100 protein-coding genes and 5 tRNA genes (2 of these 105 cut by a window edge) are annotated in these 115,343 nt (G+C 51.3%); 25 read left to right on the forward strand and 80 right to left on the reverse strand.

All coding sequences use genetic code 11. The features are described 5' to 3' along the window. From nagA to KJW29_RS16060, 10 genes are all read right to left on the reverse strand, one after another. Positions 1-593 carry the beginning of an N-acetylglucosamine-6-phosphate deacetylase gene (gene nagA / locus KJW29_RS16015; protein ID WP_214630539.1) on the reverse strand. Its footprint begins 607 nt before the window's first position, so 593 of the gene's 1,200 nt are visible here — the first part of the coding sequence; it begins with the start codon at positions 591-593; the stop codon falls past the left edge of the window. Positions 594-753: 160 nt separating this feature from the next. After that, complete coding sequence (locus KJW29_RS16020; protein ID WP_214630540.1) at positions 754-1,845, reverse strand: SGNH/GDSL hydrolase family protein; 1,092 nt, start codon at positions 1,843-1,845, stop codon at positions 754-756. A gap of 153 nt (positions 1,846-1,998) precedes the next feature. Continuing rightward, a complete protein-coding gene (locus KJW29_RS16025) occupies positions 1,999-7,974 on the reverse strand; it encodes an S-layer homology domain-containing protein (protein ID WP_214630541.1) in 5,976 nt (1,991 codons plus the stop codon). 145 nt (positions 7,975-8,119) lie between these two features. Continuing rightward, entirely contained in the window at positions 8,120-12,394 is a 4,275-nt protein-coding gene (locus tag KJW29_RS16030) for a discoidin domain-containing protein (protein WP_214630542.1), read from the reverse strand. Positions 12,395-12,431: 37 nt separating this feature from the next. Next, positions 12,432-13,265, reverse strand: a complete 834-nt coding sequence (locus KJW29_RS16035; protein WP_108994588.1) for a carbohydrate ABC transporter permease — start codon at positions 13,263-13,265, stop codon at positions 12,432-12,434. After that, the gene (locus KJW29_RS16040) at positions 13,265-14,137 is read right to left on the reverse strand and encodes a carbohydrate ABC transporter permease (RefSeq protein WP_087570582.1); all 873 of its coding nucleotides are present in this window, start codon (positions 14,135-14,137) and stop codon (positions 13,265-13,267) included. The genes KJW29_RS16035 and KJW29_RS16040 overlap by 1 nt, the downstream gene beginning before the upstream one ends. An 88-nt stretch (positions 14,138-14,225) precedes the next feature. Beyond that, complete coding sequence (locus KJW29_RS16045) at positions 14,226-15,590, reverse strand: ABC transporter substrate-binding protein (protein ID WP_214630543.1); 1,365 nt, start codon at positions 15,588-15,590, stop codon at positions 14,226-14,228. A 106-nt stretch (positions 15,591-15,696) separates the two neighbouring features. Beyond that, on the reverse strand, positions 15,697-17,259 hold the full coding sequence (locus tag KJW29_RS16050; protein WP_087570580.1) for a response regulator transcription factor: 1,563 nt from the start codon (positions 17,257-17,259) through the stop codon (positions 15,697-15,699). Further along, positions 17,259-18,827: a sensor histidine kinase gene (locus KJW29_RS16055; protein ID WP_214630544.1), complete on the reverse strand. Its 1,569-nt coding sequence runs from the start codon at positions 18,825-18,827 to the stop codon at positions 17,259-17,261. The genes KJW29_RS16050 and KJW29_RS16055 overlap by 1 nt, the downstream gene beginning before the upstream one ends. Before the next feature lie 425 nt (positions 18,828-19,252). Next, a complete protein-coding gene (locus tag KJW29_RS16060) occupies positions 19,253-21,724 on the reverse strand; it encodes a glycoside hydrolase family 38 N-terminal domain-containing protein (protein WP_214630545.1) in 2,472 nt (823 codons plus the stop codon). A gap of 165 nt (positions 21,725-21,889) precedes the next feature. On the opposite strand from KJW29_RS16060, the gene KJW29_RS16065 reads away from it, so the two are divergent. Beyond that, entirely contained in the window at positions 21,890-22,795 is a 906-nt protein-coding gene (locus KJW29_RS16065) for a helix-turn-helix transcriptional regulator (protein ID WP_214630546.1), read from the forward strand. Positions 22,796-22,909: 114 nt separating this feature from the next. Here the strand turns inward: KJW29_RS16065 and KJW29_RS16070 are convergent, their stop codons facing one another. From KJW29_RS16070 to KJW29_RS16095, 6 genes are all read right to left on the reverse strand, one after another. Continuing rightward, a complete protein-coding gene (locus tag KJW29_RS16070) occupies positions 22,910-23,785 on the reverse strand; it encodes a carbohydrate ABC transporter permease (protein ID WP_087570576.1) in 876 nt (291 codons plus the stop codon). A gap of 12 nt (positions 23,786-23,797) precedes the next feature. After that, a complete protein-coding gene (locus KJW29_RS16075; RefSeq protein WP_087570575.1) occupies positions 23,798-24,772 on the reverse strand; it encodes an ABC transporter permease in 975 nt (324 codons plus the stop codon). 82 nt (positions 24,773-24,854) lie between these two features. Then, positions 24,855-26,477 (reverse strand): extracellular solute-binding protein, encoded by a 1,623-nt coding sequence (locus KJW29_RS16080; protein ID WP_246608739.1) that lies wholly within the window; start codon positions 26,475-26,477, stop codon positions 24,855-24,857. Positions 26,478-26,657: 180 nt separating this feature from the next. Beyond that, positions 26,658-29,012 (reverse strand): helix-turn-helix domain-containing protein, encoded by a 2,355-nt coding sequence (locus KJW29_RS16085; RefSeq protein ID WP_214630547.1) that lies wholly within the window; start codon positions 29,010-29,012, stop codon positions 26,658-26,660. A 520-nt stretch (positions 29,013-29,532) separates the two neighbouring features. Beyond that, positions 29,533-29,799: a hypothetical protein gene (locus tag KJW29_RS16090; protein ID WP_087570562.1), complete on the reverse strand. Its 267-nt coding sequence runs from the start codon at positions 29,797-29,799 to the stop codon at positions 29,533-29,535. After that, a complete protein-coding gene (locus tag KJW29_RS16095) occupies positions 29,799-30,992 on the reverse strand; it encodes an NAD(P)/FAD-dependent oxidoreductase (protein WP_087570561.1) in 1,194 nt (397 codons plus the stop codon). Before KJW29_RS16095 ends, KJW29_RS16090 begins: the two co-directional genes overlap by 1 nt. A 432-nt stretch (positions 30,993-31,424) precedes the next feature. Here KJW29_RS16095 and KJW29_RS16100 point away from each other — a divergent pair, with 432 nt between their 5' ends. Together KJW29_RS16100 and KJW29_RS16105 are read left to right on the forward strand one after the other, a co-directional pair. Then, complete coding sequence (locus tag KJW29_RS16100) at positions 31,425-32,426, forward strand: NAD(P)/FAD-dependent oxidoreductase (protein ID WP_256975899.1); 1,002 nt, start codon at positions 31,425-31,427, stop codon at positions 32,424-32,426. Between the two features lie 155 nt (positions 32,427-32,581). Beyond that, positions 32,582-32,830, forward strand: a complete 249-nt coding sequence (locus tag KJW29_RS16105; protein ID WP_143810377.1) for a hypothetical protein — start codon at positions 32,582-32,584, stop codon at positions 32,828-32,830. Positions 32,831-32,868: 38 nt separating this feature from the next. Here the strand turns inward: KJW29_RS16105 and sda are convergent, their stop codons facing one another. The 4 genes from sda to KJW29_RS16125 all read right to left on the reverse strand — a co-directional run bounded on the left by sda (position 32,869) and on the right by KJW29_RS16125 (position 36,908). Continuing rightward, on the reverse strand, positions 32,869-33,024 hold the full coding sequence (sda, locus tag KJW29_RS16110) for a sporulation histidine kinase inhibitor Sda (protein ID WP_306299342.1): 156 nt from the start codon (positions 33,022-33,024) through the stop codon (positions 32,869-32,871). Between the two features lie 546 nt (positions 33,025-33,570). Continuing rightward, the gene (locus KJW29_RS16115) at positions 33,571-33,741 is read right to left on the reverse strand and encodes a hypothetical protein (RefSeq protein WP_214630548.1); all 171 of its coding nucleotides are present in this window, start codon (positions 33,739-33,741) and stop codon (positions 33,571-33,573) included. A gap of 156 nt (positions 33,742-33,897) precedes the next feature. Next, positions 33,898-34,575 carry a YheC/YheD family protein gene (locus KJW29_RS16120; RefSeq protein WP_373271301.1) on the reverse strand — a complete coding sequence of 226 codons (678 nt, stop codon included), beginning with the start codon at positions 34,573-34,575 and terminating at the stop codon, positions 33,898-33,900. A gap of 170 nt (positions 34,576-34,745) precedes the next feature. Continuing rightward, the gene (locus KJW29_RS16125) at positions 34,746-36,908 is read right to left on the reverse strand and encodes a DNA topoisomerase III (RefSeq protein ID WP_214630549.1); all 2,163 of its coding nucleotides are present in this window, start codon (positions 36,906-36,908) and stop codon (positions 34,746-34,748) included. 228 nt (positions 36,909-37,136) lie between these two features. Between KJW29_RS16125 and KJW29_RS16130 the strand changes: the two genes are divergently transcribed. After that, a complete protein-coding gene (locus KJW29_RS16130; protein WP_214630550.1) occupies positions 37,137-38,303 on the forward strand; it encodes a metallophosphoesterase in 1,167 nt (388 codons plus the stop codon). A gap of 139 nt (positions 38,304-38,442) precedes the next feature. Next, positions 38,443-39,120 (forward strand): metallophosphoesterase, encoded by a 678-nt coding sequence (locus tag KJW29_RS16135; RefSeq protein WP_214630551.1) that lies wholly within the window; start codon positions 38,443-38,445, stop codon positions 39,118-39,120. 219 nt (positions 39,121-39,339) lie between these two features. Here KJW29_RS16135 and KJW29_RS16140 read toward each other — a convergent pair whose 3' ends face one another. From KJW29_RS16140 to erpA, 6 genes are all read right to left on the reverse strand, one after another. Continuing rightward, positions 39,340-41,313, reverse strand: a complete 1,974-nt coding sequence (locus KJW29_RS16140) for an ABC transporter permease (RefSeq protein ID WP_214630552.1) — start codon at positions 41,311-41,313, stop codon at positions 39,340-39,342. Beyond that, the gene (locus tag KJW29_RS16145; protein ID WP_214630553.1) at positions 41,288-42,064 is read right to left on the reverse strand and encodes an ABC transporter ATP-binding protein; all 777 of its coding nucleotides are present in this window, start codon (positions 42,062-42,064) and stop codon (positions 41,288-41,290) included. The genes KJW29_RS16140 and KJW29_RS16145 overlap by 26 nt, the downstream gene beginning before the upstream one ends. 149 nt (positions 42,065-42,213) lie before the next feature. Next, on the reverse strand, positions 42,214-43,329 hold the full coding sequence (locus tag KJW29_RS16150; protein WP_246608740.1) for a sensor histidine kinase: 1,116 nt from the start codon (positions 43,327-43,329) through the stop codon (positions 42,214-42,216). Continuing rightward, entirely contained in the window at positions 43,319-44,098 is a 780-nt protein-coding gene (locus KJW29_RS16155) for a response regulator transcription factor (RefSeq protein ID WP_214630554.1), read from the reverse strand. Before KJW29_RS16155 ends, KJW29_RS16150 begins: the two co-directional genes overlap by 11 nt. 39 nt (positions 44,099-44,137) lie before the next feature. Continuing rightward, on the reverse strand, positions 44,138-45,955 hold the full coding sequence (locus KJW29_RS16160) for a glycerophosphodiester phosphodiesterase family protein (RefSeq protein ID WP_214630555.1): 1,818 nt from the start codon (positions 45,953-45,955) through the stop codon (positions 44,138-44,140). 187 nt (positions 45,956-46,142) lie between these two features. Next, positions 46,143-46,505 carry an iron-sulfur cluster insertion protein ErpA gene (gene erpA / locus KJW29_RS16165; RefSeq protein WP_087570552.1) on the reverse strand — a complete coding sequence of 121 codons (363 nt, stop codon included), beginning with the start codon at positions 46,503-46,505 and terminating at the stop codon, positions 46,143-46,145. A 342-nt stretch (positions 46,506-46,847) separates the two neighbouring features. Between erpA and mqnE the strand changes: the two genes are divergently transcribed. After that, complete coding sequence (gene mqnE, locus KJW29_RS16170; RefSeq protein ID WP_087570551.1) at positions 46,848-47,951, forward strand: aminofutalosine synthase MqnE; 1,104 nt, start codon at positions 46,848-46,850, stop codon at positions 47,949-47,951. 66 nt (positions 47,952-48,017) lie between these two features. Then, positions 48,018-49,085: an NAD(P)/FAD-dependent oxidoreductase gene (locus tag KJW29_RS16175; protein ID WP_214630556.1), complete on the forward strand. Its 1,068-nt coding sequence runs from the start codon at positions 48,018-48,020 to the stop codon at positions 49,083-49,085. On the opposite strand, the gene KJW29_RS16180 is transcribed toward KJW29_RS16175, so the two are convergent. After that, positions 49,082-49,357: a YuzB family protein gene (locus tag KJW29_RS16180; RefSeq protein WP_087570591.1), complete on the reverse strand. Its 276-nt coding sequence runs from the start codon at positions 49,355-49,357 to the stop codon at positions 49,082-49,084. The genes KJW29_RS16175 and KJW29_RS16180 overlap by 4 nt on opposite strands. 280 nt (positions 49,358-49,637) lie before the next feature. Here KJW29_RS16180 and KJW29_RS16185 point away from each other — a divergent pair, with 280 nt between their 5' ends. Next, a complete protein-coding gene (locus KJW29_RS16185; RefSeq protein ID WP_087570549.1) occupies positions 49,638-49,883 on the forward strand; it encodes a NifU family protein in 246 nt (81 codons plus the stop codon). Between the two features lie 71 nt (positions 49,884-49,954). Here KJW29_RS16185 and KJW29_RS16190 read toward each other — a convergent pair whose 3' ends face one another. The 17 genes from KJW29_RS16190 to KJW29_RS16270 all read right to left on the reverse strand — a co-directional run bounded on the left by KJW29_RS16190 (position 49,955) and on the right by KJW29_RS16270 (position 69,691). Beyond that, positions 49,955-50,728 (reverse strand): SDR family oxidoreductase, encoded by a 774-nt coding sequence (locus tag KJW29_RS16190; RefSeq protein WP_214631164.1) that lies wholly within the window; start codon positions 50,726-50,728, stop codon positions 49,955-49,957. A gap of 28 nt (positions 50,729-50,756) precedes the next feature. After that, on the reverse strand, positions 50,757-51,470 hold the full coding sequence (locus tag KJW29_RS16195; RefSeq protein ID WP_087570548.1) for a Cthe_2314 family HEPN domain-containing protein: 714 nt from the start codon (positions 51,468-51,470) through the stop codon (positions 50,757-50,759). A gap of 15 nt (positions 51,471-51,485) precedes the next feature. After that, complete coding sequence (locus KJW29_RS16200) at positions 51,486-53,249, reverse strand: UbiD family decarboxylase (RefSeq protein WP_214630557.1); 1,764 nt, start codon at positions 53,247-53,249, stop codon at positions 51,486-51,488. After that, a complete protein-coding gene (locus KJW29_RS16205) occupies positions 53,246-54,184 on the reverse strand; it encodes a COX15/CtaA family protein (protein ID WP_343222818.1) in 939 nt (312 codons plus the stop codon). Before KJW29_RS16205 ends, KJW29_RS16200 begins: the two co-directional genes overlap by 4 nt. A 322-nt stretch (positions 54,185-54,506) precedes the next feature. Continuing rightward, on the reverse strand, positions 54,507-54,854 hold the full coding sequence (locus KJW29_RS16210; protein WP_108994563.1) for a thioredoxin family protein: 348 nt from the start codon (positions 54,852-54,854) through the stop codon (positions 54,507-54,509). A gap of 12 nt (positions 54,855-54,866) precedes the next feature. Then, positions 54,867-56,459: a copper amine oxidase N-terminal domain-containing protein gene (locus KJW29_RS16215; protein ID WP_214630558.1), complete on the reverse strand. Its 1,593-nt coding sequence runs from the start codon at positions 56,457-56,459 to the stop codon at positions 54,867-54,869. Between the two features lie 205 nt (positions 56,460-56,664). Next, the gene (gene ltrA, locus KJW29_RS16220; RefSeq protein WP_214625909.1) at positions 56,665-57,993 is read right to left on the reverse strand and encodes a group II intron reverse transcriptase/maturase; all 1,329 of its coding nucleotides are present in this window, start codon (positions 57,991-57,993) and stop codon (positions 56,665-56,667) included. Between the two features lie 1,181 nt (positions 57,994-59,174). Then, on the reverse strand, positions 59,175-60,848 hold the full coding sequence (locus KJW29_RS16225; RefSeq protein ID WP_087570543.1) for a putative polysaccharide biosynthesis protein: 1,674 nt from the start codon (positions 60,846-60,848) through the stop codon (positions 59,175-59,177). Positions 60,849-60,867: 19 nt separating this feature from the next. Further along, positions 60,868-61,605 carry a ThuA domain-containing protein gene (locus tag KJW29_RS16230; protein ID WP_214630559.1) on the reverse strand — a complete coding sequence of 246 codons (738 nt, stop codon included), beginning with the start codon at positions 61,603-61,605 and terminating at the stop codon, positions 60,868-60,870. A gap of 205 nt (positions 61,606-61,810) precedes the next feature. Continuing rightward, positions 61,811-62,293, reverse strand: coding sequence for a DUF456 domain-containing protein (locus tag KJW29_RS16235; RefSeq protein ID WP_108994559.1), 483 nt, complete (start codon positions 62,291-62,293; stop codon positions 61,811-61,813). Continuing rightward, positions 62,293-63,051 carry a Cof-type HAD-IIB family hydrolase gene (locus KJW29_RS16240; RefSeq protein WP_214630560.1) on the reverse strand — a complete coding sequence of 253 codons (759 nt, stop codon included), beginning with the start codon at positions 63,049-63,051 and terminating at the stop codon, positions 62,293-62,295. Before KJW29_RS16240 ends, KJW29_RS16235 begins: the two co-directional genes overlap by 1 nt. Before the next feature lie 144 nt (positions 63,052-63,195). Further along, positions 63,196-64,098 carry a metal ABC transporter permease gene (locus KJW29_RS16245; RefSeq protein WP_214630561.1) on the reverse strand — a complete coding sequence of 301 codons (903 nt, stop codon included), beginning with the start codon at positions 64,096-64,098 and terminating at the stop codon, positions 63,196-63,198. After that, positions 64,095-65,045, reverse strand: a complete 951-nt coding sequence (locus KJW29_RS16250) for a metal ABC transporter permease (RefSeq protein WP_187101330.1) — start codon at positions 65,043-65,045, stop codon at positions 64,095-64,097. Before KJW29_RS16250 ends, KJW29_RS16245 begins: the two co-directional genes overlap by 4 nt. Beyond that, a complete protein-coding gene (locus tag KJW29_RS16255) occupies positions 65,042-65,863 on the reverse strand; it encodes a metal ABC transporter ATP-binding protein (protein WP_214630562.1) in 822 nt (273 codons plus the stop codon). Before KJW29_RS16255 ends, KJW29_RS16250 begins: the two co-directional genes overlap by 4 nt. Positions 65,864-65,906: 43 nt before the next feature. Beyond that, on the reverse strand, positions 65,907-66,875 hold the full coding sequence (locus KJW29_RS16260) for a metal ABC transporter solute-binding protein, Zn/Mn family (protein WP_281426367.1): 969 nt from the start codon (positions 66,873-66,875) through the stop codon (positions 65,907-65,909). A 220-nt stretch (positions 66,876-67,095) separates the two neighbouring features. After that, positions 67,096-69,201, reverse strand: coding sequence for a peptidoglycan D,D-transpeptidase FtsI family protein (locus KJW29_RS16265; RefSeq protein WP_087570535.1), 2,106 nt, complete (start codon positions 69,199-69,201; stop codon positions 67,096-67,098). 40 nt (positions 69,202-69,241) lie between these two features. Next, a complete protein-coding gene (locus KJW29_RS16270) occupies positions 69,242-69,691 on the reverse strand; it encodes a hypothetical protein (protein WP_087570534.1) in 450 nt (149 codons plus the stop codon). Between the two features lie 161 nt (positions 69,692-69,852). On the opposite strand from KJW29_RS16270, the gene KJW29_RS16275 reads away from it, so the two are divergent. Beyond that, entirely contained in the window at positions 69,853-71,022 is a 1,170-nt protein-coding gene (locus KJW29_RS16275; protein ID WP_214630563.1) for an MFS transporter, read from the forward strand. A gap of 418 nt (positions 71,023-71,440) precedes the next feature. Beyond that, positions 71,441-71,812, forward strand: a complete 372-nt coding sequence (locus KJW29_RS16280) for a ribonuclease M5 (RefSeq protein WP_214630564.1) — start codon at positions 71,441-71,443, stop codon at positions 71,810-71,812. Positions 71,813-71,861: 49 nt separating this feature from the next. Here the strand turns inward: KJW29_RS16280 and KJW29_RS16285 are convergent, their stop codons facing one another. Both KJW29_RS16285 and cyoE read right to left on the reverse strand, forming a co-directional pair. Next, positions 71,862-72,476 (reverse strand): SCO family protein, encoded by a 615-nt coding sequence (locus tag KJW29_RS16285; protein WP_214630565.1) that lies wholly within the window; start codon positions 72,474-72,476, stop codon positions 71,862-71,864. 39 nt (positions 72,477-72,515) lie between these two features. Then, positions 72,516-73,421 (reverse strand): heme o synthase, encoded by a 906-nt coding sequence (cyoE, locus tag KJW29_RS16290; protein ID WP_214630566.1) that lies wholly within the window; start codon positions 73,419-73,421, stop codon positions 72,516-72,518. Positions 73,422-73,634: 213 nt separating this feature from the next. On the opposite strand from cyoE, the gene gerQ reads away from it, so the two are divergent. Then, on the forward strand, positions 73,635-74,183 hold the full coding sequence (gene gerQ / locus KJW29_RS16295; RefSeq protein ID WP_214630567.1) for a spore coat protein GerQ: 549 nt from the start codon (positions 73,635-73,637) through the stop codon (positions 74,181-74,183). Between the two features lie 75 nt (positions 74,184-74,258). Here gerQ and KJW29_RS16300 read toward each other — a convergent pair whose 3' ends face one another. Then, a complete protein-coding gene (locus tag KJW29_RS16300) occupies positions 74,259-74,549 on the reverse strand; it encodes a hypothetical protein (protein WP_214630568.1) in 291 nt (96 codons plus the stop codon). 95 nt (positions 74,550-74,644) lie between these two features. Here KJW29_RS16300 and KJW29_RS16305 point away from each other — a divergent pair, with 95 nt between their 5' ends. Continuing rightward, positions 74,645-75,631 (forward strand): metal-dependent hydrolase, encoded by a 987-nt coding sequence (locus tag KJW29_RS16305; protein WP_214630569.1) that lies wholly within the window; start codon positions 74,645-74,647, stop codon positions 75,629-75,631. A gap of 393 nt (positions 75,632-76,024) precedes the next feature. On the opposite strand, the gene KJW29_RS16310 is transcribed toward KJW29_RS16305, so the two are convergent. Beyond that, positions 76,025-76,234: an alpha/beta-type small acid-soluble spore protein gene (locus KJW29_RS16310; RefSeq protein ID WP_087570528.1), complete on the reverse strand. Its 210-nt coding sequence runs from the start codon at positions 76,232-76,234 to the stop codon at positions 76,025-76,027. A 139-nt stretch (positions 76,235-76,373) separates the two neighbouring features. Between KJW29_RS16310 and KJW29_RS16315 the strand changes: the two genes are divergently transcribed. The 3 genes from KJW29_RS16315 (at position 76,374) to KJW29_RS16325 (ending at position 78,668) form a co-directional block, all read left to right on the forward strand. Next, on the forward strand, positions 76,374-76,565 hold the full coding sequence (locus KJW29_RS16315; protein ID WP_214630570.1) for a DUF5325 family protein: 192 nt from the start codon (positions 76,374-76,376) through the stop codon (positions 76,563-76,565). A gap of 124 nt (positions 76,566-76,689) precedes the next feature. Next, positions 76,690-77,772, forward strand: a complete 1,083-nt coding sequence (locus KJW29_RS16320) for a permease (RefSeq protein WP_214630571.1) — start codon at positions 76,690-76,692, stop codon at positions 77,770-77,772. Then, the gene (locus KJW29_RS16325) at positions 77,769-78,668 is read left to right on the forward strand and encodes a TIGR03943 family putative permease subunit (RefSeq protein ID WP_214630572.1); all 900 of its coding nucleotides are present in this window, start codon (positions 77,769-77,771) and stop codon (positions 78,666-78,668) included. Before KJW29_RS16320 ends, KJW29_RS16325 begins: the two co-directional genes overlap by 4 nt. A gap of 117 nt (positions 78,669-78,785) precedes the next feature. Here KJW29_RS16325 and KJW29_RS16330 read toward each other — a convergent pair whose 3' ends face one another. Continuing rightward, on the reverse strand, positions 78,786-79,169 hold the full coding sequence (locus tag KJW29_RS16330; protein ID WP_087570524.1) for an O-methyltransferase: 384 nt from the start codon (positions 79,167-79,169) through the stop codon (positions 78,786-78,788). A 281-nt stretch (positions 79,170-79,450) separates the two neighbouring features. On the opposite strand from KJW29_RS16330, the gene KJW29_RS16335 reads away from it, so the two are divergent. The 3 genes from KJW29_RS16335 (at position 79,451) to KJW29_RS16345 (ending at position 81,748) form a co-directional block, all read left to right on the forward strand. Beyond that, positions 79,451-80,713 carry a methyl-accepting chemotaxis protein gene (locus KJW29_RS16335; RefSeq protein ID WP_246608851.1) on the forward strand — a complete coding sequence of 421 codons (1,263 nt, stop codon included), beginning with the start codon at positions 79,451-79,453 and terminating at the stop codon, positions 80,711-80,713. A gap of 146 nt (positions 80,714-80,859) precedes the next feature. After that, positions 80,860-81,063 (forward strand): hypothetical protein, encoded by a 204-nt coding sequence (locus KJW29_RS16340; protein ID WP_214630573.1) that lies wholly within the window; start codon positions 80,860-80,862, stop codon positions 81,061-81,063. A 25-nt stretch (positions 81,064-81,088) separates the two neighbouring features. Further along, entirely contained in the window at positions 81,089-81,748 is a 660-nt protein-coding gene (locus KJW29_RS16345; protein WP_108994594.1) for a polysaccharide deacetylase family protein, read from the forward strand. A 53-nt stretch (positions 81,749-81,801) separates the two neighbouring features. On the opposite strand, the gene KJW29_RS16350 is transcribed toward KJW29_RS16345, so the two are convergent. The 4 genes from KJW29_RS16350 to KJW29_RS16365 all read right to left on the reverse strand — a co-directional run bounded on the left by KJW29_RS16350 (position 81,802) and on the right by KJW29_RS16365 (position 85,618). Beyond that, a complete protein-coding gene (locus tag KJW29_RS16350) occupies positions 81,802-82,455 on the reverse strand; it encodes a 3D domain-containing protein (RefSeq protein ID WP_246608743.1) in 654 nt (217 codons plus the stop codon). Positions 82,456-82,567: 112 nt separating this feature from the next. Next, positions 82,568-83,344 (reverse strand): CAP domain-containing protein, encoded by a 777-nt coding sequence (locus KJW29_RS16355; RefSeq protein WP_087570522.1) that lies wholly within the window; start codon positions 83,342-83,344, stop codon positions 82,568-82,570. 257 nt (positions 83,345-83,601) lie between these two features. Further along, positions 83,602-84,627 carry a Gfo/Idh/MocA family protein gene (locus KJW29_RS16360; RefSeq protein WP_214630574.1) on the reverse strand — a complete coding sequence of 342 codons (1,026 nt, stop codon included), beginning with the start codon at positions 84,625-84,627 and terminating at the stop codon, positions 83,602-83,604. Between the two features lie 217 nt (positions 84,628-84,844). After that, a complete protein-coding gene (locus KJW29_RS16365) occupies positions 84,845-85,618 on the reverse strand; it encodes a sugar phosphate isomerase/epimerase family protein (protein WP_214631168.1) in 774 nt (257 codons plus the stop codon). A 397-nt stretch (positions 85,619-86,015) separates the two neighbouring features. Between KJW29_RS16365 and KJW29_RS16370 the strand changes: the two genes are divergently transcribed. Continuing rightward, positions 86,016-86,243 carry a 3-dehydroquinate dehydratase gene (locus KJW29_RS16370; protein ID WP_087570519.1) on the forward strand — a complete coding sequence of 76 codons (228 nt, stop codon included), beginning with the start codon at positions 86,016-86,018 and terminating at the stop codon, positions 86,241-86,243. 86 nt (positions 86,244-86,329) lie between these two features. On the opposite strand, the gene KJW29_RS16375 is transcribed toward KJW29_RS16370, so the two are convergent. Then, positions 86,330-87,610 (reverse strand): MFS transporter, encoded by a 1,281-nt coding sequence (locus tag KJW29_RS16375; protein WP_214630575.1) that lies wholly within the window; start codon positions 87,608-87,610, stop codon positions 86,330-86,332. Between the two features lie 267 nt (positions 87,611-87,877). On the opposite strand from KJW29_RS16375, the gene KJW29_RS16380 reads away from it, so the two are divergent. Then, positions 87,878-88,795, forward strand: a complete 918-nt coding sequence (locus KJW29_RS16380; protein WP_214630576.1) for an ROK family protein — start codon at positions 87,878-87,880, stop codon at positions 88,793-88,795. Here the strand turns inward: KJW29_RS16380 and KJW29_RS16385 are convergent. The 15 genes from KJW29_RS16385 to KJW29_RS16455 form a co-directional block, all read right to left on the reverse strand. Beyond that, entirely contained in the window at positions 88,757-89,344 is a 588-nt protein-coding gene (locus KJW29_RS16385) for a TetR/AcrR family transcriptional regulator (RefSeq protein ID WP_214630577.1), read from the reverse strand. The two genes, KJW29_RS16380 and KJW29_RS16385, sit on opposite strands and share 39 nt — an antisense overlap. 1 nt (position 89,345) lies before the next feature. Next, positions 89,346-90,071: an MBL fold metallo-hydrolase gene (locus tag KJW29_RS16390; RefSeq protein ID WP_214630578.1), complete on the reverse strand. Its 726-nt coding sequence runs from the start codon at positions 90,069-90,071 to the stop codon at positions 89,346-89,348. 128 nt (positions 90,072-90,199) lie between these two features. Continuing rightward, a complete protein-coding gene (locus tag KJW29_RS16395; RefSeq protein ID WP_214630579.1) occupies positions 90,200-90,979 on the reverse strand; it encodes a YheC/YheD family protein in 780 nt (259 codons plus the stop codon). A 91-nt stretch (positions 90,980-91,070) separates the two neighbouring features. Next, entirely contained in the window at positions 91,071-91,937 is an 867-nt protein-coding gene (gene hflC, locus KJW29_RS16400) for a protease modulator HflC (RefSeq protein ID WP_087570513.1), read from the reverse strand. Next, a complete protein-coding gene (gene hflK / locus KJW29_RS16405; protein WP_246608744.1) occupies positions 91,927-92,952 on the reverse strand; it encodes an FtsH protease activity modulator HflK in 1,026 nt (341 codons plus the stop codon). Before hflK ends, hflC begins: the two co-directional genes overlap by 11 nt. A 187-nt stretch (positions 92,953-93,139) precedes the next feature. Continuing rightward, positions 93,140-94,072, reverse strand: coding sequence for an SPFH domain-containing protein (locus KJW29_RS16410; protein WP_425517540.1), 933 nt, complete (start codon positions 94,070-94,072; stop codon positions 93,140-93,142). A gap of 9 nt (positions 94,073-94,081) precedes the next feature. After that, positions 94,082-94,510 (reverse strand): NfeD family protein, encoded by a 429-nt coding sequence (locus KJW29_RS16415; RefSeq protein ID WP_087570511.1) that lies wholly within the window; start codon positions 94,508-94,510, stop codon positions 94,082-94,084. A gap of 187 nt (positions 94,511-94,697) precedes the next feature. Next, positions 94,698-95,693, reverse strand: a complete 996-nt coding sequence (locus tag KJW29_RS16420) for a response regulator (RefSeq protein WP_214630580.1) — start codon at positions 95,691-95,693, stop codon at positions 94,698-94,700. Beyond that, positions 95,671-98,673, reverse strand: a complete 3,003-nt coding sequence (locus KJW29_RS16425) for a hybrid sensor histidine kinase/response regulator (RefSeq protein WP_214630581.1) — start codon at positions 98,671-98,673, stop codon at positions 95,671-95,673. Before KJW29_RS16425 ends, KJW29_RS16420 begins: the two co-directional genes overlap by 23 nt. Positions 98,674-98,837: 164 nt before the next feature. Continuing rightward, positions 98,838-98,920, reverse strand: a tRNA-Leu gene (locus tag KJW29_RS16430). 57 nt (positions 98,921-98,977) lie between these two features. Beyond that, positions 98,978-99,053 (reverse strand) — tRNA-Lys (locus KJW29_RS16435). Positions 99,054-99,101: 48 nt separating this feature from the next. Then, positions 99,102-99,176, reverse strand: a tRNA-Glu gene (locus KJW29_RS16440). A gap of 181 nt (positions 99,177-99,357) precedes the next feature. Continuing rightward, positions 99,358-99,448: transfer RNA gene (locus KJW29_RS16445), tRNA-Ser, on the reverse strand. A 6-nt stretch (positions 99,449-99,454) separates the two neighbouring features. Next, positions 99,455-99,530 (reverse strand) — tRNA-Asn (locus KJW29_RS16450). 34 nt (positions 99,531-99,564) lie between these two features. Beyond that, positions 99,565-100,044 carry a SprT family protein gene (locus KJW29_RS16455; RefSeq protein WP_214630582.1) on the reverse strand — a complete coding sequence of 160 codons (480 nt, stop codon included), beginning with the start codon at positions 100,042-100,044 and terminating at the stop codon, positions 99,565-99,567. 107 nt (positions 100,045-100,151) lie between these two features. Here KJW29_RS16455 and KJW29_RS16460 point away from each other — a divergent pair, with 107 nt between their 5' ends. Both KJW29_RS16460 and cmpA read left to right on the forward strand, forming a co-directional pair. Continuing rightward, positions 100,152-100,514 carry a hydrolase/acyltransferase gene (locus tag KJW29_RS16460; protein ID WP_214630583.1) on the forward strand — a complete coding sequence of 121 codons (363 nt, stop codon included), beginning with the start codon at positions 100,152-100,154 and terminating at the stop codon, positions 100,512-100,514. Positions 100,515-100,606: 92 nt separating this feature from the next. After that, on the forward strand, positions 100,607-100,750 hold the full coding sequence (cmpA, locus tag KJW29_RS16465; RefSeq protein ID WP_087570506.1) for a cortex morphogenetic protein CmpA: 144 nt from the start codon (positions 100,607-100,609) through the stop codon (positions 100,748-100,750). A gap of 86 nt (positions 100,751-100,836) precedes the next feature. Here the strand turns inward: cmpA and KJW29_RS16470 are convergent, their stop codons facing one another. The 5 genes from KJW29_RS16470 to KJW29_RS16490 form a co-directional block, all read right to left on the reverse strand. Continuing rightward, on the reverse strand, positions 100,837-101,523 hold the full coding sequence (locus KJW29_RS16470) for a nitroreductase family protein (RefSeq protein ID WP_187101355.1): 687 nt from the start codon (positions 101,521-101,523) through the stop codon (positions 100,837-100,839). A 175-nt stretch (positions 101,524-101,698) separates the two neighbouring features. Further along, on the reverse strand, positions 101,699-103,921 hold the full coding sequence (locus KJW29_RS16475; RefSeq protein WP_425517559.1) for a Tex family protein: 2,223 nt from the start codon (positions 103,919-103,921) through the stop codon (positions 101,699-101,701). Positions 103,922-103,977: 56 nt separating this feature from the next. Then, positions 103,978-104,619, reverse strand: coding sequence for an MBL fold metallo-hydrolase (locus KJW29_RS16480; protein WP_087570503.1), 642 nt, complete (start codon positions 104,617-104,619; stop codon positions 103,978-103,980). Positions 104,620-104,623: 4 nt separating this feature from the next. Further along, positions 104,624-105,190 carry a thioredoxin family protein gene (locus KJW29_RS16485; protein WP_214630584.1) on the reverse strand — a complete coding sequence of 189 codons (567 nt, stop codon included), beginning with the start codon at positions 105,188-105,190 and terminating at the stop codon, positions 104,624-104,626. A gap of 60 nt (positions 105,191-105,250) precedes the next feature. Beyond that, complete coding sequence (locus KJW29_RS16490; RefSeq protein ID WP_214630585.1) at positions 105,251-105,859, reverse strand: DedA family protein; 609 nt, start codon at positions 105,857-105,859, stop codon at positions 105,251-105,253. A 230-nt stretch (positions 105,860-106,089) separates the two neighbouring features. Between KJW29_RS16490 and KJW29_RS16495 the strand changes: the two genes are divergently transcribed. Next, positions 106,090-106,401, forward strand: a complete 312-nt coding sequence (locus KJW29_RS16495; RefSeq protein ID WP_214630586.1) for a dehydrogenase — start codon at positions 106,090-106,092, stop codon at positions 106,399-106,401. A gap of 52 nt (positions 106,402-106,453) precedes the next feature. On the opposite strand, the gene KJW29_RS16500 is transcribed toward KJW29_RS16495, so the two are convergent. The 3 genes from KJW29_RS16500 to cls all read right to left on the reverse strand — a co-directional run bounded on the left by KJW29_RS16500 (position 106,454) and on the right by cls (position 108,350). Further along, positions 106,454-106,636 (reverse strand): H-type small acid-soluble spore protein, encoded by a 183-nt coding sequence (locus KJW29_RS16500; RefSeq protein ID WP_087570499.1) that lies wholly within the window; start codon positions 106,634-106,636, stop codon positions 106,454-106,456. A gap of 3 nt (positions 106,637-106,639) precedes the next feature. Further along, positions 106,640-106,837, reverse strand: a complete 198-nt coding sequence (locus KJW29_RS16505; protein ID WP_087570498.1) for a hypothetical protein — start codon at positions 106,835-106,837, stop codon at positions 106,640-106,642. A gap of 103 nt (positions 106,838-106,940) precedes the next feature. Continuing rightward, on the reverse strand, positions 106,941-108,350 hold the full coding sequence (gene cls / locus KJW29_RS16510; RefSeq protein WP_214630587.1) for a cardiolipin synthase: 1,410 nt from the start codon (positions 108,348-108,350) through the stop codon (positions 106,941-106,943). Between the two features lie 164 nt (positions 108,351-108,514). Between cls and KJW29_RS16515 the strand changes: the two genes are divergently transcribed. Beyond that, positions 108,515-109,588 carry a peptidoglycan DD-metalloendopeptidase family protein gene (locus KJW29_RS16515; protein WP_214630588.1) on the forward strand — a complete coding sequence of 358 codons (1,074 nt, stop codon included), beginning with the start codon at positions 108,515-108,517 and terminating at the stop codon, positions 109,586-109,588. Between the two features lie 59 nt (positions 109,589-109,647). Beyond that, on the forward strand, positions 109,648-110,100 hold the full coding sequence (locus KJW29_RS16520; protein WP_214630589.1) for a bactofilin family protein: 453 nt from the start codon (positions 109,648-109,650) through the stop codon (positions 110,098-110,100). A 94-nt stretch (positions 110,101-110,194) separates the two neighbouring features. Here KJW29_RS16520 and KJW29_RS16525 read toward each other — a convergent pair whose 3' ends face one another. The 3 genes from KJW29_RS16525 to gltB form a co-directional block, all read right to left on the reverse strand. Further along, entirely contained in the window at positions 110,195-110,998 is an 804-nt protein-coding gene (locus tag KJW29_RS16525) for an ABC transporter permease (protein WP_087570494.1), read from the reverse strand. Next, complete coding sequence (locus KJW29_RS16530; RefSeq protein ID WP_214631171.1) at positions 110,991-111,926, reverse strand: ABC transporter ATP-binding protein; 936 nt, start codon at positions 111,924-111,926, stop codon at positions 110,991-110,993. Before KJW29_RS16530 ends, KJW29_RS16525 begins: the two co-directional genes overlap by 8 nt. Before the next feature lie 166 nt (positions 111,927-112,092). Further along, positions 112,093-115,343 carry the 3' portion of a glutamate synthase large subunit gene (gene gltB / locus KJW29_RS16535; protein WP_214630590.1) on the reverse strand. It continues 1,354 nt past the right edge of the window, so 3,251 of the gene's 4,605 nt are visible here — the last part of the coding sequence; the start codon falls outside the window, past its right edge — the gene reads right to left on this strand; the stop codon is at positions 112,093-112,095.

A 115,343-nucleotide genomic window follows, 5' to 3' on the forward strand; every position in this document is an offset into this window, starting at 1 on the left:
AACCAAGTGATCAGAGCAGTGGCTCCTTCTATCTCTGGCGCAAGTGTAAGTATTCGAATCAGTCCCGGATAATTACTAACCCATTTTTCTAACCACTCCATCTTTGGCGCAACGATATGCTTAGGATCCTGTGCCCCTGACCACCTTGAGCTAATAAATGGCCCTTCAAGATGAACCCCAAGCAGCCTGGCATACGGCATCTCCCCGTTCTGATAGACAGCTACAGCACGAATGACCTTTCCAATAGCGTCGTGTGAAGCGGTTACTGTCGTAGCTAGCATCGTAGTTGTTCCGCGTTGTCCATGAAATTGCGTTATCGCATCATAAGCTTCCGTCGTGGCATCCATGAAATCATGACCATAGCCTCCATGTACATGTACATCAATAAACCCTGGCAGCACCCAGCCTCCATGTGCATCAACTTCTTCAACATATTCCCCTTTCGCAGTAACAACCTCTGCCGCTCCTTCTCTAGACCCGATATATACAATACGCTCATCTTGCCAAGCAATGGTTCCTGCTTTAATCGTGTTATTATCCATTACGATTGTACCGTTATTTACGACCGTCATAACCCCTGGATTCGTGTTCATAGCGCATCCCTTCCCTGATAGCATCGATCATTCAAATCTAAAATCGTAATATAGCCGATAAGTCCCTCTGCAGAAAAAGCCCTGACTGCAGACGTCAGGGGGAATGAGGAGGGTCAATTATTTATTGGTGTGAAATCCAGGCTGCTAACAAGTGCTCGAGCTACGCGATAATGCCAATAAAGGCCAGCCGAAACCGCGTTCCTTGACAACCTGGGCCGTTGCCATGAATGACTTCGATCTCTACCTTGTGCATTCCAGTCGTCAAATCCTCAGCCACAATCTCCACATGGTATATCCCCTCAGCAGGGGACCAATCCGCGCGATCCAACTGAATCACAGTTGCCTCTCCGCCATCCATGCGACAGCGGAAATCTGCCGAAAGTTTGCCGAAATCAAAACCAAGCGCCAATCCCTTCCCTTGAAATGAGAATCGAAGTTTCGAGCCGATTGCTGTTGTCACTAACAGTTGATCTATCCAAACCAAATTTGCACTTCGTTGTACCGTCCACGGTCCTTCTGTCCTCACCTCTCTGAACGGAACGAAAGAGATATTTCCCCAATGTTCTGAATTTATCGGCTCCGGCAACAAAGGAATTCGAGGGGTTCGGCCTAAATCCGTGTTCAGTTCTTTCTCCAGGTATGCGATTACACTTTGGGCATAACTCAAGCTGCCTCGATGAGTCGGGTGCAATCCGTCAGGCAGCCATTCTTCCCAAGCCATTCGTCCTTTACGCACTTCCTCGAACGCGTACAGTCCCATCCATATCGATCCAATATGATAGTGCTCACCGATCTGTTCTAATTCTGCAATTGAATCTGGTACATTTCCCGCTTCCATATCAGCGTACATAGCCTGCAGATAGCTATAAGTCAACACGAGATCAGAATCGCTGCCCGCAATCAAACGTCGGATCAACCCTTCACGCGTACGTTTTCGCCTCTTGTGCGGTGCATAATAGTCGTTCACCGCATATTCGACAAAGATGATATCACAGTCTTTAGAGAGAATATCCCGCTCGGCCCGGAACACCGCAAGGTTGCTGCCAGTTGCTCCAATTGCGGCATTCTCAATCGTAAATCTTACTTGCGGATATGTTTCTACTAGCCAGCTAACCACTTTGTCTGGCCAGTTATGACCGGGCTTCGCTTCGGTAATCGAACCCCCTAGAAAACCAAGCGTCACCTCTCCTCGTTCAAGAGCAGCCCGCAATCGAATTAACGGGCTCCTGTGCCTCCATATTCTCTTATCCATATCCTCACTCCAGATAATGATAATTTAACCTTAAAATTGCTTGAAGTATTTGAACTAATTGAAGAAGTATGGGCGGAGTTGATCGAATTCCAACCGTAACTCCGCCGATAACAGTCTTTCCGTAAATGACCAGAACTGTTCCTTCTTTAAAATTTACTCAATCAAGTCAGACTTTTGAAGTAATCGCTTAACAATGACGGCAACCTCTGCCCTGGTAATGTTCGCTTTCGGAGCCAACTCCGAGCCGTTTCTCCCCGTAACAATTCCTGCCTGCAGACTATCGGCAATACCTTCCTTCGCCCAAGCCGAGACCATACCCGAATCGGTAAAGGAATTGATCGGTCGTCCCGCTCCTACCTCTTCAAGCTTCGCTTTCAGCCCAGTAATTGTCATCGCCTTGGCGATGATCGCCATTGCCTGTTCACGGGTAATCTTGTCCAATGGACGGAAGCTGCCATCTTCGAATCCGTTGATCAGGTTATAGGCGTAAGCGGTATTAATAACAGAGCTGTACCAATCCGTTTCCCTTACATCCGAGAATGGAGCCGAGCCGCTCATTGGCTTCAGTCCCAACCCCCGAACGATAATAGCTGCGAACTCTGCACGCGTAATATCTTGATCTGGATTAAACTTGTGGTCGCCGATACCGCTTATGACCATTCGGGAACCCATATCGTTTGCGGCTTCCTTGGCCCAGTGATTTGCGACATCCGTAAAAGCAACAGGGTTTGAGATCACCGCGTAAGTGCTGTTCGTCAAACTGTTCACTTGCGCATAATATTTGCCCTCTGCATAAACGATTTTCGTCGGCACGTGACGAATGGAGCCGTCTGAATCAACCACTACACCTGTAGTGATTTGCTTGAGATTTATGCCTGCCGGAATCGCGATTATTCTTTCGACGTACGTATTAAACTCCGACAATTCGATAATTGTATCCCCGTAAATGCCTCTCACTGTAAAGTTGATTGGCGGGGTCACGATGGTCAACGCATTGTTAGCAACCGTATTCTCGAGAATCCGGACCATTTCTGCAGTCGGCATACCGATTTCGATCTGAATACTAATATCCTGCAGAGCAGCAAAATCACCAAGCTGTTTCGATATGGAATCCATATTAATTTGCAGAGCTGGCAGCTTATAGATACCATTTTCTGTTTGAATTACAATAATAGCTCCCTTATGCTCCATGCTCTTAACCATTTGCCCATTAAACTCAACAATAGCGACGTCGGAATTCATCGTCATTGGAATCAGAATGACCGGATGCGCGCCTTCCGCCGAGAGCTTCTCTTCCAGTGTGCTTTGATCGATCGTTACCGTTGTGACCATTTGGCCATTCACCTTGGCAGTTTTTGCTTTTCCGGCAATTTCCGCCTTGCCGTTAATCAGGATTTTTATGCCATTGTTCTCTACAGGTGTAACAGGAGGCGTGATGATCGTACCGCTATTTTGCGTGTAATATGCCGTATACGTGATATTGCCCGTCACCGCCCGGGCAGCTAAAGCTTCCGCCGATAGTTTGGTTATGCCTCCATCGCTACTCCATCCAATGAATGTATAGCCGCTATTGGCTGTCACAGTCGGCACTGCAGACGGATTGCCTCCAGCCGTTACCGTCTCGCTAGTACCGCTAATCGTGCCATGCAACCCGGCTGTATAAGTCACCGTGTAGCTCATTACCGGTTCCTCATTGGTAAAGTTGACTTCATAACGCTCAGTCGTCGTTCCATCCTCAGCTGTTACGGTAATAACGGCTGTCCCGGGAATCGAGGCAGCTTGTACGATCGACACCGCGGCAAGATTATCCACTGCCGTGGCCCCAACAACAGGAACCTCCGTCGCGTTCTTATCCAATACAACCGTGTACTCCTTCAAGTCCATCGCGAATCCATCCACTATGCTGCCATCTACTGTAATATCATTTAATCTTGCATCGTGCGAAACAGCATCATGATAAACCTCAATGCTGTCAATACGGGTTATGCCGGCTATATCTCCTACGTAGCAGATGACTCTAATTTTCGATGTCATAATATCAGCGAACATGATATTAATAACCGATTTCGTGTTATCCTTTACCGAATAAACATTTACCCACTGTCCGTCCTTCCAATATTGAACATCGAAATCCCTCATCTTGAAATAGGATTCCGTTGTATAGACATCAATATGGTTCAATACCGTAGGCTGGGCAAATTCCACCTGCAACCACTGTGGGTTGTTATAGGAGGTTCCTCCCGCTACATCGGAGCTCCACCCCGCGAAAGATCCATGGTTGCCAAGAATCGCTTTTACAGGGGTATAATCATTGCCGTAATCCGATGACGACGCTGTTGCCGTTGCTCCTACAAATAAAGGATTTGTGATGGTAAACTGAATATTGTAATCATAGGAACCCGTTACGCCGGATCCATCCAGCGCAGTCGCTACAATTTTGACATTGCCTTCCTTCAATAACGTAAGAACGCCAAATGGACTGATCAGCGCCTTATCTGTAGGCGTAACGCCATCCTGCTCGAAGACCGCCCATTCCACCCTTTGATCCCAGGTGTTGTCTGGAGCAAATACCGGCAGCATCTGTTGATTGCCAAGGAATTCGTTCCCGCCATCGATAACGGTCAGACTTTGCGCTTTGGCTGGAGGGGCTGCCTTATCTTGTCTGGTAATAATAACCGTCTTGGAAGCCGACAGTTGGCCATCAGCGTTCTGTGTTGCCGTCACTCGGACAACTCCGTTTTTCAAGGCAGTCAATAAGCCGTTTTGATCAATCGTCGCTGCATCCGTGGAAGAGCCATCCACATTACTCACTTCCCAATCCACCGATGCGGCTGTATGCTCCACATTAACGGCAGCCGACAGCTGCAGCGTACCCTGCTGCACATTAATCGTTGTGGTTTGATTGGCACTGGATACAACTAACTTCGGCGCAAGCGCAGATTGGTCTGATGTGACCAAGAGCACCCAGTCCAGGCTGTCGGGCTTTGCCGGGATCGCCCATTGTCCGTTAACCGGCGTTACCTGCTCCGATATCAACGTGTATTCGCCCGTTCTTGTGTTATACCACTCCGCTTTGTACACCGTACTCGCCATCTGTTTAAGCGTACCCGTTACTGTATTAGGCTCGGCGAAATAAGCGATATACGTTTTGTTGCCATCACGCAACAGATAGGAATCATCCTTCCCCGTGAAATCGGCATAGGTCGTATCCCGGAATGCAGGCGTTAGCTTCCACCACTGCAAGCTTTCATAGAAGTTCTTGAAATGCGTCATCTGTGAGCCGCCCGCGGCATTTAATCCATCAAACCAACGATAGTAGGGACCATAGGGAAACCAACTATCTGTCGAATCATTGATGGCCCAGACGCCTTGTACGCCATATCCAAAACCGAAGGCCCCGTTAGAGAAGGCCCTATACGGAGTGGAACGCGCCTCATCTGTTGTAATCCGATTAAATTCATAGCCTGTTTCATAGGCAACATAGGGTTTTGTCTCGTTATACTCCCAAAAGGTTTGATAGCCATCTTTTTGCAGATTGGAAGGCTGTACGCCAAACCAGGAATGATATTCCTTGTCTCCCCAGCCTGTATTCCCCGCATCCCCGCCCTCCATATGGGCGGTTAACGGCTGATGATAAGCGTCATTATCATAGATTGCCTTTGCAATCCTATGCCAATAATCATTGAATTCATGGCCTGGATCCACTTCTTGCGCAGTCGTCCACAGCACTGGATAGGCTCCAAATCTCGCTTGCCAGTATTTACCCAATTTCTCGAGTAATACAGGATCGGTTACATTTAGGATGGATCTAAAGGTAAAGGCAGCATTTGCATGAACAAGTCCAGCATCCGCGACATATTGAAACTTCTGGTCCAGATCCTGGAGTCGTCCGAGATGCCCGGATCCTATTCCCTTGGAGACATCAAGGTAATTTCCGGTCATATATAACGGCTGGGATTGATAGACTGTAAATCCTTGACTGACACGATGATCGACAGCATATTTGAATTGCGAATCGATTCCTTCTACGTTCGATCCTTCAAAACGCTCGGAAGGCATGAACCAATGGGTATCGCCAAGATAAAAAAACGGAGTTCCATCGTTGTAATTAAAGTGGCGATCATTGTCTCCGACTTGCAGAAAACCTCGCTTATACAACTCTAATGCACCGGAATAAGGCGTGGCATTAAAAGTTAGGGCCTCGCTCCTGTTGAGTCCAGTATCATCAGCAGATGGATTAGCTTCTACCGTCATACTCCATGTTCCCGTAACAGTAGGAGCAAATCTAACCTTCCATATGCGCCCCCCGTCCCAAAATGCGGGGCGAGTGATTTGAATGCCGCCTGGTCCCGTAAAAGTTGCAACGACATCCACATCAGCGAAGGGGTCATCATACGTCTTCGAACTCATCAAGGACAACTCCATGCTGCGCCACTGCTCAATCGATTCACGTATAACGATGTCTGTTGTTGCTGCAACCCCCGAGCCGTCCAATGCCTCGGCCTTAACGGTAACGGTTCCTGCTGTAATCGCTGTCAGGAAACCTGTAGCGGCATCGATTTCTGCCATTCCCGAAGAACCCGGTTTCGGACTGACACTCCACGTTACCGCCTGATTCGTCGCATTGCTTGGTTGTGCCTCGGCTTTCATCTGTACCGAGAAGCCAGGGAGAACCTCCATTGAGACCCCGCCAGTTATATTAAACTGCTCTACTTCAATCATGTATGAAGAATAGATTTGAAATTCAAAAAGGTCTGCCCAAGCCTTCGTAACAAATCGGACGTATCTCCCCTCTGATCCCTCCGGAAAAAGTGCTCCAAATTCATTGAATCCAGCAGCGTTTGCAGAAGTAGTATTTTTGATATATTCATACTTGTTCATCCCGCCATCGCCAACTACAACAGGGGCCCAATCCTGGGCATTGTCTGAAATATAAACGATGTTGATCCCATCCCAAAATCTGCTAAAACTCGCCTTGACGTAATTTAATGGATAGCTCCGGCCCAAGTCAATATAGAAGTCAACCGATCCATTGGGATACCCGCCGCCCGCCATTGTGCCTGAATTGCCATCCGTTAAGTTTTCTTTTTCACCCGAACCAGGGTTAAACACCATATCGCCATATGCGAATACAGGATTGCCTTGTGAAACTAAGGTTAGCCCGCTTGGTACATCCACGTATTCCTTACTAACAGCCGCTGGAGCGTCAATCGAATACACCTGGATTTCATTGATATTTACGTAAACCTGTTCGGCTCTAATTCTTACATAACGTCCCTCTGTATTCGCTGGAAGCAACGCTCCGAATACATTGCGATCTGTGATTGAGGTTGTCGTCGTATTTTGCAGATACTCATATTTGCCTAAGCTGCCGTCTCCGGTGACGACTTCCGTCCAAGTAGCGGCATCGTCCGATACATAAACCCTGTTTGTATGGTTCCAATGCCGGGCAAAATGGATTGCTACATAGTTTAACTTTTTCTTCTGCCCAAGATCCAAGTACAGATCTATAAATTCCGTTGCTCCTGATATCGTGTCCAGATCGCTATCCGTTAGATTGCTCTGCACGCCATCATGAACAACCATCCCGTTGTAGGGGGTAACCGGCGCTCCATGCGAGATCAAATGCATCTCCGATGGCAGTTCAGCATACACCTTATTTACGACCGCTGGAACACCCGGCGAATACACCTGGATTTCATTGATGTTCACATAATCCTGGTCCGCACTGATTCTAACATAGCGGCCTTCTGTATGTGCCGGAAGCATCGCTCCGAATACATTGTGATCCGTGATGACGGTAGTTGTCGTGTTCTGCAAATATTCGTACTTGTCTATGCTGCCATCTCCGGAGACCACTTTCGTCCAAGTCACGGCGTCGTCCGATACATAGACCGTGTTTGTTTTGTTCCAATGCCGGTTAAAGTCGATCTTTACATAATTCAACTCTTTTTTCTGACCGAGATCTAAATACAAATCTATAAATCCCGGCCCTCCTCCTGACATCGTGCCCAAATCTCCATCCGTTAAGTTGCTTTGTACGCCATCATTAATGACCATTCCATTGTAAGGCGTGACCGTGGCTCCTTGTGAAACAAGAGACGAATCTGAAGGTACCTCTGTGTACAATTTAGTTATATCTGCTGATGCTCTGCCAGTGGGTAGAGTAGACAGAAGCAATGCAACAGCGAGGAAGCAGATGTAAATGCGTTGTTTACTTGTACTTGTATTCATTCGCAAGTTACTTAACATAAGAATTTCACTCTCCTTTGAGTTATCCAGCATCCTTCGAATAGACCTGAATTTCATTGATGTTCACATAAACCTGATCCGAACTGATTCTTACATAGCGGCCCTTTGTATTCGCTGGAAGCAACGCTCCGAATACATTAGGATTTGTGATCGAGGTTGTCGTCGTATTCAGCAAATACTCATATTTGCCTATTCCGCCATCTCCGGAGACCACTTCCGTCCAATTCGTAGCATCGTCGGATACATATACCTTATTTGTTTTGTTCCAATGCCGAGCGTAATGGATGGTCACATAGTCCAACGACTTTTTCTGCCCCAAATCCAAATACAAGTCAATAAATTCTGTCGACGCTCCCGAGAGCGTACCCAGGTTTCCATCGGTTAGGTTGCTTTGCACGCCGTCATGAATGATCATTCCATTGTAGGGTGTGACCGGCGCTCCCTGTGAGATCAAGTGCATCCCCGACGGCGATACCACATACGGAGCATTCGTAGAATACACTTGAATTTCATTGATGTTCACATAAACCTGATCCGAACTGATTCTGACATAACGGCCCGTTGTATTAGCTGGAAGCATCGCTCCGAATACATTGTGATCTGTGATTGAGGTTGTCGTCGTATTCTGCAAATACTCATACTCGCCTATTCCGCCATCTCCGGAAACCACTTCCGTCCAATTCACGGCATCGTCGGATACATACACCTTATTTGTTTTGTTCCAATGACGGGCGTAATGGATCGTCACATAACCCAGCGATTTTTTCTGCCCCAAATCCAAATACAGGTCAATAAACTCTGTCGACGATCCCGAGAGCGTACCCAGGTTTCCATCGGTCAGGTTGCTTTGCACGCCATCATGAACGATCATTCCATTGTAGGGCGTGACTGGCGCTCCTTGCGAAACAAGCACCCATCCAGGAGGTGGCTCGGCATATAATTTCCCGTATGCTGAAGCATCGTTGTAGACTTCAATGCTGTCAATACGAGTTATGCCAGCTGTATCTCCTACGTAGCAGATTACTCTGATTTTCGTTGTCATAAGCTCTGCAAACCGAATATTTATTATCACATTCGTGTTATCCGTTACCGAATAAAGATTTACCCACTGTCCGTCCTTCCAATATTGAACATCGAAATCCCTCATCTTGAAATAGGATTCCGTTGTATAGACATCAATATGGTTCAATACCGTAGGCTGGGCAAATTCAACCTGCAACCACTGTGGGTTGTTGTAGGTTGTTCCCTCCCCGGAGCTCCACCCCGCGAAAGATCCATGATTGCTAAGAATCGCTTTTACAGGGGTATAATCATTGCCGTAATTCGATGACGACGCTGTTGCCGTTGCGCCTACAAATAAAGGATTTGTGATTGTAAACTGAATAGTGTAATCATAGGAACCCGTTACACCAGATCCATCCAGCGCAGTCGCTACAATTTTCACATGGCCTTCCTTCAATAACGTAAGAACGCCAAATGGACTGATCAGCGCCTTATCTGTAGGCGTAACGCCATCCTGCTCAAAGACCGCCCATTCCACTCTTTGATCCCAGGTGTTGTTTGGAGTAAATACCGGCAGCATCTGTTGATTGCCAAAGGATTCGTTTCCGCCATCGATAATGGTCAGACTTTGCGCTTTTGCTGGGGGAGCCGCCTTATCTTGCCTGGTAATGATAATTGTTTTGGAAGCCGACAGTTGGCCATCAACGTTCTGTGTCGCCGTCACTCGGACAACTCCGTTTTTCAAAGCAGTCAATAAGCCATTTTGATCAATCGTCGCTGCATCCGTGGAAGAGCCATCCACGTTACTCACTTCCCAATCCACCGATGCGGCTGTATGCTCCACATTAACGGCAGCCGACAGCTGCAACGTACCATGCTGCAGATTGATCGTTGTGGATTGATTGGCACTGGAGACAACTAACTTCGGCGCAAGTGCCGATTGGCTTGATGTGACCAAGAGCACCCAGTCCAAGTTGTCGGGCTTTGGCGGGATCGCCCATTGTCCGTTAACCGGTGTCACCTGCTCCGATATCAACGTGTACTCGCCCGTTCTTGTGTTGTACCACTCCGCTTTATACACCGTACTCGCCATCTGTTTAAGCGTACCCGTTGCTGTATTAGGCTCGGCGAAATAAGCGACATACGTTTTGTTGCCATCTCGCAACAGATAGGCATGATCCTTCCCCGTAAAATCGGCATAGGTCGTATCCCGGAATGCAGGCGTTAGCTTCCACCATTGCAAGCTTTCGTAGAAATTCTTGAAATGCGTCATCTGTGAGCCGGCCGCGGCATTTAACCCATCAAACCAGCGATAGTAGGGACCATAGGGGAGCCAACTATCTGTCGAATCATTGATGGCCCAGACGCCCTGAACACCATATCCAAAACCAAAGGCGCCGTTAGAGAAGGCTCTGTAAGGAGTGGAACGCGCCTCATCTGTTGTAACCCGATTAAATTCATAGCCTGTTTCATAGGCAACATAGGGTTTTGTTGCGTTATACTCCCAGAAGGTTTGATAGCCGTCTTTTTGCAAATTGGAAGGCTGTACGCCAAACCAGGAATGATATTCCTTGTCTCCCCATCCTGTATTCCCCGCATCGCCGCCCTCCATATGGGCGGTTAACGGCTGATGATAGGTGTCATTATCATAGATTGCCTTTGCAATCCTATGCCAATAATCATTAAATTCATGGCCTGGATCCACTTCCTGCGCAGTCGTCCACAGTACGGGATAGGCTCCAAATCTTGCCTGCCAGTATTTGCCCAGTTTCTCAAGCAATACAGGATCAGTTACATTCAGGATGGATCTAAAGGTAAAGGCAGCATTTGCATGAACAAGTCCGGCATCCGCGACATATTGAAACTTCTGATCTATATCCTGAAGCCGTTCCAGGTGTCCGATTCCAATCCCTTGTGAAACATCGAGGTAATTGCCGGTCATATACAATGGCTGGGATTGATAGACTGTAAATCCTTGACTGACACGATGATCGACCGCATATTTGAATTGCGAATCGATGCCTTCTACGTTCGAGCCTTCAAAACGCTCGGAAGGCATGAACCAATGGGTATCGCCAAGATAGAAAAACGGAGTTCCATCGTTGTAATTAAAGTGGCGATCATTGTCTCCAATTTGTAGAAATCCGCGCTTATACAAATCCAGTACACCAGAATAAGGCGTAGCCTGAAAAGATATGGCACTGCTCCTGTTAAGTCCAGTGTCATCAGCAGATGGATCAGCTTCTACCGTCATACTCCATGTTCCCGTAACAGTAGGAGCAAATCTAACCTTCCATATGCGCCCCCCGTCCCAAAATGCGGGGCGAGTGATTTGAATGCCGCCCGGTCCCGTAAAGGTTGCAACGACATCCACATCTGCGAAGGGATCATTGTACGTTTTCGAGCTCATCAAGGACAGCTCCATACTACACCACTGCTCAATCGATTCACGTATGACGATGTCTGTTGTTGCTGCAACCCCCGAGCCGTCCAATGCCTCGGCCGTTACGGTAACGGTTCCTGCTGTAATCGCTGTCAGGAAACCTGTAGCGGCATCGATTACCGCCATTCCCGAAGAACCCGGTTTCGGCTCGACACTCCACGTTACGGACTGATTCGTCGCATTGCTTGGTTGTGCCTCAGCTTTCATTTGCACAGAGAAACCCGGCAGAACCTCCATTGTTACTCCACCTGTCATATTGAATTGCTCCACCTCTATGAAAGAGGAGTAAACCTGAATTTCATAAATGTTGACATAAACCTGATCTGCACTGATTCTGACATAACGACCCTTTGTATTCGCCGGGAGCATTGCTCCGAATACATTGTGATCCAGGATGTTGGTTGTCGTCGTATTCTGCAAATACTCATACTTTCCTATTCCGCCGTCTCCGGAGACCACCTCTGTCCAATTCACAGCATCGTCGGAGACGTACACCTTATTTGTTTTGTTCCAATGCCGGGCGTAATGGATCGCTACATAGTCCAACGTTTTTTTTCGTCCCAAATCCAGATACAGGTCTATAAATCCTGTCGACGCTCCCGAGAGCGTACCAAGATCGCCATCGGTCAAGTTGCTTTGCACGCCATCATGAATGACCATACCGTTGTAGGGGGTAACGGGTGCCCCTTGCGATACAATTAATGAGCCTGGAGGAGCCTCCGCATATAGTTTCGACCCCTCTGCAGATGTAATAACCAGTAGTGCAGTCGACATAAGCAGGGTGAAGCCAAGAAGCCAAATGAACAATCGTTTGAAAAAACTTACTTGAATAACATCCGTAAGCGTTAACATAACTGGTTCATCCTCCCATGGTTGTGCCAATTAAAACTCAACCTTTCAAAGAACCAACAATAAGCCCTTTGATCATGTATTTCTGTGTGAATATAAACAGGAGTATGAGCGGTAATACCGCCAAGGCCGACAGAGCGAATACAGGGCCATAGTCCATCGATTGTTTATTGGCATAAAATTGTACGATCTGCGGCATCAACGTCATCTTCGACTCCGACTTCAAATACAGCAATGGACCCATAAAGTCGTTATAAATGGCAGTCACATTGGTAATTAAGATCGTCCCCGTGGCAGGCAATAACAGGGGCAGCACGATACGGGCAAAAGATTGCATGGGCCCGCATCCGTCAATGAAAGCCGATTCCTCGATTTCCTTAGGGATCGACTTCATAAAACCTACATAAATAAACGTCGCGATCGGAATTGCGCCTGCGGCATAGAGCAATACCATAAAGGTGCGGGTATCAATTAATTGAATACTTACACCCATTTTAAAAATGGTCACCATTGTTGTCTGAAGCGGCACAATCATCCCGGATAAGAATAAATAATAGATGGCTTGAAACCAGCGATTCTTGACCCTGGCGATGGCATATCCCGCCATTGAACATATGACCACAATGCTAACAAGCGAGAAAGACATGATGACAATTGTATTAAAGAAGCCGTCAAGCAGCTTAACCTTCTCAAACACAATCGCAAAGCTGCCCCAATATAACTCTTTGGGAAAAGCGAAAGGATCATAGAAGATAGCCGGCGACTTAAAGCTCCCTACATATAAAAAGTAAATGGGATACAACAATACGCAGGCGAACAGGAACAGGCCGACTTCAATGGCAATATCTGTGGGGTTCCGGCGTTTCCTGACCATTACATCTCTACCTCCCTGCGTCTCGTAATCTGCAATTGTATGAAAGTAATGACCATTATAATGAGCATGAGCACGACGCCTGCCGCAATGGAATACCCGGCGTTGTTTTCTCTGAAGGCCGCATTATAGATAGCCAGCGCCAATGTATAAGATGCGGTTCCCGGTCCTCCCGAAGTTAAGATGTAGGGAATATCAAAGAGTTTGAGTCCTCCGACGATAATGAGAAAGGTCACGATCGTAATCGTCGGCATGAGCAGTGGAACGGTGATTTTCAGAAATCGCTGGATTGCTCCTGCGCCATCTATACGCGAAGCCTCATAAAGATCCGCCGGGATGGATTGCAGCCCCGCCAGATAGAAGATAACGCAATAACCTAGCCCTTGCCATTGCGTCAACAAGATGATAGTAATAAACACCGTATTCGTCTCGCCAAGCCAATCTCTGACCCAACCACTGAGGCCAAGCTGGTTCAGCACGAGGTTCAACGTACCCTCATAGCTAAGAATTTGGCTCCACACAACCGATAACACGACCAGGCTGATAATAACAGGAAAAAAAACAGCTGCTCGCAAGAAGTAACCGGTCACAAACTTGCGATTAAGCAATACTGCAATCCAGATCGCTAACGGATTCTGAATCAACAAACCGAACAAAGCCATCTTGAATGTATTCATGGCGGCGGCAATCATCTTACGATCTTCAAAGAGAAATGCATAATTGTCCAATCCGATAAATACCGGCTTACGTATAGAATCCCATGTTGTAAACGAGTAATAGAGGCTTCGGATAAATGGATAATAGGTGAACGTAATGAATAACAGCAGAGCAGGAAGCACGAACAAAGCGGCCGTCCCTATCCATTTTCTTTCCAAATGCGTGGCACTTCCCTTCTAACCTTATAGATAAGGGATAACCCTCCACTTATAGCGTGTGAAGGTTATCCCTGAATGTAATTGTCATTTATTCTGGAGGCAAGACGCGTGTTGCTTTGTCCTTCTCATGTTTGGTTTGAGCATCTTTCAAATCAGCAGGGCTATATTTAGCGCCCGACACGATCTTGGTCATGGTCTCAATTAAAGAGGTTTCTGCAGAAGAACTAATAAAGGCCTCAAACCCGTACATTGTTTTCCCCTTGTTAACAGCTGCTAGAAACTCGTTCATTGCCGTATTCGAATAGGTTACGTTCATACCTTCCAGAGGCGGCAATGATCCATTACCTACGCTATACGGACCCAAAATATCTTCATTCATAATGATAGCAATGAGATCCTTGCCTTGTTGTTGCAGCTTGGACTTTGCATTAAGCGATAAAGTCTCGCTTGGTGATAAGTTGATGCTGTAAAATCCATTGTCGTCAGGGAATTCAAAGTATCCGATATCAAATCTAGAATGACCTTTTTTCGTGAAATTCTCCTCTGCCGCGCCCGGCAGCCACGCTCCCTGAACAATCATCGCGGCATTCCCGCTAGTGAACTCGTCGGACGATTGCGGCCAGTCGATGCTAAGCGCTGTTTTGTTAAAATAACCTTTTTCCGTCAAGTTCTGCACTTTGTTCAAGAGAGCTTGAATTTCCTCCCCTTCCAGACTCTTTTCACCATCGTACAATTGTTTGTTGAAAGTAGGATCAATACCGTTTAATACGCTTGAGAAGAAATTGGACATAAACAACCCGACTGTCCACGTATCCTTAAAGCCGAGTACGATTGGCGTCTTGTCTGCCGCTTTAATTTGTTCGCAAAGGGCCAGAAATTCAGCATATGTTGCAGGAGCAGCCAGTCCAAGATCATTAAAAATCTGTTTGTTGTACCATACTCCTGCACCACTGAGACCTAAAGTGCCCCCAAATATTTTGCCGTTAACCGTAGTCGCCGGTCTTGTTCCCGGGGATAACTGGCTGACCCAAGGTTGGTCCGATAAATCTACTAAATAATCAACTTCTGCATATTGATTTACTGTATTCTGATGGAAGAATACATCCGGAGCCGTATTGGAAGCTAACTCAGCCTTCAAACGATCGAAGTAGGTAGCACCCAGCAAGATATCCCATTGAATTGTCGCATTTGGATATTTTTCTTTGTACTTCTTTTCGACATTTGCTTTAAATTCCTGCATAAATGTACGATCATCGATGAACCATCCGCCTAATCGAATCGTAAATGCTTCATCGCTTCCCCCAGTGGCTTTCACCGTAGGCTCGGCTTTGCTCGTAGCCTGAATTGTTTCCGTTGCGTTGCCAGCGCCGTTATTGTTGTTACTCGAACATCCTGCCATAATCACTGCGACAATCAGCATCAGCGAAATGAGCAGCTTCTTTTGTTTAGCCATTCTATGAAACCTCCTTTATGTGTCTGTTTTCATTATAGATTTGGAGGTTAGGCTTTTCATTGCGTACAGATGACTTGAATTTTCGTGTATATGACCAACTAGTCGTTCACTCCTTATTTATTCCGGACATCCGATACTCTTTGGGACTGACGCCCACTGTCTTTTTGAACAAATGGCTAAAATGTGCTGCATCTTTAAAGCCTGTACTGTATGCCACCTCGCTCATCTTGACATCACTTGCTAACAATTTTATTTTGGCTCTATCGATTCTGTAACTCCATAGAACGTCGCTGAAGGTTTGTCCGGTTACTCGCCTAATTAGCCGACTGAGATAAGAGGGATTCAAATACAGATAATCTGCCAATGTATTGAGAGAAATCTCGTCCGTATAATGATCTGCTATATACTGCTTCATCTTGCGAATGACGATGCTTCCATTATCTTGACCTGAGGCTCTGATCAAATCCGTCACCTCGAGCAGGAAGGATTCCAAAAACTTCATGAGATCAGCCAAAACATCGAATGCAAGGAGCTTCCTGCGGATACTGTTAAAGTCCGGATAATGATCCTTAACCGATAACTCGCTTAGCACCTTCTCTGCACGACTTATAATTTCCATCATGTAATGCTGAATGAATGCTTTGTTTAATTGTTTGGACAACAGCTCTCTATAGACTTCACGCATTTGAGGAGCAATCGCATTCTTGTCAGCCCGCCGAATCAGTTCTTCAAGGCCGGCCAGCCTTTCCTGATCCCAATCCATTGTGTCATTGCTCAGCGAGGCAATCGCGCTGTAAGAGATAATGGATTGTTTCCCCAACAACATGCGATAATCAAAACATTTCCGCACCTCTTCCCACCCTTGCGGAAGATGAAGCAGCGACGGCAGCAGACCGCTAATCCCGATGGATACGCTGAACTCGAAAGCCTGGCGTGACGCTTCCAATACTTCCTTCGCAATCTTCATGCTGTCTCCGATTAATTCCCACTCCCCGTCCAACGGTTCGAACAAAAGGACAAACAGCCCACGATGATCCATGTACGTCCAAAAGTGATAAGGATATTTCCGAACCGCACAGGATATAACCTCCCTCAAGGAAAGCTGCGATAGCGGCTTACCCATCGTATGCAATAAGTCCACATTATCGATTTCCACAGAGAGAACGACAAGTCTGCGAGTAGTTCGATCTTCCCGATCGAGCCATTCTCTTTTACGATCAAGATTCATCTCCTCCGACAGCATGACATTAATGGTATTCTCCTGTTCCAGCGAATCCGTCTGATCATTATGTCGTGCATCCTGCATGACCATTTCTACCACACTGAACAATTCTTCCAGATGAACCGGTTTAGTGATGAAATCGATTACGCCAAGCTTAAACGCCTGCTTCGCATATATAAAATCATTGTAGGCAGACAAAAAAATAACCGGAAGATTGGGGTTGGTCTCCTTCAACTTCTCTGTAAATTCAATACCATCCATAACCGGCATTCTAATGTCCGTAATAATCAGTTCCGGCTTCAACTCCGCTACCCGATTTAATGCCTCATATCCGTTATGTGCCGTACCCACAATTTCACAGCCCATATCCTCCCATTCGTCAAGTCCTGCCAGATGATTCCGCAGCATATCCTCGTCTTCTACAATCATGATTCTCATGGTGTTCATCAGCCCTCCGTAAATGTCATTGGCAGCAAGATACGGATAACTGCTCCTTCTCCTGCTGTATCTATTATTTCCAGTCCATATCTTGCTCCGTATAGCAGTTTAATTCTGGTTTCCAATTGATTGAGTCCTGTTCCTAATCCCTTTTTCTCATTTATTGCTTCTGTTTGAGTGAAATCTTTTGTTTCCACAATCGATCCCGGTTCTTCTTGTCTTGTAACGCCGCCTCCGTTATCGCGTACTTCAAGAATCAAATCGTAGTCCAATTCATAGGCCAATACCTCAATATGGCCCGTAGTCATGATTTGACTGATGCCATGGATAACAGCATTTTCCACCAAAGGCTGCAAAATGAGCTTAGGCACTTTAACGGACAACAGTTCTTCAGGAACTTGTACACTAAAGGTTAACCTCTCTCCGAGTCGATATTGATGCAGTTGCATATACCACTGCACAAATTGCACTTCCGTTTTCAACGAAATAAAGTCATTGCCTGGCGTTATTGAAAAACGAAGTATGCGAGATAGGGTTTGCACCATTTCGGGCACTACTTTAATTCCTTCGGGGCTCTTGGCAATGATTCCGACGATTTCCAGCGTGTTGTATAAAAAATGTGGGGACATATACATTTTTATGGCTTTAATCTCAGCATCTTTTTTATAGAGCTCCGCTTTATAAACCTTATCAATTAAGTCTCTGACCTCTGCAATCAGACTATTAAAGCTTTCGCTTAGTATTCCGATTTCATCGTACGATCTAATGCCTTTAATCGGCACAAAAACCTCTTTTTCCGCCTTGCGCATCAGCATCGTCAGCTTGCGAAGTGGCCCTGTTACACGCTTGAGCAGGACAAAGGTAAGCAGCAATACCACTCCGAGCGAAGCAATGGTTGTCCAGGCTGCAAACCTGCCCAATTGAATGATTTCATGATACAGTTCAGATCGACTCACTACGTTGAAGTACACAAAACCGGAGTAAAGGGAAACTCGTTTGTTTACAACAATCTGTTTGGACGTACGAGCCTGGAATAACTCTCCGACGGATTCGGGATTGCCCGCCGACAAAATAACATTTCTGTTGTTGGTAATGAAAAAGGAGCCCTCCGGATAAGAAGCATATAATTCCTTTATGGCTTCAGGCTTGAGCATGACAGAGAGATATCCCAGCTTCGTATTCGTTGTATAATCGATAATTTGAATGGAACAGACAAGGCGGGAATGATCAACAAAAAATGCCCATTCCGGTTTATCCCGTTGAGAGAACGGAAGAACGGTCAGCGCCAAATGGAATTCGGGATCCGTTGCATTCTCTGTCTTATAGATTTTCCCCGCTTCGTTATATAAGTAGATTGCGTCGATATAATTAATGCCAAGATCGGTGTTCGTTAGCACGAAGTTTAGAAATGCAATTAAATTGCTTTCTAGAGACTTTCGCTCTGCAAGATTAATCTCTCCTGTCGATGGGACCCTATCATTTTTCAGAACACTGATCATGACTCTGTCGTCTGCATAACCTTCCAAATTTTCTGCAACCGCTTTCAAAATAAAGTCGATTTTATCCGAGGTTTCCACGAGCGTATGGCTTCTCGATTCGAGAAGCCTTGTTTCAAATATGCTCTTGGAACGCAGGTAAAAGGTCGTGCTGACAAGCGCAAGCGGTATAACAGTAAGCAGCGAATATAGAATGACCATTTTATAGAATAGTTTGGAATTAATTTTCCGCCATACCGTACGAAAAAGTGATATTGGATGGATTCGCAATTGGTTTCTCCTTTCTATCGATGTTCTCATGTCTGAACTAATTTTATTTTAGCAGGTTAATTCGTAATTACGTAAGGGTTTGTTGACGTCGCTTGCAAATGGTTTTATCAATGAAAAAGCATGCCCTCAGCGGAATGCCGAAAGAGCATGCGGGGAACTATGGACGTCCTGGTAAGACGGCAACCGGTAGCGCTCATCCGATTCGATTCTTTGGGCTAAACGACCTCTCTCATTCATTATTGTTCCAACAAAGCCACCTCGGAAATCGTACCTTCGATCGGATCCAGTCGCAACGTTTTCACTTCAAATCCAGATAACGATATGGGAATGGACTTCCCGCTTCTCCCCAGGATGATCGCCGTTTCGCGAGCTTGTCCCGTAGGTTCAAAGAGACGCAAGATGTACCCATCGCCACGCTCTTCGCGTTTAAATGTCGTTAATTGCACGACTTCATCTTCAAGCTCAAACGGACAACCTGGCAACTCGCCAAGGCCTGACGGGAAAAATGATAATACGAATGGTTTCTCGCCATGTGCAAGCGCTTCGCGATCGACGGCCTCCAGCCGTTCCTTCTTGTTCCCTGCATTCAGCCAGAACGTGAATTGGCGTTCTCCTTGATCCATACGCGGCAAAAAACGATCCTGAACGACAAGCGGTCTATCCAGAATAGGATGCGCGCAATAAGCAGGAGACCGCAACAACGTCATCCTGATTTCCCCGTCCTTGAAATCCGAACCATACACACCGTCATTAATTACTGTAAAAGCCGAATGACCGTCCACCGCTGCAACCCATTTCTGAGCGACCGCTTCATGACCATCATTCGGCAATTCAGCTACACCGAACATCGTTTGTCCGCGATATGCAGCATGCTCACCGATCGAGGTTGGAATCGACCACTTCAGTAATTTATCCTTTTCGTTCCAGAAAACTCTGACGTGGATCTCGATTTCGCTTCCTTGTTTAGGCAGTTTGTAGGTTTGCACAATTTGAGAATCCCTATAGAAGAACAAAGCTTCGATGACCGTACGCACTTCTCCATCCTCGATTACACGAACCGATGGAAGCAGCCCTTTGTCCACCCCCGAGAAATCCGTTCCTTGACCTGGAGGCATCAACTGAAAACGCCCAAGGACATCTCTAAACGCATTGACGTCCATTCTCCACGGGTCTCCGTTATCGTTAACAACAAGGGGGACGCAAGCTCCCGGGGCTAATCTATTAATACCATCTACAGCATACTCGTCGATTAGTCCCGTCAAAGCATTAATGACGATGTACAGATCCTCGGTCTGGAATACAAACTTCCCTTGATCCGCTGTGAGCGCAGGACTCGGCTTCTCGGCAAGCAGCTCCATTCGGCATTCGAATCGGTTCATAGACATCGGCGGCAGCTCGGCTTCGAAAACCACTTTTTTTCTCCAATCCAGATTAAGGTTGCTATCCTCCTTCTCCGGTTGGGAAGGAACGCGTACCCCGTCCTTATAGACGATCGGCATAGAATATTCTTCATTCCAGTTCTGATCTTCGAGCATGAATTCACACTCCCATACGCCGCGAACCGGATACGGATGAGGATTATAAACAAGGATAGGATATTCTCCTTGTTCAGCGACCGGCTGCCCGGCAGCGAGCGCAAAGAAGGCGCGCGCCTTCAGTTTGCTTAAGATCTCCAGACCGTGATCAAGCCCTCTTAGCGAAGTTTCCTCGACACTTTGTACCGACGAGCCCGGCAAAATGTCGTGAAACTCGCTCGTAAGCAAATCCTGAAGCGCGGCTTGAAGATCATCATAAGGATAGGAAAGCCCTGCTTCCAATGCGGCCATCGACAGCATTTTTTCCGTCATATATAATTCGTTCTCGAGCTTCCGATGTTTTTGTTTGATCCGAATTTGCGAGGTGTAGCAGCCTACGAATCGTGGATTCAAATCCCCTTCGAACGCTGGCAAATCTTTGACTTGAGCGAGCTCCGCAAAATAAGTTTCGGGCGTCGAGTGCACGATCTCGAAATCCTCCCTCGCTCCCTGCAGCTCTGCTATCAGATTCAGGTCAACTCTCGATGGTCCGCCGCCATGGTTGCCGACACCCCATAAGACGAGACCAATCGGCGCATCCGCATTCTCATCCATCCATTTAACGATTTTATCAACCGATTTGCCCAGTTGAGAATTATATCCCCCCCAGACCTTATGCGCCATGACCGAGCTTCCATTAAAGCCTTTCCAAATAAAATCTTGTGCCGGTAATGTCATCTCGTCCGGCCGCATGAAGATATAAGAATCGAAACCGGCTAAATTCAATATTTGTACAAGACCTTGGGAATGGCCAAACGGATCGAAGTTGATCGCCGTCGTCGGATCATGCCCTTCTCCAAATTTTTCACGGAAATAGGTACGCCCTGCGAGAATTTGACGCACCATCGATTCGCCGGAAGGCATATTGCAATCCGGTTGCAGATACCATCCCCCCATGATGTGCCACTTGCCGGAGGCAACCAGTTTGCGAATCCGCTCGAACAACTCCGGTTCATATTCTTCGATCCATTGGTACAGGATCGCTTCATTATGATTGAAGACATAACCTTCAAATTGTTCGCAGAAGTCGGCCGCTGCGCGGAAAGTGGACACCGCTGCGGCAGCGCCTTCTTCCCACTGCCATTGCCAGACGGGATCCAGGTGCGCGTTGCTGAGCAAATGCAATTTTTTCATTTGTACACGTCATCCTCTCTTGTTGAACTCCCCCTATTGTGTCACAGCCAAACATGCTGTGAGAATTGCGAGAAATGACTTCGATTTGCACTAAAATGATGTGAATAGCAGGACTCCGAAGCTTTCGTCGCGAACTCTTTCTGTACGATAGGGGGATTTCATCCAATGGGGATACTCGAACGAAAGTCGCAAACGCAATTTTTGACCCATCACGCATGTCGAACCATAACCTTAAACGATGTCGTCATCGAATGGATCGATATTTTATTCGAGGACTCTTCCGGAGTTTCATACTGCGCTCCCCATTCCCATGATTGGTACGAATTCAACTATGTCGTGCAAGGGACCATGCATACCGCCCTGGAGGACGGAATCATGCATCGGATGGATCAAGGTACATTTGTGCTCATCCCGCCAGGTTTCGTACATTCCCATCGTTACGAATTATCCTCTCCTCATGAAGGTTTATGCCTACGATGGCGGATGTTCCAAAGGACGACGGATGCGGATACAGAATCGAAATTAGATGCGATCGCCATCTATGACAAATTGATGCGTTTAACCATTGGAGTAACGCCTCCCAAGACGGACGAGTTCGGCATCGGAAAATATCTCGAAACCCTGCTTGCGCAGTCGGAAGCTGGCGAGCAAGCTATCTTTTTGCAGATGTCTTTTGTACGGCTTTTGCTGCGCTTAACCGAATCGCTTCCTGCTGCCGCCCTTGCCTTTTCTCCTGTCAAACCGACGAATCGGCTTGTCCGCAAAGTCGATATTTTCTTGGGAGACCTGCAAGATAGGGAGCTGGACGTAAAAAGCCTCGCAGCCTCGTTGCATCACAGCTATGCCCATGTTGCTCGGGAGTTTAAGCGTCACACAGGCCGAACCATTATCGAGCGTATGACGGAAATCCGGCTTTACAAAGCGGAAGACTTATTGAAGCATACCGATCTGTCGATCAAAGAAATTGCCGACCGTGCAGGGTTTTCGAGTGCCTTTTACTTCAGCCGCGTGTTCAAATCGGCTTACGGGATTAGTCCTACTGCATATCGCAAAGGTTGTTTTTCCGATTAAACGGCCTTTATTTGGCATACATAAAAGGCCAGAGCCGAGAGACAGATAACCTCTCCGCGCCAGCCTTTATAGAATCCTGATTATCCCTCTAGCGAAACGATAGCCGATAGCACGCTACCCCTTTACAGCCCCGATCATGACGCCTTTAACAAAATACTTTTGCAAGAACGGATACGCGCACAGAATCGGCAGCGTGGCCACAATGATCGTCGCGTATTTGATCGTTTCGCCGATCGGCATCTGGTCTCCCGAGCTAATATCGGTCATCATGCTGCTCGTATCGTTGACGATCAGTATTTCGCGCAAGATGAGCTGCAGCGGGAACAAAGCCCGATCCTGCAAGTAAATCATCGCCGAGAACCAGGAGTTCCAATGCGACACGCCATAAAATAGCAGCATCACCGCGATAACCGGCATCGACAGCGGGAAGACGACCGACCAGCAGATGCGAAAATCACTCGCCCCGTCCAGCCGTGCGGATTCCTCCAGCTCGACCGGCACCGCCTGAAAGGCCGTTCTCATAATAATGAGATTAAATGCGCTGATCGCCGTCGGGATGATGATGGCCATTCGCGTATCCAGCAGCCCCAGCTCGTTAATGAGCAAAAACGTCGGAATCAGACCGCCCTCGAAAAACATCGTAAACGTAATCATAAACATAATGGGATTTTTCCATAACACATCCCGTCTCGATAACCCGTAAGCCGCCATGGACGAGAGGAAAATATTAAGCGCCGTGCCCGCGATCACGTAGAACAGCGTGTTTAGATAAGCCGTGCCGATCGACGGATTCATAAATACCATCCGGTAGGCGTCAAACGTAAACCCTTTGGGGAACAAAAGAAGCCCTCTCGTCTGAACCAGCTGACCGGGATCGCTAAACGACGCGAACAATACGAATATGAGCGGATACAGAGCAGCCAGGGAAAGTCCGAATAAAAAGGTGATATTAAATACTCCGAATACCTTCTCGCCAGTCGTCGCCCTCATCTTACACACTCCTTACCATAGTTTGGTCTCGCTCGTCTTGCGAGAGACGGCGTTGGCGATGATGAGCAGCGTGAAGCTGATAATCGCATTGAACATGCCGACGGCGGCGGCATAGCTGTAGTTCGTCTCCAAGATGCCTTTCCGGTACGTATAGGTGCCGATAACGTCGGCGGTCGAATACGTAATCGGATTGTACATAAGCAGTATTTTTTCGCTGCCGACCGCGAGCAATTGACCAATATTGAGAATGAGCAAAATAATGATCGTCGGAGCGATGCCGGGAAGCGTCACGTGCAGCGTCTGCTTCCAGCGGCTGGCGCCGTCGATTCGGGCGGCTTCGTAGATGGAAGGATCGATCGTAGCGATCGCCGCCAGGAATATGATGGAGCTCCATCCGACGTTCTGCCAGATCCCGGAGCCGATATACAACGTTCGGAACCAGTCCGCTTCCCTCATGAAAGCGATCGGTTCGATGCCAAGCAGCGAATTCAGCACATTGTTAACCAGCCCGTCCCGCGCCAGGAAATCGAACATAATGCCGACTACGACGACGAGCGAGATGAAATGCGGCATATACGTAATCGTCTGAACGGTCCGCTTGAACCAGCTTTTGCGCACTTCGTTCAGCAGCAGGGCAAGCACGATCCCTGCCGGGAACGCGAAGATCAGACTATATAAGCTGAGCAGAATCGTATTCACGAGTATTCTTCCGAAATAAAAGCTGGAAAAAAAATCGACGAAGTTATCGAAGCCCGTCCACGGACTTCCGTTAATGCCCAGTTTGATCGCAAAATCCTTAAACGCGATTTGCATGCCGTACATGGGACCATAATGAAACAACAGGAAATACGCGACCGCCGGACTTAACATCAAATAAATCAACTTGTTTTTCGCAAAATCCTTCCGGACACGTTGTCCGAAGCTTATACGGGAGCCGGATCCGCCGATCCCAGCCGATGATCCATTGGATTTCTCTATGACCGCCATAACGTTGCTCCTCCCTATCCCCCGTTAAATCGTCCGTGCCTGAAGAATGGACAAGACAAACTCTCCAGGCACGGACTGCCTGCTATCTCTTCAAGAACCGCTCCAGCGCCGCCTGCTCCAGCTTGATGACTTCTTCGATGCCCATCGCTTTAAGCGTCTCCACATATTCCTCGAACTTCTCAAGCGGTTCCGTGCCCATGATGAATTTCAGCATCATTTCCTCGTGATAGACATTAAGGTCGGTCATGACGGAAGCCTTCTGGCGCCCTTCCTCGGCTGTAAGCGTCGTAAGCGGCATCTGCATTTTCGTCGTTGCTTTCTCCCAGTTCACAAGCGCTTCCTGCTGGGAAGGCAGCTCCAAATATTGTTCGATGTAACCGGGGTCCTGCACAAATGGACCGTTGTAGCTCGCACGGAAATATTGCGCCATCGCCTGCGTAATCGGCAGATCGTCGGGATTTTTCATAATGACGTCCGTATATTTTTGTTTGCCGTCCACCATGGTAAAGCTTTCGCCTTCAATGCCGAAGTTGAACAGGTTGTGGCCATCCGGACCATAAGCATAATCCAGCCACTTCACGATTTGCTCCGGATTTTTGGCCGCAGTCGTAATAGCCGCTCCAATGCCCGTGTAGGCGAAGTCGCGCTGTCCCCATACGGCGTTTTCGCCTTTGTTGAGCGTTGGATAAGGAGTCGATACGAGCTCGAAGGTTGGATCATCCTTCATGAGTCCCATATACTTGCCGATGCCGCTGCCGGTATAACCGACAAATGCCGAGGTCTTGCCGGTCGTTATCTTGGAGTCCATCAGCTTTGTATCCATGGCAGCAAAGTCGGGATCCAGCAGCCCTTTTTTGTACCAGCGATTCATCACGGTCAAAAACTCTTTGTATTCCGGCTGCATCGAACCGTATTTGACCGTACCGTTATCGTTGTAAAATTCCAGCGGTATGCCGAAAGCTCCGATAAATCCATGACCAACTTTGATGTCGGAGATGCGCTGCAAAAATTGAGCTTCGCCGCCCGTCTGTTCCTTGATCGCTTCGAGCACGGTCTCCCACTCATCGATCGTCTCGGGAATGGGCAGACCGGTCTTGTCCAGGAGATCCTTGCGGATGATAGGACCAAAAAACACCATCAGCTTCTCATGGCCGCGAATAAACGGGAAGGAATAAATATTGCCTTCGTCGGTCATAATCATTTTTTTAATTTCGGGATGTTCATTAAGATAAGCCGTCAAATTCGGCGCATGTTCTTCGATAAGTTCGTTCAGTCTCAAAATCGTTCCGGATTTGATGGCATCATCCGGTCCGCGGGAGACGGTCAACCAGTTGCGTTCGATGACGTCCGGCAGCTTTTTGGAAGCCAACATCAGATTGAATTGCTCCTCGATCTGTGCGCCTTCTCCGGATGGATGCGTCCAGGTCACCTTTGTGCCCGTTACCTTTTCCAATTGCTGATAAATTTTACTGTCGCCGAGAGTTGCCATTGTCGCAGTCGCATTGGGATTCATATGAATCCAATAGGAGAGTCCCTCCGGATACTCGACTGCAGCAGCCTCCCCAGGCGCTTTGGTTGAGTCCGGTTTGTTCGTAGCGCCGGTCTTGCCTCCCTCGCCGTTGTTGCCGCCCGAGCATCCTGCCAGCATGACGGCCGCAGCCAAAACGGCCATGAACAAGGTCAACCATTTGTTTCTTCTTAACATAAGCGATTCAATCCCCTCTCGAATGTAATGAATGAATCTTGCAATCCTATTGCCGCAGCAACTCCTGCTGCTGAATTCATCGTAGTTCTGGAGAGGTGATTACGAATACGGTCAATCTGTTAGAATCGCTATTCAATGTTCAGATCACGCATTATCTTCTTTCTAGATGGACCTCGATTCTTATAGAACAGCCTCGTTGTCAGGCCCGCTCCCGCCTGCGATTTCACGGTATTTGCCGGGTGTTATGCCCTCCGTCTTCTTGAACAGGCGGATCAATCCAATATCGTTTGCGAAGCCGACCTTGATTGCGATGGCCGCGACAGTGAGCTCCGTCTCCGCGAGCAGCGTCTTCGCTTCTTTCATCCGCAGCGAAGTGATGTATTCCGTCACGTTATGGCCCATCTGCTTCTTGTAGAAGGTCGACAGATACGAAGGGTTAAGGCCGACATGGTCGGCAATCGTCGTCAAGCTTAATTCGTTGCTGTCGTAATGGCTTTCAATATAACATCTGATCCGGGAAGCCAGCAGATCGCTGTGATCGCTTCTGTCTCCCGTCACCTTCGCGCAGATAGCATGATACAGCCGCTTGAGCGCCGCGTTCATCTCCTCTGCCGTGCCGATCTTTGCCAAATATTTAAACGACGCGCCTTCGCCCCCGAAAAACGTTTCATCGTCGATATTCAGCGCGCTTAGCAGCTTGATCACCGTGCTCATAAGCTCCGAGGACAAATATTTGGCCATCTCGGGGGAAATCGACCGCGATTGGAAGTTGATCTCGAACAATTGATCAAGCACCTTCTCGACGTTGCCGTAATCACCGCTCTTGGCGTAGTTCATCAGTTGCGCTTCCATCTCGAGCGAATAATAGAAGTAATGCCGCTCCATGCCTCGGATCGCATCGTAATAGATAATGCTCCCCTGCTCTTGCATCGACTTGTGCTCCATAGCCGTCACCGCTTCGCCGTATGCGACGGCAATGCCGTGTATGCCCGATTTCATGTTGCTTACGGCAATCGTGACCGACGTACGGAATTTCCCCTCCATCTGCGACTTGATGCTCTGCAGCAGCCTGTCCAGCTCGTTGCCTTTCTCCGCGATCGACTCGGTCGAATTGAGCAGGATGCCGACGCGGTCACGATCAAGCTCGATGGCATATCCATTGCCAGCCAGCAGCTCATTGCTCAGATTAATGAGAATAAAGCGGACCAGAGTCCATTCCCGCTCCGATTCTTCTTGCACGAATCGCCTGCAATCGTCGATTTGCAATAATACAACGCCATAATAGGGATGTGGAAGCGACACGTTCATGAAGGAATAGTCGCTTTCCTTCAGACTAGACGTATCCACGAATCCCTTCATGAGACGGGAGATAAAGTCTGCCTGAATAACAGGCTTTTGCTGCGACAGCACGCCTCGCATTTGCTTCTCTTCGACGATGGAGGAAAGCAGCTCATTGCGGATAAAAGCAAATTCGTTGCGGATAGCTACTCCGCTCATATTTTTGCCTTGCAGGATGGTATGAATCAGCTCCCGGATCGGCCGATGGTTTTTGTATGCGAGATAATACGACACCGCGAAGCCTCCTGCCATGCATAACAGAAGAAGCAGCAGCGCGAGAGACTTCGTTTCGTTTACTTTGGACAGAATGATCGTCTTGGGAATGACGGAAACATAGGTCCAATTATTTTGACTGGAGGTCGTATAGGAGATAAGCATGTCCGTACCGCCTATGGTTGCCGCGAGATTGCCGTAGCCATGGCCCATGCTGCTTCTCAGATCTTCCAGCGCGCCGGAACGGTCCGACGTCGTACTGATTACCTGTCCGTCCGCGCCGAAGATGTAATAATCGGTCTCGCGATGATCGGATTTGCGCAGTTGCCCGAGCAGTTGGGTCTCGTCGATAGTGACGACAAGAGAACCTCTCACCTCGGTATTGTCGCCCATGGGAAGCGAGGAGATCGTCGTAATCATACTTCGTTGCTTTTGATCATATTGGATGGGTTCGGCCGGCAGATAGGTTCTCAGATGATAGCTGTTAAGAAGCGATTTGATTTCATCGAGACTGCGGTTCTGATATTCGTTGATATAACGATAAAAGGTATCCGTATCCGTGCGAATCGTCGTTGTGACAATTCGGTCGGATTGCTTGAAGTAGACATAATAATCGTCGATGAAAGGGGATAAGGTGCGGTAACGTTTTAGATTGCGGATCAGTTCGATATAGGTGTAATCGTTAATGCTCGCGCGGTTGTTCTCCTCGTACAAGAACAGCTGGAGCATGGGGTCGAAGGCAATCTGGGCTGCCAGCTGATCCACCTCGTTCATCCGGCTGTCTACAGCGAGCCGCGTCTGCTGAAGCAGCGTTTGGTTGGAATCGTAGGCGTTTTCGATCAGCGCCTGCTCCATCCGGCCGTACAGCAGCGCTCCGATCACGAACGGTATCATCAGAATCGCCATGAACGACAGCAGCAGCTTGAAGAATACGGACCGACGGAACGTTTCCCCTTCTTTTCCGGAACGCCATTTTTGGATCATCGTTATCTCCCTCCCGCATCCACTGAAGAATGCGCTTTCAACTTTTAAGGACGTCAATCGGTTGATTTTTCCTTCTCTTACATATTACATGGAATTCGATTGTCGCATTTGTCGTATCATTGGCTAGCCTTGTGTTTTTTTTAGGTATGAGGGGGGAATCCCCCGCCCCGCTGTGGCTTATATCCTTTTCTCGATATAGAAATCATTAACATTTTTGTCGATACTTCTGCGGGCGTTACTATTCACAAGTATATCGTTATCTCGCATCTAACGGCAATATACCTGTTTTTGCTAAACTAATAATGTAATGCCATGCAGAAAACTGTGGCTGAAACGATCATAAAATTGTGCAAATTCACAAAAATGAATTCATCGTAGCCGCATCTGATCTCACCAAGCGCCCAAGTTCCAAGTCGGTCCCATCGACGACTAGTTCTTTTACAAGAAAAAAGCCCCGAACAGCCCATTCAGGCCGTCCGAAGCTTTTGGTTAGTGGTATGGTCATGCGGTCTAGCGAACGTTAATCCTCGTCCTCGTCATCCGACAACGATTCGCCGCGTTCCTTCGCTTCCAGGTATTCCTGGGTAGCGCGATCGCGTGCACGGCTCTTCTCCTTAAGGCGCTCGATGGCCGGAAGGATCAGAATGTCGATCTCCTTCTGCACCGTATAAGCCAGATCGTAACGGGTCTGCGACTCCAGATAGGAGCCAACCTCGATCAAGGCGTTATAACGATCGAGCTCGTCTCTCGTTAACAAGCCGCGGACTTGTACGCTGCAGTGGCGCATTACAGGAATTTGCCTTTACGCAGGACAAGCGGAATGCCGCCGATAATGAACAGGTAACGAAGGTCGATTGCCTTTTTCAACCAAGCAGCTACGCGGCCTTTGTATTTCTTGCCGAACGCGATGCCAATCGCTTCGCCTTTGCCCAGGGATGCAACCGTTCCTTTATTGGAGAACGAGAACGTCTTAAGCGGCTGATTGCGAATGGAAGCTACCAGGTTGTTGGCGCAAATAACGCCTTGCTGCATAGCGATCTGTGCAGTCGGCGGATATGGACGGCCTTCAGGGTTGAACATCAGCGAGTTGTCGCCAACGATATAGACGTTCTCGGAGCCCGGGCTGCGCAGGAATTCGTCGACCTTGACGCGTCCGCGCATCGTCTCGAAGCCCGCTTCTTCGATCAAGCGGTTGCCGCGGATGCCGCCGGTCCAGATAACCGTCTGCGACTTGATTTCTTCGCCTTCGCCAACGATAACGCCATCCGGCGAGCATTCTTTGATGGCCGTGCCGATGCGGAATGTAACGCCCTTCTTCGTCAGAACGTCCATCGCATATTCAACCAGCTCCGGATCGAAGCCTGGAAGAGCCGTAGGAGCGGCTTCAACGTTATAGATCTTGACAAGGGTCGGATCGACGTCGAATTGTTTGCACAGCTCTGGAATACGGTCGGAGAGCTCTCCGATAAACTCGATGCCGGTAAAGCCCGCTCCGCCGACAACGAAAGTCAGGTAATCGGTGCGATGCGGCTCGCGCTTGTAACGCGCGAATTGATATTCGATATGTTCGCGGATCAAGCGAACGGAGTTAATGCTGCGAATGTTCATGGCATGTTCGCCCAAGCCAGGGATACCGAAAGTTTCCGGTTCGCCGCCAAGACCGATTACAAGATAATCGTAAGACAGCGTTCCGTCTTCCAGTATAACCTTTTTGTCTTGCGGACGAATTTGGACGACTGTCGATTTAACGAAGTCGATCTTAAATTCATCGATCAGCTTGGAGATGCTGACGCGCGCGTTTTCCGGATTGTCCGTGCCGGCTGCAGGCATGTGCAGATGCGTCGTGATATAGTGATAATCGTGTTTGTTGACCAGTGTGACGTCGGCTTCATTATAATTCAGCTCTTTTTGCAGACGAAGCGCAGTCAGCACGCCTCCGTAGCCAGCGCCAAGAATTACAATTTTCGGTATGTTGCTCATTGTGGGATCCCATCCATTCGTTTTTTTCTTTTCAATTTAGATAAACTTGTGAAAAATTACACAAACATAATCGAAAAAGTAAGATAACTTTCAGTAGTTTGTGTCCTCATAACCATTATCATGCAAAGGAGCCAAAAACGTTTTTGGAAATTTCGACGGCGTTTGCCGTTTTTCTCCTTAGACCATCTCACATATACATCAGACATATTACAGACTTTTGAACAAAGTTTCAAGGGTATTTTATACGAAAATGTTTAGAACACTGTACAAATGAAAAATCCCTTCTAAATAATGTTCTTAGCCGATCGTATCATTTGACTCCTGACCTCGATCTCACAAATTTTAAAATTGCAGTAAAGTTATATATATCATACTCTCAGGCAAAGGCTTATAATGATAACCGTAACACTCAATTTACGGAGGTGCAGACAGTTGTCGGAGCAAGTAAATGAAAACGCTGTGGTTGATATTCTCATTATCGGAGGAGGACCTGCGGGGATGTTCGCCGCGTTCTATGGCGGCATGCGCCAGGCATCCGTAAAAATAATCGAAAGCATGCCTCAGCTAGGCGGTCAGCTAGCCGCTCTTTATCCTGAAAAATATATATACGATGTAGCAGGGTTCCCTAAAGTGACTGCACAAGAGCTCGTCGATCGGCTTAAAGAGCAAATCGATCTGTTCAAACCCGAGATATGTTTGGAAGAAAAAGTCGTAGCCGTAGTAAAAAAAGATGAACGTTTATTCGAGGTGACGACGGATCGGACCGTCCATTATGCCAAAGCGGTTATTATTACGGCTGGCGTAGGCGCATTCGAGCCTCGTCGGTTGGATCTTCCGGAAGCGGCCAGGTTCGAGGGCAGGAACCTCCATTACTTTGTAGGGGACTTGCAGCGCTTCAAGGACAAACGCGTTCTGATCAGCGGTGGCGGAGATTCCGCCGTGGACTGGTCTCTCATGCTGGAGCCGATCGCAAAAAGCGTCACACTCATTCATCGCCGCGACAAATTCCGCGCCCACGAGCACAGCGTGGAGAACTTGATGAACTCCAGCGTAAACGTCGTTACGCCCAAAGAAATTACGGCTTTGCACGGTGAGGATCTCATTACGAAGGTCACGCTCACAGACGTCAAATCGAACGAAACCTCCGATCTCGATGTAGATGCCGTCATCGTCAACTTCGGCTTTGTCTCGTCTCTGGGACCAATCGCAGAATGGGGCATCAACATTCAAGGCGGTTCTATCGTCGTCGATACGCGGATGGAGACGAACATTGCAGGCCTCTTCGCGGCAGGCGATATTACGACCTACCCCGGCAAGCTTAAGCTCATTGCCGTCGGCTTTGGCGAAGCACCGACCGCCATCAACAACGCAAAGGTATATATCGATCCAAGCGCGAAGCTCTCGCCGGGTCATAGCAGCAATATGAAACTGTAGCTTGGCCCGCGCGGCCAACTTTGGCGCAACATACATTACAAGGTTAAGGGTATCCTAAACTTGGCGATACGGGAGCGCGGTACGGCATCTGCCGTCCGAACGCGAAACGTGTGCGAGGGGCAATTGCTGCCTTTTCGTCCGAGGAGGGTACCCTTATGTTATGTCCGTTATGCAACGGAATTGTCGATACTATACAACTATGTGATATATGCGGAGGCGTGCTTACAGAATGCGGCAGATTAACGGATTGGACAGGACCTTACGAGCCTTACGGTCCACTGTCTGCCGGTCCCGAGACCGGTAGACCTTATGATGCCTCTGGAGATACATGCGTCCATATCGTCTACTGTGAAAGCTGCGGGCATCTTGGCGAGGTCATGGTGGCCGGCTGGCCTGTTGGATGATTGTCATGTCCGGCATGGAAGTCAGAATTCCCGGGAGATCAGGCCGGCTGTCTGCGATTCGCGTGAGCGGCGATATCCACGCCTCTGCGCTTTACTTCAATAGCAAGCATTCGTATGAAATCGGGCTCCAGCTTATATTCAATAGCGGCAAAATAGGTGTCAATGAGCAGGTCGTCGGATAATAATTCCATCATGAAACCTCCTTTTTTCCATCTCTTCCCTTTACATTTTTTAGTGTAGCATGCGACGAAATTCGGGACAACACGCCTTATTATGCACATAGGGATGTGGATACACTGTTAATGAAGTGTGAATAGATATCATAAAATGAGCAAAATCAGATGGTACAATGTGGATAGAGTTATCCACATCCCAAATAAGCTTCTATTCAATAAAAAACTTTAATCACCTTTTATAGTTCTATTAACGAAACTATTAGCATAGCTGCTTATTTAGACTTGGAAAGACGTAATAAAACGTCTGACGGTGATTCAAAAACCAAAAACGTCCGGTCACTCTTCGCCTAACGGACATTGAGGGGCTGTCTATTCATTGTGCAAAGATGAAATTGCGGGCAAGAATCCGGTAAGAAATGGACGGGAGCAATTGCAACGGAAATAAAAGGCGTTATTTCAGCAAAAAGCGGCACTTTGAAAATCTAACGGAACTGACAGCCCTTATGATGGGCAAAAGTCCGCGGTTTGCCTGGATTTCTCACGAATAACGTCGTAGAGTTCCGTTTAGACTTTAAAATCACGCCAAACGATCCATATAAGGGCTCTTATTTCCGTTAACACGTTGGCGATGATGGATTGCAGCTTCATTTCCGGTTTTGCACACAATGAATCGACGGCCTCATTGAGAACCTTATTGGCATCATCATCGTTCAAATTGGCTTCAATACGACCCAATAGTGTCTTTCCTGTCTGTAAGATTGGTCTGCGATTAAAAATCGGAAAAAAGCGTCGCTGGTGTCTGCTAGATTTTTTAACCTTTTGGTTCACAAGTCCGAGAGTTGCAATAATTCCTATTACAAAGAAAAAGACGGAGCCTCCTCCGTCTTCCCCTTAATGCGGCCTCGTATTGACTTCAAAGATCCATATTTTCCCATTTCTATCGATCCCGTAATCGAAACCTAATTGCCCGATTCCAGGATACTTCCGCTCCAGCACCCGGGTCGACATAACCGTCAGAGCACGCATCTTTGCTTTTTTGCCCTTTACCTGCGATGCGCCGAGCGAAGCGCGAATGCCTTGTCCGGCAGTCACCATGTCTCCTCCCTGGCTGAGGTTGGTCACGAACAATCCCCGTCTCGCGATACGGCCGACAAGCGAGCGATACTCCCAACCCGAACGAGTCTTCACGTATTTGACACGATAATCGATCGGTCTGCCGTTTACGGTAGCCAGTTGAATGCCCTTTTGAATCAAATAGCTCCTTTTCCCCGTTCGGCTGCCAAGTGCATGGACAAGTCCATCAAACGTCTGGAAACGCTGTGTGCGATCGCGGTACGTATGCGTAAATCCTCCAAGGTCCCTCGTTACCTTGATGACACCGCCTCCGCCGGATCCGACGATCGGCTTGACGACCACCATGCCATGCTGCTGGAGCATGCTCATTAGAGCATAAGGGCTATATTTCCGCGTTGGCGGAATATGCTGCACGAGCGACGGCTCGGCGAGCAGCGCTTCCGTCTTCGCCCACTTGCTTGCGAGCTGCCTGCCTCCATGATTATGAATCATCATATATTAAGAGCTCCTTCCCTACTACTCTTTCTCTCTAGTATATGGCAGGAATGTCCTCCTCTCGTGGATGATAGCCTTTAGCAGAAGCCCGAATTCCATAGAGAAAAGCGCCGCGACTGAACGTATCCGTTCCATTCGCGGCGCTTTATTATCATCCGTTTCGCAGAAATCTACTTGTTTTGCTTGGCTTCCAGCGCGGCCTTCAGCTTATCCGCCAGGCTGTTGCCAAGCGGCGCGCTCTCGCTGTATTGCTCGACGAGCCGCTGCTGCTCCCGCTTGTTTATGCGGCTCCCGTCCTTGTCGCCAAGCATCTCAATGACGTTGCATGGCTTACATTGCGCGTATTTGCCGGCTTTGCCGTCGTGAAGCTCCATCTTCTTGCGGCATTGCGGGCAGCGCTTGTTGAGCAATACCGGCTCCGAATGTCTGCGGTAGCCGCATTCCCGATCCGAACATGCCAACGACTTGCCGCGTTTCCCTTTCACCTCTACCATCGGCTTGCCGCATTCCGGACAGAACGACCCCGTAGCGTTATGAGGCTTGTACTCCTTCGTCTCCCGCTTCACCTCCGCAACCCAGCTTGCGGCCTGCGTGCGGATTCCTGCCATAAACTTCGCGGGATCTCCCTTTCCCTTGGCGATCCGCTCCAGCTCGCTCTCCCATGCCGCCGTCAGCTCGGGACTGCGCAACTGCTCGACGACAAGCTCGATTAGTTGCTTGCCCTTAGCCGTAGGAGCCAACGTGCTGCGGATCCGTTCGATCGTGTCGGTGGAGAGCAGCTTCTCGATAATATCCGCGCGTGTCGCCGGCGTACCCAGCCCGTGCTTCTCCATATGGGTCAGCAAAGACGCTTCCGTATACCGCGCAGGAGGAAGCGTGCGAAGCTCCTTGGCTGCAACGGATTTAAGCGGCAGTGAACCGCCAACGGACAGCGAAGGCAACGTTTGGGAAGGTTGTCGATCGCGCGCGCTCCCGCCATCCCCTTCATCGCTGTCATCGTCGTCTTGCAGCGGCTCGCTTCCGCCGGCGTATACTTCTTTCCAGCCCGCCGCCTTCTCTATTCGGCCTTTCGCGTGGAAGGACAAGCCACCGGCTACGATCGCAACGCTAGTCTCGTCGTAACGGTATGGCGGGTAGAACAGAGCAATGAACCTGCGCACGATAAGGTCGTAGAGTCGCCGTTCCTCGTTCGTAAGAGCGCCTAACTGCACGTACTGCTCTGTCGGAATGATGGCATGGTGGTCGCTGACCTTGCTGTCGTCCACGATCCGCTTGGTTACCTGCAGCGGAGCTCGCAGCAGCTTGCGCGCTAAAGCCGTGTACGGCCCGGTTGCGACGCTTTCAAGCCGTCCCTTGAGCGTTGCCGTCATATCGCTCGACAGATAACGGGAATCCGTCCGCGGATAGGTAACAAGCTTGTGCGTCTCGTACAGCCTTTGCAGCACGTTCGAAGTCTGCTTGGCCGAGAAGCCCAGCTTTCTGTTCGCGTCGCGCTGCAGCTCCGTCAAGTCGTAGGCCTGCGGATGCGGCTCGGAGCGCTCTGCGGTGCGCATTCTCTCCACCTTCGCCGTTCCCGCCTTTTTGGCCCGTTCGACAACGGCCTCCGCAGCTTCGCGCGTCCATAACCTTCCATCATGGGAATCGCTTTCGCGCCATTGTCCGCCAAAGCTGCCGAAGTTCGCCGATACGGTCCAATACGGCTTCGACTGGAATTCGGCAATTTCCCGTTCGCGCTCCATCATGATCGACAGCGTCGGCGTCTGAACCCGACCCGCGGCAAGCTGCGCGTTGTACTTGGTCGTCAATGCGCGCGTCATATTAAGGCCAATCAGCCAGTCCGCTTCGGCACGGCATACCGCCGACGCGTATAACGAGTTATAATCCTTGCCTGGCTTCAGAGCGGCGAAGCCGTCCTTAATCGCCTTGTCCGTCTGCGACGAAATCCAAAGCCGCTTAAACGGCTTGCGCCAATGGACGAGCTCCATAATCCAGCGAGCCACCAACTCGCCTTCGCGCCCCGCGTCGGTAGCGATAATCAGTTCATTCAAATCGTTTCTTTTGCACAGATGCGCCACCGTCTTAAATTGATGGGATGTTTCTTTAATGACCTTCAGATTCATCTTGTTCGGCAGCAGCGGCAAGTCCTCCAGATTCCATGTTCGGAACTTGACATCGTATTCTTCCGGCTCGGCCAGCGTAACCAGATGTCCAAGCGCCCATGTCACCACGTATTTCGGTCCCTCGAAGTATCCTTTCTGCTTCCCGCCGCAGCCGAGCACTCGCGCGATTTCTTTCGCTACGCTAGGTTTCTCGGCCAGCACCAACGATTTCATATGTCGCTTCCCCCCATCTCTTACTATCATGGTGACAAGATACCACAAGGCACGCCGAAGACGCAACGAAAGTGCAGGAATATCGTTCTCGAGAGCCTATGTCGACAGCTGCCCCAGCCTTCTCCGCGCGCCGGATTGGAAGCAGCCTCTCTTGCTGTGCTATAGTATTCAACAGCTTCAACTCTACTTCTATTCATTTACCAGATTCGCAAAGGAGCCTGATCATTCATGAAAGCTCGTACTTTGTTTACGATTATCGTCTTTCTCGCGATCTATTCCGCCATTGCCGTCTATATCGGCTGGAACGGCTGGCTGCTCATGTCCGAGCTCACCGGCTGGAGCGCTTGGCCCGCTTACGCAATAGTCGTCGCATTGATCGCGTTCGCGTATATTATCGGACGGCTGGGTCAGTCCACGCCGCTGCGGTTTCTAGCCGAACCCGCCAAATTAATCGGCTCGTACTGGCTCGCCTTGCTGCAATACGGCCTGCTTCTTCTGCCGATCACGGACGCAGCCGCTCTGGCGCTAATGCTCGCGGGAGCGGACAGAAATGTCTATGTCGTCGGCGTAGGCAGCGTCGCCGCTCTACTGCTGCTGCTCATTCTGACGGTAGGCACGCGCAACGCGTGGAGCCCCGTCATCAGGCGATACGACATTGCCATCGAGAAAAGCGCCGGCGACAGAAGCCGATTAACCATCGCCGTCGCGTCCGATCTTCATCTTGGCTCTGTCATCGGTCATCGCCATCTTAATCGGCTGATCGCCAAAGTAAGCGAGATTAAACCCGACATCATCCTTCTGCCGGGCGATGTGCTGGACGATGATCTGGAGCCGTTCGTGAGAAAAGGAATGGGAGCGACGTTTGGCAAGCTGAAGGCGCCGCTCGGCGTCTACGCCGTTACCGGCAATCACGAATACTTTGGAGGAAAGGTTCCGGAATACGTGAACGAGATGCGCAAAATCGGCGTACATGTCCTTATGGACGAAACGGTGGTCATCGAAGACAGCTTCGTCCTGATCGGCCGCAAAGACAAAGCTTCGGAAGGCCGCAGCCGGGATCGACGCCAATCCATCGCCGAGCTGGTAGAGCCGCTGGATGCCTCCAAGCCGCTTATTCTGCTGGATCATCAGCCGCTGGAACTGGGCGAGGCCGAAGCAAGCGGCATCGATCTCAGCCTATCCGGCCATACCCATCGCGGCCAGATGTTTCCGAATCATCTCATCACGCGGAGAATGTTCGAGCTGGACTGGGGCTACAAGCGCAAGGGCAAGCTGCACGCGATCGTATCTTCGGGGTTCGGCTTCTGGGGGCCGCCTGTCCGAACGGGCAGCCGCTCGGAGGTGCTTCATATCGAGGTCAGCTTCCTAAAAACATCTGCGCAGCGCGGGAGTTGATTCCATTCGTGCTTGTCGTCCATTGTTCGTTCGAATGGACCGCGGCGGGCAATCGCCGAGACCTCTTGCGGGAGACGGCTGTATATTATACATGAGAACCCTCTGTACAAGTACGAGGACGAAAGGTAGTCGATCGCAAGTGATCCATCAGTCATCCATAATCGCGGAAACACGATTGCTCGTCATATCCGACATACACGGACACAAGGATGGCTGCCAGAGACTGCTGGAAGCTGCCGCGTACGACCCGATCGTCGACACGCTAATGCTTTTAGGCGATTATATCGACGCGGATCAGCCCGCAAGCTGGAGCACGCTTGACTTTGTGCAGAAGCTTGTAGAAGGAGGCGCCAAGGCCATCCCGGGCAATCAGGAGCTAAAGCTAGCCTCGATGCTGAGGCGCAGAGGCTCAGCCTATCGCAGATATGCCAGTTGGATTGGGAGCTTGCCGCTGTACATTAAAGCGCCTCCCTATTTGTTCGTTCATGCTGGCGTAAGGCCCGGCCGTACGCTGCGATCTCAGACCGTAAGCGATTTGACGGAAATCCGCGAGGAATTTTATCTTCAGCCGGAGAGTAGGCTGCCAGGCAAATACCGTATCGTATTTGGCCATACGCCAACCTTTAAGCTGGGAGCTCCGTCAGGCCTGCTATGGGCGGATTCGAGAAGGATCGGCATCGATACGGGCGCGAAACACGGCTGTCGTCTGACGCTGCTCGACCTGTCCGGGAGCATCGCTTATTCCTGCCAGACCTTTGGCGGATACGTCAGCGGCAGCGAGGTGCGGATGGAATCCGTAGCCTCGCTGCTCGCGTGAGAAAACCTCTATCGAGGCCTCTCGACGATGAGCGACCTCCAGCTTTGCAAAGCAAAGCCGCTTCGGAAGCATAAGGTAGGTTTTATCGCCAATAAGAAAGTCGTTTTCGAGGATCGAAAACGAATACTTTCTTATGTGGTAACAAAACCGGCCCGCCGCCACCCTCAAGGGGAAGCGGCGGGCCGGTTTTCGTTGTCGGCATACCCTTTATTCGGTTGCTTAAACCGCCGTTACCCGAGTCAAGCTGCGCATATAGCTGCCGCTTGCCAGCAAGAAGTACAGCGTCTGCATGACGATATAGGCGCCGATCACGACAAAGGAGTACAGCCAATTTGACGAACCCATCATATTGTCGAGCGATTTCATCGCGAACAGCGCGTGCACGATGCCGACGGCGCAAGGGACGTAAAACACGATCGCGATCTGGCTGACAACGATGCGCCGAATTTCCTTGCGCGTCATGCCGATGCGCGCCAGTCCCTTATATTGGGACTGATCCTCCTGCAGCTCCGTAAACAGCTTGAAGTAGATCATGCTGCCTGCCGCGATAAAGAACAATAAGCTAATGAACAGACCGATGAACAAGATCAGCGATGTCTCCGCCTTCATGTCGACAAAACGTTCGGGACGCGTGAAGTCCTTTTCGCCCCTCATCGTCTCGGGCACGAGCTCCGACAGCTTCGCGACAGTAGGCGCCGCCTTCTCCCAGTTTTTTAGCTCAATGCCATAGAAAACGCGTTGCTCCTCCTCCGGCATGCCGGAGAGAAGATCTACGAAACTCAGGTCATCCATGACCATTGTATAGAAATTCGAATCAATCCAGTTGTTCGCGACTTTGACGTTCGCGGAATCCGCGACCGGCATTTCGAAGCGTTTTCCATTGAGTACGCCGACAGCCCTTCCGGGACCTAACGTCGTACTGAAATTATTGGAATACAGCAAAGTCAACTTGCCGCTTTCGACCTTAATGGCCGGTTCTCCTTGCTGCTTCGCAAGTTTGTTGTAATCCGTTGCGGATATGATGAAGAGGGATAATTCAGGGCTGGACTCCTCCCAGTTCTCCCATCCGATCTCCCGACTGGAGTTTTCAAAGGTGAGATGGTATTGTTCCAAAGCTAAACCGACCGTCTTCGTTTCTCTCGATATGGAGTAACCATCCGACTTCAGAATCTCGCGAAGCTGCTTCTGATCGATGACCTCCTGCGAATGGAGGCCTTTTTCAACGTAAGCCAGCGAATAAGGCGAGCTTTCCAGCATTTGCTCTCTGCTCTGAATCTGCATAATATAGACGGTTCCCATGGCGGTTAGAATAACGGCGCTCAGTATGGAGACGACGAACAGAATTCGTGCGTTGTCTCTGATCTTGTAGCCGAGCTGGGCGAAGATCAGCATGTTCGTTCGGCCATAGTAGATGCCCTTCCGATTTTGAATCCATCCGATAAGCAGAACGCTGAGCTGCGTAAACAGGAAGTAGGTGCCAACGACGACCGTCACGAGAATCGGCAGCGACAGCACGACGAACGTATTCGAATCCATCATGTATGCCATTGCATATCCCGATAGAAGGCAAGCCGCGGCAAGCGTAACAAGCCAGCGCGAGTAGACGAGCCTGCCCTTCGGCTTTCTGGCCGCCTTTAGCATATCAATAATCTCCGTGCGGCCCATACGAACCACCGTCCAGAGCGAGATGGCAAGGAACAGGGCGAAGAACCCGCCGGCGGTTAACCATACGGCTTTCAGCGGAACGGCGAAGGCGATGCTCTCCTGCATATCCAGCAGCGCCCCCAACGCCATAAAGAACAGCTTGCTAAACAATACGCCGAGCAGAATGCCCATGCCGATCGCTAGTATTGCGATGACCATGTTCTCGTACACGACGAGCTTGCGCAGCTGCTTCTTTGTCATGCCGAACAGCGAGAATAGACCGAACTCCTGCTTTCTCGTCTTTAAAAACGCCGAATTGGAATAGAGAATGAACATGAACGAAAAGATGATAATCAAGTACAGGCAGAACGTCATGCCGGAACGGACCTTGTCCGCTTGCAAAATATGCCCGCTTACTACATCGGGATGATAGATGAATGCCGCATAGATATAAAAGATCATGACCGAGAATACGCTGCTGAGGAAAAACGCGCCGTACGCTCTCCAATTGCCCTTTACATTGCTAAGCGCGAGCGAACGGAACGTCATCGAAATTCCCTCCCAACACGCTTAACGCATCCAATATTTGCTGAAAGAACGCCTGACGGTTGCCGCCCTTGCGAATCTCGGAGAAAAGCTTGCCGTCCTTGATAAACACGATTCTCTCACAATAGCTCGCGGAGAACGGATCATGCGTGACCATGAGCACCGTAGCCTTCAGCTTCTCGTTCATCTCCTTCAGCGCATCCATAACATCCTTTGCCGACTTGGAATCGAGATTGCCCGTCAGCTCGTCCGCCAGCACGAGCGAAGGCTGATGAATGATCGCCCGCGCGATAGCCGCGCGCTGCTTCTGTCCGCCGGACACCTCGTAGGTGCGCTTGTTCAAGATGGCGGAGATGCCCAACATTTCCGCGATCGGGGATAACCGCTGCAAGATGGACGCCGGCTTCATGCCTTCCAGCACTAGCGGCAAAATAATATTTTCCTGAATGGACAACGTATCGAGCAGATTGAAGTCCTGGAAGACGAAGCCGAGCTCCCGGCGGCGGAACAGCGCCAGCTTGTTCTCCATGAGCTTTACGGGATTGACGCCGTTAATCTCGATTGTCCCCGAAGTAGGACGGTCGATCGTCGCAAGCAGATTCAATAGCGTCGTCTTGCCGCTCCCCGACGGTCCCATAACGCCTACGAACTCCCCTGCTTCTACCTGGAGATCGATATCCTCCAATGCCTTGTATACGACATTGCCTTTGCTGCTATATATTTTGCCAAGACCTTGCGCTCTTAGTACGCTCATCGCTTTCTTGCTCCTCCTCTATTGCCTCTTATTGATTTCCATACCGTTAGTATAGACCCATACCGGAGGAGCAACCCATCGATTTGCCTTTCAAAATAGTCCCCGCAACCTTACATTGTTGTCACGTTCGAACTTGCCGCATGGTCTCCTTACGCCATCACATGTATGCCGGCCGGCCGGAAAGTCAGTATGACCGTCGTACCCGCTCCCAGCTCCGATTGAATCTTCACGCTGTGACCGAGTTTATCAAGCACCTTCTTCGTCAAATAAAGCCCCATCCCCGTCGACTCGCCCGTCGTCCGTCCGTTCTCTCCGGTAAAGAAGGCGTCGAAGACGCGACCAATATCCTGCGGCGCGATGCCAATGCCTTCGTCGGCTATGGCCAGCTCAGCCTTGCCATCCTCCAGCTCGCGCAGACGGAAGGCAAGCGTCTTCGAGCCCGGTTTATGTTTGCTGTATTTAATAGAGTTGCTCACCAGCTGCTGAAGAACAAAAACCAGCCACTTCTCGTCGGATTCCACCCATAACTCTCCCTCTACCTTGGGATAGATGGAGTGGCGGATGAGCAGCCGCTTGTGATTATTAATCGTCGTCCGTACGAGCTCATGCAGCGGCAGCCTTCGAATATGCGTATCCAGCTCAAACTTGTCCAGCCTGGCCGTATGCAGCATCATCTCCAGTCCTCGCGTCAGCCGCTCCGTCTCCTCCAGCACGCTGGCTGCCATCGCCTGCTGCTCCTCCTCCGTGCTCCAGCCCCGCTCTGCTCCTTCTTGCATGTGCAAGTGAATCACGGAGAGGGGAGTCTTCATATGGTGCACCCATTGGAGGGCAAAATGGTTTTGCAGCTCCTGGCTGCGACGGTGCCGGCTAAGCTCGCCAAGGAATGCGCGGTGCTGCTCCTGCAGCAGCTCCATGACAAGTCTCTGTTCGCCCGTGACGCCGGCCGTTACGATCGCGCTGGACTGCAAGTCGTTCGTACGCGCAAGAGCTTCCTTCACTTGCTTAAGGAAATATCTTTGGCGGTAGTAATCCGCCGTGAACCAGGCAATAAGCGCGACGAGGGCCAATAACAGAAAATAATAGACGGTCCCAGGTTCCACCATGCCGGGATATCGTGCCATCTCCAGCATCAACAAAGATACGGCGAGCAGGACAATGACGATTATACATACGATATAAAGCAGCCTGTCCTTTAAGAACACCCACAGCATATTTCCTTCGCGCCCGGTAACGTAAGTATCGGAGGATGCTCCCTCATGCCTCATGCCCGTCATCCTCCAGTTGTTCCATCGACAGCTTGTAGCCTTGCCCCCGAACCGTCTCGATGATCTTCGGCAGCCCCAGCTCCTCCAGCTTCTTGCGAAGGCGGGTGACGTTTACGGTCAATGTGTTGTCGTCGACGAACTGCACGTCATCCCATAACGCTTCCAGCAGTTGCTCCCGCGGAATAATATGTCCCGGCTTGCCTAGAAGGCATTCCGCCAGCAGGCACTCGTTTTTCGTCAGCTCGACGCGTTTCTTTCTCCACTCCAGCTCGTTGCGGCTGGGATACAGCTTCAATCCTCCCGCCGAAAGCCCTGCTACGCCGGATACCGCAATGCCGGCATTGACGCCCAATGCCGCTTCGCTTTGAAAGGGACCTGCGTGCTGCTGCGTTGGCGTCGCGTATTCCCCGTAAACCCGCCTGAGCGCGCCTCTCACCTTTGCCATCAACAGTTCCAGCGCGATCGGCTTCGTAATGTAATCGTCCCCGCCGTTCTCGATCGCCATCACCTGATCCATCTCCCCCGCCCGTGCGGAGATAAAGATGATCGGCACGCTGGAGCGCGTCCGAATTTGCCTGCACCAATAATAACCGTCGAAGTACGGCAAGTTAATGTCCAGCAACACAAGCTGGGGACCAAATGCCTCAAGTTGCGGCAGCAGGTCCCTGAAGTCCGTCGCGGCTGAGGCTTCGTAGCCGTATTGCTCCATTCTGCCCCTTAGAATAGCGGCAATCTTCTCGTCATCCTCCACGATAAATATTTTGTACACGGCATCCCTTGCCTCCTTGCCTCAATATTCGTTCTCCCGTCAGAGGTCAAGCTCCACCATGGTCTGCGCCCGCGCCGGATAGTCCGTAATAATGCCGTCGATCCGATATTTGAGCACTTCCTTCATATTGCGGCTGCTGTTGACCGTCCAAACCCACACCTCGCGGCCATGACGATGCGCCTCGTCGACCAGCTTGTTGGTCAGCATGACCTGCTCGATCGTATAGAAGTCAACATCCAGAGTCGTTAAATCTCCTAAAGCGAAGTAAAGAATCTGTCCGATGCGGATGTCGGGGTTCAGCGCGCGGATGAGCGACAACGACTTGCTTTCGAACGACTGGATGTAGACGTCCTCCTCCATCTCGAACGCGGTCACCAGCGCCACAACCTCGCGGACCAGCGATTCTCCGTCCCCATATGGCTTAAGGTCCAGCAGCACTTTGATGTTGCCCTTGGCCTCCGCCAGCACCTCCGAGAGCAGCGGGATCCTCACAATCTCGATCTCGCCCTGCTTCTCTTCTCCTGCCTCCTCGCCCTCCGGCGGAATTTCGTAGGTGCCGATGGTCAGCTTGGACAGTTCATCGTACGTCAGCTCGCTGACCCGCTTCTTGAGGCCCGCCATGCGAAGCAACTGATAGTCATGATGCAGCACGACCGTTCCGTCCGCAGTCAGCTGAACGTCCAGTTCCACCGATTGGTAGCCCTTTTGAATCGCGGTGCGGACGGATTGCAAAGAATTTTCCGGCGCCGATTCGAAGTCGCCGCGATGCGCGGACACGAGGACGTTCCACTTCGCATAGACGAGACTGTCGTTCGCCTTGTAGCTGACGAGCAGCGCCAGGCAAAGATAGACAAGAGCCAGCGATGCATACACAATCCGCTTCCGTTTCACCCTGGACAGCAGCTTCGTAATACGCCGCTCCAGCCTACCTAACAGCAAGCTGCGCGACATCTGCAGCCGATCCTCCACATCTATGCCGAAGCGCAGACCATATTCGTAATAGAGCCTTGTCAGATAGATCAGGTTAAATGGCATCACTAACAATGTCAGCATATAGGCAAGCAGCGTCGACAGCGTCAGGGTATAGTGGTCCGTAAACAGTTTAAGCACATTATTGTCCAGCCATGCAGGCAAATAAGATACCGTTGTAATCAGCACGAATCCGATGCCTAGCACGAGTCCGTTAAACACGAACAGGGCGAAAAACAAATGGAGACGCTTGCCCTTCGTCATCGCCGAGCTGCTGCGGATCGCCTCGGTAATGCTCTGCCCTTCCAGCACGATAAAGTGCAGGACGAATATCCAGCGCAGCACAATGTACAACGTAATCGCCACGATCAGTATATAGATGGCAATCATCAGCTGCGATCCGTTAAACACTCGCGTATTCAGAAAGATCGGTACATTAAAAAGCCGGTAAAACGCTTCCGATAACGGCGAATCGACGAACGGGATAAGGACCAGCAGCAAGAAGAGAAGCTGGACCAGACCGAAGCCGAACAACCGCGGCGTTCTGCGCAGCGTCGTCAGGAGCGAATCCGCGATAAGCACGTTTTGGCCAAAATAATGTTTCTGGGCAATCGTAATGACGACGCCCAGCTCGATAAACAGCACGAACGAAGCGATCACTCCGATCGCAAGCAGGCCGGCAACGCCTTCGTAGCTGTATCCCAGCCTGTAGATGTCGTTATTAAGCAACGATCCGGTGCCGACCACCCACATCACTTTGTTGAATATATAATTAAGCAGCGGAAGAATCGCGAAGCTTGTCAGCAGCATAAACAAATATTCGAAGACAAGCAACTTCTTGTAGATAAGGCGGAAATCGCGAATGCTCCTGCCAAGCGGTGTAATCATCGGCATTCATCCTGTTCTGAAGTAGAGTCTCCTATTATTATACGCTTACAAAGGTTGTTCAAAAAAGTCCAATTTTGTTTGAATCCTTAAAAACAACAAAACCTCCCTCGCCGCCCGGAAGGAATAACCCGGGACAGCTGGGAGGCTGGGGCGAAAAAGTTCGCCAATCAATCTTGAGCTCCGATGTTTAGCACTCGCCTTCGGCAGCCGGCTTGCCCGCGTCCTTCGCCGTACGGAAACTGGAGCCGCAGCCGCATGTAACGCTGGCGTTCGGATTATCCATTGTAAACCCGCCGCCCATGGCGGACTCTTGGAAATCGATGACGAGACCGTTCAAATATTTGATGCTGTCCGAATCTACGACCACCGGAATACCGCTCGACTCCAGCTTGTGATCGCCGTCATTCACTTCATCGTCGAAGCCCATGCCGTACGAGAAGCCGCTGCAGCCGCCCTCCTTGACACCGACGCGCAGGGATAATCCCGGCGTAGCTTCCTGCTCCAGCATTTCTTTTATTTTCTCAGATGCAAGCTCACTGATTGTGATCATGCTTCATCCCTCCATTCACTTACTTATCCATAGTATACTCCAGCGGGACGCGATGCTCAAGAAGCAACACGTTTTCCTGGCCCCTAATAGACGCTGGACGAGCCTCTTAGACAACTCCCATACTTTTTTAGGTTGCCCCTGCTACGTGTGAGGTTTATAATGGTTACAGAAAATCGAATGATTTTTTCTCGGAATGAAACGCGCTGCGCCGCCCAATTACGGCATGGCCGTTTCATCTTGTGTTATTTTTTTCACAAACCAACCATAACAGTAACTATCGTGAATCCCAAGCCTTATGCGGATGGACCGCACAATCGGGCACGGGATCAAGGAGGCGTCGCCATGAACGTAATCGTACCTACGCAAGAGAAACAGATGATGTCTATCGTCGACAAAGTGCGTCATGGAGAGCGCTTGTCGCTTGAAGACGGCGTTTTCTTATATCAATCGGATGATCTGCTTACAATCGGACAACTTGCCAACGAGGTTGCGATTCGCAAGAACGGGAAAAAGGTATATTTTATCGAGAACATGAGCCTCTACTTCACCAACGTATGCGAAGCGCATTGCGCGTTCTGCAACTTCCGCAAGGACGAAGGAGATCCGGGCGCTTATACGCTTAGCGGCGAGGAAATGATCGCCTATGTGGAGCAGCATTTCCACCCGGGCGTGCGAGAATTCCATATCGTGGGCGGCCATAACACGCATGTGCCTTTCCAATATTATGTGGATTCGCTCAAGGCGCTTAAGGCTCGTTTCCCGGAAGTTACGCTGAAGGCATATACGGCTGCCGAGATCGACTTCTTCTCGCGGATCAGCGGCTTGTCTTACAAGGAGGTCCTGCAGGAGCTTATGAAGGCAGGACTGGAGTCGCTGACAGGCGGCGGCGCAGAGATTCTGTCCGATCATTACCGCAAGAAGATGCGCGTGGACAAAGCGGATGTATCGCAGTATCTCGACGTCCATCGCACGGCGCACAACCTCGGACTGCGCACTCACACGACCATGTTGTACGGATCCATCGAGTCGAAGGAAGACCGTGTTCGCCATCTTATCCATCTGCGCGAGCTGCAAGACGAGACGAACGGCTTCCTCGTGTTCATCCCGCTCTCGATGCAGCCAATCAATCCAAAAGCAGGCATTCGCCGCCGAAATTCGGCGTTCGAGGATCTGAAGACGATTGCGATCAGCCGTTTGATGCTGGACAACTTCCAGCATATCAAAGCTTATTTTATCAACATCGGCGTTCAGTTGACCCAGGTTGCTCTTACGATGGGCGCTTCCGATGCGCATGGCACGATCGTAAAGGAAAAGATCAGCCACGCTGCGGGTGCTCTGACACCCGAAGGCATTACTCGCGAGGATCTGATCTGGTTAATCAAGGGAGCGGGTCGCATCCCGGTCGAACGTGACACTTTCTACAACGAAATCAAGATTTATGAATGAGTAATCCCTATCTCTCAGGCGCAACCTACTATCACACATCACGAACTCTTGGAGTTGGAAAACGAAATGAGAAATGTAGTTATATTAGGCGGCGGCTATGGCGGCGCCGCCATCGTGAACGAATTGATTGAACATGGCCTGCCGCATGACGTTTTCATTACGCTTGTGGATCGAATGCCATTCCAGGGACTGAAGACGGAATATTACGCGCTTGCGGCAGGAACGGTCTCGGATCTCGAGCTGCGCGTGAAATTCCCGGTCGACTCCAGGGTCCAATATGCTTACGGCGAAATTACGGATATCGACATGGAGAACGAACTTGTTCACGTGGAAGGCCATGAGCCTCTTTCCTATGACTGGCTCGTCATCGGTCTCGGATGCACGGACAAATATCACGGCATCGAAGGCGCCGAGGAGTTCTCGACAAGCATCCAGACATTTTCGGCTTGCAGGAAAACTTATGCGCAATTAAATGATGTGAAGCCCTACGGGCAAGTGACGATTGTCGGAGGCGGATTAAGCGGAGTGGAAGTTGCAGCCGAGTTGCGCGAGAGCCGGCCCGATCTGAACATTCGCATTCTGGATCGCGGACCAAAGGTGCTGTCGGCATTCCCCGGCAGATTGCAGAACTTCGTCGCCGACTGGTTCATGGAGCACGGAGTCGAGATGCGCGGCCATGTGGGGCTGACCCGCCTCGAGCAAGGCATTCTTTACGACGCCAATTCAACGGGTCCCATCTATACGGATGTTACCGTATGGACGGCCGGCATTCAGCCGGTGGAGCTTGTACAGCGCATGGACTTGCCTAAGGACAATCAGGGTAGACTAATTCTGAATCCTTATCACCAACTGCCCGATCATAACAATGTGTACGTCGTAGGCGACTGTGCGGCGCTGCCGCTCTCTCCGAGCGGTCAAGCTGCCGGCGCTCAGGGCAAGCAGATCGCAGAGGTGCTGCACGCGATCTGGCACGACAAGACGCCGCGGCTTGGCAAGATTAAGCTGAAGGGCGTTCTTGGCTCGCTCGGCAAGAAAAGCGGCTTCGGCATTATGGGCGGCACGCCGATTCTTGGCCGTGTTCCCCGTCTCGTCAAGAGCGGCGTGCTCTGGCGTTCCAAGCGCCATCTTGGTTAATCAAGGTCGTCCAGCAGCTTGTCCAGCGCTTCGCGATCGGCTTGCTGCTGCTTGAGCGACTCGATTATCGCCTCGTATAATTGATCCACGTCGTCGACGGCTACGATTGTTCCGTCCACCAGCGCGTAAGGGCTAAGGTAACATTCGCCGCAATTGCCCAGACAGCCATATTCGGTCGTTTCATAATCGTCGTCTTCTTCGAAACGGCGCATAACCTCGTCCGTGCCATGGTGCATATTGCTGGCGCAAAATTCAATTAATGGTTTTATCATCATTCGGTATCACCTGACTTTTAAAGGTTGTTCAAAAATTCCAATTTTGATTACGAAGTAACTCGGGGGGAGTATGTCGACATCGAATCTTGCATTCAGACGGGACTTCCGGTGCTCACGTAGCTTCCACTACGCTCCGCTCCTCAGTCCCTACTCTTCATACAACCTTCTCGGTACTGAAAATCAGACTTTTTGAACTCGCATTTTAGGATTACGGATTGCGAACCATTTTCATCTGCTTCGCTTTGTACTATAATAGGGTAGAAAGGAGTGATTTGCAATGAGTGAACAAGTTCAAGAAACAATGTACGACGAAGTGCTGGACGTACTGGATAAACTTCGCCCCTTCCTGCAACGCGACGGAGGCGACGTAGAATTGGTCGACGTGGAGGACGGTATCGTAAAGCTCCGCCTGATGGGCGCTTGCGGCAGCTGCCCTAGCTCGACGATTACGCTTAAGGCCGGTATCGAACGCGCTTTGTTAGAAGAAGTAGACGGCGTCGTAGAAGTCGTTCAAGTATTCTAAGACGCAAAGAGTCTTATCCCCGGGTTATTGCCCTTGGCGGATAAGACTCTTTTTTCGTTACTAACAAGAATTCACAGATCCTTTATATTCGCCCGGATCGGGTCGAATCCCCCCGTGACGTCAATGACGTTGCCCGTCAGGAAGCTCGACTTGCGCTCGCAGAGGAACAGAATGACGCGCGCGACGTCTTCGCCCGTGCCTGGCCGTCCCAGCGGCGATTCCGGATCATGTTCGGTCTCCGCTTCTTCGATGGAACGCTCCTTGTTGACGCCGCGAATATCGCCCGGACCAATCAAGTTGACGGTAATGCCGAACGGAGCTTCCTCCACCGCCAGCGACTTCGTAAACGATACCAGACCGGTCTTCGCCGCCGCGTATACCGCGCGATGCGGCCATGCCCGCGCTTCGTTGGCATGGCCGAAGCCGAAGTGTACGATACGTCCCCATCTCTGCTTCCGCATATGAGGAAGGAGACGATGATCCAGCAGCATGACGCTCAGCAGATTGCCGTGCAGCAATCGAATGATCGTCTCTTCGTCGTAATCGCTAAAGAGCCTGCGCTTGCGTACGAACGGGCCCGCGTTGTTGACGAGAATATCGACGCCTCCCGCCCAAGCCTCCGCTTCATCCGCCAGCTTGTTCGCGCCTTCGATCGTAGCGATATCCGCCTGTACGGTAATGGCTCGACGCCCCATCCCCTCGATCAATCGTTTCACTTCCAGAGCTTCCTGTTCGGATTCCAAATAATTGATGATGACATCGCAGCCTTGCCCGGCAAGCTCAAGCGCCGTTCGTTTCCCCAAACCTTTGGCGCTGCCGGTCACGAGCGCCGTTTTGCCTTTCAGCTCCACGCATATTCACCCTCTCCCGGGATTATAAGCTCTTGCTCTTGAGCAGCGAATTGCCATAGCGGAAGGTCAGCCTTAACGATTCGATGACCATATGCAAACATACGGCCAGATCATCGCCTTGCTGACCGAGATTCTCCAGCTTGATCTCTTCGCCATACATGCGTTGACTTTGGATGAGATCGTCGTGCATCTCCGAATTCATATAATGAATTTCCGTATTGCGCCGCTTGCGCAGCCGATTAGTCGCATCTTTGGTTTGTTCCTTAACCTCGTTCAGCTTCCAGGTCAGCTTCGGGTGCGCGTTGCGTTCCCTCATATGCCGTAGAACGGTGAAGTAGGAGAAATGCGGCTTGATGCGTTCCGTCTTCATCTCAAGCAATTCATTGAGCAGCGTGCCCAGCTTGTCCAGAAGCGAGAAGACGCGAATGAAAGCATTTTTGTCGAAATAGACATATCGATCGTAATTCAACCGCTCTTCGGGCGACATTTCCTTGACCGAATCGGAGCTGATCCTATTCTTGAGCACGCTGGCCGCGTATTGGCTCTGTTCCAGCTCCGCAAGCGAGGATCGCAGCCCTCTCGCCCATATCTCCAGCTTGCGCAGCCTCTCGCCATTACCAGCTCCCGACTTAATGCGCGAAGAAGCAAGAGAGGCGAACTCCTCCAGCAGCTCGTACGTCTCCCGCAAGCCTCCTGCCGGCTCTCTCTCCGTCTCGCCGAACATAAATCGAAGCATGTCGCTCGCGCCTCCTTACAGCTTGTATTCGCTCCAGCGGCTGTCCACCAGCTTCACGATGTCTTCGCGCGGGAATAATTCGTCAGGGTAACCCGGCTTCATCCGCGCGTCGATAACGATCGGCAGTTGATATCCGAAGTGGTGCCGCTTGATTTCCGCTTTGGCATATATATCGTCCGCAGGATTAAATCTTGTGAATACGGTCCACAGGAAGGATGTCTGTCCTTCTGCGATATCGGCATCGTCGGCCAAAATAATAAGCGGCCATTCCGTTCCTCGGGCCGACAGACGCTCCAGCAGACGCTCTGCCAAAGCAGGCTCGCGTTCATACGATGCCCCTGAGACAACCAGACATCCCTTGCAATATGGTTTCGCGTTCGTAATTTCTTCAATGGCGCCTTCCGTATATTGCGAAGGCAGCTTGCGGATCGGTTCACCGACGCCAAGCATGACGGCCTTGCTGCCGTGATTAAGTTTGCCGCTTGTGTAGTCGAGCGTATCATGCGACGTTTCGTCGAAGACGAACAGATCGCTCTCCGGCCGGAAGCGCTCCAGAACCGTCTCCATAAGGACGTCGAAGCGGGACAGATCGATTGGTTGATCCGTTAACATCAGGAACTTCGTAAGCGTCAGCTGTCCTTGACCCAGGATGCTAAACGCCGTGGACAGCGCTTCGCGGGAATACGACTCCCGCACAACGGCGGCAGCAAGCGCATGTACGCCTGCCTCCGCGTAAGCCCACAGCTCTCTGACGCCCGGCATGACCATCGGGAATGCCGGAGCCAGCAAGCGCTGCAGGAATTCGCCCAGGTAATAATCCTCTTGCCGCGGTTTGCCTACGATAGTGGCCGGATAGATGGCATCTTTACGATGCCACATATGGCTCACCTGGAATACAGGGAAATCATGGACTAGCGAATAATAGCCGAAATGGTCGCCGAATGGTCCTTCAGGTCTGCGGAGATGCGGAGGCACCTTGCCGCTGATGACAAACTCCGCTTCGGCAGGCATCCGATGGCCGCCTTGCGGATCGTTAACGACCGGCAGCTTCTCTCCCAGTATAAGCGACGCCATCAGGAGCTCGGGAAGATGCTCCGGCAGCGGCGCGATAGCCGATGCGATCAATGCCGGGGGTCCGCCCAGGAACACGGATACGGGCAATGCTTCGCCGCGCTGCTCCGCTTCGTAATAGTGGAATCCGCCGCCTTTATGTATTTGCCAGTGCATCCCCGTCGTGGAATCGTCGAAGATTTGCATCCGGTACATGCCAAGATTATGTTTTTTGCGCGATTTGAGACTTTCCGTGTACACAAGCGGCAGCGTGACGAACGGACCGCCATCCTCTTGCCAGCTTGTTATAGCCGGCAGACCGGCAAGCGGCTTCGACTTTTTTAATTCGCCAAGGATAGGAGCGTTGCTGTTCGGCACCGTTTTCATGCCGACTTTCATCATATCCCAGATCAGTCCGCGCTCGCCCCAGATCGCCTTCGGCGTCGGAGGCATAATCCGCTCCGTTGCGCCGATAATGGTCTTCATCAACGCCTCCGGCTTGGGACCGAAAGCCAGATCGACGCGGCGATCCGTGCCGAACAGATTAGTAACGACAGGGAAAGGACTGCCCTTCACGTTCGTGAAGAGCAGCGCCTTGCCTTCTTGCTCGATTACTCTGCGATGAATCTCTGCAAGCTCCAGATAAGGATCCACCGGCGCCTCGATAATAGCCAGATCTCCGTCGCGTTTCAATACTTCTATAAATTCGCGCAAGTTCGCGAAAGTCATGCTTGTCCACGTCCTTCCCTCAGCCGCCAGGAACGAATGAGAATATCCATTAATAGTCCGAATAATGCTACGATAATCAAGTTATGAACAAGACTCGTGAAGATAAACCAGTTATCATTGCCGACTGTCGCGGTCAGCCATGCGCCGCTCATAATTTGAGCTACGAGCAGCAGAGTTACCCAGCCTGCGGTTTTTGACAGGGACGAGTCCTCTCCAGTCGTTTTGCGAATGTACAGGTACAATCCGGCTACCATTAAGCCGAAAAGGATAGCTCCTACTCTGTGGATAAAGACGATACCAGTCGCGCCAGACAGCTCGGGGATCACTTCCCCGTTGCACAACGGCCAGCCTACGCAGCCGCCGGCTGATTCCGTATGACGGATATAAGCGCCCAAATAAATAATAACATAACAGAAAACCGACGTCGCCAGCGCCCACTTGTACACCGTTCCGGGAACGCGCAGTGGTTTCTCCCGTACGGGCCGGTTCGCTCGATAGGTCCAAATGACGAGCAGCATGGTAGCGGCGAAAGCGATGATCGAAATGCCGAAGTGAATAGCCATGACCGGAGGCGATTGGTACCATTTTACGGCTGCCGCGCCCATCAGCGCTTGAATAACGGTAAATAGAAGCGCTCCGTTTGCATAAAACATCGGCTCTTTGTAAGCCTCGCGGTTGCTGCGGTATTTGCGATACACCGCAATGGTCACTCCGAGCACAAGGATGCCTTCCAAGGCGCTTACGACTCTGTGGGATAATTCGATAGCGGTCTCAAGCGTATAGGCGGGGATGAATTTGCCGTGACACAGCGGCCAATCATCGCCGCATCCGCGGCCAGAGTCGGTATTCGTTACTAAAGCTCCGGCTAACAGTACAAGAAGCATTCCGATGCACGATGCAATCGCAAACGCGCGAAAACGGCCGGTTACCATCATTCATCACCTGTTTCCATAAAAGTCCGTAAAGATGTAGTTTTTGAACACGTCCGTATAAAGGAGTTTGAACTTACTCCGTATAGATCAGTTCAATTATAGCCATTGGCACGGGCAAAAGCCATGTTGAAAATGTGAACTTGCCGCTTCCGGCAAGGACAGTCACGGGATTGACACAAGCTTGGAGAGCCTTATTTAAATCACCGCTAAGCTGCTATGCTTGGCGCGACATATCACGCTATTCGCAAGGAAAGTCCGCATCGGATAACCATGAAGCTCATGGCAAGTTCCGAACGGACTTCCTTTACGCGCGTTTCACATATCGTTAATCGCGATTTACCGCCGCGCTGACCTCAATGGCCCTGTCCACGAACTGCTGTATTTCGTCGCGGGACTTGCGAAGCTTGCTGACGAACCGAATCAGCTCTTGTCCCGAATGAAAGGCGATGAAGCTGGGGATGCCGAGTATATTCAGCTCCGAGCACAGATCGGGCAGATCATCGCGGTCAATCTCCACGAATCGCGCGCGGCCTTCATAAAAAGCAATCAGCTCCGGCATGAAGGGATCGATGAAATGGCAATCCTTGCACCACGTCGTCTTGAATACGGCAATGGTCAGCTCCTTGCCCGAGACGGCTTCACGGAATTCGGAGTCCGTCGTTAGTTTCTGCATGTCGTTTCCTCCTTACTCGCGTGCAATCGTTAATTCCTTCCAATCCTCATACACCGTATTCCACTCGATATCCGCGCCCAGAGCCTCCGCAAGCTTGCGGGCCGGCACATACGTAACGCTGTCGATCGTCATGACGGGGTAAGGCCATACTTCGTCCACGCCGTTTACCTTCACCTTATCGCTGCCAATCTGCATAATGATGCGGGTATCTGTCAGCTCGTCATATACGGATACCTGGCGAGTGAGCGAATTGTAGGAGACCGTTGCTCCAAAGGCTTCCGCTACATCTCGGACCGCCACAACCGTGACGTAACCTGGCATAATAATCGGCGGGTTGTAGTAATCATCGGCGAATGCATTATAGGTTTGACGCGTAATATGCAATCTGTTCTTGAGCAGCTCATACAGGTCGGAATCTTCATCTACGTAATGCAAAGCTTCATAACCTTCCATCAGCTCCATATCCAGAATGGACAGTGAATCTTCCGTCACGACAGGGTCAGCTGCCGTTACGGTTCCGTTCACATTCCATTGCTCGGATGATGACTTGACTGTAAAGCCCGTTACAACGGATTCGTAATATTCATCATTTAACGCTTCGCCCAGCTCGTAGTTTAATTCCCACGCCTGCTTGCGAATGTCGAGCTTTGCATCTACATACACATCGGCTTTCAATACGAGCGACTCGTTTAATAATTCGTTCAGAAACTCCTCGTCCTCGGACTCCGTCCATTCCATCTCTTCGCGGGCGGATTCCAGCAGCGTGATGATCTCTTCGACCGCTTCCTCCGCCATCTCGTCGGAGGTTGGCGCATCCAGAACATCGCCTTCGAACGGATTAATCTCCCCCAGCGCTTCCCAGAAGACCGGATTCTCCTCAAGCAGCTTCAGAATGCTGCCGACAGCGTTAGTCAGACCTTCGCGATCATCGATCAACGCATTCACGTAGGTTTTGGCCCATTCCCAGATGCTCGGTCCGTCCATCGTGAATTGCAGCTTCATCATCGAGACAGGGCTGCCGCCAACCGTCTCTACAACTGGCGCCGCGGTCAGGTTGCTTGGATTCGGCAAGTTATCGATGGCATACCCGCTAACAAAATCCATGATCTGACGACCGACCTCAGTCAACGTTCTCTCTTGCTCCGCGGAGATCCCATTACCCGAATCAGTCTCGATGTCAAACATCGAACCGATTGCTTCGTCAGACAGGTCGAATACGATTGGCGTTGTCACGCCCTCGAGCTCCAGCACCATTGCCGTCTCCGACAGGCGCAGCTTAAATGGAATGTTCAAATCGCTTAAAGTTACTTTGCCTTCTACCGACATATTGGATTCATCCTCAACAGCGGCGTGGTCAATTGTCAGCTTCACATGAGATAATAAACGATATAAGTCCGCTTCGTCCTCGTCGTATTCCGCAAGCGCTTCTTCATTCAGCCTGAGCTGAAGCTCCAACGACGATTTGCTTTCGCCGGAGGTCACCTTAACCGCATTTTTCAGCACCGCATTCAAATCCAGCCCCGCGATCGCCTGGCAGCCCGTCACGATCATGACCGCCAGAGCAAGAGCGGCAACGGCCGCCCTCTTAAGCAGCTTGTTCTTCATCCCGCTTCTCCCCTTAACCCATAATGACATCCCTATAAAACTCTTATTCTCCCATGATTATTCAAGAACAAAATCACCCGAAAGTGATCCAAAAACCCAATAACGTCCAGTCGCTCACTGCCTGTAGAGTAAAGGGCTGGGACTACCAGCCCCTCCTCATCAAACCGTACGTGCGGTTTTCCCGCATACGGCTTTCCGACGTTCTTCACCTTGCGCAGTACGTACTCTTCCAGGTTGTGACGGATTGTAACCCTGCTTCCTTTAGCATCTTGAAGAATCCGGATTGACGCAGCCTCCACCTTTTAAACTTCTTCCGGCAGAAGATCATCAGCCTCTTACGGATATACCAGTCGATCTTGGCCAAGAAGCCATTGGCTAGGCCTTTGTCCGCTTTGGCATAATAGTTTCTCCACCCCACTATTTTCGGGTTGAGTACTGCGATGATCTCGCTGGTCATTTGCTTCAGTAGCGTTCGCGACGACGTGCATGCCTTTACTTTCGTCTTCATCTTCTTCATCGCTTTCTGCGACGGGAAGCACCGGAGAATTCGTGCCACTTTTCCCCCTTTGCGCATGACCGGCAGTCGACGAAAATGATGGCCGAGAAAGTCGAAGCCTTGATCGTCCTCCCACACATTCACCAGCTTGCTTTTCTCCGTATTCATGCTCAGCTCCAGTTTTGCGAATACAGCTTTCAATACCTGTATCGCTTCCAGCGCTTCTGCTTTTCGATGACATAGGATGACCAGATCGTCAGCGTAACGGACCAGCGTTCCGAGCTGCGTGTAGTTCCTCTCCCAGATCGTGTCCAGGTAGTTCAAGTAAATGTTAGCCAATAGCGGAGAAATGACGCCTCCTTGCGGGCTTCCGATGTCCGAAGCATAGAACTCGCCTTCTTTCATCACGCCTGCCGTCAGCCATCCGCGGAGAAGTTTCAGTACTTTCCGGTCGTTGACTCGTTGTTCGACGAGTGCCATCAGCTTCTCATGTGAGATGTTGTCAAAGTAGCCCCGAATGTCGACATCCACGACCCAATATACTCTCCCCTCGTTCGCCGTTGTCAGGATCTTTTGCAGCGCATCGTGCGCGCTGCGTTTCGGACGAAACCCATAGGAGAAGTCTTTGAAGTCGGCCTCGAAGATGCCTTCCAGTACGAGCTTTGTCGCCATCTGTACCAGTCGGTCTCTCACCGTCGGAATGCCGAGTGGTCTTGTCTTTCCATCATCTTTTGGAATATCTACTCGGCGTACCGGCGTTGGTCGATAGGTACCGTTTCTCAGTTGACCGCATGTCTCCGCGATAAACCGCTTCTCGCCATAGTCTTCGTTGATCGACTGGATCGTGATTTTGTCGACCCCGGCACTCCCTTTATTGGCCTTTACTCGCATCCACGCATAGGTCATGATGTCCTCGCGACTGATCTTGTCATACAGAGCATGGAACCGCCGTCCTGGCTTTTCCTTAGCTGCAAGGTAGAGGGTTCTTTGAAGTTCTCGAGCTTTTTCTTTGGCGTTGTTAGCCTTTGCGGCATTCACTCACTCTTACCTCCTTGGTTCCCATGAACGAAGTGGGGTATTGTCTTTCGACGCCCTTCCCTCCACAAGGTTATGTTGTCCTTGCTTCCTCGGTACTACGGCCCCCTCCGACTCCCTTCCCACCGCTAGCCACTTCACCTTTCAAGGCTTATAGGTTTGCTCGTTACGGCCCCTTGCTGCCGTGTGGGGGAGGGTCTCCCTAGTTCCGAACATAACTGTCTCCACATGCCGATCCCCATACACCGGAGGGTTCTTCCGTGCTGCTCCAAGTTCTGTGCACGTTCCATGGCCTTCGCCCGTCCGCTCAAGGCTCGGCTCCCTCTTGTCCCTTGCGGGTTCCTTTTGACGATGCGGCAGGATTCACTCGGATGTTACGGCCTGAGGGCTTGCTTCGCATGATTTTTTTTTTTTCATGCTTTTCGTAGGGCTTCAACCCATGAATTTCTCCATGACCTGCCTACTAGCTACGGGGCAGCTTGGCCTTTACCCCGGCTGAACTTTCATCAGCTAGTTATGCCCAGCTTGGCTAGGCGCACAACGGACATAAAGAGGCCGTCGATTCATGGTGCGCAAACCCGGAAATGGAGCTGCTATCCATCATCGCCAACCTGTTAAAGGAAATGAGGGCCCTTAAATGGATCTTTTGGCGTGATTTTAAAATCTAACGGAACTCTAAGACGTTATTCGTGAGAAATTCAGGCAAACCGCGGATTTTTGCCCATCATAAGGGCTGTCAGTTCCATTAGATTTGCGAAGTGCGGCTTTTTACTGAAATAACGCCTCTCATTTCCGTTACAGTTGCTCCCGTTCATTCTTCCCAGACACTTGCCTGAAATTTCACCTTTACACAATGAATAGACAGCCTCCAGAAATAACGCTATTCTTCGATTTTCCAGGTTTTCGAAAATCTAACGGACATGTACCACATTATTGGCATCATCACATCGAAAATAGGCTCCATTACGATCCAATAGTGTCTCTCCTGTCTGTTAGGTTTTTTCGAGGTTAAAAATCGGACAAATAGCGTCGCTGATGTCGTTAAGATTTGCCATTTCTTTTGTTCCCAAGTCTAGGAGTTGCACATTTTCCTATACATCAAGAAAATTAATACTATTGTACTAGAGTTGGTAAATGCTTGTAAATGATTGGAAAGGGAATATCGCCAAAATATACTTTCCTGATTAAGCGCGAGAAACGATTCGAAGTACTTTCAGGAACGGTTTACGCAGTCGAGCCGGCAACGAAGCAGCATCTTCCGCTGTCACAACCTTAAGAAGGACCAGCATCGCGCCATACAGCGCCACTACGGCAATGGAAGCGGCAGCGGCTGCGAAGAAGTAGGACAGCTTCGGAATCCAGCTGTCGGTTAAGGACAGCATTCCCGTCTCCGCTCCCCACCCGCCAAGCGCGGCGACAGCGATGGAGACGAGGTACGGCATCCAGCGTTTGCCGAGTACTTTCAACTTGACTATTCCGTTAATGAAGCGCAGATTCATCATCGTCGTCACGACGAAGCAGACCGTAGAGCCGATGATGAGACCATATACGCCGAGGAACGGCGCGAGCGCAACGCTGACGACTACCTTCAATACTAATCCGATCAGCGTATGCCGCATGGAGATTCGTTGCTTGCCCATCCCGTAAAGAATGGAGTTCGTTGTCATCATCGTAATCTGCAGAATGGTTCCTGCCGCAAGCGCGGCTACCGCGCCGCTGCCCGTAGGACCGGATCCGTCTTCCGGCAGCGGAAAGAGCACACCGATGATGGAGTATGCCGCTACCGTGAACAAAAGCGCGAGCGGTACGCCCGTGAAACATACAACCCGCATAACGACGGATGCCTGCCGCTGCACTTCGCCCATATTTTTAAGCTTGTAGGCAGCGGCAATGACGGGAATAAGCGAAGAACCGAGTGCGATTGCCAAGATAGGCGGAATGCCCGCAAGCGATATTGCCTTGGCTCCGAAGTCGGCTAACGCTTCGATTCCTGCCTCGGCCGAATAGAACTCCCCTGTCAGTCTAAGGAATAACGTCTGGTCGAATGCAAAAATCAGATTGATCGCTGTGGAAGTTACCAAGGCGGGCAAAGACATCTTGAAAATTTCAGCGTATATCGATCGGAAGCGAAGATCGGAGGATACGCTCGAAACACTTCTGGAGCGCATGAGCGCAGCGGCTGCCTCGCCATTGAATCGAGGCGTCGTCGATGCATCTTGCACCTTCAGCTTCCGGGCGAATCGCAGCATAACCGCAAAGGCGCCGATTGCTCCGAACACGCTGCCGAACGTAACCGTAGCGGCCACCCAATTGTCGCCCCAGTCGAGCGCCAATACGATGAGTCCGAGACCGATGCCGAGACCGACGCGAAGCAATTGTTCCACGATCTGCGAAGTCCCGCCTGCCGTCATGAATTGCCTGCCTTGGAAGTAGCCCCTCATCATCGCGATAACGGGAAACACTAACAATGCGGGAGCGATAGCGCGTACGGATAGCATGGTGTATTCTTCTTTCGAGACCACCGCGAAAACGGGGGCAAGCGCAAACAGCGCCACGGCAAGAATAAGCCCGGATACGGCTCCGAACACAAGCGCGGCATGATAGATTCTTCTGGCCTCGCCTTCCTTGCCGAGCGCATATCGCTCCGATACCATTTTGCTGATGGCGCTCGGGAAGCCTGCAGTAGCAACAAGCAGGAGCACGAGGTAGATGGAATTGGCGGCATTGAAGGCAACCATGCCTTTGTGGTCTAACATGTAGGCCAAAGGTATTTTCTGGAACAGTCCCAGGAATCGAGCTGTCAGCGCTGCTGCCGCAAGGATAATCGTGCCTTTGATTAATGTGTCTTTTTTTACCATGCTTTTCGTTCCATTCTCCTTAACCCTGGTTAGGCGTCTTGCCGCCGATTGGTTCTAGCGGCTGATGGTTGCCTCGTACTGGCGCGGCCGCGCGCGATGGAGCCGCCCAACGGATGCCATTCTGAATGACTTGCAGAATTTGCGGATTGTAATAGGTTGGAAATGTCTCGTGGCCAGGTCGGAAGTAGAAGATCTTGCCTTGTCCCCTGCTGAACGTGCAGCCGCTCCGAAATACTTCTCCGCCCTCGAACCAGCTTACGAAGATCAGTTCGTCTGGCGCGGGAATATCAAAGTGCTCGCCGTACATCTCTTCATGGTCCAGCGTTATGTACTCAGGCAGGCCTGCCGCGATGGGATGCGCCGGATTAACGACCCAGATCCGTTCCTTCTCGTTCGCTTCGCGCCACTTCAGATCGCAGCCGGTGCCCATAAGCTTCTTGAATATTTTGGAGAAGTGTCCCGAATGAAGAACGATCAGCCCCATGCCTTCCAATACGCGCTTCTGAACGCGGTCGACGATGGCGTCTTCGACCTTGTCGTGGCCCATATGGCCCCACCAGATCAATACGTCCGTATCGTTCAGACGTTCTTCCGTCAGGCCATGCTCAGGCTCTTCCAGCGTAGCAGTCGCGAGCTCGATGTCCGCCGCAGCAAGCCCCTTCGCCAGTGCCTCATGAATGCCGTCCGGGTACACCGTCTTCACTTCATCATGAATCTTCTCGTGCAGGAATTCATTCCATACCGTAACTTTAACCATGTCTTTAACCGCCTTCTCTGTATTAATGCGTGTTCAAAAAGTTCGGTTTTCAGCACCGAGAAGATTGAAAGAAGGTAGAAACTGAGGAGCGGAGCGTAGTGGTAGCTACGTGAGCACCGGAAGGTTCGCCTGAATTCAATATTCGATGTCGAGTAAGCTTCGTGGCATACTTCGTGATCAAAAGCGGACTTTTTGAACTACCTTATTAGAATACTAGCCAAAGGATGAACAGGATGATCATAACCGCTTGCAGGATGACCTTCACTACGACGCTTGTAAATAAACCCACAAGCGCTCCCCAGCCTGCTTTGAGCGACTGCTCGACGTTTTTGCCCGCGATCAGCTCGCCGATGACCGCTCCCGCGAACGGCCCGATGATAAGGCCGAACGCCGGGATGACGAAGGGACCTGCGATAATGCCGATCGTACTGCCGATGACGGACGCCCTCGTCCCTCCAAACCGTTTGACTCCCCATGCCGAGACCGCGTAATCCGCAACGAACAAGACGACGACTATCAGCGTCTGGATCGTCCAGAAGATCCAATCGAAGTCTCCGAACGAGAAGAACCAGCCGTAGACGAAGAAAGCCGCATAGATCGCAAGGACACCCGGAAGCACCGGGTAGATTGCCCCCGCCATGCCAACGACAAAGAGCAGAACGATTAGCGACCAGCCTAGAATATCCATTACGATTCGCCTCCGAATATGTACTTCTTGATTATTTCGGCGACTCCGTTCTCATCGTTCGTCAGCGTAACGGCATCCGCCGCCTCCTTCACGACCTGCTGCGCGTTCCCCATCGCCACGCCTAATCCGGCTTCGCGAATGGCCGCGATATCGTTTAGACTGTCTCCCGCAGCGATAACCTGGCTCATCTCGATGCCGAGCAGAGCGCATAATTCTCGCAGGGCGCTGGCCTTGGATACGCCCAGTGGATTAAGCTCGATATTATGGGGTGAAGAGTTCGTAATCTCGAAAGCTCCCCATGTGCTCGTTTCTGCCAATATGGCTTCCCTTGCCCGGTCGTCCTCGGTGTAATAGCCAAACTTGAGCCAGTGGAAATCCTCGTACTTTTCGCCTTGCCCGAACCAGCGCTCCTTGTTGTAGATCCGCTGGGTCGTATACGCCCAGTACCATACTTCAGGATACTGGAGAGCCAGCTCATGCAGCCGCTGCACGTAGATGGAGCTTAGCTCCGTGCGTTTATGCAGTACATGCGGGCGCGACCACACCTCGCCTCCGTTTACCGTTATCATCGGCGTAGTCAGGTCAAGCTGCTCGGCAAAAGGCAGCGCGCTCTCGAAGCCCCGACCCGTCGAAAAGCTGACGGTGACGCCGGCATCAAGCGCCCTGCCAATCCATTTCGCGTTCTCTGCGCTAATCTCGGAAAGCTCGTTAAGCACCGTTCCGTCCATATCCAGCGCAAGCAATTTATAATTCGTCATGATGTCAACTCCTTCATTCGCACACCTGCCTATTTTATCACAAATCGGGGAGAAACCAAATGCTGGGGAAGATAAAAAGAGATGTTCCTCCCTTGCTCAATAACAAGGATGAAACATCTCTGCAAATTATGATCGGTCTCGTATTTAAACCGCTCTCGCCCCGCTGGCCGTCGTCTCGGCCGCCAGCTTGCGCTGTCGAAGTCTTCCGCTGATCAAGCCGTGAGATGGAGACAACAGGAAAGCCGCCACAAATAATAGTCCAGCCGCGCATACGATGCAACCCGCAATGGAGGCGTCCAGAATAATGGATGCGCCATAACCTGCGAACGTGCTGGCAACGCCAACCGCTATGCTAAGCGCGATCATCATGCCCAATCGATCCGTCAGCAGGTATGCGGTGGAAGCCGGGATGATGAGCATGCCCACGACGAGGATGGCGCCGACGCTCTCGAAGGAGCTTACCGTTGCCATGGAGACGAGCCCCATCAGCAAGTAGTGGAACAGAGCAACCGGAATGCCGATGGCCGCGGCCAGCGCCGGATCGAATGCGCACAGCTTGAACTGCTTGTAGAACAAACCGATAACCGCGGCGATCGCGATCAGCGTAACTCCCAGCAGCCATACGGCTTTCGGTCCCATGCTGACGCCGCCAACCTCCAATAGATTCCAATGTACGAACGCGATTTCGCCATACAAAATAGCATCCTGATCGAGGTGCACCTGTCTGGCGAACAAGCTGACCAGTATAACGCCGATGGCGAACAGTGCCGTGAATACGACGCCAATAGAAGCGTCGGATTGAATGCCGCTGCGCTGGAACAGTCCGATCAGGAATGTCGTCAGCAATCCGAACAGCAGCGCCGCGAACATCATGACCAGCGAATCTCGCGTACCGCTGATCAGAAACGCGATCACGATGCCGGGCATAACCGAATGGCTAATGGCATCGCCGATCATCGCCATCTTGCGGAGTACGAGGAATACGCCGACGATGCCGCAGCACGCCGCTACAAGGCTGCCCGTTAGCAAAATCCAGAAGTCGCTCATCCTGCCGTCTCTCCTTTCATTCGGTCCCCGGACGCCGTATGAAGAACTTCATTCTCCTTCAGGAAACTTCGCTTTACTCTCGCCTGTAAGATGCGTTTCGCAAGAAGTCCCCGCTCCGGCCCGAGCAGCACGGACAGGACGAACACCGCCGTCGCAGCCAGCACCGTGACGGGGCCGGTCGGGAGGTTCGACACGGATGAGCTGATCCAGGTACCAAGCGCGCCGCTCAGGGCGCCGAAAGCGCCAGACAGAATGATCATCGTGCCCAGCCGGTTCGTCCAGTAACGAGCGGATACGGCTGGCGTTATCAACAGCGCGGCAATCAATACGACTCCCACAGCCTGAACGCCGGCCACGACCGCCACCACGACCAGCAGCATAAGAAGCTGCTCCAGCAGACCAACGTTATACCCGAGTCCCTTCGCGAAGCCGGGATCGAACGAGATCAGCTTGAATTGCTTAAACAATAGTGCGCATATCGTCACGAGAAAGGCGGACATAACCGACATCGTCATGACGTCGGAGCCGACCATGGCTGCCGCCTGGCCGAATAAAAACTTGTCGAGGCCGGCCTGATTGCCATAATCGCCATGCTGGATAAAGGTCAGCAGCACGATTCCCAGACCGAAAAACGAACTAAGGACGATACCGAGAGCGGCATCCTGCTTCAACCGGGAGTGACGGGTAATGTAGCCGATGCCAAACGTCGCTACAATGCCGGCGAGGGTTGCACCGATCAGGAAGATGCCGATAGACTTGACGCCGGTCAGCATGAAGGCGATGCAGATGCCCGGAAGCGCCGCATGGGCAAGCGTATCGCCGACCAGGCTTTGTTTCCGCAAATACGTGAAGCTGCCGATCACGCCAGAGCTTAATCCAAGCAGCATGCAGCCGAAGAAGATCCAACGCATGTTGGGATCGGCCAGCATCGTAAAGAAATTGCTCATGGCCGCCCACCCCCGCCGCCTGCGCCAGAGACGGCAAGCGATCCGGGATCGAGGAACGAGAGTCGCCCTCCGTAAGTGTGCTGGAGCTGTTCCTGCGTAAATGTCGTTTCGGTCGGTCCGAATGCTTGCAGCTCCACGTTGAGCAACAGCACGGAGTCAAAATATTGTTTCACGGTCGCCAAGTCGTGATGGACCACAATCACCGTCTTGCCTTGCCGCTTCAATTCCTGCAACAAGGTAATAATCGCCTTCTCCGTCGCTGCGTCGACTCCTGCGAACGGTTCATCCATGAAGTACAGCTTGGCGTCCTGGACCAGCGCCCGGGCCAGGAAGACACGCTGCTGCTGACCGCCGGACAGCTGGCTGATCTGGCGATCGGCGAAATCAGCCATGCCGACCTTGCTCAGGCAATCGAGCGCTAACGCCTTCTCCTTCGCGCCGGGGCGGCGATACCATCCCAACCTGCCATATGTGCCCATTAAAACGACATCCAGGGCATTGGTAGGGAAATCCCAATCGACCGATTCGCGCTGCGGCACGTAACCGATCAGCTTGCGCTGGCTCTTCAGGCTTTTGCCATACACAAGCACTTCTCCACCGATCGCAGGAATGAGCCCCAGGGCCGCCTTGATCATGGTTGATTTGCCCGCGCCGTTGGGTCCGATAACGCCGATCAGCTCGCCTTCGTTCACCTCGAAGGTGACGCCCCGCAGCACCGGTTTCTTCTGATAGGCTACGCTTAGCCCGTTTATCGCAAGCGGCGAGGCGCCCTGCGTCGCCGCTGCGGATGATCCTGGAATCGCATTAGATATGCTCATCTCACTCGTTCCTTTCGTCTGTCGCCAGCGCCTCGCCTTCAAGCTACTTCAATGCGCTGACAATCGTATCTACGTTATGTCTAACCATTCCGATATAAGTACCTTCCACGGTGCCGGGATCACCCATGGCGTCAGAATACAGCTGGCCGCCGATCTTCACCTCGTGTCCCAGCTCCTTCGCGCCTTCGATTACGGATTCGATCGACTTGGAGGAGACGCTGGATTCGATAAATACAGCATTGATTTTGTTCTCCACCAGGAAATCCCGCAGCTTGCTTACATCCTTGGAGCCGTATTCCGACATCGTGTTCATGCCTTGCAGCCCCTTCACCTGCAGTCCATATGCTTCACCGAAGTAGCCGAAAGCGTCATGAGCGGTTACCAGTATACGGCTTTTCTCCGGAATTTGTGCAATCTGCTGGAGCGCGTAAGCGTCCAGCTCCTCCAGCTCCGCGAGATAGGCCGCGGCCTGAGACTCGTAATAATCGGCGCCTGCAGCATCCTTCTCCTTAAACGTATCTCTGACCACCTCAACAGCCGACATCCACAGCTTGACATCAAACCAAATATGCGGATCATGCGCCCCGCCGCCGGCAACGCTGGAGTTGCCATGAAGCAAGGACTCGTCGATGTACTTCGATACGGCTACGACCGGCTTGCTGTTTTCCAGCTTCTCGAAAATTTCGCCCATCTTTCCCTCCAGGTGGAGTCCGTTATAAAAGATGATGTCGGCTCCATCCAGCTTCTTAACGTCGCCTTGCGAAGCCTTGTACAGATGGGGGTCGATTCCCGGACCCATCAGCCCCGTTACGGAGACACGATCGCCGCCTACTTCAGCCGCAATATCCGCTATCATGCCTGTCGTTGCGGTAACAACAATTTTGCCGTCTCCGCCCGTCGTCGTGTTTCCTTCGCTTCCGCAAGCAGCTATTGTAATAGCCGACACCGTCAAGAACAACAGCGTCATTATAAACCTTCTCATCGCGGAATTTGTTTTGCCCGTGTTCTTCATTCCAATTCCTCCACTTTTATCGTTTTATTTACCCGGGACAATCTTCTTTCCCTAAGTAACAAGATTTTAATTAGCGCCTCTTTTTTTATAATACACAAAAATGTTTCCATAGTGCAACATTTATTTTATAAGGGACACCAGCGCGATAATAAAGAACAGAAAAGACGGCTGCAAATCGGCATCGTTATACCGTTTGCAGCCGTCTCTCGTATCCTCGATATTACTGTTCGTTGCCCGCAGGCTGGTCCGTGCCCGCGACATTTGTTTCTTCTCCGTCCGTGCCAGTTGCGGCATTGCCGCCGGCTGCCGCGCCGAACAACTTCGCAGCCAAAGCCTTGTTAGGCGTGCCCGCGAGGCCAAACTCCGCGTCATAAGCGTCGAAGATTTGGCGTGCGATTGGAGCCGCGCCGTAGCCGCCAAAGCCCCCGTCAGGTATAACGACGGCTACCGCCAGCTTCGGATTGTCGGCTGGCGCGTACGCGATAAACACCGCGTTCTCCGCGCGACGCTTGGATACATCCTGCTCGGATGTTCCCGTCTTCCGCCGGAATTCGTGACCGAAGTCTTCGAAACCTTGTACGCTAACCTTTTCCATGCCCGTCTCGATTTCCTTCCAATAAGCCTCCGGAATATCGATCGAATTAAGAACTACAGGCGTATACCCCTCAACCAGATTGCCGTCGGAATCCTTGATTTCGTTCACGAATTGCGGCTTCATCCGATTTCCCCGGTTCGCAAGCATAGCCGTATATTGAACAAGCTGAAGCGCCGTATAACGCCCCTGCTGCCCAAACGAAGCTTGAATCAGAGCGGACTGGGGGCTGCCCACCTCCGCCTCATGGAAATACTCGATTACGCCGCGAATTTCGTTAGGCAATCCGCTTTCCGTCGAAACGCCCAAGCCGAACTGCTTCATGTAGTCGTCCCAAATCTCTACGCTGGACTTCCCGTTTACCGAACCTCGTCTAAATAATTTGTCTCCCACCATGGCCGCCATGAACGGGTTGGAGGAGTGGGCGATGGCGCGGGACCCGTCGATAGGGCCGTAGGATTTGTTCTGGGAATTTCGGATATACGTTTCATATCCCTTCTTGCCGTACGTGAACAATCCGTTGTCGTTGAACACTGTCGATGGAGTGAACAAACCTTCATTAAGACCGATGAGCACCGATAGCGGCTTCAACGTCGAGCCTGGCGGCAGAATCGAAGAAGGATGCTGGTCGCGCTCCGCCTTTGTTTCATAAGGACCATACACCGTCCGGATGGTGCCGTTAGGAAGCACGTTGCCGAAGTTCTCGTAATCCTCCGGGCTGATCCGACCGCCGGCCCAGATGTTGGGGTCGTAATCGGGCATGCTCGCCATCGCGACGACCTTGCCCGTATCGACCTCCATCGCTACAGCGAAACCCGTTTGGGCGTATGGCGCCCGTTCGTATTTGTTGGGAGACGTCCGGATTTTCTCCAGATGCGACATAATCGACTTCTCGGTATGAAGCTGTACGTTTTTGTTGATGGTCAGGAACAGATCGGAGCCCTTCTCGGGATTGGTAATTTGCATGGGGCCGATAATCTGCTCCTGGTTGTTGACGGGATACGATTTTAAGCCGTTTTTACCGCGAAGCACGTCCTGGTACATAAACTCCAAGCCGTCGAGTCCGACCTCTTCTTCCTCCAGGTACTTGAGCTGAGGATCCTTCTCTTCCATCTTCTTGGTATAGAACTCGTTATTGACCCGCACGCCTTTATATTTCTTTAAATATCCGACCAGTTGCACCGCAATCGAGCTCGTATCGTAATTGCGGACGCTCTCCTCCATAATATCGACGCCCGTAAAGGTGGTTCGGTTCTCCATAAAGTAGGCGACTTCTTCCTTGCTCAGGCCAGACTTGATCCGGCGCGGCGTGGAGATGATGTTCCTGGTGAAGCCGAGGTCCATCTGCCAGATAATGTCGTCGACCGTCATCGCTTTCTCGGGATCGCCGAGTTCTTTAAAGATGGCCTCCAGCTGCTTGGCCGTTTCCTCTGCTTTGACATCGAAACCTTTGCCGGGCTGAATGCTGTAATATAGCGATTGGGTTGATGTGGAATATGCGATGGGATATCCTGTCGAATCGTAGATATTGCCGCGGATCGGCGCAATAGCGTCATTGCGCGTACTCTTTCGCAGACCTTCCGCGCTGAGCGTCGGTCCTTCGACGAATTGCAGCACCGCCAGCCTGACGATCAGCAGACTGAATAAGGCGAACGTAATGAAAAAAAAGAAGTTCAGGCGGAACGAGAAGTTTCGCCGATTGTCGATCTCCCGCTTTTGCGGATCGTCTTGCATGAATGCCCACTCCCTTCATGCAGACCTGCCAGCCTGCATGTTAACCTTTTTGTTTCGCTTGCTCGATAAATGTTCGAATCGTCTCGTCCACTTGAAGTGTAATGGAAGGCGTTCCTTTGACGGATACCTTTACTTCGTTATCTCCGGCTTTGCCCGTCAGCTCCACATTCGTCGTCTTAATCGTAAACGTGCCGTCCGCGTTTGTTTTGTACTCCGCATTCTCCGCTTCGCCGATCATCAACGATACAGCTTCTTGCTTGACCGTGTCCACCACTTTCGTGCCTATCTCTTTAACATCATCCAGCGAATAGCCGCTGTACAGCACGACCCCGATAATGATGACGGCGGCCAGCGCCCACTTCACCATTGTCTTTACAACGCGAATGACAATGAGAAGAACGACTAAAGCGATAACGAGCACAAGCCAATTTTCTTGAAAAAAGGTCGTCCATGTCTCCGTATCATACGACGAAAAATCCAAAAAATTCATAGGGAACCCTCCTTATTATATCTCTATCACATATGCGCTACCAAATATTATAGCCTACGGGGTAGGGGGGCGTAAACGGCATTGCTCGAAACGGGAGTCATATCTTGTCCGGGCGGGGCGTACAAGTAGTTAAAGTGTATGAGAGCAGGGAGGAGCCGCCTTTGAAAACCGCTTTATGGCTGTATTTGTTTCTGTTCGTCGCTTTCTTCGACTTGCATGCCCAATATCCAATCCTGACGCCGTTTGCCATCTCGATCGGAGCCGCCCCGTCATTTATCGGTCTCATGATGGGCATGTATTCCATTACGCATTTGCCGGGCAATGTATTGGCCAGCTACGGCGTGGACCGTTACGGCAGCCGGCTGTTCATCGTCTTCAGCCTGCTTGGAGCCGGCGTCATCCTTCTGTTCCAGGCCTACGTGACGGATCCGTGGCAGCTGCTATTGCTGCGTTCCGTCAGCGGCTTTGTACTTGCCTTCCTCTCTCCCGCCTGCCTCTCCTTGCTGGCGAGACTGACCAATGATATTACAGAGCAAGGCAAGCTGATGGCAGGCAACGGACTTGTCCATACGCTCGCTTCCGTCGTCTCGCCCGCAGCGGGAGCATACCTCGTCGCCAAGATCGGGTTCTCCACCGCCTTCACGATTTTGGGTTGGGTGCTGATCGGCACGGCGATCTGCGCGCTCGTGTTCATTAAGGAAATTAACGGCAAGCTAAACAGGGTGCCGCCTCCGGAAGCAAATTATATCGGCAATGCTGCATCTCCCGCGCAATCCTTGCCGATTCCTTGGCTCATCTATTTGCTTCCGGTTGCCTTTAGCTGCGCGCAGGGCATTCTTTCATTCGAGCTGCCGCTGCTCGCTAAGAGCCGCGAGGCCATGATGACGACCGGACTGTTGTTCTCCGTTGTCAGCATTGGAGCGCTTATTACGCTCAGCATGCTGTTCCTGAATCGTCTGTCCGCCTTTCAACGGACGTTGTGGGGCGCTTTATGCCTGGCGCTTATCTACTTTGGCATGGCTGCAGACGTGCCGCTTCCGTTAGCGGTCATGCTGCTGTTCGTCGGAATGGCAAAGGGCGTTATTTTGCCGGCATTGTCTACGCTATTGATCGAATTGAGCGGAGGGACGAAATACGGAAGAACCTTCTCGGTGCTTTCCATCGCCTTTTCAGTCGGAGCTTTTCTCGGCCCTATGCTGGCAGGGCAACTTCGCGATCAGGTATCGCCGTATTACATCGCCTTTATAGCTCTCATGCTGGCACTCGCGCTGCTGCCGTTCTACAGGTTCCGCGTCATTGTGCCGAACACCCATTTTTCCAAGACTGGGTAATCGCACAGGGCATTCGTCTCCTCCGCTCATAGGATGGGAGTATCAGGCGGCAATCGACCAGTGGCTCACATGCTCATTCGGCAAGCCGTCCGATGTTAACGCTAGCGTAGAGGGGTGACTCCATAATGACAGGCGCAGGCAGAGGTTTCGGGGGCTACGGTCACAACAACGTAGGAACTATTCTTGTATTGTTTATCTTGCTCGTAATCATCGTATGTGCCGGATTCTGGTAATCCGCATCTAACGGAGTGTTCACGCGATGAGGCCGCCGCAGCGCATAATATTTGCGTCGCGGGCGGCCTTGTATCTTTGAGGCGGCATCTAGGAAACGGCAACTTAGAATAAATTACGAACTCTTATGTGGTAAACTGGAGCTAATATTTCGTGTCCAAAATGTTCGTCTGAAAGGGGATTAACTATGGATCCGTACATAGCCATCGTGGTTGAGGGCAAAAACGACAGAAGCAAGCTGCGCCGCGTGCTCGATGATCGCGTGCCGATTCTGTGTACATACGGGACGCCCGGCACCTCCCAGCTGGAGAAGCTGCGCAAAGAAGCCGGCGATCGACATATCTTCGTCTTTACGGACAACGATTCGTCCGGCCGGCGCATACGCGGCATTTTAAGCGATCTGTTCCCCGATGCCGAACACATCTATACTCGGCGCGGCTATTACGGCGTTGAGAATACGCCCGAGGAATATTTGATCGAACAACTGGAAAAGGCGGGACTAGACGCATACATCCTGTATCCTGCGTCCAATCCCGCCCCGAACTGGGACAAATTCTGATATGAAAACCGAGCTTTTTGAACCTTATTGATATTCCAGTCAACTTCAATTACTTAAGCAGTCTGTCGACCTGGTCTACGATATCATTTGCGGTTAGATTCTCGTCGCTGCCTTTAATCAGTTGACGGATTTGGTCATTTTGGTCGATTAGAGCGATGAGGTTCATATGGGAGAACGTTTCGCCGCCTGGATCCTTCATAACCGATATCCTCATCTCGCTGGCCAGCTTGATTGTTTCATCCCCGTCGCCCCTTAGAAAGTGCCAGCCGTCGCCCAGCTCGGCCGAGGTGCGTTCCGCGAAATTGCGAATGACTTCCGGCGTGTCCCTCTCCGGATCGAACGTGATGGAGATGAGCTCGACATCCGTTCCGAGTTTGCCTTGCTCACGAAGTTTCTCCTGAGCTTCCGCCAGCAGGAATGTCGTAGGCGGACACACATCCGGGCAATTCGCGAAGTAATAGTACACGAGCCGCACTTTCCCGCTCGTCGATGCGAGCGATACAGGATTGCCGTCGATATCGTTTATCTCGAAAGCCGGAGCTTGCTTTATTACGGGCAACGGCGCTTCCGGCTTCCAAACATAAGTAAATAATAAATAGATGCCCATCACCGCGCATAATGCCAGTACGGCAATCTTGAACGCATGTTTGCGTAAAAATGCCACTTCCAGTCCACCTTCCATGAGGCTTTGCCTGTCCTTAAGTTACTTCACCGTATTCGCAATCATCGCCACAAAGACGATCATCAAATAATTGACCGAGATCAAGAAATTGATCTTAGCCCACTTCTCCGTATCCTTTGTCATCAGTCCGCTGATGGTATGTACAAGCCATACGACGCTCAGCGCCGCGGAAATAATCAAGAAATAAATGCCGGCGTATCCATACGTGTATAACAATACAACAGTTGGCAGCAGAAGCAGCACGTAAGGAATCATCTGGAGCTTTGTCCTCTTGATGCCTTTGACTACCGGCAACAGCGGGAAGCCCGCTTCCCGATATTCTTCGACCCTACGAATCGCAAGCGACCAGAAATGCGCCGGCTGCCACAGGAACAACAGGGCGAACAGCAGCCACGCCCCTGCATCCAATTCATTTGTTACCGCGCAATACCCGATAACGGGGGGCATTGCTCCGGAGACTCCGCCGATCGATGTGCTCCACGTCGAGCTTCGCTTTAGCCACATTGTATAGATGACAATATATACAAACCAGCCCAGCAATCCCAGCAGACCGGTTAATACACCCAATGCGAATAGAGTGGCGAGCCCCGCGATGCCAAGTATAATGCCGTAAGAAAGTACGGCCGTTGGCGACATTCGGCCCATGGGTAACGTACGATTGCGCGTGCGCTCCATCTTTTGATCCAGCTCGCGATCCCAATAATTGTTTACGACCGTCGCCGAAGCCATTGTCAGCGTCGAGCCGACCAACATCCATAACATGGGCAGGATGTCGAGATCCCATTTGGAAGCTACCCAGAATCCGCCAATCGCAGCGAACATATTTAACCGGAGAAGCCGGGGTTTCGTTAAAGCAATCAAATCCTTAAGCACAGAAGCTAGCCTCCCGAGTTTTACGACAAGACGCCTGCAGCGTCTCTCTATCATTAATGCACCGTTTCTAATCATACCGAAAAATATGGGCGGTGACAATGTTCGCCATCTTTATTCATGAATTCGACACTTGGATGACAATTCCAACCAAATTCGATTTTGTCACCAATCCGCCCATCCTCCCATACATTAACCATGTAGTGTAACGCCTACTCCAAACCAAACCCCAATCAGCATGAACACGCATGAAAGCGAGGACGATTAGAAATGAGTACGTTCGGATACAAGCAACAAGTGAGCACCTCTGACGCCAGCATCGGCTTGACGTCAGCTCCATATGGTTATCAGCCATACGGTTATGGTTACGGATACGTGAACCGTGGTATACAACAAACGCCTTACGGCATGTCCCAGGGAACGATGATGCCAACCAGCGCCATGATGCCTCCCAGCTCCGTTCCCAGCGGATCGTTTATTGCGCCAGGCGGCGGCAACATGGTTACTTTGCCGGCTATGGAAGAATCCTATGTCGAAAACATACTTCGCTTGAATCGCGGCAAGCTCGCGACGTTCTACATGACTTACGAGAACAATTCCGAATGGAATGCCAAGATATTTAAAGGCATTATCGAAGCTGCCGGACGCGATCATATTATTATCAGCGATCCTTCAACAGGTATGCGTTACCTGCTTCTCATGCTTAACCTGGATTACGTCACGTTCGACGGTCCAATCAACTACGAATACCCGTTCCATGGTTCTGTTGTAACACCCAGCACTCCGCTAACGGACGCAACCGGCATGAACGGACAATAACCCTTATCTATCCAGCTCTCTAAACCAACTGTCATTCGCATGGTTCGTCACCCCTGGACGGCGTTGCGCGATGTCTTAAGAAGGCGAATGAGCAGGCTTGAACGTCCATACATGAAGTTTGGCTGAACCGCCAAGTATCATCGGTGTCAATACAGCCCAAGAAGAACGCTCGCTGCAGCGTTCTTTTTTGATTCGCTCCGCCTGTGCGACATCGGCTGCTCTCCAGATTTCGACGAACAAGCCCGGCTGATCCGTCCCCTCGTACAGCTCGACGCCCTCCGTCTCCTTTAATAATAATTTCGTTGCCGCCTCATATTGCTCCTGAAATCCAGGGCTGATCCGATATTCCGCGAAAGTAATAAACATCTGGCGCAAGTCTCCTTTCGATTGTGATAAAGTTGTCCCACTTCGGGCGATACTATGCTTAATCGCACATCATGAAGGAGGTTGGCATACCGCCAATGGATACAGGAACACATTTGGTAATGGGTATCGGCTTGGCCGGTCTCGCCGCGGTTGATCCCGTTGTCGCCGCAAGTCCAGTCGTTCACACTGCCGTGCTGCTCGGCACGGTCGCGGGCTCCCAAGCTCCCGATCTCGACAATCTGCTCAGACTCAAGGGGAACGCATGCTACATTCGCAACCATCGGGGACTTTCGCACTCCATTCCGGCCATTCTGATATGGTCGGCAGCGATCACCCTCATTCTTCAGCTGTTTTACAGAGGGAGCCTGCCTTGGCTGCACGTCGGAGGATGGGTACTGCTGTCGGTCGTTCTTCATGTATTCACCGATTTGTTTAATGCGTACGGCACCCAAGCCATGCGTCCATTCAATGAGAAATGGATTTCCTGGAACATTATCCATATTTTTGACCCGCTCATTTTTTCGGCCCACCTGATAGCCATTTTACTGTGGGCAACGGGTCTCGTAAATCCCGCTATTCTGTTTCCGGTCATGTACCTGTTCCTTGCCGGTTACTACGTCTGGCGGACGTTAGCTGCTAAAGCAACGGTCCGCAGACTTCGAACGCTTGATGCGAGCCATCGGCCCAACGATTCGTATTTCGCTATTCCGACCATCTCGATGTCAATCTGGAATATCGTCAAGCATAGCGAAGACGGCACGTTCTACGTCGGCAATTTAAGGGGGAGCAAGCTTAGTTGGGTCGACAAGGTCCGGTGCTCCAGCCATCCTGCAGTCGAGAAGTCCAAGAACGATGCGGCCATCCGTTCTTTCCTTTACTTTACAAGCTTTGCATGCGCCGATGTCAAAGAGCACTCCTGGGGATATGAAGTCCGATGGTGCGATGTCAGGTACCGTCACCGCAAGCAATATCCTTTCGTCGCCGTACTTCTTATGAACAAGCAATACGAGACAGTAGGCTCTTATGTGGGCTGGCTGAGCGACGAACGGTTGATGAAGCGGCTGCTCATGGATACGTATTAATGTATTAACGACTTACGTCTTACGTCTTCGGCAAGAGCGAAGACGGGTGATTGACTTAAGCATGCCCCTTCCCCCACAATGGTAAGGGGCTTTTATTTGGGGGCTTTCCAAGTCACTTCCGCCTATCGGACATGAATGACGCTATTCTTCGTTTTTTTAGGTTTTAGAAAATCTAACGGACAAACACGACCTTATTGACACCTCCAAAGCACCATTTGGCTTCAATACGACCCAATAGTGTTTTTCCTGTCCGTTAGATTTTGTTTATGGTTATAATCGGAAATAGCGTCGCTGGTGTCTGTTAGATTTTTTAATCCTAACGGAAAAATCCACAAATAAAAAAACCCAAGGTTTCCCTTGGGTCTCTGACGATCGCTTGTGTATAATAATCGCTTAACGGTTTCCACCGGACAATTGTTGCTCGGCGATTTGGACAAGCTTCTTCGTGATATAACCGCCAAGCGAACCTGCATCGCGGCTGGTTACATTACCATAATAGCCATCTGCCGGAATTTGAACGCCCAATTCCTGTGCTGCCTCAAGTTTTAATTGCTCCAGTGCTTGCGATGCTTGTGGGACAATAAGTTGGTTGCTACGTGACATCAGGTATTCTCCTTTCGTCCTCTGCACTTGTTTGTGTGTTGCAAGCTTGCAAACTTATTATGTGCACATCTCCGCAAACTATGCTGCAAGCTTAAAAAATATTTCACGCTGTTTCAAAGCGTCAAGGAGAGTTTCTATTATGTCCAAAACATTGTCCATGTTTTTTGCCGTATTGTCCATTTTGTTCATGAGCGCGACGGCGATATCCATCAGTTATAACGGTTGGTTCGTCCTGTTGTTCGGCATGCTGTCGCTCTTTAGCATGGGGGCAGGCTTTATCGTAAAGGCAAAGCTTCGACGCAAGGCGGAGAAGGCCCGTAACGGGGAATAAGCCTTCTCCATTTTTTCTTCCGAATGGTTGTCCTATCGACAGACTTTTTCGCATAGGTTATAGTATGAGTATCATTTCATATCGTAATCATTACTAATTAGTCGCGAAGAGGAAGGATGTACATATGCGAACCACATTATTCCGGATAGGCACGCCTGCTCTGGCAATCGGCTGTTTGATCATGATTTTCCTAATTGCGACGAATCGCGAGCTGCCGACCGTTGCTTGGGACGTCATATTGAATCCTGCCAATTTTCAATCCTTCAAAATTTTATTTATCAGCATTATTTTGGAAGCATTCCCGTTCATCTTGCTCGGTATCTTGTTCTCCGCGCTGCTACAAGTATTCGTTACGGATGAGATGATTCGCCGTATTATGCCTCGCAACCCCGTTGCCGGCGTCCTGGTCGGAGGACTGTTGGGTATTTTCTTTCCCTTATGCGAATGCGGGATGATCCCTGTCGTCAGACGATTGATTCGCAAGGGGATGCCGGCTTATATAGGAATCGTATATCTGCTTGCGGGACCCATCGTAAATCCCATCGTATTCTCGTCTACCTTCATGGCGTTTCGTACAAGCCCGGAGATCGCATACGCCCGCATGATCGCGGCGTTTGTCATCGCTGTTTTGATTGGTCTGCTGCTGTCCAGGTTTATGAAACAAAGCCCATTGCGGACGGATGGCAGACATGCGGCTAAAGGCGTCGCCCACTTTCATCATGATGTTAGCGTTCATGCGCATGATCATGTTCAGCCTAATTCCCATCCGCATAACACCATCGGCATTAAGAAGGGGCGGATCAGAAGCAGAATTTCCTCGACGATGTCGCATGCTTCCGAAGAATTTTTTGAGATGGGACAGTACCTGCTTATCGGCGCGTTGCTAACAGCCGTGATTCAGACGGTCGTAGGCAGAGACGTATTGGTCGGCTTCGCGGGCGAGCCCATGTTTGCTTATCCGTTCATGATGGCTTTTGCATTTATTCTTTCCATTTGCTCTACATCAGACGCCTTTATCGCTGCTTCGTTCAACGGCATCTTCCAGCCGGGACCGCTTCTGGCCTTCCTGGTATTCGGTCCCATGGTCGATTTCAAAAATACGCTAATGCTGATGTCCACTTTCAAGCTCCGGATCGTCGCCTTGCTTATAGCGCTTACCGCTGTACTGACCGTAGCCGCAACTATCATAGCCGAGGTGATTCTATGACGACGACCCAGCATCTTATCCGCTTCCTGCTTCTTGCCGGCTTCGCCATGTTAATCGTCTATTTGTTCCGCACGGGCGACATGACGCTGTTTATCGCTCCGAAAATGGAGCTGCTCGTGAAGTTGTCCGCAATAGGATTATATGCGGCCGCCATCTATCAGCTGTACGCAGCGCTTAAAGCGCGCAGAAAATCGCATGCCGCGGATTGCGATTGCGATCATCAACATTCTTCGTCGAGGACAAAAAACATCTTCGTTTACAGTCTCTTTATCCTTCCTTTGGCTCTTGGCTTCCTGACCCCCACCGGTACTTTGGGCAGCGCACTGGCCGCGAAGAAGGGGATGAGCTTCACGGGCAACGAAATGATATCGCGGTCTGCGACAGAGACAAGCTCGGATCCCGTTTCGTTGTCAACGAAAGGCAGCTCAGGCAATATTAACGACAATATCCTGAACGAACTGTTCCCCTATGACGAATATACGGTCGATCACGCCAGGCTCGCCAAGCAGCTGTACGAACAGCCCCTCATCGTGGTCCCGGAGAGCCGATTCATCGAAACGTTGACCGCGCTTGATTTGTATCGCGACGCGTTTATGGGCAAAGAAATCGAAATAAGCGGCTTCATCTATCGCGAGGAAGAAATGGGAGAAGATCGAATGGCGATCAGCCGGTTCGCCATGAATTGCTGCTCAGCCGACGCGCTTCCTTACGGTCTGATGACGACATGGCCTAAGGCTAACAAGTACGCCGAAGACGACTGGGTCAAGGGTACGGGAAAGCTAGCTATCTCGAATTATATGGGAAAGGAGATACTTACGGTTGAATTGACCAAAATCGAACGGATTCCGGCTCCTGCTTCTCCATATGTGTATCCCGATCTGGAATTCGGATTCTAAGGGAACATCGCTTCAGCGACGGCTGGTTCCGCATCGCAACCTTGCGATTACTTCCGCCCGCAGGGTTCAATGATGTTAGGCCAGCCGTCCTACTCGGATTCCCTCCAAAAGATACCGTCAAGCCAATCTTTGAGGGGTGTAGCGGCTGTTCCATGCAGCCATATTGTAATTAGATTCGTACAAGACGCTTGCCGACCACGTATTGCTGCTGGGTTTCACTGCAAAATCATATAAAATTTCGCCATGCGTCCAATCCCTCCTGTATTTCAATGCTTCGATTGCCAGCTGACGGAATGCTTGTACCTGCTCCTGCGTTAATCCCCTGTCCTTGCCTTCAAGCTTGCCGTCCCTGCTTTCGATAGGATGATGTTTCATCCCGAACTTTCCCACTGCATTATTGCGAATGCAGATCTGCACGGTACCGGCTGCCGCATTCGTCAGCTCACCCTCCAACTGCCTGAATACGAAGTCTACTTGTCTTGCCAAAGATACCATTTCCATACTCGATAACCTCCTTTAGTGTTTCGACATTCTCACCTGCTGCTTCGACACCATCTGACGAAATCAAACATCGAATTGTCATTAATGGTAACATTGTCCATTATTTTCATCACCGAAAAAATACTTGGTAATTTCCGAAATTTCAATTGCGCTGAATGTCCTACATAGCTGAGTATAAAGTATCATAATTGCATTTCATTTATTAGGTCGACAATTATAGACCAAATTCGGGTCCAATGTTATAATGTGGTTATTCTAATAAAAGGAGCGCTTACATAATGATCCAATGGTACTACTCGCTTTCGGTGCGCAATAAACTAGTAATAACGACGTATTTCAATTTAGCGCTATTTGCCATTATTGCGATTCTTACGACAGCGCTCGCAAGCGGCCCGCTGCTTGCCATGATCCTGATTTCAATCGTGCTTGCAATTGCCGCATATCCAACCATTGTATTCGTGGACAAGGCCATAACGGGATCTTACGACGAGATCTCCGGCGCGGCTTATCGGATTGCAAAAGGAGATTTCACCCAAAAGATCGATATGTCAGCCAACTCCGGAGCTGGAGAACTGGGCCACTCCTTTAACAGCATGGTTGACAAGCTTCGCGATATTCTTACAGAGACTTCCAACATCATTCGTCACGTAGCCGAAACAAGTCGTGGCATATTCGATAAAAACAACAGCATTCAGACCGCCATGGAACAAGTTGCCGCATCTGCAGGGGAGCTCGCTACAGGAGCGAACGAAATTTCCGAGGACGTCTCAGATATGAGCAATTCCATTAACGAGATCGAGGAAAAGGTTGGAGCCTACGCCCATTCCACCAAAGAAATGAATGCGCGCTCCGATCAAACGATCGCCATCGTGGGACGAGGCAGGGAAGCATTGGAGATTCAAGCGGAAGGCATGCAGCGCAACATTGACGCCACTGCGCAAGTATCCGCTACGATTGAAGAACTTGCTCGCAAGGCGCAAGGCATATCCGCCATTACGACTACGATCTCCGATATCGCCGAACAAACCAATCTGCTGTCCCTAAACGCTTCCATCGAAGCGGCACGAGCAGGCGAGCATGGCCGCGGCTTTGCTGTTGTAGCTCAAGAGGTTCGCAAGTTGGCCGAGGAATCAACGTCTTCGACAAAGCAGGTATTCACGCTCGTAAAGAGCATTGATGAAGGCATTCGACTCGCGATCAACAATATGAAGGTTAACGAAGATGTCGTTAAGCTGCAGAGCGAGCACATTCGCCAGTCCGAACAGATATTCCAGGAGATCGAGCAAAGCATTCAATTTATTACGAATCAAATTTACGCGTTCTCGCAAGAGAGCGATGCCATGCTGGAGAGCGCTCGCCAAATCTCCGGAGCGATCCAGAACATCTCGGCGATTACTCAGCAGTCCGCTGCCGGCACAGAACAAGTATCCGCCTCCATGAACGAGCAGATCGCATCCGTTCAAGCCGTCGTACAAGAGACCGAACGCATGTTGTCCATGGCGACACAGCTGCAGCGCACGATTCAAGTATTCAAGATGAAATAATACAGCTTGCTTATCCTACTCAGCACCCAGACCGGGTGCTTTTTCTTTTGCCAGATAATCGCTTGCGTGACGTATGAAGGAACCGACCTGCGGGGAACCTACCCCATACACCATGCCAACAAGCTGCAAACATTACAGAAGAACGGATGAACCTGATTGATTATCAAATATGGGAAACTCGCAGTCGCAGCCGCAACAATCACCGCGCTCCTATTTTCAGCCGTACCTTCCAGGTCAGCTGCCGAAGCTGCGCCACAACAACAAAGCAAACAAAACGCTGCAGTAAAAGCGAAGCAAAAGAGCAGACCGCAGCAGAAGCGGGGACAGAAGCAAAAACAAAGGCAACGTAGACGGCCTGCAGCCCAAAAAGTGGATATGTCATGGGTCTCCTTGCATAAGCAGTACCCGAATGCCTTTTTGTTAAACGGTCCACGCAATCTCAAACGTGTAGCGCTGACGTTCGACGATGCGCCAGATCCACGGGTCACGCCTCAGATTTTGGATGTGTTGTCCCGCTATCGGATTTGCGCCACCTTCTTTGTTGTAGGAGAGAGGGCATCCAAACATCCGGATTTGGTCCGTAGAATTATTAGCGAAGGCCATATCATCGGCAATCACTCCTACAATCATCCCGTCTTCTCCAAGCTGCCGCTGAGCAAAGTCCAGCATCAAATCTGGCAGACGGATGGCGTCATTAAACGGATCGCCGGCGTAACGCCGCTCTTGATCCGCCCGCCTTACGGCGAGCTGCTCCCGCAGCAGATTCGTTGGAGTAAAGGCTCCGGTTATACAATCGTGAACTGGGATGTCGATTCCGAGGATTGGAGACGGAATCCTTCCAGCGCAAGGGTGCTTGCAAATATCCGCAAAACGTTGCAGCCCGGTTCGATTATTCTACAACATGCAGGCGGGGGAGAAGGACAAAGCTTGGATGGAACAATCCATGCACTGCCTGTTCTGATCGAATCCCTGCAAGGCAAAGGGTATGAAATCGTGACGTTGCCCGAGCTTTTAGGCAAGCGGGCATATCGTTAATTCCGGATTTCCCGTCAAAAACAAAAGCGCTCCGTCAAAGGAGCGCTCATTCATTATTGCAGGATATATACCGTTACATCTTGGAATCCGAACTTTTTGGCTTGCTGAGTCGTTCCGGGAACAAAGATATCGATCCGGTTGCCCTTGATGGAACCCCCTATATCCGTTGCGGTAGCGATCATGCCGCCTGCTGGCAAGCCATTGTAGCTGTACCCTTTTACGAACAATTTCGTTCCAAGCGGAATCATTTTAGGGTCAACGGCAATTGTGCCAACCTTGAGATTATTGCCAAAGTAATCCACCGCGCCCCATTTGCCATTTTCCGATGCCGCCGCCGTATAAGCCGTCGCCTTTACCTGCAGTTCTTTTTTGTAGCTATGCTTCGTGCCTCCGGGCGTTGTTACCGTCATCGCAGCAGGCGCTGCTTCCTTTTGAGCAGGTACGGGAGCGGCCTCTTTGCTTAAGGCAACAATGTCCTGACCGGGAATGACCATCTCGGATCCGATTTGCAGCTGATCCGCAACCATAGTATCGTTTGCACTCATTAGTTTCTTAAGAGGCACTTTGTATTGTAACGAAATTTGCCAAAATGTATCATTGGGTTCAATCTTATGTGTTTGTTCCGCAGCTTGCGCGTTGCCTGCGAATAGGGTTGTAGCACAAGTCAATGCAACAGTAGTCAAAGTAGTCAACATCCATTTGTTCAAAACGTTGTACCTCCAAAAAATGATTTGCCGCCGACGGAGAGAGGCCGCTATCAATGGCCATTCTCTCCCTCAAGCCGCATGGAATCACATCACGAAATACGAAACTTAAAGACTAGCCAGTAAACATTTGTACCCATTCACCATTTACATATCCCACGCCAATCTTCGTAAAGCTCGCATTCAGGATATTAGCTCTATGACCAGGGCTGTTCATCCAGTCCTGCATAACCCGTGCCGGAGTTGGCTGACCGGAAGCAATGTTCTCGCCCGCGGATCTGTAAGTGACGCCAAAGGATCTCATCATGTCGAATGGCGAGCCGTAAGTCGGCGAAGTATGGCTGAAGTAGTTATTTACGTCCATGTCTCTTGCCTTCTCCGTTGCTACTTTGTTCAACAAAGCGTCAGTCTGTAATGCTTTAAGACCAACCTTGGCACGCTCCTGGTTGACTAATGTGACAACCTGCGTTTGAAACTCTCCCATTCCTGTGCCGGTTGTCGGCGCTGGAGTCGGCTTCACCGTAGGTGCAGGCGTCTTCGTCGGCGCTTTCGTAGGAGCAACGGTCGGAGCAGGAGTCGGCTTAGCTGTAGGAGCCGGCGTTACGGTCGGCTTTGGCGCGGTAGTCGGATTAGCCGTTGGAGCCGGAGTCGGTTTCGTTACATCACCTGGCCACTTAATGACGATCCCATTGTACGAAAAGTTGATTTTGTTAAGGTCGATGCCATATTTGGACGCTATATCGTTAATTAGTGTGTAATTGATGTAGTTCAATTGCATCTTGAAACCGTTATCTCCGGCTGCAGCGTCCGCCTTCGGCACGGCAAAACCTGTACCGATCATCGTAGCCGCCAACAGGCTTGCTACCCCGATCCGAATGGATTGCTTTCTCATAAATCAATTCCTCCTAATTCTGCTAGAATTGTTCGGATATCCTTCCGACGTCCCTTATCTTAGCATGAGGGGATAGCCACTTCATGACACAATAATTGCCATTCGACACAAAAAAGGGAGCAATCCATTGTCCCGCCTGCTTTATTAGAATCTACTCATTGCGCAACAAATCTCGTATTTGTGCTTTAAACACAAAAAAAGAAGACCCCCGAAACATGCCACGGAGGACATGCGGAGATCTTCAGCTATACCGAAAACTAGTTGTTTACTTTAATGAATTGACCCGTTGCTTGGGATTCGAACGCGCACAGGATTACCTTAAGCGATTTGCGTCCGTCTTCTCCGGAAACAGCAGGCGTCGATTTCGTCAGAATGCTCGTCAGGAACGCATCTACAACACCGCTTGACTCTTGTTTGTCGTTCGTAGAGATAGCGCCTACTTTATGTTTCTCGACTGAACCGTTGCGCAGCTCAACGATAACTTGATCGTCCGGATGCGTACCGATTTTCATAACGCCGTTCTCGCACCAGAGGATCGTGCTGTTGTCTTCGCCTCTGTAATACGTCCAGCTTGCTACGAGCGTGCCGATCACGCCGCTCTCCATACGAAGCACACATGAAGCGTTGTCGTCGACTGCCGTCCCCTTCTTGTCGAGCGTGCCTACGAGAGCCGCGATTTCCGCCACTTCGTCATTTAGCAGCCAACGGATCAAGTCGGATTTGTGTACGCCGAGATCGCCCATGGCGCCCATGATCGCTTCATCCTTGCGGAAGAACCAGCTGCTCGCGCCATCAATGCTCCAAGCGTCAGGACCCGGATGGCCGAACGAAGTACGGAACGTCAGCACTTTGCCCAGAATGCCGGATTCAAGAATTTGTTTAGCCTTCACATGCGGAGGCATGAACCGTTGGTTGTGGCCAACCATCAGATTGACGCCATTGCTTTTAGCCGCTTGAATCATCGCTTCCGCTTCGGCGTCCGTTGCAGCCATCGGCTTTTCCACAAGCACGTGAGCTCCGGCGTTGGCAGCCGCGATCGACATCGGCGCGTGGAACGCGTTAGGCGTACATACGCTGACAGCGTCCGGCTTTACTTCGGCCAGCATCGTCTCATAATCGGAGAAAGCCTTGCCGCCATGTTTGGCTGCGTACTCTTCTGCACGTTCGATAATGGGATCGACGAAAGCGACAAGCTCTACGTCGGCGTGCGCAGCATATTCGGGAATATGACGATATTTGGAGATGGAACCACAGCCAATGACGGCTACTCGAACTCTAGACAATGATTTCCCCTGCTTTCTATAAGTGGTAGTTCAAAAAGTCCAATTTTGATTACGAAGTAACTCGAGAAGTATGTCGACATCGAATCTTGAATTCAGCCGGCACTTCCGGTGCTCACGTAGCTCCACTACGCTCCGCTCCTCAGTCCCTACTCTTCATCCAACCTTCTCGGTACTGAAAATCGGACTTTTTGAACTCGATCTAATAATAGCTTTCTAATTAGAATTGGTTCAGATAATTATTTTTCAGCCACTCCATGCTTTCCGCAACGGATTCCAGCGGCGGATTCGCGCAAGTGTCCTGTTCGACGATGAGCCATTCGACGTTGGCTTCTGATGCTGCGCCGATAATCGGCACAAGCGGCAAATCGCCCCGCCCCAGCTCCACGGTGTCGATGCCTTTACCCTTCTCGCCCGCACGGAAGTCCTTTAGATGAAGAAGCGGCAGACGGTCGGTATACTTCTTAATATAAGCAAGCGGATCCTTGCCGGAATATTGTACCCAGCCAATGTCCATCTCTACTTGCAGGTGCTCGGGGGCAATACGCGCATAAAGGGCGTCGAATACGATCTCGCCGTCGATCTCCACTTCGAATTCGAAATCGTGATTATGATAAGCGAACGTAATTCCTTCCTCGCGGAATCGTTTGCCGAATTGCTCGAATTTCACGAGATGGCCCCGCCAAGACTCGGCGTCGCGCTCCTCGAGCGGCAACCATGGGCAGATTGCGTAATTCGCGCCAATCGTTTTCAGGTAAGCGATTTCATTCTCCAGATTCGTATCCAGCGCCTGCAAACTGATATGGCTTCCGATTGCCGTAAGCTTCAGCTCTTGCAGCAGATCACGCAAAGTCTCCGCCTCAATCCCGCCGTAGCCGGCGAATTCTACGCCTTCATATCCCATTGCAGCGACCTTGCGGAGCGTTCCCTCGAAATCTGTGGCCGTTACGTCACGCAGCGTGTACATTTGCAAGCCAATGCCCATCCGTTTCATCATACCGCTCTCCTTTTATATGGATTTGTCATCTCTTAACTTTGTGCTTGTACAACCTCTATCATTATATACATCTTATGGAACAAAAAACAGTTGGCATATTAGCTTATTTTTATGCGATTTTGTCTTCTCTCTCGCTTCTTCCCCATGTATGATGGCTGCCGGTCGAGAACATATGCATGTTTTTCCTCCATCCTATTGCAAAATGTAATGATTACGTTATACTGTAAACACATTGATTACGGTCATTTACCGAATTATGAGAAGATTGTAACCATTTCATCACTTTTTTTTAATAAACATTTAAGAATTGTCCTTTACACTAGGAAAAACGATAGCCATTTCGACTTTTGCTCTAATGGCTAATATATCCGTCATAGGATGGAGGTTATCCATAATGAAAACCATGCTGTTATTTCAGAATAAAACCATACCCGTTTACTTAACCGATACGAATAGGCAAGCAATCGACAAATTGTCTACTGTACTTAACAGGAAGCTGACCACCGGAAAAAACGCGCTTAAAAAATGTATCAGCTCGCTGATAAGCGTCGAAATAATCGGCAGCGAAGCAACGCTGCATTCCTTGTACGAGCGGGATACGCTTACGATATCGTTGTACTGATGTCCGTCGGCGTTTACATGCCCCACGAGAAAGAGACGAAACAGGCCTCCGTTGCCCGTTTCGTCTCTTTCTCGTTATCATCTAGATCAGAGACTATGCGTCTTGCCCCGGTTGCCCCACACAAACAACCAAGTTCCGATCCAGCCGCAGATCGAAGCCGCAATGAGCAAGGCGCTCATGGATATGTCGGACGTGAGGCTCGTGCCTAGCAAAGGTCCAATCGTTCCCCTGATTCCGAACGACATCAAATGGATGCCGAATACCATCGCCTCCCGTCCCGGCGCCAGGCGAAAGACAAAGGCAAGAATGCCAATATCCCAAATGGCGTCTCCAATGCCTTGTATGGCGTTGCCTGCCAATACTACGGAATAAGTTCCCCATATTCCATATAACATCGGAACGATTGCATAAGCGCTGATGCCAACCATCAGGGTATACTTAATGGGAAATCTGTCGATCATCATGCCCGCAATCAAGAATGTAAGCAGCAGCGCCGTATAATAGGCAACCCTTGCATATCCGATCTGGATATTGGACAGCTCCAGCACGTTCACCTGAATGATCTGATACAGCGGAATGGCGAACATGTTCCCGAACCCGGCGAACGTGGTTGCCAGCAGGAAGACGCCTAGCGTTCGGTTGTGCCTGACAAGCTTCCACTGCTCCTTGAAGTCAAAGCTTGGCCGTTTCCTCCGATTATCCGCTTTTTGCGCAAATTCATCTCCCTCTTGCCCCCCGCCTGAAACGATCGAAATGCGCTTTTTCGATAATTTAAGCGTATTAAACAATCCGATCGACAGGACGCCCATAAGAGAGGCGGCTATGAGCGGACCGGTTGGTCCATGCGCTTCCGCCCAACTGCCTACCAAATAAGCAAGAGGAATCATCAGCACTCCCATGGAAACACGTACATAACCCATCAGCCGTCCCCGAATTTCATTAGGGTACATCCGGGACACCAGCGATGCGTAAGCCGGCGCCTGAATGCCCATCAACAGTTGGAACATCATGGCCGCTGCTACATATATGCCCGGTTCGGGAAGGAATGCGGGCAATAGCAGCAGCATGCGCCCGACGGCGTTGGGAATAATGATGAACGGCTTGGGATTATCCGCTTTTTCGATCCAACTGGCCCATAACGGAGAGAAAATGAGTCCGACGGCAGGGGCAGCCGCAAGCAGTCCAACCTGCAATTTATCCGCTCCCTGTTGAAGCGCAAACGCAATGTAGAATTGATTCATGACAACGTTGAACATGCTGAATAACACGGTTGCGCCCACGTCGACGCGCAGATTTCGCCACACCCTTGCCGTCATGGGCATGCCGAGCCTAATCGTCTGATACTCTTTCCTCTGGATCCGTGCCATATCTGATCGATACCTTCTTCGCATAGTTGTCGGAACGGACGGAGGACCCTCTGCGCGGGCAAAGGATCCTCTACTCATAATGTCTCATTCGACCCGATCTTACTACACTACCGATTCTTTGTACAGAAGAACTTTGCACGTCCGGGCATCGCTTTTTCGCGCCAATGATTTCCCCGTTCCTCCCGATATGATAGACTGGTGATTATAGAGTTTGAGCTCGAACTTTTAGCATTTTTGTATTCGCAATCTTAGTTGGGGGAATTGAACATGAACAACATTGCCGTAGGAATTGACATCGGAGGCACCAAGATCGCAATCGGTCTCATAGCCCAGAACGGGGAAGTTATCGCCAAAAGTTCGCTGAAAACCGATCTCTCGCTGGAGCCGGGAGAGATGCTGGGCCAGGTGGCAGACGTCGTAAATAAGCTTGCCAATGAACAGGGTTTAGCCCTTAATCAGTTGAAAGGGATAGGAGTCGGCGCCCCTGGACCGCTTAATACGAAGACAGGCCGTCTGACCTGCCCGCCCAATCTAAAGAGCTGGTGGGATTATCCCGTCGTCGAACGGCTAGCCGAACTGCTGCCCCTCCCCATCCGCATGGAGAACGACGCGACCGCCGCAACGCTCGCCGAGAAGTGGGTCGGCGCCGCTCAAGACGCCGACCACTTCATCTTTATTACGATCAGCACGGGCATTGGGGCTGGCATCTACTTGCACGGGAAGCTGATTACGGGTTCGACGGGCAACGCCGGGGATGCCGGATTTTTGATCGTACATCCGCAAGGACCAATCGCCAAGGACCAAGCTTCCGGTTTTTGGGAACTGCTGGCTTCCGGCACCGCCATTGCGAAGCAAGCCAGCGAGCTGCTTGGCAAAGAGATTACTTCCAAGGAAGCCTTTGACCTCGCGGCGCAAGGCGATCCGGTTATATCTCCGCTGATCGAGAAAGTATACACTTATATCGGTATGGGCTGCGTGTCGCTAATCAACCTGCTTGATCCTTCCAAGATCGTTATCGGAGGAGGCGTCTCTCAAGTAGGCCAACCTCTATTTTCCGCCGTGCGTTCATACGTTGCCGCCCATGCCTTAAATCCCAGCGGCAGAGAGACCGTCATCGTACCGGCCAAGCTCCGGCAGGATGCAGGTCTAATCGGTGCGGCTGCTCTCGTCCACTGCAACTACTAAACCTCTTATATAGCTGTTTAATACGAAATGGATGCTGGCTTTTACATCTACCGGCATCCCGAATCCGCCCTTCTGTCCGATACTTGCGAAGCCGTGCAGAAGGCTGCGGAACCCCCTAACCGCATGAATCGCTTCTTCTCCGCGGATGCCCAAGGTTTGCATCGCCTCGATCATTTTTGCGACAAGGCTGCTCGCCAATTCCTGCTGCAAGTCCGTACCTCCCGCAGGCGACTTCAACGTCAATTCGTACAATCCCGGACATTCTTCGGCGAAAGCAAGATAAGCATCTGCATAAGCGAGCAATCGCTCCCCCTTCGGTGCTCCCTTTTCCGCTGCGGCGAACCTATCGTTTAGCAACTTCAGCCCTCTCGTCGCAAGCAATTCCTTCAGCTCCGGCAATCCATTGACATGATTGTAGAGCGAAGGCGATCGAACGCCCAGTTCTGCCGCCACCGAAGCCAGCGTAACCTGCTCCAAACCTTTTGTGTCAGCTATGGCAGCAGCCGTGTTCAGGATCGTCTCGAGCTGCAGTCCTTTTCTCGGCGTCATATTATGCTCCCTTCCCCTTCCGTATCCAGGCTTGCTCGGCATCGGCAATTGCCGAGAGCATCGCATCCACAGGTTGTTCAATGAGATTGCCGTGTCCTGCCGCCAGAATGGCGGGCTTACAATCCGCAAGCCGCTTGGCGGAAGCAAGACTAGCCTCGGCATTCCAAGTTGCCAGAGCGGGAAACGGGAAGGACCATCGCATGCGGCTTGTGACCGTTACCCCGCCTCGTGTATGGAATGCGTCTCCCGCGATAAGCAATCCCGTTCGTTCGTCGAGAAAGGCCATCGAGCCAGGCGTATGTCCACCTGCTGCTATTGCAAGCAGAGAACCGATCTTGTCGCCGTCTTGCAGCAGCACATCGGGTCTAGTCTTTACGGCCTTCGGAACGCCGCCCCGGATTGGCGTTTGAGGTTCGTCGGCCGCAAGCGACCTGTCTCCGGCCAGAAGACGCGAATCCCTCTCTGATATATATACGTCGATGTTTCCATCGCTTGCTTTGATCGCATCCAGCGCGCCGACATGATCATCATGCGCATGAGTGAGCACAATACGTTTGATTGGTTTACCCAGTTGATACGCCGCATGAAGAATAGCCTTCGCATTGTTCGGCAATGCTGCATCCACTAGCGTAAATCCATCGTCTTCCTCTACCAGATAACAATTAACTGGGAACAGGTTAGGCAAGTAAGTCAGCTGTACGAATCCGTTTCCTTTGGTTATTCTCATAGGGTTCCCTCCAACAAAACTAATGATATTAGTTTTATAATAAACTAATGACATTAGTTTATCAACTCTTATTTTTCCTGGCATGGTAAAAACCGCGAACCTCCAGGTCCGCGGTTGTCAGCTTATATTCACTTGGCGTCATATCTGCCGTATGATGCGGCATATTCCTTTATTCGATCGTAGGCCGTTCGGTCGATCGCCTTAAAAGGGTGGAACTGCGGATGGTTGGAGTTGACCTCCAGTATCCACAACTTTCCGCCGCGATCTCTTGCGAAATCGATGCCCATCTCCCGCATGCCGGAATGTCTCGCGCTTAACGTCTTTGCGATCGTGATCGCCTCGGAGCGCAATTGCTCTTCCCGATAGTTGCTCTCTTGCGCATTCAGCCCAAGCCTCCTGTGAAGCTTCCGAAGCTTCCAGACAGCGCCGCCTTGATAATAGTTGGTGACGATCATGCCTTTGCCGCCCACTTTCACGATAAAGCCGGTACATGTCCATGCGCCTCCCGGCTTCCGCTGCACCATCGCACGTATATCGTACGGCTTGCCATCCACTTTATCCAGCTTGATTGCCTGCTGGACGATCAGCTTGCCGCGCCCTTTAGCCTTTAGATGGCGGTAAGCGGCTTCCAGCGTCCCTAAGCTTCTCGACCTCTGCGACTTGCTCGACGTTTCCTTTAGCAGGTAACCGCCGTTCTGCCGCGTGAGCTTAGATATTCCGATTCCAAGCGAACCTACATCCGGCTTGATATACAAGGAGTTATAGCGTTTGGCCAGTTTGCGCATATTCGCAAGACTATACGATTCCGTATCGGGTACCATGCGCCGGGTCGCGCTATTGTTCTCCAGATATCGGCATACTTTAAGTTTGCCCCTGATTCTACGACTAGCATATCTCTTAACAGACAATAGATTCACCTCATTATTACTGTATGAGGTGAATCTATGTTGGACTGTACGATGAACTATACGGATTTAACTATTTTCGCTAATGTTGCTCTTATTGTCCCAGCAGGATCTTCGCATAAGGCGAATCGATCGGCATCATAATAACCGGCTGGTTCTTCATGGTCACGATGTAGCTCTCCAGCGTTCTGTACAAATTGTAGAACTGCGGATCCTTGCCATACGCTTTGTTGTAGATAACCGCTGCTTCTTTTTCGCCTTCCGCAACGATTTTTTTGGCATCCGCCTCAGCCTGCGCCAATAGCTCGTTCGCGGTACGATCCGCCTTGGACGTCATTTTGCGCGACTCCTCGTCGCCCTCCGACAAGTATCTGGCCGCCATGGATTCGCGGTCCGAAATCATGCGGTTATATACGCTTTGTTTGTTTCCTTCGGGCAAATCCGTCCGTTTGATGCGTACGTCAACGATCTGGATGCCATAATCGTCGCGCTGCAATGTCGTAATCACATCGTTTGTGATTTCATCATTAATATTGCCTCTTTCGGTGTTCTCGCTAATGATGGCATCGTAATTCACTTCGGACAGCTTCCGTCTGACGGAGTTGTAGACCGCCTCGTCGATGCGCTGCGTTCCGCCGCTGACATTATGAACAGTCTTGATAAACTTCTCCGGATCCACGATACGCCAGATCGTATAGTTATCGACGATAATCGGCTTTTTGTCCTTCGTCAATATTTGGCCCGGGCTGCTTTCCATTGTCATCTGGTATTTGGGCAGCACGGTCGTATTCTCGATGAACGGGAGCTTGAAGTTAAGTCCAGGAGACTTCACCGTTCGGATCGCCTCGCCAAATCGGAGCACCACCTTGTATTCGCCTTCTTTGACGATAAACATGGAACCCGCTCCGACGATAAGCAGCAGGATGACCGCCGCGATTATACTCCAATGTTTAGTTTTCATCCCCTGTAGCCTCCTTGCGAAGCAGTTCGTTCAGCGGCAAGTAATTAACCGTGTCGCCGTCGCCGTTTGTAATGAAAATTTGCGCGTTTGGCAATATTTTCTCCAGCGTTTCCAGAATGAGACGGTTTTGCGTAACGCTAGGATTGCCAACATATTCGCTGAAAATCGCGTTGAATTTGGCCACGTCGCCTTCCGCGTTAAGAACGCGGGATTTTTTCTCCGCTTCCGCCTGCTCGATCAACGCTTGCGCCTCGCCGCGAGCTTTCGGAATCCGTTCATTCTCATATTTCATCGCAACGTTTATTTTTGTATTTTTTTCCTCTCTGGCGTTGGTTACGGCCCGGAACGCCTCTTCCACTTCGCCGCCGGGAGGTTCGATATCCTGGAATTTCAAGTCGATAATCTGGATGCCCGTCTCGTATTTATTTTGTAATTCGATCAGCTTCTCGCGTACAAGATCCTGAATCGCCGTTTTGCCGTCGGTGATCGCGTAATCCAGCTTCTGCGAGCCGATGACCGATCGGATCGATGCGCTTGCGGAATTGCGAAGGAACTGCTCGGGATCGCTAATATTATGCAAATAATTCCGGATATTGTGAATCTTCCAAGTGACTACGGCGTCGGCGGAAACGATGTTCTCGTCTCCGGTAATCATCATGGCTTCGTCTTCGACCGGTGTAACCGTATTGCCTTTCTCGCGGTAGCCGATCGTAATACGCTGAGTCAGCTCGGCCGGCACAATGCGAACCTCCTGGATCGGACTCGGCCACTTAAAGTGCAGTCCAGACCCCGTCTCGTGCGTATATTTGCCAAATGTCAGCACGGCAGCCCGCTCTTGCTCCTGCACCGTATAAAAAGATGTTGATCCCAGATAAAACAATACGATAACCGCCACGATGCCGATTACAATATTTCTTACGGTTCCCGGCTTTATCTCCGGCGGCTTTCGATTCGGATTGGGAACCGGCGTCGGTCCAGCAGCACCGCCGCCGGGTTCCTGATTCATGAAGTTCATTCACTTTTCTCCCCTCGTATCTTAAAGTCATACAAACTAGTACGGCTCAAACCTCGAATGGTCACAGTTTTTTAAGCTTATTTTAAGGTTTGTACCGATACAACTCTCTGTCGAACGTCAAGAAGCCGCTTCTCCAAGCCGTATATTGCTCCGGCCTATCGAAACGGCTGCAGTCGGTACAGCTTGATTATTGCTTCTTGGTCTCCTTGAGCATCTCGCCGATTGCGCCGATGCTGCCCAGCGTCTCGACGGCTCTTGTCGGGATGAATACTTTGTTAGCAGGGCCTTTGGCGATTTCGCCAAGCGCTTCAAGTGATCGATACGTCAAGACCTGTTCGTCCAGGCCTGCCGAACGAATCATCTCGATCCGGCTTTTCTCGGCTTCGGCAATGGAATGAATCGCTTTCGCTTCGCCCATCGCTTCCAGCTCTTGCGCTTGACGTTGGCCTTCCGCTTGGCGGATGCGGGCTTCCTTCTCGCCTTCCGCCTTCAGAATTTTACTTTGCTTGTCGCCTTCCGCGCGCAAAATCATATCCTGCTTGGCCGCTTCGGCTTCCAAGACCATGGCGCGCTTGCTGCGCTCCGCCTTCATCTGTTTGTCCATCGCATCCTGAATATCGGCCGGCGGCTGGATGTCGATTACTTCTACGCGTTCGATCCGCACGCCCCACTTCTCGGTCGCTTCGTCCAGCGCGACGCGGATATCCGTCGAAATTTTTTCCCGTCCGGACAAAGTCTCGTCGAGCTCCATCTTGCCGATGATCTGACGCATCGTCGCCGTGCTGATGTTTCGTACGCCATAGACATAATCGGAGATGCCGTAAGTCGCTTGTTCCGGTCCGGTTACCTGGTAGAAGATAATCGTATCGATCTTAACCTGTACGTTATCTTTTGTAATAACGGTCTGCGGCGGCACGTTCGCCTGTTGAATGCGAAGATCGTGATACGTGCGCACGTGGTCGATGATCGGGATTAGAATATTGATGCCCGGCGTAAGCAGTCGGCTGAATTTACCGAGACGCTCCACGACGCCAACTCTTTGCTGCGGTATGATTTTAACGGATAATGCAATAAATACGACGGCCAATACGATTACAATTAAAGTTATTATCCATTCCATAATGATTCTCTAACCTCCCCATTTGTTTACTTGCAGAAAAGCGCTTCCCCTATGGACCACGATAACCGTTTCGCCCTTGCCGATCTCTTCCTCCGACTTCGCGCTCCATGTCTCGCTGCCAACCTTTACGATGCCCGGCGCATCAGGATGGATATCCTCGACAACGGTCCCCTGCAAGCCGACTAAATCGTCCACCGCGTCCTTAAAGCCTTTGCCGTTGTGAAAACGCCGGGTCAGCGGCTTCGTGAACACGGTTAACACCAATGCAACTACGCTTCCGACAATAACCTGCAGCAATATCGCCTCAGGAGCTGCGATAGCTACTACGGCGGCAGCAAGCGTCCCGATGCCAAGCCACAGCAGATAAAACGTTAATGTCAACATCTCAATCACGATCAGAGCACCCGCAGCGATTAACCAGATTAACCACCAATCCATCTCCGGTCCCCCCTCTTCAGAGCTAATGTATTCGTTATCGATGGTGCTAATTCCTCTTGTATCAAGCAAAAATGTCGAAAATGGTTCGTACCTTCTTCTTCTACGTCTCAAAACTCCGCAAGTTCCAGTTGTCGCGCAAGCGGAAAAGGCCATCCCGCAGCTGCTGTCTGCCGGCTCCAGCTTTTTTTCACTCTTGCACCTGCTCCAGCTCCTCCAGCTTGCGCAGGAACAGTCCGCGAAGCGGCTCATCCGCCATCTCGACAAGTGCTCTTAGACAATGTGCAGCTTCATCCCGCATCTTCTGGCGTCTTGCGATCGCCCACCCGTAATATTCCGTATCCAGGTAGTCGCCTCGATACAACGAAAGAATTTTCTCTCCCTGTTCCAACGTAATGAATTGAACGCGGTTGAATATCCCCATCAGCTCCGCGTAATCGCTGCCGATCCGGTCATCCGTCAGGAGCCAATATCTTTCGTCTCCGAAGCGGACGCAATCCTCGAATCCGATTTGCTTGAGAATCCTGCGCAAATTATAGATCGTCGTATGAAGCAGCGTTTGAGCGCGCTCCACCGGCACCTCCGGCCACAAATCATCCATGAGTCGAAGCCGGTATACCGGCTCTCCGCCCGCATGCCATAGATAGGCAAACAATTCCTTTGTTTTGCGCGTCCTCCAGGTAATCAACTGTCCGAGCGGGCCGTACAGCTCCATGCTGCCCATCACCTTAAGAACAAGCGAAGCGCCCCCGGCTTCATCCAGCCTGGCGCCTCCACCTTCGGATCCGGACTCCTCCGCGTGATCCGGGTACAGGCTCTCAGAGCCGAATTTTTTCTTAAATCTCTCCAGCGTCTGCGACAATCGGACGGCGGACACCGGCTTTAGCAAATATCCGAACGCCCCCGTCTCGAATGCGTCTATCGCATACTCCTGATGAGCCGTAACGAATATGATTTGGGCAGTCGGGCAACGTTCGGCGATGGCGGAGGCAGCGCTCAACCCGCTAAGCCCCGGCATCTCGATATCCAGGAAAATAATATCAGGTCCTTGATCCTGCACATATTCGAGCGCCTCCAGCACATTTAAAAACTTGCCCGAGACCGTTACGCCGCCCTCTTGTTCAAGCAATATTTCCATAACATCAATCGCGATCTGCTCGTCATCAATCAGCATCGCTTTCAGCATCGAATCCCTCCGGTATGAGTAGCTCCATCTCCGTTCCGATCCCCAGCTCGCTTCTCATCACGATGGGTTGACCGAAGATTGTTTTCATTCTGTAATTTACGCTGGCAACGCCTACGCCGCCGAGCGAGCCTGCCCGCAGCCGCTCCAAGTCGTCCTTTTCGATGCCGACTCCATTGTCGGCAACCGTTATCCGCACGCCTTCGCCCGAAGTCGCCGAGCTGATACGAATCGTTCCTCCTTCGGGCTTGGGCCCGATTCCATGTCTTACGGCATTCTCTACAATGGGTTGAAGCGACAAGGGCGGAAGCCATACATTTTTATGCCCCTGCAATTCGTATTGAACCTCCAGCCTGCTGCCGAAACGCAGCTGTTCGATCTCCAGATAAGCTCTTACCAGCTCCAGCTCATGCTCCAGCGGGATCAGCTTCTTTTTGAAAACGAATGTAAATTTGGCTCGAAGATAGGTCGTTAAGTGATGAATGGTTTCGCGCAGCTTGTCCGTATCCTTATAACTTAATCCTACCAAAGCGTTCATGCTATTGTACAGAAAATGTGGCGTAATCTGGGCTTGCAAGAAGTCCATCTCACGCTTCACCGCTTGCTCCGAGGATTTCTTCATGGCGAGCAAGGATTGAATTCTCGCCTTCAGCACGGAGGGCTCGAACGGCTTATGAATAATATCGTTGGCGCCTTCGCGAAGCGCCGCGATGATGTCTTCCCGATGTCCGAGCGACGTCATCATGAGCACCGGGAGCTCGGCGAGACTATATCTGCTCCGAATCGCGGAGCACAGATCCAGTCCCGACACGACAGGCATGAGCAGATCAATGACGGCAAGATCCGGGCGTTTGGAGCCGCTCAGCCATTTCACGGCTTCCTCGCTGCTCCGCATCGCGACATGCGCGTAACCGAGCGATTGAACGACGTCGATCATCATTTTGAGGCTCGCGCCGTCATCATCGACGATAAGGATGGTAAACGGCGATTCCAACTCCTCTTTGCCAAGCGGCATAAAAAACAACTCTTCTTCCGCAGCCGCGCTTTCCGACTCGTAGAGCTGCTGCAATTCCATCTCCGGAGCCGCGACATGAAGCGTAAAGGAGAATACGGTGCCCTCTCCGGGGGCGGAGATGGCCTGCAGTTCGCTGCCATGCAGCTCGACCAACTGCTTGACAAGGCGGATGCCAAGTCCGAAGCCGTCCGTTTCGTACAGCTCCCGCTCCTCCTGCGACAGCTTCGTGCCGAACAAGCGGTCGATATAAGCTTTCGGCATGCCGGAGCCCGTATCCTCGATCGAGATGACGACAACGTCCTCCTGCGCGACGGCCCTGATGACGACATAACCCTCGGCCGTATATTTGAGCCCATTTTCGATCAGCGTATATAATATTTGGCGAAGCCTGTTTTCGTCAGCCATTGCAAATGGCAGCATATTGGGCAGCTCATCGCGGATTTCCACCCGATCGTTGATGGGGACGATTGCCAGTGAATTCAGCACGAAACGAACCATCATTGCTACGTCGACAGGCGCAAGCTTGAGATGGGTCTCCCCGTATTTGATCCGATTAAAATCCATCATATCGTCTACAAGCGTCGATAATCGGCGTCCGACCGCATGCAGCAGCTGAATATTTTCCCTATGGGGATCGAGCAGCGGATTTTTTTTGTCCTCCAGCAGCGATTGGGACAGGTGAATAATGCCATTTAGCGGCGTATGCAGCTCGCGCGACGTTTTTGCCAGGAACTCGTCCTTTTGCCGATTTTGCGCCATGAGACGTTTCGTTTGGCCTTCGCTCTTCTGGAAAGCCTGCTGGAAGCGGTCGCTCATCAGAAACGACTGGGAAAACACGAGCAGCAGCGGCGCTATGAGCATGGAGAAAGGATTGTCCAGCGCGAATTGATATCTGATTTGCCCGATAATCCAGGCAAGAACGAAGTAGGATCCGCCTAGCACGATATAGATCAAGCCTTTGCGGTTCTCCCGCCTTCCAAGCAGCAGCTCGCCCGCCACTACGCAGAATATGATGGCCTGCAGCACGATGTTGATATAGAACAGCATGGAGACGAAGGAGTTTGGCAACACCGCCTGAAGGCAGATGTAACTCACGCCGAATATTCGGAGTCCGCGGAACCATCTGGATTCTCGAATCCCCAGATACCGGTAGGCGTACATGGAGAACGAGAGGAACGATATAAAAGGCAGCATGATGAGCAGCTTCTGCAGCCATGCGAACGGGAAATCCGGCCAGAATGAGCCGAGAACGATTTCGTTATCGATCAAAGTAAACAAGCCGATCGCCAGGCAAAAAATGCTGAAATGCATAATATACGGTTCCTTGCGCCATCGCTTGGCCATTCCCGCATAATAAAGCCCGAACACCAGCATCGCGGATATGAGCAAAATATCGACTAAACGAGAGTGGTCCCTGCGCGCGATGACATCTTCCGTCAGACCGAATTCCGGCGGCTGCACAAGTCCGCCACGCAAATTATTGTAGCTCGCGACCTGGATCAGAATATCCATATAGCCCGATTTCGAAGCCGCCGTCGCGAAGACCGGCATATTGCTCGGCATGTATGTAGCTGCTTGATCGGAGGGCTGGCCGCTGCCCCCGGAGTCGTCGCCGCCGAAGTAGACATGATTGGACAACCTGATTTTTTTGCCGCGCAGGCTGAACACGTCATCCCTGCCGATCTTAACGACCAGCCTGTACGTTCCGTATCCCGCGCCATCCCTGCCTCCGCTGGACATGATGCCTTTCCAGTCCCCGGGCACCGCCATATATTTTCGCTGCTTGCCCAGCTCCTCCGGCCGTTCGCTAAAGTCCGCAGGCGTCAATAGCATTCCTTGATAGAACTCCCATTCTCCGCGCAGCAAAATAACGCCTCTCTCCGTAAAATCCCAATGAGAAGCGTCTAGTGCTCCTTTCTCGGCCACCGGCATGGCTTCCGGGTCTTGAAACCAGTTATAGACCGTCAACAATGATCCCACTGTCAACGTGATTATTAATATTAGTATGCTCAGTACACGAATGTTCATAGTAGAGATTATAGCATATTGACGCGTTCCATAGCTGGTGAATTTCCTATGCAACAAAAAACAAAAAGAAAGAAGTCCTTGCTTCGCAAGGACTTCTTGTTGGATGCGGTAGAGAGGACTCGAACCTCCACGGGTATACACCCACTACCCCCTCAAGATAGCGTGTCTGCCATTCCACCACTACCGCATAATATAATTGATAACCGACCCTGACATGCCAGCGTTCTTCGAGGGATGAAGAAACTGGTGAGCCATGTAGGACTCGAACCTACGACACCCTGATTAAAAGTCAGGTGCTCTACCAACTGAGCTAATGGCTCTCATGAACGGAAACGACTCCACGCAAGAGCGCCTTCGTAAAAGGTTGATGGTGACCCGTAGGGGATTCGAACCCCTGTTACCTCCGTGAAAGGGAGGTGTCTTAACCCCTTGACCAACGGGCCACATGTTGCATTACCGCATACATTCGCTTTTTTGCGACAAGAATTATTGTATCACATTGTCTGCTCATTTGCAAGATTTAATTTCTTAATTTCTCAATCCGCAAGTACTTGAACAAAATAAAAAGACCGATTACGTCTCGGCCTCTCGATGCCATGCGATGAGTCCTTCGGCAAAAGAATGTGGCGGAGAAGGAGGGATTCGAACCCTCGCACCACTTACGCAGTCTAACCCCTTAGCAGAGGGTCCCCTTGAGCCACTTGGGTACTTCTCCATGAACTGGCTCCCCGAACAGGACTCGAACCTGTGACAACTCGATTAACAGTCGAGTGCTCTACCGACTGAGCTATCAGGGAACATCAAAAATTAACAGTGACAAGTAATAATTTATCATGGCGTCCTGGACTTGTCAAGCGCTATCAATTTTAATTTTCCCCGGCATTTTCCGCAGGCGTAACGGTCGGGATCCAGCTTTCTTTTGCGCATGTATTCCATTCCGCAGCCGCCGCAGATCAGCTTGTACTTAAACGCGGTCGGCCCTATCCTTTTCCGCTCCGACAAAGCCTGACAGTACCTGGAGCCGCCGACATGGGCGAGCAGCGTGCGGAAGTCATGATCGCGATGCCGGTAACCACGCTTCATCAGGTGCAGATGGTAATGACAAAGCTCGTGCTTGATGATGCGCTCCGTCTCTTCCTCCCCGTACGCGGCAAGTTGATGCGGACTGATCTCAATATGATGGGTATGGGTGAAGTAACGTCCTCCCGTTGCCTTAAGCCGTCCATTAAACGTCGCCTTGTGCCGGAACGGCCTGCCGAAGCTCTCCAGCGAGACGCGCTCTACCCATTGCTGCAACGTATGGTTATCCATGCATACAACCCTCCTTGACTACTTGAATTTTAACGCGGCTATAGGCTACACTGTCAAGTAGGAACGCCGTGCGAACGGCAACTGACCGAGGGGAGATCACGGAACTTATGGCTATCATGAGATATGTGTTATTGAAACAGGAAGAGAACATCAGCTTTGTCGAGATGCCGGCATCGCATGCTTATCAGCTTAGCGCGCTGAATTTGCGCCTGCATAAGGAGATCGACAAGCTGACGGCCGACCAGGTGCCCGTCCTGCCTTATGCGGTAGCGGAATGCGATAATGTGGAGCTGCATGATTCTTCCATCAGGATCGTATCCGGACTGGACTATCTTAATAGTCTGGAAAAGGAGTTTGCCGGCGTACAGGAGAAGTCCTACCCGCTGATTTCGCTTCTGACCGAAATACGAGCGCTGCAAGCTCAGCTCGAGCAATGGTACGAGGAGTACGAAGAAGAGCAGCTTGGCTAACCTGACTCGATATCGGTTGGACCTGCACGGATATTCGCCTATTGCCATATGTTTATAGAACAACAGGCGATACCGGGAGGAGGGCGATGCGCATGCCACAGTGGCTGTGCAACCAACTGATGCGCGCATTTCAACAGAAGGACCGCAGGCAGATCAAGCTGCTGAACGATTGCTGGTATTTCTACCGAACCAAACAAGGACATAAAGAACATGGCAGCGGTACCGTTATCCAATGAATCTGCCTGTCGTCCATAATTCGAGAAAACCCGGCTCTCCCTTATTGGGCGGCCGGGTTTATTCGTCGTGGAGCAGTTAAAAGAGATTAGTCCATCTTGCCGCCGTTAAAGTACGCGATGTTCTCGATCGGCAGACGCGTGGACGGGTGGCCCGGGGACGCCGCTTTGCCGATCGGAAGCATCAGCGTCGGCAGGTAACGATCCGATATGCCGAGCAGTTCCTTTACGCCGTCGCGGTTGTAGCCGCCCATCGGCACCGTGTCGTAGCCTTTGGCGCGCGCTGTCAGCATAAGCTGCATGGCAACAAGCCCCGTATCGAACGCGACCAACTCGCGCAGACGGTCGGCAGGCAGCGACGAATACATCTTGGTATAGTTCGCGATCATATTTGTTTTCACTTCTTCCGACATATAACCTGCCTTAACGGAAGCTCCATAGATGTCTTCGGCCAGCGTGTACATCTCCAGATCGGCCATGACAATGATAACGGCCGAAGCTTCGGCAACCTGGCTTTGGTTAAACGCGATCGGAACCAGCTTAGCTTTCAGCTCTTCGTCCGTGATGACCATGAACCGCCAAGGCTGCATGTTCGCCGAGGACGGCGCCTTCGCCGCGATCGTCAGCATCTCCAGCAGCTCCTCGTCTGCAATGCGAACGCTGTTGTCATATTTGCGCACGGAGCGGCGCTCTCCTACCACCTGGAAAAACGGAATATTATTATGTCCTGTTATCGACGTCTGGACTTTTACTTGAGAATCGATCAATTGAGTCATGTTTTGTCCTCCTCGTTATTGTAACTGTAATCACATAATGTACAGTATAAATACCAGACGAACAATTGTCAATCAACTAACTTTTGGTTACTTGATTATTTATTATGAGCTGATGAGATTCAAAGAAAATGGCGGTGCCTGGGAGTTGCTCCCTGCACCGCCACAACGCGGAAGGTTAGTCCGGCTTTCTCATCGTCAGGCTGACTCTGCCCTTTTTGAGGTCGACACTCAGCACCCACACCGTAACGGTATCGCCTACCGAGACGACATCCATTGGATGTTTTACGAATTTGTTGCTGAGCTGCGAAATATGGACGAGTCCATCGTTCTTGATGCCAATGTCCACAAATGCGCCGAAATCGATAACGTTGCGGACCGTGCCCTGCAGCTCCATACCCGCGCTCAAGTCCTCGATTTGCAGCACATCCGTATGGAAGATCGGCGGCGGCAGCTCCTCGCGGGGATCGCGACCGGGCCGCAGAAGGCTCTCCACGATGTCTCTCAGCGTAGGAGCGCCTACGCCGAGCTTAACAGCCAGCGAAGCAGCGTCGACGTTCTGAAGGGCATTTCTGACCTCTTCGCTGCCAATGAGCTTCAAGTCCAGTCCAAGCTCGGCGAACAGCCCGTCCACAACGGCATACGACTCCGGATGGATCGGGGTCTGATCCAGCGGATTAGACGCGTCGGGGATGCGCAAAAAGCCGATGCACTGCTCGTAGGACTTCGCCCCAAGCCGCGGCACCTTTTGAAGCTGCGTCCGCTTCGAGAAACGGCCGATCTCTTCGCGGTACTTCACGATATTTTTGGCGATGGTGCCATTGACGCCCGCTACGTACGACAGCAGCGACGCAGACGCCGTATTGACATCGACGCCGACATGGTTAACCGCCGATTCTACGACGCCGCCAAGCGATTCGTCGAGCCGCTTCTGGCTGACGTCGTGCTGGTATTGCCCAACGCCGATCGCCTTGGGCTCGATCTTTACCAGCTCCGCTAGCGGATCCTGCAGTCTGCGCGCAATGGATACGGCGCTGCGTTCCGCGACGTCCAAAGAAGGGAACTCTTCGGCTGCCAGCTTGGATGCCGAGTAGACGCTCGCCCCCGCCTCGCTCACGATAATGTAGCGCAGATCTGGTCCGCTCCCGCCCTTCCGTTTGCCGATCAACGAGGCGATGAACTGTTCCGTCTCGCGCGAAGCCGTACCATTGCCGATGACAATAAGCTCCACCTTGTATTTATCGATGAGTCCGTTAATCAGCTTCTCCGCTTCCGCTACCTTGTTGTTCGGCGGCGTCGGATACGACACCGCTACCTCCAGCAGTTTGCCGGTATCGTCGACAACGGCCAGTTTGCAGCCCGTACGGAACGCCGGATCCACTCCGAGAACGATATGGCCGCGAACTGGCGGCTGAAGCAGCAGATTTCTCAAATTCGCGGAGAAGATCGTAATGGCGTGTTCCTCCGCCGTCTCCGTCAATTCGCCGCGGACTTCGCGTTCGATCGACGGTGCAATAAGACGCTTGTAGGCGTCCTCGATCACGCTATTGAGAACCGCCGATATTGCGGGAGCCGTTCCGCCGCGCAGCAGCTTGCGCTTCATCTGCTCATGTATGCGGTCCACCGGCGTATCCAGCGATATACGAAGCACTTCCTCCCGCTCGCCGCGATTAATGGCAAGCACCCGATGCGGAGGCAGCTTTTTGACCGGCTCTTGGTAGTCGTAATACATCTCGTAGACGGACTCCTCATCGGCCTTCTTTACCTCGGATCGAAGAAGCGATTGATCGAACGTAAACTTGCGGATCCAGGAACGGATCCAGGCATCGTCCGCTATATTTTCCGCAACGATGTCCATGGCTCCTTGCAGCGCCTCTTCGGGCGTCGATACGCCTTTGTCCGCGTTCACGTACCGCACGGCTTCCGTAAGCGGATCTCCTTGCCGCGGCTGCGACCACAGCCAATCCGCCAGAGGCTCCAGTCCGCGTTCCTTCGCGACGCTGGCTCTGGTCTTGCGCTTCTGTCTGTAAGGTCGGTATAAGTCCTCCACTTCCTGCAGCTTCGCAGCCGCCTCGATAGACGACTTAAGCGCGCCCGTGAGCTTCCCTTGCTCGTCGATGAGACGAATAACTTCACGCTTGCGCTCCTCCAGATTCCGCATGTACTGCAGCTTCTCTTCGATCGTTCGCAGCTCGTTCTCGTCCAGCTCGCCCGTCATCTCTTTCCGGTAACGCGCGATAAACGGAATCGTGTTGCCTTCGTCCAGAAGATTTACCGCCGCTTTCACCTTGCTGACCGGCAAAGCAGCCGCCGCGGATATCGCTGCTATAATTCTCCCGTTCTCCGCTTCCTTTTGCTCGTCCGTAAGTTTGATTTTTGCTCCAGCTTCTTCTACATCCACTCCTGATGTACCTTTCGACCATTCTGCCACTATCGCACGCACCGTCCTTGTTATCGTTACCCTGTATAAGGATTATTCGCCTTCTCGAACCCGATCGTCGTACGCCCGCCATGCCCTGGATAAACAATGACTTCCGGATTAAGCTTGTACAGCTTCGTCCGTATGGAATCGTACAGATCGGCCTCGCGCCCGCCGGGCAGGTCCGTACGGCCAACCGACAGCTTAAACAACACATCTCCGGAGAACAGATGGTTTCCGCATAAGAAGCTTACGCTGCCTGGCGAATGACCCGGCGTATGCATCACTTGAAACTTGTGGCCGATCATCGCTAACGTCTGTCCTTCATCCAGCGCAAATTCGGCCGGATCCGTCGATAATGGCGGCGTAACGTCCTGCCAACGCATCGACCCGTTCTTGCGCGGGTCCGTCAACCAGTCTGCTTCGAGATCATGGATGTAAACCGGACATCCGGCGGCTTTGCGAACCTCGTCAACCCCGCCCATATGATCGAAGTGGGCATGCGTCAGCAGAATCGCTTCGATATTCGTATTTGCAATGCGATCAAGCAGCCGCTTGGGATTCATGCCGGGATCGACAATGATGCCTCTTTCCTGCTCGCCCTCGGTTACCGTTATCAGATAACAATTCGTCTGGATGGGTCCAAGGGAAAACGTCTCGACTTTAAACTCGGTTCCCATCGCTCTAGAAGCTCTCCAGAAGCTCGCGGAGCTCCTTGATGACTTCCGCCTGGTAGCCTGGCCCCTCACCGTAACGCTTCATGATCTCCGCTCTTGCAACCGCCAGATTGTCCTGGTAGTCGGCAGCTTCCCGATCCGTATTGTCGCGTTTAAACGCCACCATCGGCTCCTGAATCCGAGTTGGCCTTGGACCCCATTGCCCAAGTACGGCGCCGCCAGTGTCCGCAAAGATCACGATAGGAATGGAGCGCCCGCCCATAGTCAGGAATTGATCCATCGTATCCAGATTTTCTTCCATGATGAGCACCTCGGTCGGGATGCCCGTTACTTCCAGCGCGCCGAATACGGCCGGCACGTTGCGAACAACATCCCCGCACCAGTCGGCCATCAGAATGAGACAACGCAGATCGTCGCGGTTGTTCATGGATTCGAACAGCTCCCGGTCCTCGTCGGAGGGCCAGCTGAACTGCTCCATCCAGCCAATAAACGTCTCCTTGTTTTTGGTCATCCCATCCACGAATTGCTGTGGGCTAATCCCTTTGCCCAGCTTGTCTGCCACACTTTTACTCATATGTAATCCGCTCCTTCATTTAGAGGTTGTAAAACCGAACTTTTTGAACTCGTACTATTACTAAAATTTCCTGGCCCTGCGAATGTAAAGGAAGAGAACAACAAGCACCGCGAGCGCAATAATCGCATACACGATATAGGAATATACGTCCATAAATGCTACGATTTCATGCCAGTTTCCTCCAACCGCCGTACCGACAGAGACAAGAATCGTGTTCCAGATCAGCGTGCCGACCGTCGTAAAGAACAGAAATGGAACCAGTTTCATACCAGACATGCCGGCCGGCAATGAGATCAGGCTTCGAATAAGAGGCACCATCCTGCACAGCAGCACGGCCCAATAGCCATACTTGTCGAACCAGGCATCGGCTTTGCGCACATCTTCTTTCTTTACGCGCAGCACGCGTCCCCAGCGGTCGATAATTCGCTCCAGCCGTTCAACGCCAAGCAGCCTTCCGATTAAATACAAAATAATGGCCCCGATCAGCGAACCCAGCGTCGCAAAGAGGATGACGCCTATTGGCGTTAGATTCGTGTACGTCGTCATAAATCCGCCAAAGGTCAAAATGATTTCCGACGGAATCGGCGGGAACAGGTTCTCGACCGCTATCATGAGCAATATGCCCATATACCCGTATTGCTCCATAAAATCGGTTATCCAGCTTTCCATCTTCACCCTCCACTTCGAATATCGCGGTTCCTCCTCTTCTAACCGGGAAGCCGCCTCTGTTATTCTATCATATCGCAAGAGAAGCCTTCCACTCTAACCCTATCCTATGGTCCTGTCCATTCGGATATGTTCGGTTAAAAAGGGAGAAATACGGGCAGGGCGGTCCGCGTCATAGCGGTGACCACTGGACGAATGCCCGCATAATTTGGAGGGAGAGGAGTCGGTTCTATATGAAACCCCACGAGCAAAAGCACGCAGCCGGCTTGCCGTCCGCGCGCAAAATTCGCAGGTCATGCAGCAATGAGCTGTACCGCACCGCGAAGCGATTGAAGTTATACGTGTCAAAAGAGAAGATGGAAAAAGCCGAGACGCTGTATTTTCGTCAGGTGGCGCAGAACCTGCTTTGGATCGTCGATCATAAAAACAATCGCAAGGCTCAAGCAGACTGGTGGGCGAACAATGTCAGCGAGGAAATAGCGGCTCTGTGGGAAGTCGATCGCGAAAAACTGTGCGAAGCATTCCGCGAAGCGTACGGGGGATAAACTGGCAGCCCGCCGCGGAGCTCGTTGCTCCGCAGCGGGCTTCTCCCCGGCTTTACCTGCTTTCCTGCAGTCGATCAACCGACACCGTCACCGTATTGACCGGATTATTGCCAACGGTTACCGTCGCCATCCCGTTTGCTTCATCCACGTTCTCGATCCAAACGGAGTCGCCTTCCAGCTTTACGCCAATCGTATCCTTCGATTGGTATATTTGTTTCGCGCGCGTCGCATCCACGTTTTAATTAACCCCTTCCCATTCCGATGTCATCGTATCGGTCGTCGATTCGTCAATTTTTCCGTTGTGAATAGTTACGTTTCCGCCGCCAAGGCCTTCATTTACCATCCGGTCAATGTCCATATCGTAGACCTCGCGTCCTTCATTATTCGGCTCGACCGCTCCGCCATCGATACCTGATATTTGCTTGTCCTCATCCATCGCAGCTTCCTCCTTAACATGGTGACATGGTGGCGAGACGCCTTGACAGAAATATGCCCGAACGGCACGAAATTCATACCGCGGCAACAATCATACTCACTACTCACAGAAGCGGCGACAACAGATGCAGCAGCGATTCCGCCGTTTTCTGTTTGGATGGCCGACGCGAGAACTCTCCAGCATCCACAGCAACGCTGTCACTAAGATCGTTCATGAAATCTTTCGTCAATCGACCTACGGGATCCGCCCCTTCGATTAAAGCCAGCAGCTCGTAATTGCTGTACAAGCTGCGCATATCCAGGTTCGCCGAGCCGATGGACGCGAGCCGCCCGTCAATAATCAAAACTTTGGCATGAATAAAGCCCTTGCCATATCTGTACACCCGAACACCGGCATCAAGCATGTCCTGGACGTACGAGAGCGTAGCCAGCAATACGAGCTTGGAATCGCTGATTCCGGGAATAATCAATTTGACGTCTACTCCGCTTCTAGAAGCGATTCTCAAGCTTGCCGCAATGGACGGATCCGGAATGAAATAGGGCGTAACCGCGTAAATCGTTTCCTTTGCTTCCGACATCGCCGCAAACAGAGCTTCCGAAATAACGGCATCGTGAATACCGGGCTTGCCAGGCACCAATACGATCCTGTCATTCCATTCGGCCTCCGGAGCAGGAACTTCATCCCTTGACGTACTTCCTGCATCCACCCTTATGTTTTCTCCCGTCGCCCTTAACCAATTCTCTTGAAATATGGCCTGCAATTGACGGACGCATTCTCCTTCAAGCTTGAGATGCGTGTCTCGCCAAAACCCAAGCCGGGAATCCAAACCCAAATATTCATCGCCGATATTAATGCCGCCCATAAAGCCGACGGAATTGTCGATAACTACGATTTTGCGGTGATTGCGAAAATTCAACCGTTTCTTTAGCAAAAACTCGCGGGGCGGAGAGAAACAAGCCGACTGTGCGCCGGCACTATGGAGTTTCTGCAGAAAATGTTCAGAGAGATGCAGACTCCCGATTCCGTCATACAACAACTTCACATCAACGCCTTCTCGTGCCTTGCTCGTTAAAGCTTCCAGAAATCTGTTGCCGATCCCGTCGCACCTGACCGTGTAATAATCCAGATGGATGGAGCTGCAGGCATGCTCTATTGCATTAAGTATGGTTTGAAATGTCGTTTCGCCATCCTGAAGCACTGTAGCCCGGTTGCGATTTGTCGCCGGATAAGGAAGATACTGGTCAATAAACGAATGAAATCGATTCATGCTGGCGCTTTTACCAATTTTAGAAGCGGCGTGGCGCTCCGACTTCAATGCCGTTAAGGGTTTGACTCTCTTCAACCTTCGGCCAAGCAGCCAATAAGCTGCAAAACCTAAGAATGGACAAACCAAACATAAAAAAATCCATGCCGCAAGATGACTCTGTCTTCGATGTTCCAGCCATGTTATCGCGCCGATCTGGGCAATGTAGATGATGAGTGCTGCAATGGCCAGCATAAGCCAAACATACACGCGGCTCCCCTCTTTCTCTCGCTCTGCCGTAACGTTTAGTGTGCCTCCGGGAGCGGGATTTATGTGAGAAAGGATAACTTTGCAGGCATGTTTTATAGCTTCCGGGAATAAATAGTCATAGAACGTTCTGCAAAATGATTACGACGGCCGGAAGGAGTAAACCAGTGACAAGAACGCGGAAGCCAGCATGGTCTTTTGTTGTGATGCGCGGCCCGGACAAGACGGTAAGACAGTTCAAGGTATCCAAACGATCAGTCGTAGCAGCGCCAATGGCCGCAGCCCTTGCCGTGGCAGGTACGGTCGCGGGCTTGCAGCTGAAGGCGGCGTACGAGCTGAGACAATTGGAGTCCGAGCTATCTAATCAGTCTGCCGCATTCACTCAAACGATTGCCGGAATGGATGCCGTCATCGCCGGGAAGGATGAAGCGATCGTCACCTTGCAGCAAGAGATTTTGAAATTGTCGCGACAAACAGAAGATATGAAAATAAAGATGCAAGAGCTGGGCGAGCTCGAAGAGAAGCTGAAGCTTTTCATGGAGAAATACGGCGGCTCTGTGCCAAACACAGCTTCTCCTACAGCCTCTGGCAGCAGTAAAACAAGCGCGTCGGGGAAGGATGCCGCCTCATTCCTCCCTTCGTTTTCCGCTTATTCTTCACTTTCAGACAAAGGTGCGCGATCGCCCATCAGATATCCCGTCATAGGAAATTTAGACGGAATCGTTCACCTTGCCAAGAACACCTCCATCGACCTCAAAGCTCTAAGCCGCATGGTCGACGCCATGGAAGAGTCCATGGCGCATACTTTGAAGCAGGCTCAGAATAGACGAATGACAGTGGATGCCTATCCATCTTCCTGGCCCACCCGTTCCAAGCAATTGACGTCCGGCTTCGGATACCGCCGCGATCCGTTTACCGGCCATGCGACTTTCCATGCCGGGATCGACATTGACGGCAAATCCGGCGATACCGTCTTTAGCGCGGCGGAAGGGACCGTATCGGAGACGGGATACGACTCCCAATACGGCAACTACATTATCATCGATCATCTGGGTCATCTCCAGACCGCTTATATGCATCTTTTGGCCATTGACGCGCGTGAGGGCGATACAGTCGTGCGAGGGGAGAAAATCGGACAGCTTGGCTCAAGCGGCAGAAGTACGGGGCCTCACCTGCATTTTCAGATTATGCAGCGAAGCGAGCCAGTGAACCCGCTCAAGTACCTAACCTCCCGTACGTAACCGTGAGCAGCGGATTCAGGCAGCTTCCATCAATGACGAATGCCGAGGAGGTAATACTTATGTTTAAGGAGAACAAGCGTGTCGTCGCTACGGATACGTTAATCGGACAAGGAACGATCGTCGAAGGCAAGTTGATCAGCGAAGCCAATCTCAGAATCGAGGGCGAATATCGTGGCGATATCGAATGCAAGGGCGATATCATCATCGGGGAGTGCGGAATCGTTCGCTCCAATATTGAAGCTAGAGATATTACGCTTGCGGGAAAGCTCTACGGCGATATCGTGACCAAAGGCCGATTGATCATTACGGGCACCGGCCAACTGAGCGGAAGCGTTGCGGCACATGCGTTAATTATTCAGGAGGGCGGCCAACTGAGCGGACAGTGCCGAATGGAGCATCCAGCCGAATCCAAACCACGCTCGGGCGCGTCAGAATCCTCCGAAGCAGCCAATCCCAAAAAAGATGAGCTCAAAAACAGCGAATCGCACGCCAAGTCCCGCCAAGCGGGCTAATTCATAGCGGGATATTAAAAGCCGTCTCTCGGCGGGTTCGATGAAGCGAACTCGTTGAGGACGGCTTTTTCATTGGTTCCCGGATTAATGTTTCTTACGCGGCCACGTCCCGCTTGTTAAACACGTACCAGGTCAACGCGATAAAAATGATATAGTACACGGCTAGTACCGCAAGGGAGAATCCTAACGTCATCCCTTCCCTCATAGAGAAATCACCCAAATATTGCGTAAGATTCAAGTGGATAAAGAGGATGTAGTCGACCCACTTATAGTCCAGCAACGCCAACAATTGCATAAAGTTATTGACGACGAGCAGAAGGAACAATGCCATGCCGATGGCAAGACCGCTGCTGCGGAATATGGTCGACAACATAAAGGACAACGTCACCGTCACGATCGAAGTAATTAACGTTAGTCCGTAATACTTCAGCAAGTACACGAATGGCGAGTCATCGCTTCCCATCGGCAGAATGCCTCCACCGGCATTCGCCGAATCGTTGCCAATACCGAACATGACCCAATTGACAAGCAATGTGCTGCCGAATAACACGATAGCAAGCGTGACCGCGAACAACATGACCGCTATGTATTTCGATAACAATATTTTGGAGCGCGACCATGGCCTGATAAGCAGAAGTTTAATGGTGCCGGATGTAAATTCCTCGGCCACTGCTCCCGCTGCAACTACAACCGTAAAGATCGTGACCAGGAAGAACAGAATGGAGGACTCCATGAACGCGACTTCCCACATCGATGTTGACGACCGCTCGCCGAAGGCCAACCACAGGGCGGATATAATGATCGTTAAGCCGATCAGGATGCCGAACATAACGTAGGTTCGTACGCGCAAATAAATTTTCATGTTTTCATTGCGAATCAATCCGCCGAAATCACCCAATTTTTTCGCCTCCAGTCACTTCCAAGAATTGATCCTCGAGCGACTTCACGTCTTCTCGAATGCCGTAGACCCGAATACCCGCTTGAACCAATACGGCGTTAGCGGTAGCAATGCCGTCCCTGTCTCCATAGATGATGACGACACCGGAATCCGCTTCCTGAGCCTTCTCCGCCAATTCGGCACTCTGTCCCGCTGTCTGAAGCGCCTGAACGGCTTCAGCCGGCTGATCTACCTGGAACAATACGCGGCGCGCGCTAAGCGCCTGCTCCCCATCCTGAAGCGAACGTACATCGATCAGCCTGCCGTTTTGAATAATGGCGACTCGGTCGCACATGAGCTCCATCTCGGACAGCAAGTGGCTCGATACAAACACGGCGATGCCTTCTTCCTTGGCTAGCTTGCGCAAATAATCGCGAAGCTCTCTTATGCCTGCAGGATCAAGACCGTTCGTCGGTTCATCCAATATTAGCAGCTTAGGCCTGTGCAGCATCGCTTGCGCAACGCCCAAACGCTGCCGCATGCCAAGCGAATACGTCTTCACCTTGTCGTGAATGCGAGCTTCGAGCCCAACCAGCGCCACTACTTCCCTGACCCGGTGCTCCGTTACGCCCGGCATCATCCTGGCATAATGGACCAGGTTCTGATACCCCGTCAAATATTTGTACATCTCCGGGTTTTCTACGATCGCTCCTACATGTTTAATGGCTCCCTCGAATTCCTTCTCGATGCTTTTGCCGTCGATCAGAATTTCGCCAGAAGTAAGCGACATTAGCCCCACCATCATGCGGATCGTTGTTGTTTTACCTGCGCCGTTCGGCCCCAGGAAGCCGAATACTTCGCCGCGCGGCAGGTCCAGCGTCAAGTTGTCGATAATCGTACGTGTTCCAATGCGCTTCGTTACGCCCCGCATCTGGACAATGGTTTCCATCACCGTTATTCGTCCTCCTCTTCATCGCAATCTTGTTTCAATAGTTAGCTTGTTCCAACCATTCCAGTATATACGAAGCAGAAAACGTTTGGTAGCGCCCCCCTCTATCCAAGCGGGTACAAGAAAACTCGCGGTCAGGTAAATACCCGCCGCGAGCTCCATTCTCTTATTTGCCGCCGGTACGAGCAAGCTCTCGTTTGTTCGCTTCGAAGGCTGCCATGAGAGCTTCTCCGCCTTGAAGACCGGAATCTTCGGCTTTTTGAATTTGCTGAAGCATACGTTTGTAGTCTTTCGGAATAATCTTAACGAACTTCTCGAGGGAAGATTCCCAATCTCCCAGCACCTTCTCGCCGATTGCGCTGCCAGTGTAGCGTACATGGTTCTCGATCAAGCCGCGAAGCTCCGCGACATCCTGATTCTCCTCCACACGCTCCAGCAACACCATCTCTACGTTGCAGTTGCTAAAAAATTCGCCTTTGTCGTCATACACGTAGGCTACGCCGCCAGACATGCCAGCGCCGAAGTTGCGGCCCGTGCCGCCCAGAATGACGACTCGACCGCCCGTCATATATTCGCAGCCGTGGTCGCCCACGCCTTCGACAACAACGTCGGCTCCGCTGTTCCGTACCGCGAAGCGTTCGCCTGCAATGCCGCGGATATACGCTTGACCACCCGTCGAGCCATACAATGCGGTATTGCCCGTAACGACGTTATCTTCTGCCGCAAATGTCGCTTTCGGCGATGGAGCCACAATGATCTTCCCTCCGGAGAGACCTTTGCCAAAGTAGTCGTTCGTGTCGCCTTCAACCGAAAGCGTAATGCCTTTCGGAACGAATGCGCCGAAGCTCTGTCCGGCCGTACCAACGAAGTGGTACCAGATCGTATCTTCCGGCAATCCCTTCGCTCCGTAACGCCTTGTGACCTCGGAGCCCAAAATCGTACCAACGACACGGTTCGTATTAAGAATCGGGAACGTGCCGCGTACAAGCTCGCCGTTCTCCAGCGCCGGCGCAGCGTTCGGAACGAGTTGCTGCATATCAAGCGACAGCTCGAGACCGTGGTTCTGTTCCTGAACATTGTAACGGAACGCCCCTCCCGGGATATCCGCTTCGTACAGGATGCCCGACAAGTCAAGGCCCTTCGCCTTGTAGTGTTCAAGCAGTTGCTTCGTCTCCAGGCGGTCTACGCGGCCGACCATCTCCTGGATGGTGCGGAAGCCAAGCTCGGCCATGATCTCGCGCAGTTCCTCCGCGATGAAACGCAGATAATTGACGACATGGGACGGATCGCCCATGAACTTCGCGCGAAGCTCCGGATTTTGTGTCGCCACGCCTACCGGACAAGTATCCAGTTGGCAGACGCGCATCATGATGCAGCCCAATACGATAAGCGGAGCTGTGGAGAAGCCGTATTCCTCGGCGCCCAGCAGCACGGCAATCGCAACGTCGCGCCCGTTCATCATCTTTCCGTCGGTCTCGATGACGACGCGGTCGCGCAGCTTGTTCAGCATAAGCGTCTGATGCGTCTCGGCGAGGCCGAGTTCCCACGGAAGACCCGCATGCCGGATGGAACCCATTGGCGAAGCGCCCGTGCCTCCATCATAACCGCTGACCATGATTACGTCCGCGCGGCCCTTGGCAACGCCAGCCGCAATCGTGCCGACTCCGACTTCGGATACGAGCTTGACGTTGATGCGGGCACGCGGATTCGCGTTCTTAAGGTCGTGGATCAGCTCGGCGAGATCCTCGATGGAGTAGATATCGTGATGCGGCGGCGGCGAGATGAGGCCTACGCCAGGCGTTGAGCCGCGAACCTCGGCTACCCAAGGATATACCTTAAGGCCGGGCAGCTGCCCGCCTTCGCCAGGCTTCGCGCCTTGCGCCATCTTGATCTGAATCTCGTCCGCGTTAACCAGATAGTTGCTCGTTACGCCGAAACGGCCGGAAGCGACCTGCTTGATGGCGCTGCGACGGGAATCGCCGTTGGCATCCTTTACGAAACGTGCGGGATCTTCGCCGCCTTCGCCCGTATTGGACTTGCCGCCCAGACGGTTCATCGCGATGGCGAGACTCTCGTGCGCTTCTTTGCTGATGGAACCGAACGACATCGCGCCCGTCTTGAACCGTTTAACGATGGACTCTACGGATTCGACTTCCTCAAGCGGCACGGGCTTGCCGTCCTTCCTGAATTCCAGAAGCGAGCGAAGCGTCAGATGTTTTTTGTTCTCGCCTTGGACAAGCGCCGAGAACTTCTTGTAGAGCTTGTAGTCGTTCGCGCGGGATGCCATCTGCAGCGTGTGGATCGTCTGAGGCGTAAAGAGATGATCCTCGCCGTCCTTGCGCCATTGATAGTCGCCGCCGGAATCCAGTTCCTTCTCGGAGCCTTCCTGTTCCGCGAACGCGCGGTTATGATGTTTGAGCGTCTCTTCCGCGATGACATCGAGGCCGATGCCTCCGATGCGGGAAGGCGTCCAGGTGAAGTACTCGTTAATGACGTCCTCGCGCAGGCCAAGCGCTTCGAAGATCTGGGCGCCGCGGTACGACTGGATCGTCGAGATGCCCATCTTGGACAATACTTTAACAACGCCTTTGGTCGCGGCTTTAATGAAGTTCTTTACCGCTTTCTCATGCGATACGCTTCTCAGCATGCCTTGACGGATCATATCGTCCAGCGATTCGAACGCCAGATACGGGTTCACGACATTAACGCCGTAGCCCAGCAGCAGAGCGAAGTGATGCACTTCGCGAGGTTCGCCGGATTCCAGCAAAATCGCAACCTTCGTACGGGTGCCTTGGCGGATCAAGTGATGATGCAGCCCCGATACGGCAAGCAGCGCCGGGATAGCCGCATTCTCCTTGTCGACGCCGCGGTCGGACAAAATAAGGACATTATGGCCTTTGTCGATGACGCGATCCGCCGCTTCGCACAACGTATTCATCGCGGAACGAAGGCCCTCTTCTCCCTCGCTGGCGGTAAAGAAGATCGGAAGCGTGATCGACTTGAAACCAGGGCGGCGCACATGGCGCAGCTTGGCGAATTGCTCGTTGGACAAAATCGGAGTGTCCAGCTTGATATGACGGCAGCTCTCCGGCTCCGGATTCAGCAGGTTGCGCTCCGGTCCGATCGTCGTGCTCGTCGAAGTGATGATCTCTTCGCGGATGGCGTCGATCGGCGGGTTCGTGACTTGCGCGAACAGCTGCTTGAAGTAGTTATACAGGCGCTGCGGACGTTCCGACAGTACAGCCAGCGGAGCGTCATAACCCATGGAAGCGATCGGCTCCTGGCCGCTGCCCGCCATCGGCTCCAGCACTTTGCGAATATCCTCGAACGTATAGCCGAATGCCTGTTGACGTTGCTGGACCGTATCATGGCTCGGCTCCGGAACCTCGGGCGCTTCCGGCAGATCGTCCAAGCCCA

It is taken from the genome of Paenibacillus agaridevorans (assembly GCF_018604145.1).
Lineage (GTDB): Bacteria > Bacillota > Bacilli > Paenibacillales > Paenibacillaceae > Pristimantibacillus > Pristimantibacillus agaridevorans.

Coding starts and splice junctions, on each gene's coding strand:
- KJW29_RS16020 (WP_214630540.1), bottom strand. CDS start 1,845: ATGGATAAGAGAATATGGAGGCACAGGAGCCCGTTAATTCGATTGCGG.
- KJW29_RS16030 (WP_214630542.1), bottom strand. CDS start 12,394: ATGTTAACGCTTACGGATGTTATTCAAGTAAGTTTTTTCAAACGATTG.
- KJW29_RS16035 (WP_108994588.1), bottom strand. CDS start 13,265: ATGGTCAGGAAACGCCGGAACCCCACAGATATTGCCATTGAAGTCGGC.
- KJW29_RS16045 (WP_214630543.1), bottom strand. CDS start 15,590: ATGGCTAAACAAAAGAAGCTGCTCATTTCGCTGATGCTGATTGTCGCA.
- KJW29_RS16050 (WP_087570580.1), bottom strand. CDS start 17,259: ATGAACACCATGAGAATCATGATTGTAGAAGACGAGGATATGCTGCGG.
- KJW29_RS16060 (WP_214630545.1), bottom strand. CDS start 21,724: ATGAAAAAATTGCATTTGCTCAGCAACGCGCACCTGGATCCCGTCTGG.
- KJW29_RS16065 (WP_214630546.1), top strand. CDS start 21,890: ATGGGGATACTCGAACGAAAGTCGCAAACGCAATTTTTGACCCATCAC.
- KJW29_RS16070 (WP_087570576.1), bottom strand. CDS start 23,785: ATGAGGGCGACGACTGGCGAGAAGGTATTCGGAGTATTTAATATCACC.
- KJW29_RS16075 (WP_087570575.1), bottom strand. CDS start 24,772: ATGGCGGTCATAGAGAAATCCAATGGATCATCGGCTGGGATCGGCGGA.
- KJW29_RS16080 (WP_246608739.1), bottom strand. CDS start 26,477: ATGTTAAGAAGAAACAAATGGTTGACCTTGTTCATGGCCGTTTTGGCT.
- KJW29_RS16085 (WP_214630547.1), bottom strand. CDS start 29,012: ATGATCCAAAAATGGCGTTCCGGAAAAGAAGGGGAAACGTTCCGTCGG.
- KJW29_RS16090 (WP_087570562.1), bottom strand. CDS start 29,799: ATGCGCCACTGCAGCGTACAAGTCCGCGGCTTGTTAACGAGAGACGAG.
- KJW29_RS16095 (WP_087570561.1), bottom strand. CDS start 30,992: ATGAGCAACATACCGAAAATTGTAATTCTTGGCGCTGGCTACGGAGGC.
- KJW29_RS16105 (WP_143810377.1), top strand. CDS start 32,582: ATGTTATGTCCGTTATGCAACGGAATTGTCGATACTATACAACTATGT.
- sda (WP_306299342.1), bottom strand. CDS start 33,024: ATGATGGAATTATTATCCGACGACCTGCTCATTGACACCTATTTTGCC.
- KJW29_RS16120 (WP_373271301.1), bottom strand. CDS start 34,575: ATGATGATTCATAATCATGGAGGCAGGCAGCTCGCAAGCAAGTGGGCG.
- KJW29_RS16125 (WP_214630549.1), bottom strand. CDS start 36,908: ATGAAATCGTTGGTGCTGGCCGAGAAACCTAGCGTAGCGAAAGAAATC.
- KJW29_RS16130 (WP_214630550.1), top strand. CDS start 37,137: ATGAAAGCTCGTACTTTGTTTACGATTATCGTCTTTCTCGCGATCTAT.
- KJW29_RS16140 (WP_214630552.1), bottom strand. CDS start 41,313: ATGACGTTCCGTTCGCTCGCGCTTAGCAATGTAAAGGGCAATTGGAGA.
- KJW29_RS16145 (WP_214630553.1), bottom strand. CDS start 42,064: ATGAGCGTACTAAGAGCGCAAGGTCTTGGCAAAATATATAGCAGCAAA.
- KJW29_RS16150 (WP_246608740.1), bottom strand. CDS start 43,329: ATGAGGCATGAGGGAGCATCCTCCGATACTTACGTTACCGGGCGCGAA.
- KJW29_RS16160 (WP_214630555.1), bottom strand. CDS start 45,955: ATGATTACACCGCTTGGCAGGAGCATTCGCGATTTCCGCCTTATCTAC.
- erpA (WP_087570552.1), bottom strand. CDS start 46,505: ATGATCACAATCAGTGAGCTTGCATCTGAGAAAATAAAAGAAATGCTG.
- mqnE (WP_087570551.1), top strand. CDS start 46,848: ATGAACGTAATCGTACCTACGCAAGAGAAACAGATGATGTCTATCGTC.
- KJW29_RS16175 (WP_214630556.1), top strand. CDS start 48,018: ATGAGAAATGTAGTTATATTAGGCGGCGGCTATGGCGGCGCCGCCATC.
- KJW29_RS16180 (WP_087570591.1), bottom strand. CDS start 49,357: ATGATAAAACCATTAATTGAATTTTGCGCCAGCAATATGCACCATGGC.
- KJW29_RS16185 (WP_087570549.1), top strand. CDS start 49,638: ATGAGTGAACAAGTTCAAGAAACAATGTACGACGAAGTGCTGGACGTA.
- KJW29_RS16195 (WP_087570548.1), bottom strand. CDS start 51,470: ATGCTTCGATTTATGTTCGGCGAGACGGAGAGAGAGCCGGCAGGAGGC.
- KJW29_RS16200 (WP_214630557.1), bottom strand. CDS start 53,249: ATGACTTTCGCGAACTTGCGCGAATTTATAGAAGTATTGAAACGCGAC.
- KJW29_RS16205 (WP_343222818.1), bottom strand. CDS start 54,184: ATGATGGTAACCGGCCGTTTTCGCGCGTTTGCGATTGCATCGTGCATC.
- KJW29_RS16210 (WP_108994563.1), bottom strand. CDS start 54,854: ATGCAGAAACTAACGACGGACTCCGAATTCCGTGAAGCCGTCTCGGGC.
- KJW29_RS16215 (WP_214630558.1), bottom strand. CDS start 56,459: ATGAAGAACAAGCTGCTTAAGAGGGCGGCCGTTGCCGCTCTTGCTCTG.
- KJW29_RS16225 (WP_087570543.1), bottom strand. CDS start 60,848: ATGGTAAAAAAAGACACATTAATCAAAGGCACGATTATCCTTGCGGCA.
- KJW29_RS16230 (WP_214630559.1), bottom strand. CDS start 61,605: ATGGTTAAAGTTACGGTATGGAATGAATTCCTGCACGAGAAGATTCAT.
- KJW29_RS16235 (WP_108994559.1), bottom strand. CDS start 62,293: ATGGATATTCTAGGCTGGTCGCTAATCGTTCTGCTCTTTGTCGTTGGC.
- KJW29_RS16240 (WP_214630560.1), bottom strand. CDS start 63,051: ATGACGAATTATAAATTGCTTGCGCTGGATATGGACGGAACGGTGCTT.
- KJW29_RS16245 (WP_214630561.1), bottom strand. CDS start 64,098: ATGAGCGACTTCTGGATTTTGCTAACGGGCAGCCTTGTAGCGGCGTGC.
- KJW29_RS16250 (WP_187101330.1), bottom strand. CDS start 65,045: ATGAGCAATTTCTTTACGATGCTGGCCGATCCCAACATGCGTTGGATC.
- KJW29_RS16255 (WP_214630562.1), bottom strand. CDS start 65,863: ATGAGCATATCTAATGCGATTCCAGGATCATCCGCAGCGGCGACGCAG.
- KJW29_RS16260 (WP_281426367.1), bottom strand. CDS start 66,875: ATGAAGAACACGGGCAAAACAAATTCCGCGATGAGAAGGTTTATAATG.
- KJW29_RS16265 (WP_087570535.1), bottom strand. CDS start 69,201: ATGCAAGACGATCCGCAAAAGCGGGAGATCGACAATCGGCGAAACTTC.
- KJW29_RS16270 (WP_087570534.1), bottom strand. CDS start 69,691: ATGAATTTTTTGGATTTTTCGTCGTATGATACGGAGACATGGACGACC.
- KJW29_RS16280 (WP_214630564.1), top strand. CDS start 71,441: ATGGATCCGTACATAGCCATCGTGGTTGAGGGCAAAAACGACAGAAGC.
- cyoE (WP_214630566.1), bottom strand. CDS start 73,421: ATGATAGAGAGACGCTGCAGGCGTCTTGTCGTAAAACTCGGGAGGCTA.
- gerQ (WP_214630567.1), top strand. CDS start 73,635: ATGAGTACGTTCGGATACAAGCAACAAGTGAGCACCTCTGACGCCAGC.
- KJW29_RS16300 (WP_214630568.1), bottom strand. CDS start 74,549: ATGTTTATTACTTTCGCGGAATATCGGATCAGCCCTGGATTTCAGGAG.
- KJW29_RS16305 (WP_214630569.1), top strand. CDS start 74,645: ATGGATACAGGAACACATTTGGTAATGGGTATCGGCTTGGCCGGTCTC.
- KJW29_RS16310 (WP_087570528.1), bottom strand. CDS start 76,234: ATGTCACGTAGCAACCAACTTATTGTCCCACAAGCATCGCAAGCACTG.
- KJW29_RS16315 (WP_214630570.1), top strand. CDS start 76,374: ATGTCCAAAACATTGTCCATGTTTTTTGCCGTATTGTCCATTTTGTTC.
- KJW29_RS16320 (WP_214630571.1), top strand. CDS start 76,690: ATGCGAACCACATTATTCCGGATAGGCACGCCTGCTCTGGCAATCGGC.
- KJW29_RS16325 (WP_214630572.1), top strand. CDS start 77,769: ATGACGACGACCCAGCATCTTATCCGCTTCCTGCTTCTTGCCGGCTTC.
- KJW29_RS16330 (WP_087570524.1), bottom strand. CDS start 79,169: ATGGAAATGGTATCTTTGGCAAGACAAGTAGACTTCGTATTCAGGCAG.
- KJW29_RS16340 (WP_214630573.1), top strand. CDS start 80,860: ATGAACCTGATTGATTATCAAATATGGGAAACTCGCAGTCGCAGCCGC.
- KJW29_RS16345 (WP_108994594.1), top strand. CDS start 81,089: ATGTCATGGGTCTCCTTGCATAAGCAGTACCCGAATGCCTTTTTGTTA.
- KJW29_RS16355 (WP_087570522.1), bottom strand. CDS start 83,344: ATGAGAAAGCAATCCATTCGGATCGGGGTAGCAAGCCTGTTGGCGGCT.
- KJW29_RS16365 (WP_214631168.1), bottom strand. CDS start 85,618: ATGAAACGGATGGGCATTGGCTTGCAAATGTACACGCTGCGTGACGTA.
- KJW29_RS16370 (WP_087570519.1), top strand. CDS start 86,016: ATGAAAACCATGCTGTTATTTCAGAATAAAACCATACCCGTTTACTTA.
- KJW29_RS16375 (WP_214630575.1), bottom strand. CDS start 87,610: ATGGCACGGATCCAGAGGAAAGAGTATCAGACGATTAGGCTCGGCATG.
- KJW29_RS16380 (WP_214630576.1), top strand. CDS start 87,878: ATGAACAACATTGCCGTAGGAATTGACATCGGAGGCACCAAGATCGCA.
- KJW29_RS16385 (WP_214630577.1), bottom strand. CDS start 89,344: ATGACGCCGAGAAAAGGACTGCAGCTCGAGACGATCCTGAACACGGCT.
- KJW29_RS16390 (WP_214630578.1), bottom strand. CDS start 90,071: ATGAGAATAACCAAAGGAAACGGATTCGTACAGCTGACTTACTTGCCT.
- hflC (WP_087570513.1), bottom strand. CDS start 91,937: ATGAAAACTAAACATTGGAGTATAATCGCGGCGGTCATCCTGCTGCTT.
- hflK (WP_246608744.1), bottom strand. CDS start 92,952: ATGAACTTCATGAATCAGGAACCCGGCGGCGGTGCTGCTGGACCGACG.
- KJW29_RS16410 (WP_425517540.1), bottom strand. CDS start 94,072: ATGGAATGGATAATAACTTTAATTGTAATCGTATTGGCCGTCGTATTT.
- KJW29_RS16415 (WP_087570511.1), bottom strand. CDS start 94,510: ATGGATTGGTGGTTAATCTGGTTAATCGCTGCGGGTGCTCTGATCGTG.
- KJW29_RS16420 (WP_214630580.1), bottom strand. CDS start 95,693: ATGCTGAAAGCGATGCTGATTGATGACGAGCAGATCGCGATTGATGTT.
- KJW29_RS16455 (WP_214630582.1), bottom strand. CDS start 100,044: ATGGATAACCATACGTTGCAGCAATGGGTAGAGCGCGTCTCGCTGGAG.
- KJW29_RS16460 (WP_214630583.1), top strand. CDS start 100,152: ATGGCTATCATGAGATATGTGTTATTGAAACAGGAAGAGAACATCAGC.
- cmpA (WP_087570506.1), top strand. CDS start 100,607: ATGCCACAGTGGCTGTGCAACCAACTGATGCGCGCATTTCAACAGAAG.
- KJW29_RS16470 (WP_187101355.1), bottom strand. CDS start 101,523: ATGACTCAATTGATCGATTCTCAAGTAAAAGTCCAGACGTCGATAACA.
- KJW29_RS16480 (WP_087570503.1), bottom strand. CDS start 104,619: ATGGGAACCGAGTTTAAAGTCGAGACGTTTTCCCTTGGACCCATCCAG.
- KJW29_RS16485 (WP_214630584.1), bottom strand. CDS start 105,190: ATGAGTAAAAGTGTGGCAGACAAGCTGGGCAAAGGGATTAGCCCACAG.
- KJW29_RS16490 (WP_214630585.1), bottom strand. CDS start 105,859: ATGGAAAGCTGGATAACCGATTTTATGGAGCAATACGGGTATATGGGC.
- KJW29_RS16495 (WP_214630586.1), top strand. CDS start 106,090: ATGAAACCCCACGAGCAAAAGCACGCAGCCGGCTTGCCGTCCGCGCGC.
- KJW29_RS16505 (WP_087570498.1), bottom strand. CDS start 106,837: ATGGATGAGGACAAGCAAATATCAGGTATCGATGGCGGAGCGGTCGAG.
- KJW29_RS16520 (WP_214630589.1), top strand. CDS start 109,648: ATGTTTAAGGAGAACAAGCGTGTCGTCGCTACGGATACGTTAATCGGA.
- KJW29_RS16530 (WP_214631171.1), bottom strand. CDS start 111,926: ATGGAAACCATTGTCCAGATGCGGGGCGTAACGAAGCGCATTGGAACA.